104 protein-coding genes and 4 pseudogenes (1 of these 108 cut by a window edge) are annotated in these 113,494 nt (G+C 69.9%); 33 read left to right on the plus strand and 75 right to left on the minus strand.

Annotated features, from left to right (window positions below; translation table 11 throughout):
- From AC1DWC_RS12760 to AC1DWC_RS12775, 4 genes and pseudogenes are all read right to left on the minus strand, one after another.
- A pseudogene (locus AC1DWC_RS12760) lies at positions 1–2,443 on the minus strand (amino acid adenylation domain-containing protein); the annotation flags it as partial.
- A 720-nt stretch (positions 2,444–3,163) separates the two neighbouring features.
- The gene (locus tag AC1DWC_RS12765) at positions 3,164–3,901 is read right to left on the minus strand and encodes an SDR family NAD(P)-dependent oxidoreductase (protein WP_477908920.1); all 738 of its coding nucleotides are present in this window, start codon (positions 3,899–3,901) and stop codon (positions 3,164–3,166) included.
- An 11-nt stretch (positions 3,902–3,912) separates the two neighbouring features.
- Positions 3,913–4,920 carry a phosphotransferase family protein gene (locus AC1DWC_RS12770; protein WP_477908526.1) on the minus strand — a complete coding sequence of 336 codons (1,008 nt, stop codon included), beginning with the start codon at positions 4,918–4,920 and terminating at the stop codon, positions 3,913–3,915.
- Positions 4,921–4,931: 11 nt separating this feature from the next.
- A complete protein-coding gene (locus AC1DWC_RS12775; RefSeq protein WP_477908528.1) occupies positions 4,932–6,140 on the minus strand; it encodes an acyl-CoA dehydrogenase family protein in 1,209 nt (402 codons plus the stop codon).
- Positions 6,141–6,319: 179 nt separating this feature from the next.
- Here AC1DWC_RS12775 and AC1DWC_RS12780 point away from each other — a divergent pair, with 179 nt between their 5' ends.
- Together AC1DWC_RS12780 and AC1DWC_RS12785 are read left to right on the plus strand one after the other, a co-directional pair.
- A complete protein-coding gene (locus tag AC1DWC_RS12780) occupies positions 6,320–7,207 on the plus strand; it encodes a TetR-type transcription factor C-terminal domain-containing protein (protein WP_477908530.1) in 888 nt (295 codons plus the stop codon).
- Between the two features lie 106 nt (positions 7,208–7,313).
- Positions 7,314–7,601: a hypothetical protein gene (locus AC1DWC_RS12785; RefSeq protein WP_477843651.1), complete on the plus strand. Its 288-nt coding sequence runs from the start codon at positions 7,314–7,316 to the stop codon at positions 7,599–7,601.
- On the opposite strand, the gene AC1DWC_RS12790 is transcribed toward AC1DWC_RS12785, so the two are convergent.
- Entirely contained in the window at positions 7,549–8,421 is an 873-nt protein-coding gene (locus tag AC1DWC_RS12790; protein WP_477908532.1) for an SDR family NAD(P)-dependent oxidoreductase, read from the minus strand. The two genes, AC1DWC_RS12785 and AC1DWC_RS12790, sit on opposite strands and share 53 nt — an antisense overlap.
- A gap of 23 nt (positions 8,422–8,444) precedes the next feature.
- The gene (locus tag AC1DWC_RS12795) at positions 8,445–8,909 is read right to left on the minus strand and encodes a MarR family winged helix-turn-helix transcriptional regulator (RefSeq protein WP_477908534.1); all 465 of its coding nucleotides are present in this window, start codon (positions 8,907–8,909) and stop codon (positions 8,445–8,447) included.
- Positions 8,910–9,029: 120 nt separating this feature from the next.
- Between AC1DWC_RS12795 and AC1DWC_RS12800 the strand changes: the two are divergent.
- Positions 9,030–9,504, plus strand: a pseudogene (locus AC1DWC_RS12800) (DUF4334 domain-containing protein).
- 82 nt (positions 9,505–9,586) lie between these two features.
- Here the strand turns inward: AC1DWC_RS12800 and AC1DWC_RS12805 are convergent.
- Complete coding sequence (locus AC1DWC_RS12805; protein ID WP_477908536.1) at positions 9,587–9,952, minus strand: nuclear transport factor 2 family protein; 366 nt, start codon at positions 9,950–9,952, stop codon at positions 9,587–9,589.
- 137 nt (positions 9,953–10,089) lie between these two features.
- Between AC1DWC_RS12805 and AC1DWC_RS12810 the strand changes: the two genes are divergently transcribed.
- Positions 10,090–10,869, plus strand: a complete 780-nt coding sequence (locus AC1DWC_RS12810; protein ID WP_477908538.1) for a helix-turn-helix domain-containing protein — start codon at positions 10,090–10,092, stop codon at positions 10,867–10,869.
- A gap of 31 nt (positions 10,870–10,900) precedes the next feature.
- Positions 10,901–12,433, plus strand: a complete 1,533-nt coding sequence (locus AC1DWC_RS12815; RefSeq protein WP_477908540.1) for an MFS transporter — start codon at positions 10,901–10,903, stop codon at positions 12,431–12,433.
- A 42-nt stretch (positions 12,434–12,475) separates the two neighbouring features.
- Here AC1DWC_RS12815 and AC1DWC_RS12820 read toward each other — a convergent pair whose 3' ends face one another.
- Entirely contained in the window at positions 12,476–13,225 is a 750-nt protein-coding gene (locus tag AC1DWC_RS12820) for an enoyl-CoA hydratase-related protein (protein ID WP_477908542.1), read from the minus strand.
- Positions 13,226–13,259: 34 nt separating this feature from the next.
- On the minus strand, positions 13,260–14,156 hold the full coding sequence (locus AC1DWC_RS12825; protein WP_477908544.1) for a LysR family transcriptional regulator: 897 nt from the start codon (positions 14,154–14,156) through the stop codon (positions 13,260–13,262).
- 150 nt (positions 14,157–14,306) lie between these two features.
- Between AC1DWC_RS12825 and mmsB the strand changes: the two genes are divergently transcribed.
- Genes mmsB through mmsA form a run of 3 tightly spaced genes read left to right on the plus strand, consistent with a single transcriptional unit; the run spans position 14,307 to position 18,126 of the window.
- Positions 14,307–15,218 carry a 3-hydroxyisobutyrate dehydrogenase gene (gene mmsB, locus AC1DWC_RS12830; RefSeq protein WP_477908546.1) on the plus strand — a complete coding sequence of 304 codons (912 nt, stop codon included), beginning with the start codon at positions 14,307–14,309 and terminating at the stop codon, positions 15,216–15,218.
- Positions 15,215–16,600, plus strand: a complete 1,386-nt coding sequence (locus AC1DWC_RS12835) for an MFS transporter (RefSeq protein WP_477843631.1) — start codon at positions 15,215–15,217, stop codon at positions 16,598–16,600. The genes mmsB and AC1DWC_RS12835 overlap by 4 nt, the downstream gene beginning before the upstream one ends.
- A gap of 50 nt (positions 16,601–16,650) precedes the next feature.
- A complete protein-coding gene (gene mmsA, locus AC1DWC_RS12840) occupies positions 16,651–18,126 on the plus strand; it encodes a CoA-acylating methylmalonate-semialdehyde dehydrogenase (RefSeq protein ID WP_477908548.1) in 1,476 nt (491 codons plus the stop codon).
- A 76-nt stretch (positions 18,127–18,202) separates the two neighbouring features.
- Here mmsA and AC1DWC_RS12845 read toward each other — a convergent pair whose 3' ends face one another.
- Entirely contained in the window at positions 18,203–18,616 is a 414-nt protein-coding gene (locus AC1DWC_RS12845; protein WP_477908550.1) for a hypothetical protein, read from the minus strand.
- Positions 18,617–18,841: 225 nt separating this feature from the next.
- Here AC1DWC_RS12845 and AC1DWC_RS12850 point away from each other — a divergent pair, with 225 nt between their 5' ends.
- The 3 genes from AC1DWC_RS12850 (at position 18,842) to AC1DWC_RS12860 (ending at position 22,681) form a co-directional block, all read left to right on the plus strand.
- Positions 18,842–20,347: a 3-hydroxyacyl-CoA dehydrogenase gene (locus AC1DWC_RS12850; protein WP_477908552.1), complete on the plus strand. Its 1,506-nt coding sequence runs from the start codon at positions 18,842–18,844 to the stop codon at positions 20,345–20,347.
- Between the two features lie 13 nt (positions 20,348–20,360).
- Positions 20,361–21,518, plus strand: coding sequence for an acyl-CoA dehydrogenase family protein (locus tag AC1DWC_RS12855; RefSeq protein WP_477908554.1), 1,158 nt, complete (start codon positions 20,361–20,363; stop codon positions 21,516–21,518).
- A 272-nt stretch (positions 21,519–21,790) separates the two neighbouring features.
- Positions 21,791–22,681: a DUF6777 domain-containing protein gene (locus AC1DWC_RS12860; protein ID WP_477908556.1), complete on the plus strand. Its 891-nt coding sequence runs from the start codon at positions 21,791–21,793 to the stop codon at positions 22,679–22,681.
- Between the two features lie 6 nt (positions 22,682–22,687).
- On the opposite strand, the gene AC1DWC_RS12865 is transcribed toward AC1DWC_RS12860, so the two are convergent.
- From AC1DWC_RS12865 to AC1DWC_RS12910, 10 genes are all read right to left on the minus strand, one after another.
- On the minus strand, positions 22,688–23,443 hold the full coding sequence (locus AC1DWC_RS12865; protein ID WP_477908558.1) for a FadR/GntR family transcriptional regulator: 756 nt from the start codon (positions 23,441–23,443) through the stop codon (positions 22,688–22,690).
- Between the two features lie 86 nt (positions 23,444–23,529).
- On the minus strand, positions 23,530–24,270 hold the full coding sequence (locus AC1DWC_RS12870; RefSeq protein ID WP_477908560.1) for an ABC transporter ATP-binding protein: 741 nt from the start codon (positions 24,268–24,270) through the stop codon (positions 23,530–23,532).
- A complete protein-coding gene (locus AC1DWC_RS12875; RefSeq protein WP_477908562.1) occupies positions 24,267–27,101 on the minus strand; it encodes an ABC transporter permease subunit in 2,835 nt (944 codons plus the stop codon). The genes AC1DWC_RS12870 and AC1DWC_RS12875 overlap by 4 nt, the downstream gene beginning before the upstream one ends.
- A 28-nt stretch (positions 27,102–27,129) precedes the next feature.
- Entirely contained in the window at positions 27,130–28,362 is a 1,233-nt protein-coding gene (locus AC1DWC_RS12880) for an ABC transporter substrate-binding protein (protein WP_477908564.1), read from the minus strand.
- Between the two features lie 205 nt (positions 28,363–28,567).
- The gene (locus AC1DWC_RS12885; protein WP_477908566.1) at positions 28,568–30,547 is read right to left on the minus strand and encodes an acetoacetate--CoA ligase; all 1,980 of its coding nucleotides are present in this window, start codon (positions 30,545–30,547) and stop codon (positions 28,568–28,570) included.
- Between the two features lie 36 nt (positions 30,548–30,583).
- Entirely contained in the window at positions 30,584–31,432 is an 849-nt protein-coding gene (locus AC1DWC_RS12890; RefSeq protein ID WP_477908568.1) for an HpcH/HpaI aldolase/citrate lyase family protein, read from the minus strand.
- A complete protein-coding gene (locus tag AC1DWC_RS12895; RefSeq protein ID WP_477908922.1) occupies positions 31,429–31,947 on the minus strand; it encodes a MaoC family dehydratase in 519 nt (172 codons plus the stop codon). The genes AC1DWC_RS12890 and AC1DWC_RS12895 overlap by 4 nt, the downstream gene beginning before the upstream one ends.
- Positions 31,948–31,973: 26 nt before the next feature.
- A complete protein-coding gene (locus AC1DWC_RS12900) occupies positions 31,974–33,137 on the minus strand; it encodes an acyl-CoA dehydrogenase family protein (RefSeq protein ID WP_477908570.1) in 1,164 nt (387 codons plus the stop codon).
- The gene (locus tag AC1DWC_RS12905) at positions 33,134–35,164 is read right to left on the minus strand and encodes an acetyl/propionyl/methylcrotonyl-CoA carboxylase subunit alpha (protein WP_477908572.1); all 2,031 of its coding nucleotides are present in this window, start codon (positions 35,162–35,164) and stop codon (positions 33,134–33,136) included. Before AC1DWC_RS12905 ends, AC1DWC_RS12900 begins: the two co-directional genes overlap by 4 nt.
- Positions 35,165–35,169: 5 nt before the next feature.
- Complete coding sequence (locus AC1DWC_RS12910) at positions 35,170–36,702, minus strand: carboxyl transferase domain-containing protein (RefSeq protein WP_477908574.1); 1,533 nt, start codon at positions 36,700–36,702, stop codon at positions 35,170–35,172.
- 136 nt (positions 36,703–36,838) lie between these two features.
- Here AC1DWC_RS12910 and AC1DWC_RS12915 point away from each other — a divergent pair, with 136 nt between their 5' ends.
- The 6 genes and pseudogenes from AC1DWC_RS12915 (at position 36,839) to AC1DWC_RS12940 (ending at position 41,295) form a co-directional block, all read left to right on the plus strand.
- Positions 36,839–37,447, plus strand: coding sequence for an SACE_7040 family transcriptional regulator (locus tag AC1DWC_RS12915; protein ID WP_477908576.1), 609 nt, complete (start codon positions 36,839–36,841; stop codon positions 37,445–37,447).
- A 59-nt stretch (positions 37,448–37,506) separates the two neighbouring features.
- Positions 37,507–38,148 carry a maleylpyruvate isomerase family mycothiol-dependent enzyme gene (locus tag AC1DWC_RS12920; protein ID WP_477908578.1) on the plus strand — a complete coding sequence of 214 codons (642 nt, stop codon included), beginning with the start codon at positions 37,507–37,509 and terminating at the stop codon, positions 38,146–38,148.
- Between the two features lie 124 nt (positions 38,149–38,272).
- Positions 38,273–39,103, plus strand: a complete 831-nt coding sequence (locus AC1DWC_RS12925) for a lysostaphin resistance A-like protein (RefSeq protein WP_477908580.1) — start codon at positions 38,273–38,275, stop codon at positions 39,101–39,103.
- A 340-nt stretch (positions 39,104–39,443) separates the two neighbouring features.
- Positions 39,444–39,641: pseudogene (locus AC1DWC_RS12930) on the plus strand (hypothetical protein); the annotation flags it as partial.
- Positions 39,642–40,050: 409 nt separating this feature from the next.
- Positions 40,051–40,782, plus strand: a complete 732-nt coding sequence (locus tag AC1DWC_RS12935; protein ID WP_477908924.1) for an HNH endonuclease signature motif containing protein — start codon at positions 40,051–40,053, stop codon at positions 40,780–40,782.
- Between the two features lie 183 nt (positions 40,783–40,965).
- A complete protein-coding gene (locus AC1DWC_RS12940) occupies positions 40,966–41,295 on the plus strand; it encodes a YnfA family protein (protein WP_072842775.1) in 330 nt (109 codons plus the stop codon).
- A gap of 47 nt (positions 41,296–41,342) precedes the next feature.
- Here AC1DWC_RS12940 and AC1DWC_RS12945 read toward each other — a convergent pair whose 3' ends face one another.
- The 8 genes from AC1DWC_RS12945 to AC1DWC_RS12980 form a co-directional block, all read right to left on the minus strand.
- Positions 41,343–41,984: a YoaK family protein gene (locus tag AC1DWC_RS12945; protein ID WP_477908926.1), complete on the minus strand. Its 642-nt coding sequence runs from the start codon at positions 41,982–41,984 to the stop codon at positions 41,343–41,345.
- Positions 41,985–42,148: 164 nt separating this feature from the next.
- A complete protein-coding gene (locus tag AC1DWC_RS12950; protein ID WP_072842773.1) occupies positions 42,149–43,258 on the minus strand; it encodes an NDMA-dependent alcohol dehydrogenase in 1,110 nt (369 codons plus the stop codon).
- Positions 43,259–43,283: 25 nt separating this feature from the next.
- Positions 43,284–44,786: an aldehyde dehydrogenase family protein gene (locus AC1DWC_RS12955; protein ID WP_477908582.1), complete on the minus strand. Its 1,503-nt coding sequence runs from the start codon at positions 44,784–44,786 to the stop codon at positions 43,284–43,286.
- Between the two features lie 86 nt (positions 44,787–44,872).
- A complete protein-coding gene (locus tag AC1DWC_RS12960; protein ID WP_477908584.1) occupies positions 44,873–46,543 on the minus strand; it encodes a sigma-54-dependent Fis family transcriptional regulator in 1,671 nt (556 codons plus the stop codon).
- Positions 46,544–46,554: 11 nt separating this feature from the next.
- Positions 46,555–48,144, minus strand: coding sequence for an AMP-binding protein (locus tag AC1DWC_RS12965; protein ID WP_477908928.1), 1,590 nt, complete (start codon positions 48,142–48,144; stop codon positions 46,555–46,557).
- A gap of 244 nt (positions 48,145–48,388) precedes the next feature.
- Positions 48,389–49,726 carry an MFS transporter gene (locus AC1DWC_RS12970; RefSeq protein ID WP_477908586.1) on the minus strand — a complete coding sequence of 446 codons (1,338 nt, stop codon included), beginning with the start codon at positions 49,724–49,726 and terminating at the stop codon, positions 48,389–48,391.
- 73 nt (positions 49,727–49,799) lie between these two features.
- Positions 49,800–50,720 carry a VOC family protein gene (locus tag AC1DWC_RS12975; protein ID WP_477908588.1) on the minus strand — a complete coding sequence of 307 codons (921 nt, stop codon included), beginning with the start codon at positions 50,718–50,720 and terminating at the stop codon, positions 49,800–49,802.
- A 15-nt stretch (positions 50,721–50,735) separates the two neighbouring features.
- Positions 50,736–51,914, minus strand: coding sequence for an acyl-CoA dehydrogenase family protein (locus AC1DWC_RS12980; protein WP_477908590.1), 1,179 nt, complete (start codon positions 51,912–51,914; stop codon positions 50,736–50,738).
- Between the two features lie 394 nt (positions 51,915–52,308).
- Here AC1DWC_RS12980 and AC1DWC_RS12985 point away from each other — a divergent pair, with 394 nt between their 5' ends.
- A complete protein-coding gene (locus AC1DWC_RS12985) occupies positions 52,309–52,824 on the plus strand; it encodes a nuclear transport factor 2 family protein (protein ID WP_477908592.1) in 516 nt (171 codons plus the stop codon).
- A gap of 248 nt (positions 52,825–53,072) precedes the next feature.
- Entirely contained in the window at positions 53,073–53,840 is a 768-nt protein-coding gene (locus AC1DWC_RS12990) for an IclR family transcriptional regulator (RefSeq protein ID WP_477908594.1), read from the plus strand.
- A gap of 74 nt (positions 53,841–53,914) precedes the next feature.
- Here AC1DWC_RS12990 and AC1DWC_RS12995 read toward each other — a convergent pair.
- From AC1DWC_RS12995 to AC1DWC_RS13005, 3 genes and pseudogenes are all read right to left on the minus strand, one after another.
- Positions 53,915–54,952, minus strand: a pseudogene (locus tag AC1DWC_RS12995) (3-ketosteroid-9-alpha-monooxygenase, oxygenase component); the annotation flags it as partial.
- Between the two features lie 66 nt (positions 54,953–55,018).
- On the minus strand, positions 55,019–55,273 hold the full coding sequence (locus AC1DWC_RS13000; RefSeq protein WP_477908596.1) for a hypothetical protein: 255 nt from the start codon (positions 55,271–55,273) through the stop codon (positions 55,019–55,021).
- A 99-nt stretch (positions 55,274–55,372) separates the two neighbouring features.
- Positions 55,373–56,128, minus strand: a complete 756-nt coding sequence (locus AC1DWC_RS13005) for an SDR family NAD(P)-dependent oxidoreductase (RefSeq protein ID WP_477908598.1) — start codon at positions 56,126–56,128, stop codon at positions 55,373–55,375.
- A gap of 118 nt (positions 56,129–56,246) precedes the next feature.
- Here AC1DWC_RS13005 and AC1DWC_RS13010 point away from each other — a divergent pair, with 118 nt between their 5' ends.
- Entirely contained in the window at positions 56,247–56,831 is a 585-nt protein-coding gene (locus tag AC1DWC_RS13010) for a TetR/AcrR family transcriptional regulator (RefSeq protein WP_477908600.1), read from the plus strand.
- Between the two features lie 99 nt (positions 56,832–56,930).
- Here AC1DWC_RS13010 and AC1DWC_RS13015 read toward each other — a convergent pair whose 3' ends face one another.
- From AC1DWC_RS13015 to AC1DWC_RS13100, 18 genes are all read right to left on the minus strand, one after another.
- Positions 56,931–57,425 carry a hypothetical protein gene (locus AC1DWC_RS13015; protein ID WP_477908602.1) on the minus strand — a complete coding sequence of 165 codons (495 nt, stop codon included), beginning with the start codon at positions 57,423–57,425 and terminating at the stop codon, positions 56,931–56,933.
- 60 nt (positions 57,426–57,485) lie between these two features.
- The gene (locus tag AC1DWC_RS13020; protein ID WP_477908604.1) at positions 57,486–58,367 is read right to left on the minus strand and encodes an alpha/beta fold hydrolase; all 882 of its coding nucleotides are present in this window, start codon (positions 58,365–58,367) and stop codon (positions 57,486–57,488) included.
- A gap of 86 nt (positions 58,368–58,453) precedes the next feature.
- On the minus strand, positions 58,454–59,299 hold the full coding sequence (locus tag AC1DWC_RS13025) for a mycofactocin-coupled SDR family oxidoreductase (protein WP_477908606.1): 846 nt from the start codon (positions 59,297–59,299) through the stop codon (positions 58,454–58,456).
- Between the two features lie 112 nt (positions 59,300–59,411).
- Positions 59,412–60,230: an ethanolamine ammonia-lyase subunit EutC gene (eutC, locus tag AC1DWC_RS13030; RefSeq protein WP_477908930.1), complete on the minus strand. Its 819-nt coding sequence runs from the start codon at positions 60,228–60,230 to the stop codon at positions 59,412–59,414.
- A gap of 6 nt (positions 60,231–60,236) precedes the next feature.
- On the minus strand, positions 60,237–61,646 hold the full coding sequence (locus AC1DWC_RS13035) for an ethanolamine ammonia-lyase subunit EutB (RefSeq protein WP_477908608.1): 1,410 nt from the start codon (positions 61,644–61,646) through the stop codon (positions 60,237–60,239).
- Entirely contained in the window at positions 61,643–63,076 is a 1,434-nt protein-coding gene (gene eat, locus AC1DWC_RS13040) for an ethanolamine permease (protein ID WP_477908610.1), read from the minus strand. The genes AC1DWC_RS13035 and eat overlap by 4 nt, the downstream gene beginning before the upstream one ends.
- A gap of 155 nt (positions 63,077–63,231) precedes the next feature.
- Positions 63,232–63,807 (minus strand): DUF779 domain-containing protein, encoded by a 576-nt coding sequence (locus AC1DWC_RS13045; RefSeq protein ID WP_477908612.1) that lies wholly within the window; start codon positions 63,805–63,807, stop codon positions 63,232–63,234.
- Complete coding sequence (gene adhP, locus AC1DWC_RS13050) at positions 63,804–64,829, minus strand: alcohol dehydrogenase AdhP (RefSeq protein ID WP_477908614.1); 1,026 nt, start codon at positions 64,827–64,829, stop codon at positions 63,804–63,806. The genes AC1DWC_RS13045 and adhP overlap by 4 nt, the downstream gene beginning before the upstream one ends.
- A 91-nt stretch (positions 64,830–64,920) precedes the next feature.
- Entirely contained in the window at positions 64,921–66,444 is a 1,524-nt protein-coding gene (gene adh / locus AC1DWC_RS13055) for an aldehyde dehydrogenase (protein ID WP_477908616.1), read from the minus strand.
- A gap of 139 nt (positions 66,445–66,583) precedes the next feature.
- The gene (locus tag AC1DWC_RS13060) at positions 66,584–67,900 is read right to left on the minus strand and encodes a sigma-54-dependent transcriptional regulator family protein (RefSeq protein WP_477908618.1); all 1,317 of its coding nucleotides are present in this window, start codon (positions 67,898–67,900) and stop codon (positions 66,584–66,586) included.
- Positions 67,901–67,987: 87 nt separating this feature from the next.
- On the minus strand, positions 67,988–69,454 hold the full coding sequence (gene mftG / locus AC1DWC_RS13065) for a mycofactocin dehydrogenase MftG (protein ID WP_477908620.1): 1,467 nt from the start codon (positions 69,452–69,454) through the stop codon (positions 67,988–67,990).
- Positions 69,455–69,459: 5 nt separating this feature from the next.
- Positions 69,460–70,857 carry a mycofactocin biosynthesis glycosyltransferase MftF gene (mftF, locus tag AC1DWC_RS13070; protein ID WP_477908622.1) on the minus strand — a complete coding sequence of 466 codons (1,398 nt, stop codon included), beginning with the start codon at positions 70,855–70,857 and terminating at the stop codon, positions 69,460–69,462.
- Between the two features lie 25 nt (positions 70,858–70,882).
- Positions 70,883–71,569 (minus strand): mycofactocin biosynthesis peptidyl-dipeptidase MftE, encoded by a 687-nt coding sequence (mftE, locus tag AC1DWC_RS13075; protein WP_477908624.1) that lies wholly within the window; start codon positions 71,567–71,569, stop codon positions 70,883–70,885.
- A gap of 37 nt (positions 71,570–71,606) precedes the next feature.
- Positions 71,607–73,082 carry an MFS transporter gene (locus tag AC1DWC_RS13080; protein WP_477908626.1) on the minus strand — a complete coding sequence of 492 codons (1,476 nt, stop codon included), beginning with the start codon at positions 73,080–73,082 and terminating at the stop codon, positions 71,607–71,609.
- On the minus strand, positions 73,079–73,519 hold the full coding sequence (locus AC1DWC_RS13085) for a MarR family winged helix-turn-helix transcriptional regulator (RefSeq protein WP_477908932.1): 441 nt from the start codon (positions 73,517–73,519) through the stop codon (positions 73,079–73,081). The genes AC1DWC_RS13080 and AC1DWC_RS13085 overlap by 4 nt, the downstream gene beginning before the upstream one ends.
- Positions 73,520–73,691: 172 nt before the next feature.
- The gene (locus tag AC1DWC_RS13090) at positions 73,692–74,873 is read right to left on the minus strand and encodes a thiolase family protein (protein ID WP_477908628.1); all 1,182 of its coding nucleotides are present in this window, start codon (positions 74,871–74,873) and stop codon (positions 73,692–73,694) included.
- Positions 74,874–75,069: 196 nt separating this feature from the next.
- Positions 75,070–75,729, minus strand: coding sequence for a TetR/AcrR family transcriptional regulator (locus AC1DWC_RS13095; protein WP_477908630.1), 660 nt, complete (start codon positions 75,727–75,729; stop codon positions 75,070–75,072).
- 26 nt (positions 75,730–75,755) lie between these two features.
- Complete coding sequence (locus AC1DWC_RS13100) at positions 75,756–77,201, minus strand: MFS transporter (RefSeq protein WP_477908632.1); 1,446 nt, start codon at positions 77,199–77,201, stop codon at positions 75,756–75,758.
- 141 nt (positions 77,202–77,342) lie between these two features.
- Between AC1DWC_RS13100 and AC1DWC_RS13105 the strand changes: the two genes are divergently transcribed.
- Positions 77,343–77,915, plus strand: a complete 573-nt coding sequence (locus tag AC1DWC_RS13105) for a hypothetical protein (protein ID WP_477908634.1) — start codon at positions 77,343–77,345, stop codon at positions 77,913–77,915.
- Between the two features lie 86 nt (positions 77,916–78,001).
- Positions 78,002–78,589: a hypothetical protein gene (locus AC1DWC_RS13110; protein WP_477908636.1), complete on the plus strand. Its 588-nt coding sequence runs from the start codon at positions 78,002–78,004 to the stop codon at positions 78,587–78,589.
- Between the two features lie 29 nt (positions 78,590–78,618).
- Here AC1DWC_RS13110 and AC1DWC_RS13115 read toward each other — a convergent pair whose 3' ends face one another.
- From AC1DWC_RS13115 to mftA, 6 genes are read right to left on the minus strand one after another with little or no spacing between them, the layout of a single operon-like run.
- A complete protein-coding gene (locus tag AC1DWC_RS13115; RefSeq protein ID WP_477908638.1) occupies positions 78,619–80,589 on the minus strand; it encodes a mycofactocin system FadH/OYE family oxidoreductase 2 in 1,971 nt (656 codons plus the stop codon).
- The gene (locus AC1DWC_RS13120; RefSeq protein ID WP_477908640.1) at positions 80,586–82,502 is read right to left on the minus strand and encodes a mycofactocin system FadH/OYE family oxidoreductase 1; all 1,917 of its coding nucleotides are present in this window, start codon (positions 82,500–82,502) and stop codon (positions 80,586–80,588) included. Before AC1DWC_RS13120 ends, AC1DWC_RS13115 begins: the two co-directional genes overlap by 4 nt.
- A 13-nt stretch (positions 82,503–82,515) precedes the next feature.
- On the minus strand, positions 82,516–83,691 hold the full coding sequence (gene mftD / locus AC1DWC_RS13125; RefSeq protein WP_477908642.1) for a pre-mycofactocin synthase MftD: 1,176 nt from the start codon (positions 83,689–83,691) through the stop codon (positions 82,516–82,518).
- Between the two features lie 12 nt (positions 83,692–83,703).
- Positions 83,704–84,921 carry a mycofactocin radical SAM maturase gene (mftC, locus tag AC1DWC_RS13130; RefSeq protein ID WP_072842754.1) on the minus strand — a complete coding sequence of 406 codons (1,218 nt, stop codon included), beginning with the start codon at positions 84,919–84,921 and terminating at the stop codon, positions 83,704–83,706.
- Between the two features lie 56 nt (positions 84,922–84,977).
- Positions 84,978–85,280, minus strand: a complete 303-nt coding sequence (mftB, locus tag AC1DWC_RS13135; protein WP_072842753.1) for a mycofactocin biosynthesis chaperone MftB — start codon at positions 85,278–85,280, stop codon at positions 84,978–84,980.
- Positions 85,265–85,363, minus strand: a complete 99-nt coding sequence (mftA, locus tag AC1DWC_RS13140; protein WP_072842752.1) for a mycofactocin precursor MftA — start codon at positions 85,361–85,363, stop codon at positions 85,265–85,267. Before mftA ends, mftB begins: the two co-directional genes overlap by 16 nt.
- 108 nt (positions 85,364–85,471) lie before the next feature.
- Between mftA and mftR the strand changes: the two genes are divergently transcribed.
- From mftR to AC1DWC_RS13155, 3 genes are all read left to right on the plus strand, one after another.
- On the plus strand, positions 85,472–86,107 hold the full coding sequence (gene mftR, locus AC1DWC_RS13145) for a mycofactocin system transcriptional regulator (protein ID WP_072842751.1): 636 nt from the start codon (positions 85,472–85,474) through the stop codon (positions 86,105–86,107).
- Positions 86,108–86,256: 149 nt separating this feature from the next.
- Entirely contained in the window at positions 86,257–86,952 is a 696-nt protein-coding gene (gene mftR2 / locus AC1DWC_RS13150) for a mycofactocin system transcriptional regulator MftR2 (protein WP_477908645.1), read from the plus strand.
- Positions 86,953–87,090: 138 nt separating this feature from the next.
- Entirely contained in the window at positions 87,091–88,146 is a 1,056-nt protein-coding gene (locus AC1DWC_RS13155; protein ID WP_477908647.1) for a 2Fe-2S iron-sulfur cluster-binding protein, read from the plus strand.
- 9 nt (positions 88,147–88,155) lie between these two features.
- On the opposite strand, the gene AC1DWC_RS13160 is transcribed toward AC1DWC_RS13155, so the two are convergent.
- Positions 88,156–88,887: a DNA alkylation repair protein gene (locus AC1DWC_RS13160; protein ID WP_477908649.1), complete on the minus strand. Its 732-nt coding sequence runs from the start codon at positions 88,885–88,887 to the stop codon at positions 88,156–88,158.
- 110 nt (positions 88,888–88,997) lie between these two features.
- Here AC1DWC_RS13160 and AC1DWC_RS13165 point away from each other — a divergent pair, with 110 nt between their 5' ends.
- Positions 88,998–89,366, plus strand: a complete 369-nt coding sequence (locus AC1DWC_RS13165; RefSeq protein WP_477908651.1) for an SPW repeat protein — start codon at positions 88,998–89,000, stop codon at positions 89,364–89,366.
- Positions 89,367–89,454: 88 nt separating this feature from the next.
- On the plus strand, positions 89,455–90,081 hold the full coding sequence (locus AC1DWC_RS13170; RefSeq protein WP_072842748.1) for a TetR/AcrR family transcriptional regulator: 627 nt from the start codon (positions 89,455–89,457) through the stop codon (positions 90,079–90,081).
- On the opposite strand, the gene AC1DWC_RS13175 is transcribed toward AC1DWC_RS13170, so the two are convergent.
- From AC1DWC_RS13175 to AC1DWC_RS13205, 7 genes are all read right to left on the minus strand, one after another.
- Positions 90,062–90,835, minus strand: coding sequence for a glutamate racemase (locus AC1DWC_RS13175; protein WP_477908653.1), 774 nt, complete (start codon positions 90,833–90,835; stop codon positions 90,062–90,064). The genes AC1DWC_RS13170 and AC1DWC_RS13175 overlap by 20 nt on opposite strands.
- Positions 90,832–91,386: a MarR family winged helix-turn-helix transcriptional regulator gene (locus AC1DWC_RS13180; protein WP_477908655.1), complete on the minus strand. Its 555-nt coding sequence runs from the start codon at positions 91,384–91,386 to the stop codon at positions 90,832–90,834. Before AC1DWC_RS13180 ends, AC1DWC_RS13175 begins: the two co-directional genes overlap by 4 nt.
- A 111-nt stretch (positions 91,387–91,497) precedes the next feature.
- Complete coding sequence (locus AC1DWC_RS13185; protein ID WP_477908657.1) at positions 91,498–92,592, minus strand: thiolase family protein; 1,095 nt, start codon at positions 92,590–92,592, stop codon at positions 91,498–91,500.
- A gap of 13 nt (positions 92,593–92,605) precedes the next feature.
- Positions 92,606–93,046 (minus strand): Zn-ribbon domain-containing OB-fold protein, encoded by a 441-nt coding sequence (locus AC1DWC_RS13190; protein ID WP_477908659.1) that lies wholly within the window; start codon positions 93,044–93,046, stop codon positions 92,606–92,608.
- A gap of 19 nt (positions 93,047–93,065) precedes the next feature.
- Positions 93,066–94,289, minus strand: a complete 1,224-nt coding sequence (locus AC1DWC_RS13195; protein WP_477908661.1) for an NAD(P)/FAD-dependent oxidoreductase — start codon at positions 94,287–94,289, stop codon at positions 93,066–93,068.
- A gap of 140 nt (positions 94,290–94,429) precedes the next feature.
- Positions 94,430–94,939 (minus strand): twin-arginine translocation pathway signal, encoded by a 510-nt coding sequence (locus AC1DWC_RS13200; RefSeq protein ID WP_477838654.1) that lies wholly within the window; start codon positions 94,937–94,939, stop codon positions 94,430–94,432.
- Positions 94,936–95,478 (minus strand): hypothetical protein, encoded by a 543-nt coding sequence (locus AC1DWC_RS13205; RefSeq protein WP_477908663.1) that lies wholly within the window; start codon positions 95,476–95,478, stop codon positions 94,936–94,938. The genes AC1DWC_RS13200 and AC1DWC_RS13205 overlap by 4 nt, the downstream gene beginning before the upstream one ends.
- 95 nt (positions 95,479–95,573) lie before the next feature.
- Here AC1DWC_RS13205 and AC1DWC_RS13210 point away from each other — a divergent pair, with 95 nt between their 5' ends.
- The 5 genes from AC1DWC_RS13210 to AC1DWC_RS13230 are packed head-to-tail and all read left to right on the plus strand — an operon-like array spanning position 95,574 to position 98,106.
- On the plus strand, positions 95,574–96,062 hold the full coding sequence (locus AC1DWC_RS13210; protein WP_477908665.1) for an Asp23/Gls24 family envelope stress response protein: 489 nt from the start codon (positions 95,574–95,576) through the stop codon (positions 96,060–96,062).
- Positions 96,059–96,355: a hypothetical protein gene (locus AC1DWC_RS13215; protein ID WP_072842740.1), complete on the plus strand. Its 297-nt coding sequence runs from the start codon at positions 96,059–96,061 to the stop codon at positions 96,353–96,355. Before AC1DWC_RS13210 ends, AC1DWC_RS13215 begins: the two co-directional genes overlap by 4 nt.
- On the plus strand, positions 96,352–96,531 hold the full coding sequence (locus AC1DWC_RS13220; RefSeq protein WP_072842739.1) for a DUF2273 domain-containing protein: 180 nt from the start codon (positions 96,352–96,354) through the stop codon (positions 96,529–96,531). Before AC1DWC_RS13215 ends, AC1DWC_RS13220 begins: the two co-directional genes overlap by 4 nt.
- Positions 96,524–97,531 carry a DUF6286 domain-containing Asp23/Gls24 family envelope stress response protein gene (locus AC1DWC_RS13225; RefSeq protein WP_477908668.1) on the plus strand — a complete coding sequence of 336 codons (1,008 nt, stop codon included), beginning with the start codon at positions 96,524–96,526 and terminating at the stop codon, positions 97,529–97,531. Before AC1DWC_RS13220 ends, AC1DWC_RS13225 begins: the two co-directional genes overlap by 8 nt.
- Positions 97,528–98,106 carry a hypothetical protein gene (locus tag AC1DWC_RS13230; RefSeq protein ID WP_477908670.1) on the plus strand — a complete coding sequence of 193 codons (579 nt, stop codon included), beginning with the start codon at positions 97,528–97,530 and terminating at the stop codon, positions 98,104–98,106. The genes AC1DWC_RS13225 and AC1DWC_RS13230 overlap by 4 nt, the downstream gene beginning before the upstream one ends.
- 147 nt (positions 98,107–98,253) lie before the next feature.
- On the opposite strand, the gene tuf is transcribed toward AC1DWC_RS13230, so the two are convergent.
- From tuf to AC1DWC_RS13255, 5 genes are all read right to left on the minus strand, one after another.
- Positions 98,254–99,444 carry an elongation factor Tu gene (gene tuf, locus AC1DWC_RS13235; protein ID WP_477908672.1) on the minus strand — a complete coding sequence of 397 codons (1,191 nt, stop codon included), beginning with the start codon at positions 99,442–99,444 and terminating at the stop codon, positions 98,254–98,256.
- 111 nt (positions 99,445–99,555) lie between these two features.
- Positions 99,556–101,658 (minus strand): elongation factor G, encoded by a 2,103-nt coding sequence (gene fusA, locus AC1DWC_RS13240; protein ID WP_477838640.1) that lies wholly within the window; start codon positions 101,656–101,658, stop codon positions 99,556–99,558.
- A gap of 133 nt (positions 101,659–101,791) precedes the next feature.
- A complete protein-coding gene (gene rpsG / locus AC1DWC_RS13245) occupies positions 101,792–102,262 on the minus strand; it encodes a 30S ribosomal protein S7 (protein ID WP_003941856.1) in 471 nt (156 codons plus the stop codon).
- Positions 102,262–102,636 (minus strand): 30S ribosomal protein S12, encoded by a 375-nt coding sequence (rpsL, locus tag AC1DWC_RS13250; RefSeq protein ID WP_072842735.1) that lies wholly within the window; start codon positions 102,634–102,636, stop codon positions 102,262–102,264. Before rpsL ends, rpsG begins: the two co-directional genes overlap by 1 nt.
- Positions 102,637–102,971: 335 nt before the next feature.
- Positions 102,972–104,681 (minus strand): sulfatase family protein, encoded by a 1,710-nt coding sequence (locus AC1DWC_RS13255; RefSeq protein WP_477908674.1) that lies wholly within the window; start codon positions 104,679–104,681, stop codon positions 102,972–102,974.
- A gap of 440 nt (positions 104,682–105,121) precedes the next feature.
- Here AC1DWC_RS13255 and AC1DWC_RS13260 point away from each other — a divergent pair, with 440 nt between their 5' ends.
- On the plus strand, positions 105,122–105,250 hold the full coding sequence (locus AC1DWC_RS13260) for a hypothetical protein (protein ID WP_255312488.1): 129 nt from the start codon (positions 105,122–105,124) through the stop codon (positions 105,248–105,250).
- Here the strand turns inward: AC1DWC_RS13260 and AC1DWC_RS13265 are convergent, their stop codons facing one another.
- The 7 genes from AC1DWC_RS13265 to AC1DWC_RS13295 form a co-directional block, all read right to left on the minus strand.
- Positions 105,251–105,907: a TetR/AcrR family transcriptional regulator gene (locus AC1DWC_RS13265; protein WP_477908676.1), complete on the minus strand. Its 657-nt coding sequence runs from the start codon at positions 105,905–105,907 to the stop codon at positions 105,251–105,253. It lies immediately after the preceding gene.
- 373 nt (positions 105,908–106,280) lie between these two features.
- Complete coding sequence (locus tag AC1DWC_RS13270; RefSeq protein ID WP_477908678.1) at positions 106,281–107,078, minus strand: enoyl-CoA hydratase family protein; 798 nt, start codon at positions 107,076–107,078, stop codon at positions 106,281–106,283.
- 2 nt (positions 107,079–107,080) lie between these two features.
- Entirely contained in the window at positions 107,081–108,256 is a 1,176-nt protein-coding gene (locus AC1DWC_RS13275) for an acyl-CoA dehydrogenase family protein (RefSeq protein ID WP_477908680.1), read from the minus strand.
- The gene (locus tag AC1DWC_RS13280) at positions 108,257–110,248 is read right to left on the minus strand and encodes an acetyl/propionyl/methylcrotonyl-CoA carboxylase subunit alpha (protein ID WP_477908682.1); all 1,992 of its coding nucleotides are present in this window, start codon (positions 110,246–110,248) and stop codon (positions 108,257–108,259) included.
- Positions 110,249–110,255: 7 nt separating this feature from the next.
- Positions 110,256–111,854, minus strand: coding sequence for an acyl-CoA carboxylase subunit beta (locus tag AC1DWC_RS13285; protein WP_072842731.1), 1,599 nt, complete (start codon positions 111,852–111,854; stop codon positions 110,256–110,258).
- Positions 111,851–112,999 carry an acyl-CoA dehydrogenase family protein gene (locus AC1DWC_RS13290; protein ID WP_477908684.1) on the minus strand — a complete coding sequence of 383 codons (1,149 nt, stop codon included), beginning with the start codon at positions 112,997–112,999 and terminating at the stop codon, positions 111,851–111,853. Before AC1DWC_RS13290 ends, AC1DWC_RS13285 begins: the two co-directional genes overlap by 4 nt.
- Positions 112,996–113,494, minus strand: the 3' end of a protein-coding gene (locus tag AC1DWC_RS13295) for an acyclic terpene utilization AtuA family protein (RefSeq protein WP_477908686.1). The gene runs 1,220 nt beyond the window's last position; the window shows 499 of its 1,719 coding nt (coding positions 1,221–1,719); its start codon lies beyond the right edge, outside the window — the gene reads right to left on this strand; its stop codon occupies positions 112,996–112,998. The genes AC1DWC_RS13290 and AC1DWC_RS13295 overlap by 4 nt, the downstream gene beginning before the upstream one ends.

Consider the following 113,494-nt stretch of genomic DNA (forward strand, 5'->3'; position numbering starts at 1 on the left):
CTCGATCTCGCCGAGTTCGATCCGCAGACCACGCAACTTCACCTGGAAGTCCGTCCGACCGATGTAATCCAGCTCACCAGAGTCGTTCCAGAACACCAGATCACCAGTCCGGTACATCCGCTCACCGGACACCCCGAACGGGCTCGCCACGAAACGATCCGCCGTCAGATCACTGCGACCGACATACCCACGCGCCAACTGCACGCCCGCCAGGTACAACTCACCCGCCACACCCACCGGCACCGGCCGCAAGCGAGCATCCAACACGAACACCTGCGTGTTCCACACCGGCGCACCGATCGGCACACCCACCACATCCGCGGCAGTGACCTCGTGGAACGTCACATCCACCGCGGCCTCCGTCGGCCCGTACAGGTTGTGCAACCGCACCGCCGGAAGGATCTCCCGCAACCGCGCCGCGGTCTCCGCCGGCAACGCCTCACCCGACGCGAACACCTGCCGCAACGTCGCGCATTCCACCGCCGACGGCTCCGCCACGAACACCGCCAGCATCGACGGCACGAAGTGCATCGTCGTCACCGACTGCTCGACAACCACCTGCGCCAGGTACGCCGGATCCCGATGCCCGTCCGGCACCGYAACCACCAGACGCGCACCMACCTGCAACGGCCAGAACAACTCCCACACCGACACGTCGAACGTCACCGGCGTCTTCTGCAACACCACATCCTGTGCACCGAGGCCGTACTCCGCCTGCATCCACACCAGACGGTTCACGATCGCGCCATGCGTGACCGCGACACCCTTCGGCCGACCCGTCGAACCCGACGTGAAGATCACGTACGCCGCATTCGACGAATCCAACACCCCCAGCCGATCCGCATCCGCAATCGGCCCATCGGCATACCCCGACAGGTCCAACGCGTCGATCAACAGGACAGAACTGTCCCCCGCACCTTCGAAACCGTCACGCACCGTGGACAACACGCACACCGCTGCCGCCGTGTCGAGGATGTGACCGACCCGATCCGCCGGCTGATCCGGATCCACCGGCACGTACGCGCCGCCGGCCTTGAGCACCGCATAGACGCCGACCATCATCTCCAGCGACCGGCGCATCGCCAACGCCACCAACGACTCCGGCCCAACACCAACCGAAATCAAATGCCGCGCAAGACGATTAACCCGAACATCGAACTCCGAGTACGTCAGCGACTCACCCTCGAAGACCAACGCAACAGCATCCGGCGTCGCCGCCACCTGCGCCTCGAACATCGACACCAACGTGCCCTCGGGAACCGCACGGTCGGTGTAAGTCGACGTGAGTGCGGGTACCACCGACGCTCTGGTAGAAGTTGACGCCCAGGTCTTCGATGGTGCCGGTCGAGAGGATGTTGAACTCGCCCAACACAGGTCCGAGGGCCACCTCGTTGTGGAAGAGCATGATGTTCACCAGCGGACCGAGCAGGTCCCGCTGGACCGCACTGGCGGACGAGCCTCGGCGCATGTCCTCGTGCCGGTAGCGCTGGCGCCGCAGCGCACCCGAGACGGCGACCTGGACCTGGGTGAGGAGCTCCGCGATGGTGGTGTCGGTTCCAACGTGCAGCCTGAGCGGCACCACGTTGGACATCATGCCGCCGGACCGCCGGGCGGCGGCCGTCGTACGTGCGGTGACAGGCAGGCTCAGGATGACATCCTCGTTGCCCGAGACCTGTGCCAGATAGCTCGCGAACGCGGCGATCAGCATCCCCGCGGGCGATGAATTCTGCTCCGAGACCGCGGCGGAGAGCTGCGCGGCAAACTCGTCGGACAGCGCCGCGCTGGACACCCCGTTGACCGCCGACGGAGCCGCGGTCCGACCACTGAGGCTGGTGCCTTCCTCCAGGCCGGCGATCCGCTCGGCCCAGTACTCGCCGTCGGCGGTGAACCTCTCGCTCTCCCGGTAGGCCGTGTCCGACTTGTACAGCTCGCTCAGGTCCACCGCCTTCAAGGGCGCCGGCTCGCGGCCCTCGACCGCGGCCGAGTACAACTCGGCGACGCGCGTCATGAAGTTCATGGCGCCGAATCCGTCGAGGATGATGTGGTGGCAGCGCGAGTACCAGAAGTACCGGCTGTCCTCGATCCGTAGCACTGCGGCGACGATCAGTCGGTCTTCGAGGAGGTTGAGGGGGGCGCTGTAGTCGGCCCGCATCCACTCGTGAGCGGCCCGCTCAGGATCCTCTTCGCCCCGGAAGTCACGGAGCAGGAGCGAGTCGGCGATGCCGAGATCCACCATCTGGCAGGGCTGGCCGTCACGTTCGAGAATCCGCAGGAAGCCCGATCCGAACTCGGACGACCCGACGATGCTGGCCCGTTCGAGAGTGTCGATGTCGAGGTCACCGCGCATGTCGACGTACTGCGCGATGTTGATCGGCACGTCGGGATCGAGATGCTGGGCGTACCACATCCCGAGCTGGGCATGCGAGAGCGGGAATACCTCCATCGCGTCAACGTCGGTGGCGTGATCGGTGCCGTCGATTCCGTCGAACGCGGTCGGCTTCAACTGATTCCCCTTTTTTCGGAACAACCCGTGCGTCCCTGCAAATGCCCAGGCCAGAAGGTTGGTCTTGCCAACAAGGCCGAGGGCTACGGCAGACACGACGGGCCGAAGTCAGATTTCGTAGAGATTGAATCCGCTTCACAGCGGGATACGTACGCGCCCCGGGCGCGCAATCCATCGGCAGGTCAGTGGCACATCACGTGCCTACGCCGACTCCGGTCTGTCCGTGACTGTGCGCAGCCACCACTACCGCGGCAACCGCCGCGGTCCCCTGTATCTGACGCACGTCGATCCATTGTGTTCTCACAGATCGCCCTCCCGAAGAACAATCCAACCGTCAACAGGACGGCAACCCGATCACGACGAGGGCAGGACGCCACCGACCGCACGTGGCAACTTACCGCGTTAGCCGAGCTTTTCGAGGGCTTTTGAAAGTATCTCGGGCATGCGTCCAGGTGTCCGCCGACAACGCCGGGAAGAACACGAACGCCGTCCCGACCTGCCGCCAAGTGAATGGCGATTCGCGCAGGTCAAGACGGCGTCGAGGGGACTACTAGCGAGTTGGGTAAACATCACAATATGATTGTGATTATGTCACAGGCCCACGGCCTCGCCTCAAAGCTTCTCCGGATGCCGGAGATTTACTGACGGTGTACTAGAGGGTCAGGCGTGAAGCCCGTCTGTGCCCGCCCGAGTCATCACGATGTTCGGGACGACGGCCCGCGAGGAGAGGCGGAGCAAAGACTCGGCAACCTCCACGATGTCGTTCACCTCGAGCATCTGCTCGGCCGGGATTCGGTCGTGGATCCATGCGCTCATGTCGGTGTCGACGTACCCGGGCGCAATCGTGGTGGCGCTGACGCCGTTGCCCGACTCCTCCGCGTTGAGCGTCTGGACCAACGAGATCAGCGCGGCCTTGGTCGCGCCGTACACAGCCAGGCCGTGCTCGGCGTAGACCCCGGCGATCGAGGCCAGCGCGATCACCTTGGCGCCGCGTCCCGGGTCCGCCTCGGCGCCCTTGCGCAGCAGCGGCAGGCACTGCTGCAGCAGCTGGAACGGGGCGCGCAGGTTCACGTCGAGGGTCTTGTCGAACCGCCTCATCGGGTACTCGGCGACGGTCCCCGCGGTACCGACGCCAGCGTTGAGGATCAGCGCCTTCATCGGGCCGAGCCGGTCCGCGTGCACCTGAGTGAGCCGTCGGACAGCGTCCTCGTCGGCCATGTCACCGGCCACCGGGACCACCTCGGGCGCGCCCGCCGCACGGAGTTCGGCAGCCACCACGTCGAGCCGCTCGGCGTCGCGCGCCGTGACGGTCAGCGAGTAGCCGAGACTCGCGAGCCGGTGGGCGATGCCCAGCCCGATCCCGCGGGAGGCGCCGGTGACCAGCGCGGTGTGGACGATCCGGGACTCGCTCATGCCGATACTCCTTCCAGGGCACGCAGCCCAGCGGTGATGAACTCCGGCGTCGCGTCCGCCGCCTTCTCCGCGCCACTGCCGGAATCGGAGCCCTGCAGCGCGCGGTGGGTGATGCCCTCGCCGACCACGGCGAGCTTGAAGTTCGCGAGCGCCATGTAGAAGCTCCAGTCGCCGAGATCGCGGCCCGACGCCACGGCGTAGGTCTGCGCGAGCTCGTCCGCCGACGGCAGCCGATCACTGGTCCAGGCGGCCTTCGTACCGAGCAGCAGGTCGAAGGCAGGGTTCCGGTACACGCACATCAGAGCCACGTCGGTGAGCGGGTCCCCGAGGGTCGAGAGCTCCCAGTCCACCAGTGCGCGGACCGCGGTGGGGTCGGCGGCGTCGAGGATGGTGTTGTCGATCCGGTAGTCCCCGTGCACGATGGACGCCTCCGAGTGCTGCGGGATCGACGCGGCCAGGCGCGCATGCAGCTTCGCGACGTCCGGCAGCTCACGCGTCTTGACCCGCTCCCACTGCTTCGCCCACAGCGCCACCTGACGAGCGAGGAAGCCCTCGGGACGGCCGAACTCGCCGAGACCGGCCGCCCGGTAGTCCACGTCGTGCAGTGCCGCCAGCACCCGGACCAGTTCGCCGGCATTGCCCGCGACCTGCTCGTCGGTGAGCGCGGCGAGGTCGTCCTGGTCCCGCACCACCAGACCGTCGACGAACTCGACGACGGTGGTCGGCGCGCCCAGGGCCGTCCCGTCGGCGTCGAACGCCACCGTTCGCGCCACCGGGATCCCGGTGCCCTGCAGACCGTTGGTCACCGTGTACTCGCGTGCCATGTCGTGCGCGGAGGGCGTCAGTCCGCTGACCGGCGGTCGGCGGACCACCCACGAGGAGCGGTCGTCGAAGGCCTTGAAGGTCAGGTTCGAGCGTCCGCCGCTGATCAGTTCCACCCGCAGGTCGCCGTGCAGTTCGATGCCCTCGGCAACCAGGTACCGCTGCAAGGCGGCGACATCCATCCCCGGCAGGTTCATCGTGCGTCCGCCTGTGCGCGCTTGGCCGCACCGACGACGCGCTTGGCGATCGCCCAACGGTGCACCTCGGAGGGGCCGTCGTAGACCCGGAACGGCCGCACCTCACGGGAGAGCCGGGCCAGCGGCAGGTCGCCGGAAACGCCCATCCCACCGCACATCTGGACGCTGCGGTCCACGATCCGGAAGATCGCCTCGGCCGCATAGGTCTTGGCGATGGAGGTGGAGTTCGACGCGTGCTCGCCGCGGTCGAGCTCCCAGCAGGCACGCACCAGCAGCGCGCGCGTCGCGGCAATGTCGATCTCGTTGTCCGCGACCATCTTCTGGATCATGCCGAGGTCTCCGAGCTTCGATCCGAAGCCCTCTCGCTTGGCGACGTAGTCGACGGCGACGTCGTGGCCGCGGCGGGCGGCACCCAGCCAGCGCATCACGTGCGTCATCCGCGCCGGCCCGAGCCGCACCTGGGCGTACTCGAAGCCGCGGTCCACCTCGCCGAGCACGGCGCTGTCCGGCACCAGCAGGTCCTCGAAGAACACCTCGCAGTGCCCGCCGATCATCGAGCGGTCCAGAGTGTCGATGTGACGGCCGACCCGGATGCCGGGCGTGTCCGCGGGCGCGAGGAACATCGTGGCCCCGCCGCGCTGACCGGGCTCTCCTGAGGTGCGGGCCATGATGATGAAGAACCCGGCGCCGTCCGCGCCGGTGATGAAGAACTTGCGGCCGTTGATCCGCCAGCCGCCGTCGGCCCGGACGGCCCGGGTGTTCAGTGCCGACGGGTCGGAGCCGGCGCCGGGAGCGGGCTCGGTCATCGCGAAGGCCGACCGGACCTCGCCGCGGGCCAGCGGCGCGAGGTACTGCTCGCGCTGCTCGGGGTTGGCGATGTGCGCCAGCATGTGCACGTTGCCCTCGTCCGGCGCGGCGATGTTCAGCGCGACAGGACCGAACAGCGAGTAGCCGGCCTCCTCGAACACCGGGGCGCGGTCGGACATGTTCAGGCCGTGGCCGCCGAACTCGACGGGCGCGTGCGGCGCGAAGACCCCGGCGGCCTTCGCCGCGGCCTGCATCCGGACCCGCAGCTCGTCGCCGCCGGCCTCGGTGATGTCGCCGCCGAACTCGTCCTCGATCGGCAGCACCACGTCGCGGGTGAACTCCCGGGTCCGCTTGATCAGGTCCGCGGTCTCGCCGGAATACGCCAGGTCGATTGCCACGTTCTCTCCTTACTCCGGAAACGCCGAACGCTCGTTCCACTTCCATGTCTTCCCGACCACGTTCTCATCCGAGATCAGCCCTGTCAACACGCAACTTTCGTTCGATGCACGACAATGCCCGAAACCAAGTGTTCAGGATTCCTGATACATTGCAGATCCGAACACCGAGAGGAGGGCACATGCCCGGACGACCGCCGCTGCCCGAAGCCCTCAGGGCGGCCCGCACCGAGCGCGGGCTCTCACTGCGCGAGTTGGCGTCCCGGATCGCGGTCAGCCCCGCCACCCTCAGCGCCATCGAGAACGGCCGGACCGGGGTGTCCGTCGACCGGCTCGTGGAACTGGCCGAGGCACTGGAGGTACCGGCCGAGCTGCTGCTGGGCGGCGCCGCCTCAACCGAACGCCCCGCCGCGCCCGCCCGCCGAATGCGCACTTCCCGGACCAAACCCACTGGAACGCCGACGACAACTGCACACTCGGCGGCCGCCTGGCGCGAGTTTCCCGCGCTCGAGCTCGACCCGGTACTGGCCGCCGCGATCGAGGCATTCGTCGAGACCGGGTACCACGGCGCCACCATGCGCGCGCTGGCCGCCCGGGCCGGGGTGAGCGCGCCCGGCGTGTACCACCACTACCGCGACAAGCAGGAACTCCTCGTCCGCGCGCTCGACCTGACGATGGACGAGATCCACTGGCGGGCGCGCGCGGCCCTCGCCGAGGGCGAGACCACCGTCGCCCGGGTCGGCCTCGCGGTGGAGGCGCTCGCGCTCTACCACACCCACCGGCGGGAGCTGGCCTTCATCGGCGCCAGCGAGATGCGCAGCCTGGACCCGCCGAACCGGGACCGGATCCGCGACTCCCGAAACGCGGTTCAGCACCTCCTCGACGCCGAGATCGAGGTCGGGGTGGCGGCGGGTGACTTCACCACCGCGCACCCGCGCGACGCCGGGAAGGCCATCGTGACGATGTGCACGTCGCTGCCCCAGTGGTTCCGGATCGGCGGCCCGTCCACGCCCGAGCAGATCGCCGCCGAGTACGCGAAATTTGCCCTCACGCTGCTCGGAATGCGCTGACGAAGGGGGGCGAACCCCACCCCTTGGGTCCCTGTCCGGCCGGGCCCGTGTCGCCCATATTTGTTGGAGTCCACCTGGGCAGACACCACAACCGAAGGGCCACCCCATGATCTCTCGAACCGCCAAGACGCTCGCCGCCTCGATCCTCGTCGCCGCGGGACTGATCGGTGCCCAGGCCGCCGTCGCGAATGCGGCAATCCGCACGAACCCGGACGGCACCACGACCACCGTGTGCGTCTACGACGGCAAGGACTACAGCGTCGGTTCCAAGATCTACCACCCGGACGGCACCTACCAGCTGTGCCGGGCCGACGGCACGTGGTTGCGAACCACCCCGCCCGTCAAGAAGTACGGGATCGAACGAGTGCCCGCCCCGGCACGCGCACTCGGGTAAACCCCCGACGACCGGAGCGGCCCACCACACGTGCTGTGGTGGGCGCGACCCAGGTCTCGGCGACGCTGATGGAGCCACCGTGCACGTTGAAGATCCGTCCGGTGATGCCGTCCGACTCCGGGGACCCCAGCCAGACCACCGTCGGCGAGATGTTCTCGGGCGCGGCCGCGTCGAAACCGGTGCGCTCCTTCTCCGCCTCCGCCGCGGCGACGAACGCCTCCAGGCCGGCGGTCATCTGGGTCAGCGCGGTCGGGGCGATGGCGTTGACGGTGACCCCGAGCCGGGCCAGTTCGTCGGCGAGGATCACGGTGAACGCCGCGATGCCGGCCTTCGCCGCGCCGTAGTTGGCCTGGCCGAGGTTTCCGTAGAGACCCGACGGCGACGAGGTGTTGATGATCCGCGGGTGCGCGACCGGCGTCCCGGCCTTGGACTGCTCGCGCCAGTACGACGCCGCGTGCTGCGACGGCGCGAAGGTGCCGCGCAGGTGCACGCGCATGACGTCGTCCCACTGGTCGACGGTCATGTTCACGAACATCTTGTCGCGCAGGATGCCCGCGTTGTTCACCAGGACGTGAATGGTGCCGAAGGCGTCGATCGCGCTGCGGATCAGCCGTCCCGCACCGTCGAAGTCGGAGATGTCGTCCTTGTTCGCAATGGCCTCGCCACCGAGAGCCTTGATCTCCTCGACGACGGCCTCGGCGGGACCGAGGTCGTTGACCACGACCTTGGCGCCCTGCCTGGCGAATTCGAGTGCGTGCTCACGGCCGATACCGCCCGCCGCCCCGGTCACCACGACGACGCGTCCCTCGTTGATACCCATTCGTGCTCTCCTCGGTGCTTCGGTCAGTCCCGGGGCCAGTTCAGCCCCTGGCGCTCCTCGATCTTCTCGTTCAACTTCCGCAGCAAGGTAACCAGATCCCGGCGATCCTGGTCGTCCCAGTCCGAGACAAGGGAGGTCACGCCCTCCACGTTCTGGTCGCGGTCCGAGCGCAATGCCGCCAGCCCGCGTTCGGTCGGACGCAGCCTGCGGGCCGTGCCGCCGTCCGCGTCGGCGATGCGCTCGGCCAGTCCCTGACGCACCAGCGCGGCGGTCTGACGGTTGACGGTGGACACGTCGAGACCGAAGGCCTCGGACAGCTCCCGCAGCGTCATCGGCTCGCCTATCTCGAGGCGGGAGAGCAACAGGTACGCGGACCTGTCCAGGGCGCGATCCGGCATCCGCCACTGGGACACGAGGGCCGTGTGCCGCGCCATCAGCGTCAGCTCACGCTCGAGCCCGCGGCCCGCATCGATCGAATCTGAATCCATCACGTCCATCTTCGCATCCCGGTCCCACCGGTCGGGCAGGTGGATTCGCCGGGTTCGTGTCCTTGCCGCCACGCCCCCGACGAGGCGTAGCCTCCACAGACCCAACCAGAGGAGTCGTCGATGGATGTCGAGCAGGCCCGCAACAAGTTTCAGGAACTCCGCGCACAGTCCGAGGGCGTCTCTCCCAGCGATCTCGATGCCGTCTGGGCGGCATTGGACGTCGTGGCCGCAGCCGACATCCTGGGTACCTGGAAGGGAGCCGTGTTCCAGACCGGACATCAGCTCTGCACGATTCTCCCCGCCAGCGGCTGGCACGGGAAGACCTTCCACTCGGTCCTCGACGCCAAGCCCCTGATGTGCCGGGACGACGAGGGGCAACCTCTACTCCAACGTCAAGCTCGGCAAGGGCGAGGCCAGCCTGTGGAACATCGAGTTCCGGGGCGAGGTGACCGCGACCATGGTCTACGACGGCAAGCCGATCTTCGACCACTTCAAGAGGGTCGACGAGAACACCCTGATGGGAATCATGAACGGCAAGCCCGAGGCCGTGCTCGACAACGGCCGGCACTTGTATTTCCTGCTCGAAAGAGACTGAGCAGCATCTGCATCCGGGCCGTCGGGGGCCGCAGCGAGGGCGACGGCGATCCGGGGCGGGCAGGTGCGCCCGCCCCGGCGGCTCATGCCGTCGGCACCTTGTCCAGGAAACCGAGGACCAGCGCCAGTCGGCCGCTGCCGTCGAGTTCGGCGACGTCGAATCCGTCGATCAGCGAGTCCTCGCCCGGAACGCCCAGTCGCCACGCGAATCGAGCCTGCTCGTGGTGGGTGTCGATCGGGCCGGCCAGGGCGAACCGCAGGCCCGGGAACTGTTGCTGCACCGCACCGACCATCGAGTCGATCTGGTCGTGTCCCACCGCAACGCCGAGCGGGTCCACGTACCTGGACCCGGCCGCGAAGACCTGCTCGACCCGGTCGCGCCGGGCCGCGGGATCTGTTTCGTTCCACATGTCGATGTACGCGGTTGCCAGTTCGGTGAAGTCGCTCATGATGATTCCTTCCGAGGGTGTGATCCGGCGGCTCTGGTTCGCTCGCCGGCTGCCTCCACTCTGCGGCGCCCGCCGACGCCAGTCGATTACCTCTGAGGTAATCGTGAGGGCGACCGGACCTCGCTAGGTTGAGCCGTGTGACAGACACGGGAACCTCGCGACCGGTCGGCTCGATACTCAGGGACTGGCGGGAACGGCGCAGGCTCACTCAGCTGGGCCTCTCGTCACAGTCCGGTGTGTCCGCGCGTCATCTCAGCTTCATCGAGACGGGCCGGGCGCGGCCGACCAGGGCAATGATCATTCGGCTGTCGGAATGCCTGGAAGTACCACTGCGCCAGCGCAACACGATGCTCCTGGCCGGCGGTCACGCACCTGCCTACCCGCAGAACCGGCTACCCGACGCGCCGATGTCGGCCGTCAACGACGCGATCAACCGGATCCTCGACGCGCACACCCCCTACCCGGCAGTGGTCGTCGACCGCCATTGGGACCTGGTCGCGGGCAACCCTGCCGTCGAGGTGCTCACAGCCGGCTCGGCGCCGCATCTGCTCGAACCCCCCGTCAACGTGCTGCGGCTCAGCCTGCACCCGGACGGCATGGCGCCCCGGATCGCGAATCTCGGGCAGTGGCGCGGCCACCTGCTGGCTCGACTGCACCGGGAAGCCGACGCCACCGCGGACCCGGAGTTGGCACAGCTCCTCGACGAGTTGCGCGGCTACCCGGGAGAGGAGGAGATCGGCGAGACCGACACCTCGGCGCTACTGGTTCCGCTGCGGATCCGGAGCGACGGCGCCGAACTGTCCATGTTCAGCACGACCACCGTCTTCGGCACCCCGCGCGACGTCACGCTCGCGGAGATCGCGATCGAATCGTTCTACCCGTCTGACTCCGCGACCGCGGACTTCTTCCGCCGCTAGTCGTCGCAACGTCGCGGACGGAGAGCGAAGGATGTGTATCGTACACATCCTTGCGTTCATTGACTTGCCTTTCGTAGCACCAGAGAAGAGATCCGTAGTGACCATTTCGGCACCCAGCGGCACGGAGACCTCCCGCTCCCCGCGCATAGTCCTGGCAATCCTCGCGTTCAGCGGCATCGTCGTCTCGTTGATGCAGACCCTCGTCGTCCCTTTGATCCACGCCCTGCCCGAGCTGCTGGACACCGACACCGCGACCGCGTCCTGGGTGATCACCTCGACACTGCTCGCGGCCGCCGCCGTCACACCGGTGGCGGGACGCCTCGGGGACATGTTCGGCAAGCGCCGGATGATCCTGATCAGCATGGCGTTCCTCGTCGCCGGCTCCGTGGTGTGCGCGCTGGGCGACTCGGTCACCGCGGTGATCGTCGGCCGCGCACTGCAGGGCGCGGCCACCGGCGCGATCCCGCTCGGCATCTCGATCCTGCGCGACGAACTGCCGCGCGAGAAGGTCGGCGGCGCGATCTCGGTGATGAGCTCGACGATGGGCGTCGGCGGCGCCGTCGGCATGCCGCTCGCCGCCTTCACCGCACAGAACTACGACTGGCACACGCTGTTCTGGGCATCCGCGGTTCTCGGCACGCTGGTCGCGGCAGCGGTCGCGATCGCGGTTCCTGAGTCGTCGGTCCGCAACCCCGGACGCTTCGACTACCTCGGCGCCATCGGCCTGACGGTCGGCCTGGTCTCGCTGCTGCTCCCGATCACCAAGGGCGCCGACTGGGGCTGGACCAGTGTTCCCACCCTCGGACTGCTGGGCCTGTCGGTCGTCGTCTTCGCCGCCTGGTGTGTGACGGAGCTGCGCACCCCGGAGCCCCTCGTCGACCTTCGGGTGTCGGCGTCGCGGCCGGTGCTGCTCACCAACGTCGCGTCGGTCCTGACCGGATTCGCCATGTACGCAACGTCGTTGACGGTTCCGCTGCTGCTGCAGCTGCCGCCGGAGACGGGATACGGGCTCGGTAAGTCGATGGTCGTCGCGGGCCTGTGCATGGCCCCCGGGGGCATCGTGATGATGCTGCTCTCCCCCGTCTCGGCGCACCTGACCAACAGGTACGGTCCGCGCACCACCCTGATGGTCGGCACCGTGGTGATCGCCTCCGGCTACCTGATCGGCGCCGTGCTGATGAACGCAATGTGGCAGATCGCCCTCGTCGCGACGATCATCGGCGCCGGCATCGGCATCTCCTATGCGGCCATGCCCGCGCTGATCATGGGCGCGGTACCACTGAAGGAGACGGCCGCGGCCAACGGACTCAACTCGCTGATGCGGATGATCGGAACCTCGTTCGCGAGCGCCGTCATGATCCTCGTGCTGACCGGCATGACGATGTCGCTGGGTCCCACCGAGGTGCCCACACACAAGGCCTTCGTCGTGACGTTCCTGATCGGCGCCGGCGCCGCCCTGTGCGCCCTGCTGGTGGCCGCGTTCATCCCGCGACGCGTCCGACTGGACGCCGCGGCCACCCCCGTCCCGGCGGCCGCGGAACCCGCGCCCGCGCCCGCGCACTGACCTGACCGGGGTCGGCGACCGGCGCCGACCCGTCGGGGCGGGCTAATTCCCGGTCCAGTTCGGCGACCGCCGCTCGAAGAAGGCATCGATCCCTTCGCGCATGTCCGCCGACGCGGTCACCACCGCCTTGGCCCGCTCGGTGACCTCCCACCCGGCGATGTCGGAGTCGGCAGTGAGCGCGTGAACGGCCCGCAGGCTCTCTCGGACCGAGACCGGCGACGACAGGCAGATCCGCTCGGCCATCCGCAGCGCCGCGTCGAGCGCCGCACCCGGCTCGGTGACCTCGTTGACCACCCCGAGTCCGTACGCCCGGTCGGCGCCGAGGGTGTTGCCGGTGATCAGCAGCTCCCGCGCCACATTGACGGGCAGGGCCCGCGGCGCACGGAAGAGCGCACCGGACGTCGCGACCAGACCCCGCAGCGACTCCGGCAGCCCGAACACCGCGTCACGAGCGGCGACGACGAGGTCGCAGGCCAGCGCGATCTCGAAGCCGCCGCCGAGCGCCTGCCCCTCCACCGCCGCGATCAGCGGGGTGCTGCGTTCGCGCCGGATGATCCCGTACTCGCCGCCGCGTGGGGTGAGTGGCCCCGAGCCCTCCTTGATGTCGGTGCCCGCACAGAACACGGTCGGCGTCCCCGTCAGGACGCCGACCCAGAGGTCGGGGTCGTCGTCGAGGCGGTTGAGCGCGGTGTCGATACCCACGGCCATTGCCTCGTTGATGGCGTTGCGCTTGTCCGGGCGCTCGAGACGGATCACGAGCACCCGCCCGCGAACCTCCTGCCGTACCTGCATCTGATTCCCTTCCGTCGTCACCACTGGTCCGTCGTCACCACTGGGGCACCAGCTCCGCCTGACGCTCCACGACCATCTCCCGGATTGCCTGCATGACGGTGGCCGCCGCGGGCCGGCGCAGCCGCCGCGGCCCCAGGCACGCGGTGAACTCCAGGTTGATCGCCACGTCCGACGCCAGCACCCGGCGCAACGTGGGCTCGCGCTCGGCCACGAACGCCGGCAGCAGCCCGATCCCCGCACCCGACAGCGTCGCCATCGTCTGCACCTGCACGTTGGTCGAGCCGAAGGTCACCTGGTGACGCCCGGTCAGCCGGGTCAGCACGTCGAGGTCCTCCACCCGCAACAGGCCCTCGATGTAGTAGACCAGCGAGTGCCCCGCCAGCTCCTCCAAGGTCCGCGGCAGGCCGCGTTCGGACACGTACTCGTCCGAGGCGTAGAGCCCCAACCGGTAGTCCGTGAGTTTCTCGGCCCCCGGACGCCCGACCACCGGCTCGCCGACCCCTATCTCGATGTCGGCACCGATGCCGTAGGCGCCCAGCCGCGTCTGGGTGACGATCTCCACCAGGAGGTCGGGGTTGATCCTGTGCAGTTCTGCCATGAGCGGCGCCACGAACAGCGCCCCGAAGGCATCGGTCGTGGCGATCCGCACCAGCCCGGACAACTCCCGCTCGCGTGGCGTGGTGCTGGCCAGGTCGCGCACCTCGGTCAGGGCCGACTCGATCTGTTCGCACGACTCGAGCAGGCTGTGGCCGAGGTCGGTGAGCGTGCAGCCGCTGACACCGCGGACCAGCAGTGGTGCCCGCAACTCGGACTCCAGGACCGACATCCGGCGCGACACGGTCGCGTGGTTGAGCCCGAGTGCGGACGCGGCCCCGACGAGCGAACCGCAGCGGGCGATCTCGAGCAGCACCACCAGGTCGTCGGCGCGCATCTGAATCTCCTCACCGGCCCCACCTGCTGTGCAGTTCTGCACAGCACGTGTACCAAAGAGGGCCTTTCCTGAGGATGTAACCTAGCTCACTCTTCTAGGCAGCAGCTGCGGCGGTCACCCCCACGCGGCACTCGACAGAAGGGCACCAGCGTGAAGATCTGTTGGATCGGTCTCGGCAACATGGGCTTGCCGATGGCCACACACCTGCACACCGCAGGACACGACGTGATCGGCGTCGACCTCTCCCCAGACGCCCGCGATGCGGCCGTCGCCGCGGGCCTGCGCACCGCAGACTCCGCCGCGACGGCGGCCGACGGCGCCGACGCGGTCGTCACCATGTTGCCCAAGGGTGCACACGTCCGGGCCGCGCTGCTCGAGTCCGGAACTCTGGACGCGGCCGACGCCGACGCCCTGGTGCTGGACTGCTCGACGATCAGCGCCACCGAGGCCCGCGAGGTCGGCGCGGCCGTCGCCGCCACCGGTCGACGCTTCCTGGACGCGCCGGTTTCCGGCGGCATCGCAGGCGCCCAGAACGCCGCCCTCACATTCATGGTCGGCGGCACGTCCGCCGACCTGGACGCTGCCCGCCCGCTGCTGGAACTGATGGGCGCCCGCACCTTCCACGCGGGCGAGACAGGCGCAGGTCAGAGCGCCAAGATGGTGAACAACATGATGCTCGCGATGAACATGCAGAGCACCTGCGAGGCCGCGGTGCTGGCCGAGCGCCTGGGCATCACGCCGCAGACGGTCATCGACATCGCCGGGGTTTCCACGGGCGACAGTTGGGCCCTGCGCAACTACTACCCCGTCGCCGGGCCTGTCGCCTCCGCCCCCTCGAACCGCGACTTCACCGGCGGGTTCTCCGTCGCGCTGATGCGCAAGGACCTGGGCCTCGCCCTCGATGCGGCGGCCGCGCACGGCGTCGACACCACCGCCACCGCCGAGGTGGCACGGCGCCTCGAGGGCCTCATCGCCGACGGCCGCGGGTCGCTCGACTTCTCCTCGCTGATCCACCTGGTCGACGGCACCGCCCCGGCCGCGAGCGTCGGCGGCGCCCGATGACCGCCCAGCTGAGCCCGCCCGCCGACCAGGCCCCGGCCGCGGTCGAGACGACGACCGGGACGCCGCGCGGATTCCACCGGATCGTGGCCGCATCCATGGCCGGCACCGTCGCCGAGTGGTACGAATTCTTCCTCTACGGCATGGCGGCCGCGCTGGTCTTCGGTCACGTCTTCTTCAAGGCCACCGGCAACCCGCTCGACGGTGTCATCGCGGCGTTGCTGACCTATGCCATCGGTTTCATCGCCCGCCCCATCGGCGGCATCATCTTCGGCCACTACGGCGACAAGTTCGGCCGCAAGAAGCTCCTGCAGATCTCGTTGCTGATGATCGGCGCCTCGACCTTCCTGATCGGCGCCATCCCGAGCTTCGACCAGATCGGCTACCTGGCCCCGGTGATCCTGGTGCTCCTGCGCTTCGCTCAGGGCATCGCCATCGGCGGCGAATGGGGCGGCGCGGTGCTGCTGGTCGCCGAGCAGAGCCCGGCGAACCGCCGCGGTTTCTGGTCCAGCTTCCCGCAGGCGGGCGCGCCGCTCGGCAACGTCGTCGCGACCCTCGTGCTGCTGTTCCTGTCGTTCGTGATGCCCGAGGACGACTTCCTGTCCTGGGGTTGGCGACTGGCGTTCTTCTTCTCGGCGTTCATCGTGCTGATCGGCTGGTTCATCCGCACCAAGGTCGAGGACTCGCAGATCTTCCAGGAGGCCACCCAGGAGCAGCCGCAGGCCGAGAACACGTGGAAGGCAATCCAGCGCGTCTTCCGGGCCCGTCCGCGTGAGGTCCTGACGGCGATGGGCGCCCGGGTGATCGAGAACATCCTCTACTACATGGTGGTCACGTTCTCGCTGACGTACCTGAGTGTGCAGCTGAAGGTGGACACCTCCACGATCCTCACCCTGATGCTGATATCGCACGTCATCCATGCCGGCATGATCCTGCTGTTCGGCTGGATGTCGGACAAGCTGGGCCGCCGGCCGGTCTACCTGGTCGGTGCCGTCCTCGCCTCCCTCTACTGCTTCGTCGCGTTCCCCTTGATGGACACCAAGTCCGACGCACTCATCCTGTGCGCCATCACGATCGGCCTGATCATCCACGCGATCATGTACGCCCCGCAGCCCGCGATGATGGCCGAGATGTTCCCCACCCACATGCGCTACATCGGCGTCTCGATGGGCGCCCAGGTCACCGCGATCTTCGCCGGCTCGCTCGCCCCCGTCATCGCCACCCTGCTGCTGCGGACCTACGGCAGCTGGGTCCCCATCGCCATCTACGTCGGTGTGGCGGGCCTGATCTCGATCGTCGCGGTGCTGTTCATGCGCGAGACCAAGGGCTCCTCGCTGGCCACGCTGGACGAGGAGCATCGCGAGCGCTTCGGCACCACCCTCTGACACCCCCTTCCAAATTCTTGAATCCACTTGACCCGAAAGGTATCCAAGCCATGCGCACCATCCACCACTGGATCAACGGCGCCCCGGTCTCCGGCAGCGACCTCATCGACGTGACCAACCCCGCGACCGATCAGCCCATCGCCACCGTGCCGATGGCCGACACCGACACCGTGACCGCGGCACTCGCCGCGGCCTCAGACGCCTTCGACGACTGGTCGCAGACCACCCTCTCCCGGCGCGCCCAGGTGTTGTTCCGCTTCCGGGACCTGCTCGTGGAGAACCGATCCGAGCTGGCCGCCCTCATCACCCAGGAGCACGGCAAGACGCTCGACGACGCCGCGGGCGAGATCTCCCGGGCCGCTGACTCGGTTGAGTTGGCCTGTGGTGGACCGGCGCTCGTGCGCGGCGGGACGTCGCTGCAGACCGGACCCGACATCGACACCAAGTCGGTGCTGCACCCGCTCGGCGTCTGCGTCGGGATCACCCCGTTCAACTTCCCCGCGATGATGGGCATGATGATGGTCTCCGTCGCACTGGCGTCGGGGAACACCTTCATCTGGAAGCCGAGCGAGCAGGACCCGGGTGTCTGCATCCGGATCGCCGAACTGTTCACGGAGGCCGGGCTGCCCGACGGCGTGCTCAACGTGGTGCACGGTCGCCAGGACACAGTCGAGCGCCTCATCGACGACCCGCGGACCGAGGCCGTCGCGTTCGTCGGCTCGAGCCAGGTCGCGCAGATCGTCTACTCCCGCGCCGCGGCGGCGGGCAAGCGGGTACAGGCCTTCGGCGGCGCCAAGAACCACATGATCGTGATGCCCGACGCGGACCTCGACGTGGTCGCCGACCAGCTGACTTCCGCCTGTTTCGGGGCCGCGGGCCAGCGCTGCATGGCGATCTCGGTCGCGGTGGTGGTCGGCGAGAGCGCCGAGCCGCTGCTGGCGAAGCTGGCAACGCGGGCCGAGGAGGTCCGGCTCGGCCCGGGCGACGGCGACGACACCGAGGTCGGACCGGTTGTCAACCGGCAGTCACAGGAGCGCATCCAGGCCGCGGTCAAGGAGGCGATCGCCGGTGGTGCCCGCGCCGTGGTGGACCGCAGTGCCGAGGTGGTACCCGGCTTCGAGAGCGGCTACTTCGTCGGCCCGACCGTGCTCACCGACGTCGAGGGGTCCTCCGCCGCCTACCAGGAGGAGCTCTTCGGCCCCATCCTGGTGGTGCTGCGCGTCGACTCCCTGGGCGACGGTCTCGAGCTGATCCGCAGCCACCGCTACGGAAACGGCGCATCGATCTTCACCCGGGACGGCGCCGCCGCCAACGAGTTCGAGCGCCGCGCCTCGGCCGGCATGATCGGTGTCAACGTGGCCATTCCCGTTCCGGTTGCCGCGTACGCGGTGCAGGGCTGGAAGGACTCCGCCTACGGCGACACCGGACTGAACAATGCTTCGTGGAGCTTCTACACCCGCCCGAAGTACGTCACCTCGCGCTGGGACAGCGTGGCCGGCACCGATTTCGGGTTCCGCCCGAACTGACCGATCTCGAGTGACGAGGCCGGGCCCCACCGAAGTTCGGTGGGGCCCGGCCTGGTCCGTTGCTCCGCAAGCACGCTCAGCCGGCCGCCGGGTCGTCGTCCGGGACGGAGTCGGGCATGCCCTCGCCGTAGCGGTCGAGGATGTCGGCGACCGGCCGGCCCCACCGCTCGTGCGCCGACTGTCGTGTCATCCCCGCGGCGCGGCCGATGGTGGCCCAGGTGACGCCGGAGCCCCGCAGGCCCACCACCGTCTCCACCGCGTCGATGCCGGCGGCCAGCTGGATCCGGAAGCACGCGAGCTGCCAGGCCAGCTGTCGCCTCGCGGGAAGGTCGGTGCCCTCCTCGGCGAGCCACTCCTCGGTTCCCGGCAGCGGACCGGTACCCACCAGCAGGTCGGCCTGGCGCCCGGCCTCGACCACGCCGGCGTGGACCGTGGCGACGGCGGCCGCGGCAACGTCCGCCGTGAGCGCCCTCTCGATCTGGTCGTCCATCGTGCTCACCCTTCACTCGATGAATTGCGTCAGGTAAACCCTGACACTGCGGGCCAGCTCGTGTCAAGAGTTACCTGACGCCGGATATTCGGGCGCCCGCGTTGTCCGCAAGATCGTCGGCCATGCCGACGCCACGCCACCGAGCACCGCAATAGAGTTGGACCGCACCACCTTCCAACTGCTGTTGGACACTCGACATGGGCACACGACACACGGGGGAAACCAGTGACGATCGAGAAGATTCGGATCATCGGCGCCGGAGCCATGGGCCGCGGCATCGCCCAGGTCGCCGCCACCGCGGGCGTCGAGGTCGAGATCACCGACGTCAGCAGCGAGGCCGTCTCCGCCGCACTGGAGTTCGTCACCACGATGCTGCGACGTTCCGCGGAGAAGGGTCAGCGCACCGAGGCGGACGCGGAGGCCGCTGTCGCGCGACTGCGCGCCGGCTCGGCCCCGACCGCCCCCGCCGGCGACATCGACCTGGTGATCGAGGCGGTGGTGGAGCGACTCGACGTCAAGCAGTCGATCTTCACCGAACTCGAGGCGGTGACACCCGGCGCGATCCTGGCCAGCAACACGAGCTCGCTCTCGATCACCGCGATCGGCGCCGTACTGCGCGATCCCACCCGCCTGCTCGGGTTGCACTTCTTCAACCCGGTGCCGCTGATGAAGCTGGTGGAGGTGATCCCCGGACTGCGCACCGATCCCGCGCTGGTCGACGTGGGCCGCGAGTTCGTCGCCCGACTCGGCCACACCGCAGTGCTCGCCCGCGACACACCCGGCTTCCTGGTCAACCACCTCGGCCGCGGCCTGCCGACCGAGGCGTTCGCGGTGCTGTCCGAACAGACTGCGTCGGCGGCCGACATCGACCGGGTCGCCCGCGAGACCCTCGGGCTGAAGATGGGCCCGTTCGAGCTGATGGACCTCACCGGCCTCGACGTCTCGCACCCGGTGATGGAATCCGTGTCCGCCGGCTTCTACGGCGACCCGCGGCTGCGGCCGTCGCCGATCGCGGCGGGACGCGTCGCGGCCGGGCTGCTCGGACGCAAGACCGGCGAGGGGTTCTACTCCTATCTCGAAGGCAGACAAGAGGTTCCGGCCGAGCCACGGTATACACCCGACGCCGCGGCCACCGCGGTGTACGTGCACGAGGACACGGAGTTCGCCGACCTGCTGCGCGCCGCCGGGGTGCTGGTGTGCGACGCCCCCGCCGCGGACGCCGTGTCGCTGGTACTCCCGGTCGGCGAGCCGACGTACCGGGCGGCGCTCGCGGCCGGCCTCGACCCGGCCCGCACCGTCGGCGTCGACCCGCTCGGCGTGGCAGGGGGCCGGCTCACGGTCACCGTGCCCGCGACTCTCGACCCGGCCGTCGGCACCGCCGCCCTGAATGTCCTTGCCGCCACCGGTCGTTCACTCACCGTCACCGCCGACGGCCCTGCCCCGATCGCGCAGCGCCTGCTCGCGTCCATCGTCAACGTCTCGTGTGCGATCGCCGAACACGGCATCGGCTCGCCCGCCGACATCGATCTCGGTGCCCGCCTGGGCCTGGGCTACCCGCAGGGTCCGCTCACGCTCGGCGACACCCACGGCGCGGCATTCGTCCTGCGGATCCTGGACGGCCTGCTCGCATACACCGGCGACCCGCGGTACCGCGCCAGCGGTTGGCTGCGCACCCGCGCCGACCTCGGGCTCTCGCTGTGCGCCACCGGAACCCGACCCACCGACCTGTAGAGGACCGATCACCATGGACTTCACCCTCGACGACACCCAGCAGAGCGTGCGTCAGATGGCGGCGGACTTCGTCGACGCCGAGATCATCCCGCACATCCGCGACTGGGACCGCGAGGAAGCGGTGGACCTGGGCATTGTCAGACGACTCGGCGAACTCGGCTTCCTCGGCCTGACCATCGACGAGCGCTACGGCGGCACCGAGGTCGACATGCTCAGCTACACGCTGGTCTGCGAAGAACTCGGCCGGGGCGACTCCTCGGTACGCGGCATCGTCTCGGTCTCGCTCGGGCTTGTCACCAAGACCATCGCCGCCTACGGCACCGAGGAGCAGAAGGAGCGGTGGCTGCCGCAGCTCACCTCCGGCGACGCGCTCGGATGCTTCGCGCTCACCGAGCCCGACAGCGGCTCCGACGCCGGCTCGCTCCGCACTCGGGCCAAGCGTGCCGGCGACCACTGGATCCTCAACGGCGAGAAGATGTTCATCACCAACGGCACCTGGGCCAAGGTGGCGCTGGTCTTCGCCAGAACCTCCGACGACGGCGGCCGCGGCCTGACCGCATTCCTGGTCCCCACCGACAGCGAAGGCTTCACCGCCACCACCATTCACGGCAAGCTCGGCCTGCGCGGCCAGGCCACCGCCTCGCTGGCATTCCAGGATGTGCGAGTGCCGGATTCGGCCCGCCTCGGCGAGGTGGGCAAAGGCCTGTCGATCGCGCTGTCCGCGCTGGCCAAGGGCCGCATCTCCGTCGCCGCCGGTGCGGTCGGGGTGGCCCAGGCCGCACTGGACGCGGCGGTGAAGTACTCCACCGAGCGCACCCAGTTCGGGGTTCCGATCGCCTCGAAGCAGCTGGTGCAGGAACTGCTCGCCGACTCGGCGCTGGCCATCGAGTCCGCGCGACTGCTGACCCACCGCGCGGCGTGCCTGGTCGACGCCGGAGCCACCTCCAAGGAGGTGACGCTGCCCGCGTCGATGGCCAAGCTGGCGGCCAGCGAGACCGCGGTGAAGGTGAGCAACAACTGCCTGCAGGTGTTCGGCGGCTACGGTTTCATCGACGAGTACCCCATGGGCAAGTACCTGCGCGACGCCCGCGTCCTGACCCTGTACGAGGGCACCAGCCAGATCCAGAAGCTGATCATCGGGCGGGCGCTCACCGGCATCGACGCGATGTAGGGCCGCGGCCGGGGAAGTCGGCACCGGACTCGGCATCACCCGATCCGCCACGGCCGACACAGTCCGGTAACAGCGCCCGGCCGACCCGCGCCTGTGCTTACGATGTGCGAGTGGCCACGGACGTCGTCGGGCCGCCCACGTGGTGGGCCCGACGAAACGAAGCCGAAGGTTCCCCTGCACGCAGGCGGTGTGCACCGGGGCGCTGGATCGCGGTCGCCTGCATTCTGACCGCCGGGGCATGCTCGACCGGCCCACGCATCGATCGGGTCACCATGACCAGCGCCGTCACGGACGAGCAGCACCCCTGGACCGGACAACTCCTGCCCCCGCAGATCCCGACGATCGTGCCCCCCGGCCCACCGGGCACCCAACTGCCGGGCTCCGGTGAACCGGCCCGGGTCGACGGCGACCGCATCGGTCTCTACGGGGGCAGCCGTGACCGGCCGCTGTGCGACCGTGCGCGACTCGCCGACGACCTGACCGGCGACCCGGCCAAGGCCGCGGCGTGGTTGGGGGTTCTCGAAGTCGAGGACGTGCGGACCGCCGTCGACGCACTCACCCCGGTGCTGCTGCGGGCGGACACCCGGGTCACCAAGTACGGCTACGACGACGGGCGTGCGGCCCCGGCCCAGTCCGTGCTCGAGGCGGGGACGATTGTCCTGATCGACGACCTCGGCATGCCTCGGGTCCGCTGCGCGCGCGGCAACCCGCTGGACTCCCCCAGCGGCGCTGATCCCGATCCACTGGCGGTGCCCTGGCCGGACTACCAGGCGGATCGGGTGCTGGAGGTGCAGCCCGCGCTCAGCCCCATGACCGAGGTGTCCGTGGTGGACCTGACGACCGGCGCCCTCACCGCGGTTCCCGTCGGCGCCGCTTCGCAGCCGCCCGTCGCCCCTCCGACATCCCCACCCACGGCGCCGCCACAACCACCCAGGCAGGCCGCTCCGGCGCCGGTGCTGGCCGAGCGCCGCCCACCGGTGCCACCGCCTCCGCCGCCACCGATGCCTCCGCCACCACCGGAGCCCCCGCCGCCGCCGGAACCCCCGCCGCCACCGGCTCCCGTCGTGGTGCCGGCAGCTCCGCCGCCACCGGCCCCGCCGCCACCGCCCGAGATCCGGGTGGAGATCCCGGGGCTGCCGCCGCTGGTGATCCCGATCCCGTGACCTGGCCTAGGACAGCACCTCGACGAGCGTGGTCTCCGAGTCGCCGATCATGTACTTCTCGATCGCGTCGAGGTGCTTGCGCCAGAACTCCTGCGCCGCGGTCGCGTCCCCGTCGCGGATCAGGCCGAGCAGCTTGAGGTAGGCCCGATGCGCGGCGCGGGCGGCGGGCCGCTCGTTGCCGCCCCCGTGCGCGGCGATGAACAGCGCATTGTGTGCGTCGATGATGTGCACGAGCATGCCCCCGAGCACCGCGAGCGTCTGGTTGCCGGCCAGGTCGATCAGCGCCTGGTGCACGTCCACGTCGTGCCGCGCGAAGGCCTCCGCGTCGTCGAGCAGGTCCGCGCCGGCCGCGAGCAGGTCGGCGAACGTCTCCAACTCGTTGCCCTGGGTCCCGGCGGCCAGCATCCCGACCGCGGACACCTCGAGCGATGCCCGGGCCCGGTAGACGTCGACCAGCGGCGTGCCCTGGTACTGCAGCAGCAGCCCGGTGTACCGCGCCGCGCTGGACGCGTCGGGCGCGAGCACCCGGGCGCCGCCGTGGGCGCCGCGCAGGACCGTGATGATCGCCTCGGACTCGAGGATCCGGAAGGCCTCGCGCAGCGTCGGCCGAGACACCCCGAACTGCTCCATCAGGATGGCCTCGGTGGGCAACGGGTCGCCCACCTCGAGCTCTCCGGTGATGATCCGGCGACGCAGACTGGCAGCGACGAGTTCACCCGCCTTGGGCACCCGAACCACGGACGACTTCGATCCCGCTACCACTGAGCCCCCTTTGTTGCACCCGAGTCGACGCGGCCTGACCAGGCCCGACGATCGCCCAACGGTACAAGAGGGTGCCGCTCCAGCGGCTATCCGCCCTCGATCGGGCCCGACGCCGGTGCCAGGTACGCCCGCTGCACCGCGTCGAGATCGGCGCCGATCTCCGCCGCGGTGCCCGAGAGCATCACCTGCCCGCGGCGCATCACGTACACCCGGTCCGCGACCGCGAGTACCTGCCGGACGTGTTGTTCGACGAGGAGCACACCGAGGTTGCGGCGGTCCGCTGCCTCCCGGACCACGGCGAGCAGTCGCTGCACGATCTGCGGCGCGAGTCCCAGCGACAGTTCGTCGGCCAACAGCAGGCGCGGGTCCCGTGCCAGCGCCCTGGCCAGTGTCAACATCTGCTGTTCGCCACCCGACAGCAGGCCGGCGGGGCGCTTGAGCAGTGCGCGCAGCTCGGGGAAGATCTCGCAGGCGGCGTCGGCGGTGACCCCGGCCAGGCGGAGATTCTCCGCCGTCGTCAGGCCCATGATCACGGACCGTTCCTCGGTCACGTAGCTCATGCCGCGGCGCGCCAGCGCCGACAGCGAGGAACGCTTCGCGGAGCCGAGCACCGAGAGCTCGCCCGCGATCGGGGCCAGTTCGCCGGCCACGGTGAGCATGGTGGTGGACTTGCCGGCGCCGTTGGCGCCGATGAGTGCCACCACCTCGCCTGCACTCACCTTGATGTCGAGGTCGCGGCAGACCACGGCCCCCGAGTAACCCGCGCTCAGTCCGCGGCATTCGAGCACGACGTCGGACGCCACCGTCTTCTCGCTGGTGATGGTCATCGCACTGCTCCCGTTGTCTTCTCGGTCCCAGCCGCGGTCTCGGCCTCGGCCGCAGTCTCGGTCTCGGTCTCGGTCTCGGTCTCGGCCGCAGCCTCGGTCTCAGCCGCAGTCTCGGTCTCAGCCGCAGCCTCGTCCTCGGCCTCGGCGCCCAGGTAGGCGTCGCGAACCGCCGGGCTGGCGGCGATCTCCTCGGGCGTGCCGGCCGCGAGCACCCGGCCGGCTGCGAGCACCACGATCCGGTCACAGGTGGACATCACCAGACCCATGTCGTGTTCGATCAGGAGCACCCCGGCCCCGCGTTGCACGGCCAGGTGCCGAATGGCGACCGCGAGTTCTCGACTCTCTGCGTCGTCCAGTCCGGCCGCCGGCTCGTCGAGCAGGATGACGGAGGGAGCGGAGGCAACGGCGCGGGCGATACCCACCAGCCGGCGCTGGCCGTACGACAGCTCGCTCGGCAGCACGTCCAGGTCGTTCTCCAGCTCGAAGTCCCGCACCACCGCCGATGCACTCGGTGAGAGGGGATGGCGGCCCGGGCTGACGAGGTCGGTGAGCCGGGCGAGCCAGGTGGACTCGTCGGCCCCGGCGTGGATGTTCTCCCCGACCGTGACGTCCTCGAACAGCTCGAGCGACTGGAAGGACCGGCGCAGGCCGCCCTTGGAGCGCCGCGCGGTGGACCAGCCGGTGATGTCCTGGTCCCCCAGCGTGAGCTTGCCGGCCGCGGGGCTGACGAATCCGGTGATGGCGTCGATGACGGTGGTCTTGCCGGCGCCGTTGGGCCCGATCAGGCCCACCACCTGCCCGGGCGCGATGTCGAGGTCGACGCCGTCGACGGCGGTCACACCACCGAACCGGACTGTCAGGCCGCGCACCGTCAGTGGCGTCGGGGTGACCGACCCGGTGGGCGCCTCGTCTGACAGCTCATGTCCACGGCGCTTCTTGCGCGCCAGCACCGCAGCCAGTGCGGGGTTCTTCCGCACCCCGCGGGAGATCATGTCGGCGATGCCGTTCTGGTTGGTGAGCAGGGTGACGATGAGGATCACGCCGCCGAGCAGCGCGGCGATGGCCAAGCCGGACAGCAGCCGGCTGAAGAGGGCGCCGGGCGCCATCAGCGAGCCGATGAGGCTACCCGTGACAAACCCGAGGCCGCCGGTCACCGCCTGGACCACGGCGTTGATCGACGCGAACACGTTGAACTCTAGGTAGGTGACGGCAGTGTTGCGCAGGCCCAGGAGGATGCCGGCCACCGCGGCCAGGCCGGACGCGAGCGCGAAGGCGTAGATCTTGACCCCGAACACGCTGATGCCGAGGGAGGCCGCGGCCCGCTCGTTGGTGCGCACGGCGATGAGCCGTCGCCCGGTGCGCGAGCGCCGCAGGTTCGCGACAATCAGACCGCAGACGACCAGCGCCACGAGGCACACCGTCGCCCACCGCTCGGGATGGACACTGGGCGTCACATCGAGTCCGAACAGGCTCAGCTGATGGATCTTCACCGAGCCCTCGAGCTTGTCGCCGGTGAAGGTCGGGTTGTTGAACACCATCTCCTGGATGGTGAACCCGAGTCCGAGGGTGACCACCGCCAGGTTCACACCCCGCGTCCGCAACGCCGGCAGTGCGAACACCACACCGATCGCGATCACCGCCGCCACGCTCACCAGGGCCGCGGGCACCAGTGGCCAGCCGGCCTCGCCGACGAGTCGCGCGGCGAACAGCGCGCCCAGGCCGCCGACGGTGTACTGGGCGAGCGAGAGTTGGCCGGCGAAGCCGGTCAGCACCACGATCGAGAGCAGGAACACCGCCGCGGCCAGGGTCAGGGTCAATGACCGCAGCCAGTCGCCGCCGCCCAGGATGATGCCCACGGCCACCAGGATCCCGAGGGCGACGAGCGGCCAGCGGATCTCGCCGGAACCGAGCTTGGGCAGCCGCTCCGAGACATGGCTGCGCAACGGCAGCCCCTTCCCCCGCACCACCAGCACCACCAGGATCACCAGGAACGGCACCGCCCGGTTGACGCCGGTGAGCGTTTCCATCCCGAGCAGATCCCGCAGGTCGTCCTGGTACAGGACGACCAGGCTCTCACCCACGCCGAGCAGCAGGCCGCCGATCAGGGTGAGGGGGAAGGAACGGAAGCCGCCGAGCAGCGCCGCGGCCAGCGCCGAGACCGTCACGATCACCACGAAGGCCGACGGGGTGAGCCCGGTCAGGGGCGCCACCATGATGCCGGCGGCACCGGCAAGGGCGCCGCCGACGGTCCAGGTCAGTGTGGCCAGCCGCTGCGGCGACCAGCCGAGCGCGGCGGCGGCTCGCTCGTTCTCGGCGGACGCGGTGATTGCCAGGCCCACCCGGGTGAAGTTGGTCCACGCCCACAGCGCAGCCGTCGACAGGATCGCGATACCCAGCAGGATCATCCGATCCTGCTGCACCACAACGCCTCCCCAGCGATACGCCTCGTCGGGCAGGAAGGTCTTCACCCGGATCGACGTACTGCCGTAGTACTGCTGCACCCCCGCCTGCAGGATCACCATCAGGCCGAGGGTGGCGGCCAGCCGGACGATCGGCGCGGCGTTGGCGAGCCACCGCAACACCAGCAGCTGAAATGCCAGGCCGATCAGTCCGGCCACCACGACCGCCACCAGGAAGGCCGGCAGCAGCCCCCAGTGTTGGTCGTGCCGAAGGGTTTCCAGGCATATGTAGGCCCCCACCATGGCGATCGCGCCCTGGGCGAAGTTCACCACCCCGGATCCGCGGTAAACCAGCACGATGCCCTGCGCCAGGAGCGCGTAGGCAGAGCCCGCTCCCAGGCCGAGAATCGCGAACTGCAAGAACTCAGTCATTCGTCAATCTCCAGGGTGGGGGCGTGGACTAGGCGGTGGGCGTACGCAGGTCGTACTGCGTCGGGTCGGTGACCAGCACGTCACCGTCGAACGTCATCTTGTACATCATCGAGTTCGAGACCCGCTGGAAGATCCCGAAGGGCTCGACCGCACCCGGCGTCCAGGCCGGGATCAGTCCCGCCATGTCGAGGTTCTTGGCGTTCTCGAATCCGCCCCAGACCGTCTTCGCGTTGATCTCCGGCAGGCCCTTGGCGACCTCGCCGAACGCACGAACCGACAGCCACGGGTTCACCGCGTCGCCGGTGAGGTTCTGCAGCTCGAGTTCCTCCTTGCCGGACTTGTCCATGTCCGCGAGGAAGTCCTTGAGTCCGGGGAAGTCCTCGGTGCTGGACGAGGGCGCGGGAGTCGGGCTGGTGTACGTCGAGGAGGTGGCGAAGGTGCCGAGGTCCTGCAGGTCGGCCTGGGTGAAGCCCGCCGTCCCCAGCGCGAAGGTCAGCTTCGACCCGAGCTGCTCGAACGCCTGCGCGATCGGGTTGGCGTCAGTGGCGCCGAGCGCCATGATCACGCCCTGCGCGCCGTTGCGCTCGGCCGCGGCGATGAACTGGGTGTAGTCGGTCGCGCCCGCGCCCACCGCGACGTCGTTGACGATCTCGGCGCCCTTCGCCTGTACCGCGGGGGTCAGCAGCCCGACCAGCTGCGCGGTGACCGGGAGGTCGGGGCGCATCAGGCTGAGCTTGGTCTTCCCCTGCGCCACCAGGATGTCGATCATCCCGTACAGGTTGAGCAGCGAGCCGGAGAACGGGGTGTAGACGTTCGTGGCGGTGAAGTCCGCCATGTTCACCGGGTTCAACCCGACTCGGGCGATGCCGGCGTCGAACAGGATCTTCGACGACGCCTCGGCCGAGGCCGGCGTGAAGTCCGCGAGGGTCGCGACGGCCCCCTCGGAGACCATCTTGTTCGCGCAGTCGACCTCCGTGTTCGGATCGCCCTTGGAGTCGCACTGCAGCAGTTCGAGCGGCCGTCCGTTCACGCCGCCCCGCTCGTTGAACGCGTTGACCGACGCGACCGTGCTCTCCGCGTAGGTGACGGAGCCGAGGCCCGGCGCCTCGATGGGCACGATCTGACCGACCTTGATCGGGTCTCCGGTGGCGGCGGTGGCGCCTCCCCCGGAGTTCGCCTCGCTGTCGCTGCTACAGCCCGCAGCGATCAGGCTCACGGTTGCGAGAGCGGCGATCGCGGGAGCGATTCTCTTCAAGTTCACGGCGCGTCCTTTGCGTGTCGGCGGCTTCATCCCGGACGCCATGCACAGATCCGCTCCCGTTGAGCTGCGGTTACCCGCTCGCCCCCGGTCTCGGAGCCACCCTGTCGCCCGACTTGGCAGCAGCGTATTGGAACGCGAGGCAAATTGTGGCCGACTTCACAAAAATTCAGTTACATGCCGAGACGCAATATCTCATCTGCCCTGGTCAACGCCGTTGAGCCAGGTACCAGTCGATGAGCTCCGGCGCGTCGATCGCGGTCCGATCGAGGATCCGATTTGCGTCGGCGCCCTGGAAGATCCGCTTGATCGGGACCTCGAGCTTCTTGCCGGTCCGGGTGTGCGGAATGCCCGGCGCCTCGACGATCTGGTCCGGCACGTGCCGGGGCGAGGCCTGCTCCCGGATCGCGGACCGAATCCGCTCCCGCAGCGCGTCGTCGAGCACCGCACCCTCGGCCAGCACCACGAACAGCGGCATCCAGTACCCGCCGTCCGGTTGCTCGGCGCCGATCACCAACGCCTCGGCGATCTCCGGCAGCCCCTCGACGGCCTGGTATATGTCCGCGCTGCCCATCCGGATCCCGTTCCGGTTGAGGGTCGAGTCCGACCGGCCGTGCACCACCACGCTGCCGCGATCGGTGACGGTGATCCAGTCGCCGTGGCGCCACACCCCGGGAAAGGTGTCGAAGTAGGAGTCGCGGTAGCGCGCGTCGCCGGGGTCGTTCCAGAACCGCACCGGCATCGACGGCATCGGCCGGGTCACCACCAGCTCGCCGACCTGCCCCCGGACCGGGCGCCCGGTCTCGTCGAAGGCGTCCAGCGCCACCCCGAGATAACGCGCGGACAGCTCGCCCGGCCACACCGGGACCGTCGGCACCCCGCCGACGAAGGCGGACACCACGTCGGTGCCGCCGCTGATCGAGTACACCGGCACCGCGGCCCCGACGTTCTCCGAGAGCCACAGCGAGGACGACGCCGGCAGCGTCGACCCGGTGATGCCCACCGCCCGCAGCGCCGCGAGGTCGTGGTCGCGGCGCGGGACCAGTCCGGCCTTGGCGACGGCCAGGACGTAGCCGGGGCTGGTCCCGAGCAGCGTGGCGCGGTGCCGGGCGGCGAGGGCGAAGAGGGAGTCGGTCGCCGGGTAGGACGGGCTGCCGTCGTAACAGACCACGGTGGCCCCGACCAGCAGCCCCGCCACCTGGAAGTTCCACATCATCCAGCTCGGGCTGGTGTACCAGAAGAGGGTGCTCTCGGGTCCGACGTCGTTCTGCAGGGCGATCGACTTGAGGTGCTCGAGCAGCACCCCGCCGTGACCGTGCACGATCCCCTTCGGCAGTCCCGTTGTGCCACTGGAGAAGACGACCCACAGCGGGTGGTCGAAGTCGACGGCGACCGGTTCGAGCGGAGCGTCGCCCGCGGTGGCGTCCGCCCAGGACATCACGTCTCCCGACGCCGCGGGACCGGAGTCCGCGCCGAACCGGCTCAGCTGCACCGTCAGGTTCAGGCTCGGCAGACCCTCGCGCAGCTGCTCCACCGCCTCGCCGCGGTGGTGCACCTTGCCGCCGAAGCTGTACCCGTCGGCGGTGACGAGGACGACCGGGGCGAGCTGACCGAGCCGATCGAGCGCCGCGTGTGCCGAGTAGTCCTGCCCGCACGCCGACCACACCGCGCCGATGCTGGCGGTCGCGAGGAAGGCGATCACCGCCTCCGGCACGTTCGGCAGGTAGCCGACCACGCGGTCGCCGGGGCCGACGCCGTGGCCGCGCAGCGTCGCGGCGAGTGCCCCGACCTGTCGACGCAGCTCGGCCCAGGACACCTCGACGTCCGCCCCGGCCTGCTCCGTCGAGTAGACCAGCGCGGGCCGGTCCGGCCGCTCGTGCCGCAGCACCTGGTCGACGTAGTTGAGCCGGGTGCCGGGGAACCACACCGCGCCGGGCATCTTCTCCTCGGCCAGCGCGGCGCCCACCGACGTCTGCGACTGCACGTCGAAGTAGTCCCAGACGGCGCGCCAGAAGCCGTCGAGGTCGTCGACGGACCACTCCCACAGCGCCCCGTAGTCGGGCAGCGTCACCGCGTGCCGCCGCTCCACCCACCGCGTGAAGTCGGTGATCCTGGCATCGGCGACGTCCGCGGCCGTCGGCACCCACTGCGGCGCCGGCGATCCCTGCTCGGTCGGTGTCACGTCCATCTCCACTCCCTCGACGAATCCCGGTTCAGTACAGCGTCAGTTGCCGGCCCGGCGCACGATCCGTTCGGCGTGTCGAAGCAGCGGTGCATCGACCATCCGACCCTCGAAGGCGAACACCCCGCGCTGGTGCACGGACTCCGCGAGAACCCTCTGGGCCCAGCCGGTCTCGTCCGCGGTCGGCGCGTAGGCATCGCGGATCACCTCGACCTGCCGCGGATGGATCGCCACCTTCGCGTCGAACCCGACCGCGACCGCGTCCAGGGTCTCTGCGCGCAGGCCGTCGAGGTCCTCGAGGTCCAGGTACACCGAGTCCAGAGCGAACCGCCCGTGCGCCTTGGCCGCCAGCAGCGAGGCCGAGCGCACGTGCCGTGCCACGTCCCGGTAACTGCCGTCCGCCCACCTGCTCGAGTTGCCGCCGAGGGCGGCCACCAGGTCCTCGGCGCCCCACATCACCCCGACCGCGTTGGCGACCTGTGCGGCCTCCGCGACCACCAGCGCGCCGAGTGGCGACTCCACCAGCACCACCACCTCGCGGGGTGCCAGCGAGCGGACCTGCTCGGCGGACTCGCACTTGGGCAGCATCACCCGCGGGTAGCGGGTCTGCGACAGCGCCGCCAGATCCAGCGCCTGGTCCGGCGTGCCCGCCGCGTTGACGCGGACCACCGTGCGCTCCGGGTCCAGCGGATTCTCGATCAGCGCCCGCCGGGCGGCCGCCTTGTCGTCGGGCCCGACGCCGTCCTCGAGGTCGAGGATCACCACATCCGCCGCGGCCGCCGCCTTCGCATACCGCTCGGGCCGGTCGGCCGGGCAGAACAGCCACGCCGAGCCGGGCGGGGTCCACGGAGCGGGTCCGTCGGAGCGACCGGAAGATGCCGTCTGCGTCATCGCCCCTCCCCCGTGGGCCGCTTGCGCACCATGGTCTTTCGGACCGCGGTCGCGACGATGTCGCCGTGCTGGTTGCGCGCGGTGTGGGCGAGGGTGACGATGCCCTCGCCCGGCCGGCTCTTCGACTCGCGCTTGTCGACGATCACCGTCTCCGCGTACATGGTGTCGCCGTGGAAGAGCGGCTTGGGGAACGCGATCTCGGAGAACCCGAGGTTGCCGACGATGGTGCCCTGGGTCAGCTGCGCGACCGACAGCCCGACCAGCGTGGAGAGCGTGAACATCGAGTTCACCAGCCGCTGGTTGAACGGCGGCAGCGCGTCGCTGAACGCGGCGTCCAGGTGCAGCGCCTGGGTGTTCATCGTCAGCGTGGTGAACAGGACGTTGTCGGCCTCGGTGACGGTGCGGCCCGGCTGGTGCTCGTAGACGACACCGGTCTCGAACTCCTCGAACCAGAGTCCGCGCTGGACAATTCTCTTCGTGGGTGCCGAGCCGGCCTCCCCCGTCGCCGCGGTCACATCCCCCGTCGCTCCGCTCGCCCCGTTCACAGCCCCGCCTCCCGCGCGATCAGCATCAGCTGCACCTCGGTGGTGCCCTCGCCGATCTCGAGGATCTTGCTGTCCCGGTAGTGCCGGGCCACCGGGTACTCGTTCATGAAGCCGTAGCCGCCGAAGATCTGGGTGGCGTCGCGTGCGTTGTCCATCGCGGCCTCGCTGGCCACCAGCTTGGCGATGGAGGCCTGCTTCTTGAAGGGCTTGCCCGCCAACATCAGTGCGGCCGCGTCGTAGTACGCGGTGCGGGCGACGTGGGCGCGCACCTCCATCCGGGCGATCTTGAAGGCGATGGCCTGGTTGGCGCCGATCGGCCTGCCGAACGCCTCCCGCTCCTTGGCGTACTTGACGGACTCGTCCACGCAGCCCTGCGCGGCGCCGACGCTGAGCGCGGCGATGGCGATCCGGCCCTCGTCGAGGATCCGCAGGAAGTTCGCGTAGCCGCGGCCGCGCTCGCCGAGCAGGTTCTCCTGGGGGACGCGGACGTCCTGGAAGGTCAGCGGATGGGTGTCCGAGGCGTTCCAGCCGACCTTGTTGTAGGCCGGCTCGGCGGTGAAGCCGGGCGTGGAGGTCGGCACCAGGATGGTGGAGATCTCCTTCGTGCCGTTCTCCCTGACCCCGGTGACCGCGGTGACCGTGACCAGCCTGGTGATGTCGGTGCCGGAGTTGGTGATGAACTGCTTGTTGCCGTTGACGATCCAGTCGGTGCCGTCCAGCTTGGCGGTGGTCTTGGTGCCGCCGGCGTCGCTGCCCGCACCGGGTTCGGTGAGGCCGAAGGCGGCGAGCGACTTACCGCTGGTGAGCTGCGGCAGCCACTCCTCCTTCTGCGCCTCGTTGCCGAAGCGGTACACCGGCATCGCGCCGAGCGAGACGCCGGCCTCGAGGGTGATGGCGACCGACTGGTCCACCTTGCCCAGTTCCTCGAGCGCGAGGCACAGTGCGAAGTAGTCGCCGCCCATGCCGCCGTACTCCTCCGGGAACGGCAGGCCGAACAGGCCCATGTCGGCCATCCCGTCGATCACCTTGTACGGGAAGGTGTGGTTGGCGTCGTGCTCGGCGGCGACGGGTGCGACGACGGTCTGCGCGAAGTCCCGGACGGTCTTCGCCAGCTGCTGGTACTCGTCGGGAAGCTGTCCGCTGGAGAGGTAGTCGGTCATGACGCGGCGCCCTTCGTTTCGATGTCGTTGTTGTCGTTCGTGTCGGTGGCGTGCGGAACCACCCGGACCAGCACCTGGTCCACCTTGACCTGGTCGCCCGCGGCGACGAGCAGTTCGACGGTTCCGTCGACCGGCGAGCGCATCGCGTGCTCCATCTTCATGGCCTCCACCACCACCAGCACGTCGCCCGCGGCCACGGCGGCGCCGGACTCGGCACCGACCGCGATGACGGATCCCGGCATGGGACTGGTGATCTCGGCCTCGCCGGCGTGCACGTCACCGGTGCGCACGTTCACCTCCGCCGCCTGCCGGAGCACCGCGGTGCCGTGGGGACCGGCCAGCCAGATGTGGCCGTCGTGCTCGGCGACGCGGTAGGTCGTCCGCAGTCCGTCGAGCACGAGGGACAGCAGCGGCCCGTCGAGTGTCGCGGTGAGGCTGCGGCTTTCGCCGTCCTCGAGCGCCACCGTCGCGGCGCCGGGGTGTCCGGCGATCCGGACGTGATCGGTGCGGGCGGGGCCGACCAGCCGGACACTGGTGGGAACCGACTCCCCCACCCGCCAGCCCGAGGGCAGCGCCCAGGGGTCGGCGATGTCGGCCCGCGCCGGCCAGCCGCCGAGCCATCGGTAGGTGCCGGCGGCGATGAACTCCTCGTCCGATGCCTGGGCCGCGACGAAGTCCTCGACCCGGCGGTCGAGCAGGCCGGTGTCCAGCCGACCGGCGACCACGTCGGGGTCGGCGAGCAGGAAACGGGCGAACTCGATGTTGGTCACCACGCCGAGCACCGCGGTCTCCCCCAGCGCCCGGTCGAGGCCCCGCAGCGCGGCGGCCCGGTCGGCGCCGTGCACGATCACCTTGGCGAGCATCGGGTCGTAGTCGCTGCCGACCTCGGTGCCCGCCCGCAGCCCGGAGTCGACGCGCACCCCGGGCCCGGTCGGCTCGACCACGTCGACCACCAGCCCGCCGGTGGGCAGGAACCCCCGCGACGGGTCCTCGGCGTACACCCGGGCCTCGATGGCGTGCCCGGTCATGGTCACGTCGTCCTGCCCGAAGCCGAGCTTCTCGCCCGCGGCCACCCGGACCTGCCACTCGACCAGGTCCAGTCCGGTCACCATCTCGGTGACCGGGTGCTCGACCTGCAGCCGGGTGTTCATCTCCATGAAGAAGAACTCGTCGGGGCTGTCCGCGGAGACGATGAACTCCACCGTGCCGGCGCCGGTGTAGTCGACGCTGCGCGCGGTGTTGCAGGCGGCCTCGCCGATCCGCGCCCGCGTCGCCTCGTCGAGCAGGGGCGAGGGCGCCTCCTCGATCACCTTCTGGTGCCGGCGCTGCAGGCTGCACTCGCGCTCGCCGAGGTGCACCACGTTGCCGTGTGTGTCCGCAATGACCTGGACCTCGATGTGCCTGGGACGCAACACGAATCGTTCGAGGAAGAGCGTGTCGTCGCCGAAGGCCGAGGCGGCCTCGCGGCGGGCGCTGGCGAGCGCCTCCGCCAGGGCGCCGGGCTCGGTGACCAGGCGCATGCCCTTGCCGCCACCGCCGGCCGAGGGCTTGACCAGAACCGGATAGCCGATGTCGTCGGCTGCCGCGATCAGGTCAGCGTCGGTCAGCCCGGGCCGGGCGATGCCGGGGACCACCGGGACGTCGAATGCCGCCACCGCGTTCTTTGCGGTGATCTTGTCGCCCATCACCTCGATGGCACGCGCCGACGGTCCGAGGAAGGCGATGCCCGCCGCCTCGAGCGCGGCCGCGAAGGCCGAGTTCTCGGAGAGGAATCCGTATCCCGGGTGCACGGCCTGCGCCCCGGTGCGGACCGCGGCCGCGACCACCTTGTCGATGTCGAGATAGCTCTCCCGGGCGGCCGCGGGACCGAGCAGGACCGCGGTGTCCGCCTCACGGACGTGGCGCGCGTCGGCGTCGGCGTCGCTGTAGACGGCGACCGATCGGATCCCCATCTCGCGCAGGGTTCGGATGACGCGCACCGCGATCTCGCCGCGATTGGCCACCAGGACGGTGTGAAATTCGGTCATGTCGGTCACATCCTGAAGACGCCGTAGGAAACCGGCTCGAGCGGTGCCTGCGCACACACCGAAAGCGCCAGTCCGAGAACAGTTCTGGTGTCGGCGGGATCGATGACTCCATCGTCCCACAGCCGGGCGGTCGAGTAGTAGGGGTTGCCCTGCGCCTCGTACTGGGCACGGATCTCGTCCGGATCGTTGCCCGAGCCGACGGAGCCGAGCACCGAGGCGGCCTGCTCGCCGCCCATCACCGAGATCCGCGCGTTCGGCCACATCCACAGGAACCGCGGCGAGTAGGCGCGTCCGCACATCGAGTAGTTGCCGGCGCCGTAGGACCCGCCGATCACCACGGTGAGCTTGGGGACCCGGGCGCAGGCGACCGCGGTGACCATCTTCGCGCCGTGCTTGGCGATGCCGCCGGCCTCGTAGTCCCGACCGACCATGAACCCGGCAATGTTCTGCAGGAACAGCAGCGGGACGCTGCGCTTGTCGCACAGCTCGATGAAGTGCGCGCCCTTCATCGCGGACTCGGCGAACAGGACGCCGTTGTTGGCGACGATGCCGACCGGGTGGCCGTGGATGTGGGCGAAGCCGGTGACCAGGGTCTTGCCGTACTCGGCCTTGAACTCCTGGAACTCTCCACCGTCGACGAGGCGGGTGATCACCTCGTGCACGTCGTACGGGGTGCGCGGGTCAGTGGGCACCACGTCGTAGAGCTCGGTCTGCGGTGCGACCGCGTCGACAGCCGGGATCACGTCCCAGGGCCGGTCGGTGCGGGGACCGAGGGTGGCGACGATCCGCCGGACGATGCGCAGCGCGTCCTGGTCGTCCTCGGCGAGGTGGTCGGTGACGCCGGAGACCTTGGAGTGCAGGTCGCCGCCGCCGAGCTCCTCCGCGGTGACGATCTCGCCGGTCGCGGCCTTCACCAGCGGCGGGCCGCCGAGGAAGATGGTGCCCTGGTTGCGGACGATCACGGCCTCGTCGCTCATCGCCGGGACGTAGGCGCCACCGGCGGTGCACGAGCCCATCACCGCTGCGATCTGGGCGATGCCCTTGGCGCTGAGGTTGGCCTGGTTGTAGAAGATGCGGCCGAAGTGCTCGCGGTCGGGGAACACCTCGTCCTGCCGGGGCAGGAAGGCGCCGCCCGAGTCGACCAGGTAGATGCAGGGCAGGTTGTTCTGCAGCGCGATCTCCTGCGCACGCAGGTGCTTCTTGACCGTCATCGGGTAGTAGGTGCCACCCTTGACGGTGGCGTCGTTGGCGACGATGACGCACTCGCGACCCGAGACCCGGCCGATCCCGGCGATCATCCCGGCGCCCGGGGACTGGTCGTCGTACATGCCGTTCGCGGCGAGTGGCGAGAACTCGAGGAAGGCGCTGCCCGGATCCAGCAGCGTGTCGACTCGCTCACGCGGGAGCAACTTGCCCCGGCCCACGTGCCGCTCCCTGGACGCCTGACTGCCGCCGAGCGCGGCGACGCCGAGCCGCGTGCGCAACTCGTCGACCAGCCGCTGATGCTCGGCCCTGTTCCGATCCCCGTCGACCGTCATGCCACCACCCGTCCACTCCGAGGTCCGTCAACCGCTGGAAGCGTCCGCTCCAAGTTCGGTTAACTCCAACTAACTCAATCTAAGATAACTTTGATTAACTGAGATGTCCAGATCCAATGTCAGAAGGAGCGATCGGATGGCACCCACACAGGCCACGGGGCCGGCCCCGACCCGGCGCAGCCAACTCAAGGCCGACCGTCGCCGTCAGCTGCTGCAGGCCGCGGCCCGACTGATCGCCGAGCGCGGATATGCGGGCGTCCGGCTCGAGGACCTCGGCGCCGCCGTCGGCATCAGCGGCCCGGCGGTGTACCGGCACTTCCCCAACAAGGAGTCGCTGCTGGTCGAGCTGCTGGTCGACATCAGCCGCCGCCTCTTCGACGGCGGCACCGAGGTGGCCGCGGCCGCCGACACGCCGGAGCAGGCCCTCGCCGACCTGGTCGAGTTCCACCTCGACTTCGCGATCGGCGAGCCGGATCTGATCCGCGTGCAGGACCGCGACCTCGAGTCCCTGCCCGACGCCGCACGGCGGCAGGTGCGCCAGTTCCAGCGGCGGTACGTCGAGATGTGGGTAGGGGTCCTGCGGCAGGTCGATCCCGGACTCGACGAGGCCGACGCCCGGATCAAGGCCCACGCGACGTTCGGGCTGATCAACTCCACCCCGCACAGCGTCAACCCGTCGGCACCCACCCGGACCCGCGCGGTGCTGCGCCGGATGACGGCGGCGGCGCTGGCGCCGGGGGTGTAGGGCGGCGCGCTGCGGTGGGAGAATTCGTCTCGGGAAGTCCTGGCGCTGGAGGGGCCGTGATGAAGCTGACCCGAGACGAGATCTGGTCATACGTCCACGCCGAACGCCGGGCTCTCGCCGCCGTGCTGGCCGACCTGTCCGACGACGAGTGGGCAACGGATTCGCTCTGCGCGGGGTGGACCGTCAAGGACGTCGCCGGCCACGTGATCGCCCATCCCCAGACCCGGCTTCGCGATTTTCGTGACGCGGTCCCCCTGCTGATCCGCGCGCACGGCAGCTACAGCGAGACCATCTACGCGCAGGGCAAACTGGTCTCCGACCGCCCCACGGCCGAGATCGTTGCCGACTTCGACCGGCTCGACGGCTCGCGTGGCCACCCGCCGGGTACCCCGGTCCGGTTCGCGTTGATCGAGATCCTGCTGCACACCCAGGACATCGCCCTCCCGCTCGGGAGGGCGCACGCCATGCCGCCGGTCGCCGCGGCCTGCGCGGCGGGACTGGTCCGGCCGCTTGCCTCGTCGATGGGCGTGCGGCACAAGGTCTCTGGCGTGCGGATGGTCGCCACCGATGTCGAATGGTCGGCGGGCAGGGGCGCGCCGGTGCAGGGTCCGATGCAGCAGTTGCTGCTCGCGATGGCGGGGCGGCCGGTCGACCGGAGCCAGCTGAGCGGGACGGGGGTTGCGGCGCTGCCCGGACCGTGACCGGCCGGCCGGACGCCGCCAACGGACGGACGCCTCGACTGATCCGTGCGGCGATGCCCACACAGTCCGGATGGGGCCTTCGTGTGACGGTCGGCCGCCGCGGACGAGTCTCTACGATCAGGCGATGACGCATGAACGTGTAGACGGACCAAGCTGGCGTCGCCCCAGCATCTGGATGGCGATCGGGCTGATCGTGGCCTACCTGGCGTTCTACTTGGCGGTGTCGCAGCTGATCGGGTGGATCTTCGCCGACGAGATCGACACGGACAACATCGTGAGTTCCGCGCCCAGCATCCTGTTCGGGCTCGCCCTGCCGATCGCGATCGGCGCCGTCGCACTGCTTGTCGTCGCTGTCCGACTCGGCCTGCTGGGGAAGATCTTCGGGCCCCAACCCATTCGGGGACGCGGCTGGATGTGGATCGGCCCGGTGCTGGTTCTGGCCGCGATCATCGCGCATGTGACCGGGACGGACTGGAGTTCGTGGACCGGCGGGCAGATCGCGGCAATGTTCGTCATGGGTGCCTGCGTCGGCCTCACCGAGGAGCTGGCCACCCGAGGACTCGTAGTCCAGATCCTGCGCGACGCTCGCCACAGCGAGAAGTACGTCGCGGTGGCCTCGTCGTTGATGTTCGCACTGATGCACACCGTGAACCTGCTCGCGGGTATGGAGCTGACCACCGTCGCCGCCACGGTCGTCTACACCTTCGGCTTCGGCATGTGCATGTACCTCACGATGCGAGTGACCGGCACCATCTGGGCGGCAGTCGTTCTCCACGCCCTCACCGACCCGACGACCTTCCTCTCCTCCGGTGGGCTCGACACCGCCGTCGGCACGTCCAGCAGCGGTGGTGCGATCGCGGCACTGGTGACGATCGCGCTCATCGTGTTCGGTGTTGTCGCGGCCTTCTTCGTCCGAGGCCAGGTTCGCGCAACGCAGCCTTTGCCCGCCGCTTGACCTCTCGGCCGGCCGCACCATCTCCGCGGCCGGCCGGTCGGTCTGCCACCGGGAAGCCTCCGGGCCGCCCCCGCGGTCGCCTACCCGCACGCGACGAACCCACGGGTTCGAATACCCGCCGCCAACCCATATGTCGGAGAAGCCGCGAACTGTCAAGAAGAGGAATATTTCCGGTTCACATACCTTTTGACCAGCATAAATAAACTAGAAATCGAATGTGCGTGCGAGTAGAATTCGACGTATGAAACTCGACGCCATACTCACCGACCCCGCCGGGGTCGAGGCATGGCGACTCGACGAAACCGAGATCCTCGCCGCGGTCCCCGAGCTGGTTCAGGACATGCGCAGACGCGACGCGCTCCTCGTCCGACTCGTGCACGAGGCGGACCAGAGATGCCTGCCCGAACACGCCGGCGCCGCGGACACCACCTCCTGGCTCGCCGGCGTCACCCGGATGCGCCGCGCCCGCGCCGCCCAGATCGTCCGTCTCTCCCGAGAACTCCCCCTGCACCCCCGGGTGGCCGACGTGCTGAACGAGGGACGGATCGAACTCGCCCACGTCCAGGTGATCGTCAACTTCCTCGGCCGCCTCGCGAAGCTCACCAAGGACTTCGGCATCGAACCCGCGGAAACGGACTGGGACCATCCCGACCCCGACAGCGGGCGGGCCGATGACTGCGAGGCCTACCTGCTCATCGCCGCCCGCGTCGAGGACACCGCACAGTTGCGCAAGCGGGCCCGCGAGATGGAGATCTTCTTCGAGCGCGACAGCGATCTCCCCTCCGACGGCGAGAACCCGGAACTCAACGAGTTCCACGCATCCGCGACTTTGGGTGGGCGGGTGCTCGTGAAGGGCAGCTTCGACGCCGAGTCCGGCGAGGCCCTGCAGACCGCCCTGTCCGGGCTGTCGAAGCCGCACCCGAGCACCGACGAGGACGGGCAACCCGATCCGCGACCCTCGCACCGCCGCCAAACGCCGCGCCGACGCCCTCGAACAGATCATCCGCGGACACCTCGACAACGCACGCGGACCGTTCGAAGGCGGCGAACGACCCCACGTCACCGTGACCATCGACGTCGACGCACTCAAGGACGCAGTCGCCGCAACGGCGCCGACACCCGCGACCGGGGCCTGGTCCGGAAACGACTGGGACTACCACTCCGACAACGCAACCGGACCCATCAGCGGCGAACACTGCGACGGCTGTACCGACGTCAGGCCGCCGCGGCACTACCGCCGCAGAAGGCACGCCAGCATGCCGTGGGCGGGACCGATCTCCGCCGCCATCGCGGCCCGCATCTCCTGCGACGCCCAGGTCACCCCGATCTTCGTCGACCGGGGCGGCAACCCCCTCGACGTCGGCCGAACCACCCGCATCATCTCCCCGAAACTACGGAAAGCGCTGGTCGCCAGGGACTGCGGCTGCGCCTTCCCCGGCTGCGGCCGCCCCGCCGCGTGGACCGACGCCCACCATGTCCGGCACTGGAGCAACGGCGGATCGACCGCGCTGTCCAACCTGGTGCTGCTCTGCAAGAAGCACCACACGATCATCCACAGGAACCACTGGGTCGTGCAGATCGAATCGGACGGGTTCCCGTCGTTCACCCCACCCGCGTGGGTGGACCCGTTGCGAAGACCCCGGCCGGCCCACAACCGGCGAGTGATCCACGGAGCCTGACCAGGCAAGGAACTACAAACTCACCCACAACCAGACCGGTTGCGGCCGAGACGCCCTCGGCCGCAACCGGTCTGCGCTTGGCGCACACAGCACGACGGGCGAGCACCGGTGACAACCCGATCCTCATCCCCGACCCCGTCCGACCCCAGCTAGGGTCCGAGGCATGCCCGAGAGCCTCCGCCGATGACCGTCGCGAAGTCCGTCGCCCTGTTCGCCCTCGCCGCGGTCCTCGAGATCGGTGGCGCCTGGCTGATCTGGCAGGGCGTGCGCGAGCACCGCGGCTGGCTGTGGATCGGCCTCGGCGTGATCGGCCTCGGGGCCTACGGCTTCGTCGCGACGATGCAACCGGACGCCAACTTCGGGCGGATCCTCGCAGCGTACGGCGGGGTGTTCGTCGCGGGCTCGCTGATCTGGGGCATGGCGATGGACGGGTTCCGCCCGGACCGTTGGGACGTCACCGGCGCGCTGCTCTGCCTGGTCGGGGTCGCGGTGATCATGTACGCCCCCCGCTGACCTGACCCGGCGCACCAGACGGCCCGGGACTCACACCGCCCCAGAATTCACACGGCCCCGCGCGACCGCGACATCCCGACCGCGAGGAGGGCCGACACCGCGACCGCGAGCCACATCCCGGTCAGCCCGATCCACCGGTGCACCGCGGCGCCGAGGACCACCCCGGCGACCAGCCCCAGCCACAGCCCAGCGAAGCGCACCCAGGCCCACCTCGGTCCCCCCGCGAGCGCACCCGCAATCTGCTGGCCGAGCTTGACCAGTGTTCCGGTCATGTAGGTCAGGCTGATCGACGCCTGGTCGCGCCGCTCGAACACCGTGTTCTCCGCCCCCATCGCCAGCGCCATCGACGCGATCACCACCTGGGTGGGCGCCACGTCGTGACCGGCCGCGGACACCGCCAGCAGCAGCGTCACCAACACCAGCACAGCGCTCGCACGCCGCCGGCCCGCCCGACGGCCGAGCAGCGAACCGGCCACCACCCCCAGCACGAACAGGCCGATCACCGACGTGCCCACCAGGGCCGAATGCCCGGCGCCGTCGACGGCCGCCACGGCGGCGCGGGTCGAGTTCCCACTCATGAACGAAACGAAGTACCCGCCGAGGGTGATGTAACCCATCGCGTCCACGAAGCCGGCGAGCGCGGCAAGGAGCACCGCCGTCGCGGCGGTCGTCCGTCCGAGACTGGTGATCACCGCGGCCTCCCTTGCAGTCGACTCCTGTCATCATGCGCCGCGCAGCGCGCGTGCGGACCGCACGCAAACGAGACGCCCCGCCTCTCGACCGGGGCGGGCCGAGAGGCGGGGCGAGGGAACGTGCCGCCGGGCGAGGGACCCGGGCCACGTTGGTCAGTAGGTCACTTGTGCATGATCACGCCGCGGATGTTCTTGCCGTCCCGCAGGTCCTGGTAGCCCTTGTTGACGTCCTCGAGGCTGTACCGCGTGGTCACCAGCTCGTCGAGCTTGAGCTGACCCGCGTCGTAGAGGCGCAGCAGGCGGACGATGTCGTACTGCGGGTTCATCGACCCGAACAGCGAGCCCTTGATCGTCTTCTGGTTCAGCGTCAGGTCGCAGCCCGAGACGTGCACGGTGAGCTTCGCCGGGTCCGCGAGGCCGGTGATCACCACGGTGCCGCCCTTGCCGATCACCGCAGTCGCCGCCGAGACCACCTCCTCGTCCACCGTGCCGACCAGGATCAGCGCCGCATCTGCGCCCTGCCCCCAGGTCAGTTCGTTGACCTTCTCGGCCGCACTGGCGGCGTCGGCAAAGGCATGCGTCGCACCGAACTTCAGTGCCTGGTCCCGCTTCATCGCGACCGGATCGACCACCACGACGTACTTGCATCCCGCGCTCACCGCGCCCTGCACGGCGTTGATGCCGAGGCCGCCGATCCCGTAGACGACGGCGGTGTCACCGGCCCGCAGGTTGCCGGCATTGACCGCGGTGCCCCAACCCGACGGCACCCCGCAGCCGACGAGTACGGCGGTCTCGAGCGGCAGCCAGTCGTCGACCTTGACCACCGAGTGCTGCGAGATCGTGGCCCGCTCGGCGAACGTGCCGAGCATGCACATGGCACCGAAATCGGTTCCCTTGGAGTGGAATCGGAAGGTCCCGTCGGGCATGGAGCCTTCCAGGATGGTGGCGCCCATGTCGCACAGGTTCTGCCGCCCGGTCGAGCAGTAGCGGCAGGTGCCGCAGTTCGGGATGAAACTGCACACCACATGGTCACCGGGCTTGACCTTGGTGACGCCCGGGCCGACCTCCTCGATGATCCCGGAACCCTCGTGACCGCCGACGATCGGATACCGCGGGGGCAGGTCGCCGTCGGTCAGGTGCAGGTCCGAGTGACACAGGCCGGCGGCGGTGTACTTGATCAGCACCTCCCCGGGGCCGGGGCCGTCCAGGTCGAGCTCCATCAGCTCGAAGGGCTTGCCGGGCTCGAGCAGCACTGCAGCGGTGGTCTTCATGTTGACTCCCTCGTGAATGTTGCGGTCAGAGTGCGACGTTGACGGACTTGGTGATGGTGTAGGCGTCGAGGCCGGACGCACCCAGTTCGCGTCCCCAGCCCGACTGCTTGTAGCCGCCGAAGGGCATGGCGGTGTCGAAGCCGTTGTACTGGTTGATCCAGACCGAGCCGGCCTTGATCTGCTTCGCGGTGCGGTGCGCCTTCGAGATGTCGCGGGTCCAGATGCCGGCCGCGAGGCCGTAGATCGAGTCGTTCGCGGCGGCCGCGACGCCGGACTCCGCGTCGAACGGCATCGCCGCGACCACCGGACCGAAGATCTCCTCGCGCACGATGCTGAACTCGGGCTTGACGTCAACAAAGACGGTCGGCTCCACGAAGTAGCCGCTCTCGCCCCAGCGCTTGCCGCCGGTGAGCGCCCGGGCGCCGTCGGCCAGACCGGCGGCGAGGTACCCGGTGACCTTGTCGAACTGCTCCTGGGAGACCAGGGGGCCGAGCTGGGTGGTGGGGTCGAGGCCCGGCCCGATCTTCACCTGGCTCGCCGCGTGGGCGACGGCCTGGGTGAACTCGTCGAAGATCTTGTCCTCCACGAACAGTCGGGTGCCGGCGACACAGCACTGACCGTGGTTGAACAGCCAGGCGTTGAGCGAACCCTCCACCGCCGCATCGAAGTCCGCGTCCGCGAAGACGATGTTCGGGCTCTTGCCACCGAGCTCGAGCGAGACCTTCTTCAGGTTCCCCTTCGCGGCCTCGACGATCTTCTTGCCCACCTCGGTGGATCCGGTGAAGGCGATCTTGTCGACGTCCTCGTGCGCGGACAACGCGGCACCGGCGTCGCCGAACCCGCTGACGATGTTCACCACGCCGGGCGGGAAACCGGCCTCCTGGAACACCTCACCGAGCAGCAGCGCGGTCAGCGGCGTCTGCTCGGCCGGCTTGAGGACCACGGTGTTGCCGGCGGCCAGCGCCGGGGCCAGCTTCCAGGACGCCATCAGCAGCGGGAAGTTCCACGGCACGATCAGCCCGCACACGCCCACCGGCTCGCGCAGTGTGTACGCGTGGAACTCGCGACCGGGCGCGAACGGCATCGACACGTTGACCGTGCTGCCCTCGATCTTCGTCGCCCAGCCCGCGTAGTAGCGGAAAACGTCTGCGGCCCAGGCCACGTCGACTGCACTGGCGATGCCGACCGACTTGCCGTTGTCGAGCGCCTCGAGCTGACCGAACTCCTCGGCCCGCTCACTGAGGATGTCGCCGACCCGCCAGATCAGGCGCTCACGCTCGTTGGGCTTCATCGACGCCCACGCGCCGTCGTCGAACGCCGCGCGGGCGGCCCGGACCGCCCGGTCGATGTCCTCCGCCTGTCCGTGGGCGACCTCGACGAGGGCGTTGCCGGTGGCCGGATCGTAGGTCGGGAAAGTGCGGCCCGAGGCCGCGTCGATCCACTCCCCGTCGATCAGGAGCTGCTTCGGTCGCCCGCCCAGGAAGCCCTGCACCCGGGCGGCGAGCGGGAAATCGGCGATCGCGGTCATCGTTACTCCTTCGCATGTGAACGTGTGATGCACGCCATACTCCGACGGAACGGGTCCCGCTAACTGTGCGACTTCCGGACAGTCCCCTAGGTCGTGATGTCGAGCGCCCGGATGCGGGAATACAGTGTGCTGCGGCTGATCCCGAGACGGACCGACGCGTGCACCTTGTTGCCACCGCACTCCTGCAGCGCGTCGACGATCGCCTGACGCTCGGCGCGTTCGCGGCCGGCGAGCCGGGACACCCGCGAGCTCGTCCGGTACGCCTCGGGCAGGTCGGCGAGTCCGAGCCTGTTGCTGGACCGCGCCTCGACCGCCCTGGTCAGCACCACCCTGAGCTCGGTGAGGTTGCCCGGCCACTCCCCCGCGACCAGCGCCTCCAGCGCGCTGGACGTGAGGACGACCCCCGGCGCCAGCTCGTCGAGCATCGCCTGCGCGATCTCCGGGAGCTCACCGAGGCGTTGCCGCAACTGCGGGACGGTGATCCGTTCCGGACACCGTGCGACCAGGGCCGCGACCGCCGCGGGCAGGTCGTCGACCGGGCCGCTCGTGAGCACGATCCGGGGGCCCGACTCGGCGAGGATCAGCTCGGTGACCAGCGGCAGTACCGCGGCGGGGAGCAACTGCGCATGCTCGATCGCCAGCACACCACCCGACGAGGCCGCATGTTCGAGCAATACGGCGAGCCATTGGTCGACTCCCACGATCGGCACCCGGGTCGCATCCATCCAGTGCACATGTTCGGTGCCCGCGAGGTCGCGGATCGCGGTGGTCCGACCGGATCCAGGCTCCCCGACGATCGCGACGGCGCTCCGGTTGCCACGTACCCGCCGCAGTTGGGCCCGCGCTCGATCGCCCGCGGACCCCGGCACGGCACCCCGGCGTCGGATCGGCGCACTCGTACGGTGCACCGGTTGGACCAGAAACAGGGTGCCGCCGTTGGTTCCGGAGATCCGGTCGGCCCGGACCGTGGCCAGTTCACCGGATGCCAGTTCCATGTCGATGGTGCGGGTCTGGTCCGGAAGCAGGTCCACGGCGAGGCCGCGCAGGGCCGCATGGTCGGCCACGTCGAGCAGGTCCAGCGCGGTTCGATTGGTGAGCAGGATGTCCTCGCCGATGGCGGCGACGGCGAGGTGACGCTGCGGCGAGACTCGGTGGAAGGCGTCGACCAACCGCTGCTCCGACGCCCGCGAACCCTCCAGCAGACGCCGTTCGATGTCCGACGCGGCCCGCTGCAGGAAGGGCGCGAACAACGAGTTCGCCTGTGGGGCAAACCCGGTCATGTCCAGAACACCCTCCACCCGATGCGTGACCGGATGGATGATGGGATGCCCGTAACAGCTCACGCCCTTGAACTGTTCGAGGTAGTGCTCCCCGCCGTTGATGACGACGCCACGGCGCACCTCGAGGGGTGTGCCGATCGCGTTCGTCCCCGCGATGTCCTCCCCGAACCGGGAGCCGAGGACCGCGCCGAGTCGATCCATGTGCCGTTCGACCTGCTGGTTGTCGAACGCCCTCGCCACGATGTGGCAGTCGCGGTCGGCCAGCAGGACGCAGAGCCCGGTGCCGGCGATCTGGCCCCGGATCTCGTCCAGGATCGGCTGCGCGGCCCGAATCAACCGGCTCGTGAAGTCCACGTCCGGCGACGGGTCCGCGTCGAACGCGCCCTCCGGGTCGACACCGCTGAGCGCCGACCGCTTCCAGGACAGCGCGATCTCCGGACGGACCGCAGACCCTCCTGCCGCCCCCTCTGTGTCCACGCCCGCTCCCGCTATCGGTGACCGATCAGTTCGACCGACTGCTCACGCATCTCGATCTTGCGGACCTTCCCGGTCACCGTCATCGGGAACTCGTCGACGACGTGGACGTAGCGCGGAATCTTGTAGTGCGCCAGCTTTCCGTCACAGAAGGCGCGAACGGCGGCGGCGTCCAACGGCTCCGCACCCTCGCGCATTCGGATCCACACCATCAGCTCCTCGCCGTACTTCGCGTCGGGCACGCCGACCACCTGTGCGTCGAGGATGTCGGGGTGCGTGTAGAGGAATTCCTCGATCTCGCGCGGGTAGACGTTCTCCCCGCCGCGGATCACCATGTCCTTGATCCGGCCGGTGATCGCGACGTAGCCGTCGGAGTCCATCACCCCGATGTCGCCGGTGTGCATCCACCGGGCGGCGTCGATCGCCTCGGCAGACTTCTCCGGGTTCTCCCAGTAGCCGAGCATCACCGAGTAGCCGCGGGTGCACAGCTCGCCGGCCTCCCCGCGAGGCACCGTCAGACCGGTTGCGGGGTCGACGATCTTCACCTCGAGGTGCGGTCCGACCCTCCCCACCGTGGACACCCGCTGGTCGACGGTGTCGTCGGAGCGGGTCTGCAGCGAGACCGGGGACGTCTCGGTCATGCCGTAGCAGATCGACACCTCGGCCATCCCCATCCGCTCGATGACCTGCTTCATCACCTCCACCGGACAGGGCGAGCCGGCCATGATGCCGGTCCGCAGGCTCGACAGGTCGTAGTCGTCGAAGCCGGGCTCGGCGAGTTCCGCGATGAACATCGTCGGCACGCCGTAGAGCGAGGTGCACCGCTCCGCCTGCACCGCCTCCAGGGTGGCCTTCGGGTCGAACGCCGGGCCCGGAATCACCATCGCCGCACCGTGACTGGTGCACGCGAGGTTCCCCATCACCATTCCGAAGCAGTGGTAGAACGGCACCGGGATGCAGACCCGGTCGGCTTCGGTGTAGTGGCACAGCTCGCCGACGAAGTAGCCGTTGTTGAGGATGTTGTGATGGCTCAGCGTGGCACCCTTCGGGAAACCCGTTGTGCCCGAGGTGTACTGGATGTTGATGGGGTCGTCCGACGAGAGCGCGGCCTGGGCCGATGCCAGCACGGACGGGTCGGCCGCCTGCGCGGCCAGGCCGTCCGCGGCGAGCGCCTGCCAGTCCTCACTGCCGAGCAGGACCACCGACTCCACGCCGGGGCACTGCGGCCGGACCGTCTCGATCATCGCCGCGTAGTCGGAGGTCTTGAAGCTCGGCGCGGCCACCAGCATCTTGATGCCCGCCTGCTCGAGCACGTACTGCAACTCGTGCGAGCGGTAGGCCGGGTTGATGTTTACCAGGATCGCGCCGATCTTCGCGGTCGCGTACTGGATCAGGGTCCACTCCGGGCAGTTCGGGGCCCAGATCCCCACCCGGTCGCCCTTGCCGACACCCCGGGCCAGCAGCCCGGCCGCGACCCCGTTTACCTCCACGGCGAGCTCCGCGTAGCTCCACCGCCGCCCGGAGGCGTGGTCGACGAGGGCATCACGCCCACCGTGGGCCGCGACCGTCCGGTCGAAGTTGTCGCCGATCGTGTCGCCGAGCATCGGGCTGTCCCACGTGCCCGAGGCGTAGCTGGGCAGGGGTGGATTGCCGGGCCGGGTTCCACCGGGCAGGACCGTGATCATCCGTTTTCCTCTCCGGGCGCCTGTGCCGGCGCCTCCGGGAGGGCCCGCCTCGGCGAGCCCTCCCGTGGTCGAACCTACTCGTTTCGATGTGACCTACGACATACTCTGCGGTTCGGGGCCGGCATAACTGTGCAAAGTCCGGACACCCGGTACCGGCCGAGCGTCAGAGCGCGTGGTCCTTGGTCTCGACCAGCGCCTTGGTGCAGAAGAAACTCAACACCGCGAGGACCGCCAGCATGACGCCGATTGCGGAGCTGCCGTACGCCGACGCGAGCGGCGCGGCAATCAGCGGCGGGACCGCGCCGCCGAGGACGCCGGCCAGGTTGTAGCCCAGCCCCGCGCCGGTGTAGCGGTAGCGGGTCTGGAACATCTCGGGCAGCAGCGCGCCGCACGGACCGTAGGCGACGCCGAAGATCGCGAGCGTCACGAACATGCCGATCGCGAAGGCCACCGGCGATCCGGTGTCCAGGATCGGGAACAGTGCCAGCGCCCAGACCAGGGCGGCGACGCAGGACGCCATGATCACCTTGCGGCGGCCGATCCGGTCGGAGTAGAGCGCGGAGACGATGATCGCGATCCCGAAGACGACGGCGGATGCGATGCCGACCATCAGCACGAACGGCCGGCTGAAGCCGAGCGTCTTGGTTCCGTAGCTGGTGAGGAAGGCCGTGCCGAGGTAGAAGAAGGCGAACAGCGTGGCCAGGGCGCCCGCGGAGAGCAGGATCTCCTTGCGCTGGTAGCGCCAGGCGTCGAGGAACGGCAGGGTCCGGGGCGCCACGTCCGGCCCGTCGAGTTCGCGCTGCGCCTGGTTGGCGCGGAACACCGGGGTCTCCTCGATGGCGAGGCGCATGTACAGGCCGATGCCGACCAGCACGATGGAGAACAGGAACGGAACGCGCCAGCCCCAGTTGAGGAAGGTCTCGTTCGAGTCGCCGAGCACCGCGCCGGTGATGAGGAAGGTGCTGCTGGAGAGGATGAAGGCGATCGCCGGGCCGAGCTGCGGGAACATCGCGTACAGGCCACGCTTGCCGGGCGGTGCGTACTCGGCCGTCAACAGCGTCGCGCCTGCCCACTCGCCGCCGACCGCGAAGCCCTGCCCGAAGCGGAGCAGCACCAGGATGATCGGGGCCGCGACGCCGATCGTGGAGGCGCTCGGCAGCAGCCCGATGAGCAGGGTGGAGATGCCCATCAGCAGCAGCGTGGAGATCAGGGTCTTCTTGCGGCCGATCCGGTCGCCGTAGTGCCCGAACAACATGGCCCCGACCGGCCGCGCGATGAAGGCGACCGCGAAGGTGGCGAACGAGGCGACGGTGGCGGCGGTGGAACCGAGGGCCGGGAAGAACACCTTGGGGAAGACCAGCGCCGCCGCGGTCCCGTAGATGAAGAAGTCGTAGAACTCGATCGTTGTCCCGATACAACTGGCGACCGCTACCCGGCGCACGCTGGTGTGCGTCGCGGGCGGGGCGATCCCGGGTCCAACTGCTGGCGACACTGCCGTCATGGAGGTCCTCTTCTCGCGCCATGCGCGATGCCCGGTCGGGCATCGCTGACTGCGAGAAACGTAGTGAGCTGGCTCACCCCCGAACCACCCCCAAAAAGGGGGTGCCGTGACCCACGTCACCCCCGGGGGGGTTCCGGCGAGACGGCCGCGCGCGGCACCGGGATGCCGTGTAGTAGGCCTCGTCGACGAGCATGCCCTCGGTGCCGAACTCGAGGTCCCAGCCACCGGGTGCCCGCACGTAGAACGAGACCATCTTGTCGTTCGTGTGCCGACCCAGCGTGGACGAGATCGAGAAGCCGAGCCTGCCTACCCGGTCCAGCGCCTGACCGACCGCGTCGAGGGTGTCGACCTCCATCATCAGGTGCACCATGCCCGGAGCCTCGGTCGGCGGCGCCGGGCACAGCGCCAGGCTGTGGTGCCGCCGGTTCACGCCCAGGAACCGCACCCGCTGCGCCGGACCGGGCGCGTCGAGGCGGATCGCACCGCGCGGCCTGAAGCCCAGTACCTCGGTGTAGAAGTCGTAGGACTCCCCGAACCTCGCCGTCGGCAGGACCACGTGACCGAGGCCGTGCTCCCCCGTCACCCAGCGACCGCCGTGACCGGTGACCACCGGCGAGTGGTCGAGCACCGGGCCGAAGAACACCTCGACCCTGGTGCCGACCGGGTCGTCGAAGGCGATGACCTGCTCGGCGTCGCGGTACAGCGACTCCTCCTCGGACAGCACCTCGACCTCGATCCCGGCCTTCTCGACGGACTCCCGGACGCGTTGCAGGGCAAACTGGTCCCGCACCTCCCAGCCCACGGCGAGCGCTCTGTCGGCTTCACCGGGCAGGATGACCAGCCGGGCTCGCCGCTCGTCGACCCGCAGGTAGAGTCCGTCCTCCTCGGGTCCGGAGCCGACGGCCATGCCGAGCCCGTCGACAACCAACTCCCGCCAGCGAACCGGGTCGGCGGTCTGGATACGCAGGTATCCGAGCTGCTTGATCTCTGTCATGGTGGTACCTCTCAGTCAGATCATCGAGCGGTGGACGCCCTGCGGCTCACCGCCGAGCTGGACCAGCGCAGACGAGTGGAAGATCGACCCCGGCACGTGGATCGCGTGCGAGAGGCCGACGTGCGCATCCCGCCAGAAGCGCTGCAGCGGGGTCTTCAGATGCATTGCGCCGCCGCCGGATCGGGCGAAGATCTCGTCGACGGCCCGCACCGCACGCCAGGCAGCCGCGGTCTGGGTACGGCGGCCGACGGCCCGCTCCTCGAAGGTGACCTCCTGGCCCTTCTCCGTCCTGTCCCAGAAGCGGTCGACGGTCTCGAGGATCGCGGCCCGCGAGGCCGCGATCTCCGCTGCGGCGTCACCGATCGCGTAGAGGACGTACGGGTCCTCCTTGATCGGGATGCCGGTGACCGCGACACGCTCCTTCTGGGCTGCGATGTGACAGGCCAGAGCGCCCTCGGCCATGCCGATCAGCGAGGAGGTGATGCCCAACGGGAAGATGCAGGAGAACGGGAAGTTGAACAATGTCTCACTGCGGCCGGCGATCTTGGGAGCGGTGCCGTCGAAGACGGTCTCCGAGTCGATGGTGCGGTAGGACGGGATGAAGGCGTCGGAGACGATCAGGTCCTTCGACCCCGTCCCGCGCAGGCCGACGACATCCCAACTGTCCGGGTCGATTTCGTAGTCCGAGCGCGGCAGCAGCACGTGCAGCACCTTCGGGGGCATCAGCATTGCGCCGTCGGCATCGCCGAGGGCCGCACCGATCATAATCCAGCCGCAGTGGTCGGTGCCCGAGGAGAATGACCACTTGCCGTTGAGGATGTAGCCGCCGTCGACCGGCCTGGCGACGCCCATGGGGGCATACGGGGATGCCATCCACATGTCGTTGTCCTCGCCCCAGATCTCGTCCTGGGCCTTGGTGTCGAAGAACGCCAGTTCCCACGGGTGGACGCCCACGATGCCGGCGACCCAGCCGGTTGCGCCGTCGAGCGCACCGATGGCCATCGTGGTCTCCGCGAACTCGCGCGGGTGCGCCTCGAGACCGCCGTACTCCTTGGGTGCCAGCATGCGGATCACGCCGGAGTCCCGCAGGATCTTCGCCGAGGTGTCCGACAGTCGCATCAACCTGTCGCCCTCGGGACCCTGGGCACGGATCTCGTCCGCGTGCGCCATGATGTGGTCGAGTACCTGTCCCATTGCTTCCTCACATTTCCTGTACTGAAAACTTTTGTGCGCAATATTCTTCGACGATCTGGGTCAACTCAGGACGGCAAGCACGCCGCGGCAGTTCCGCCGGCCCGTCACCCCAGGCCCGCACCCGTGCAACAGAACCTGCGGCGGACGGTCAGTCCCCTCACCGCGACGGTAGTGAGCCGCGCCCCCGTTGTATCGGACCTTCCCGATCAACGGAACACCGAACTGGGTGGACCGTTTTCCCTTGTCCCCCAATGACACTTGTCCCCCAATGACACTTGCCCCCACACCACCGGAGACAAACCCGGGTCCAGCTCACCGGGACCGGCAGCGCCCGCGGCGGCCAACCGGACATAGAACTGATCCGACCGAATCGCCGACCCCGTAAGGAACTGCCATGCCCGACATCTCCCACTCCGACGTCGAAGCGCGCCTGCTCGCGCTCGAACACCAGGTCCGCGAACTCACGGACAGGTCCGACATCCTGCAGCTCATCTACTCCTACGGGCCGGCCGTGGACACCTGCGCCGCCGAGGCGGTGTCCGGGATCTGGACGCAGGACGGCGTCTACGACGTCGACACCGGCTTCCTGCGCGGCCGCACCGAGATCGAGGCCATGGTCGGGTCGGACATGCATAGGGGGTTCGTCCGTGGCGGCTGTGGGCACGTCACCGGCCCCGCGCACCTCATCGTCACCGGCGACACCGCGGTCGCCACTCTCTACTCGCAGTTGATCACCAAGAACCCCGATGCCGACGGGTTCACCGTCAGCCGACTCAGCGCGAATCGCTGGGAACTCGCCCGGGCCGCCGACGGTTGGCGGGTGACGGCGCGTACCAATCGACTCCTCGACGGCGGTGCCGCCGGGCGCGAGGTGCTGACTGAGGGCATCTCGGCCCCGACGCGCCCGTAGTCGCACCCACCGCGGCAGGTGGCTCGTCCTCACCGTGGTCGGCCACCTGCCGTCTCGACTCCCAGTACCGACAGTCCACCCTTTGACCTGCACGGACAGACCGAGCGGGGGCGCGACCCGAGGGCCGCGTGACCGTCGTCACGTCCGTTGGTATAGTCGCCGGACACTGATTGATTGATCGCTTGCTCAATGACCGCCGGGCGCATTCGACGTTCGTTGACACCTCACCACTGGAGGACCAGGAAGCCATGTCGGGTGACGAAAACTCCGCGGTCGCGGTGATCGACCGCGTCTCGATCCTGCTTGACGCCTTCAACGACTGCGAACGGCTCACCCTGTCGGAGCTGTCACGGCGCACGGGCTTCCCCCGCTCGTCCACGCACCGGATGCTCGTGCAACTCGTGCGGGTGCAGTGGGTGCGCAGGCGCGGCCACGCCTACGAGCTCGGCATGAAGATGTTCGAACTCGGCTCTCTCGCACTGCATCACGACAGCGTGCACCGCGCAGCCCTGCCGGTGATGCACCAGCTGCAGTCGACCACGGGGCTGGTCGTCCACCTCGCCGTACTCGACGGATCGGACGTCCTCTACCTGGAGAAGATCGGCAGCAGGTTCACCATGTCGCTGCCCTCGCGCGTCGGCGGGCGACAGCTTGCCATCCACACCGCGCTCGGGAAGGCGATCCTGGCCGGCACCGGGGCGGACCCCGAGACACTGATCGCGCCGCACACCGTCCCTGCCACTCCGCACAGCATCTCGGATCCCGCGCAACTGCGGCGCGAGTTCGCCCGCATCCGCGAACGCAGCGTGGCGCACGACCGCGACGAGACGGTCCTCGGCGTTTCCTGTGTGGCCGCCGCCATCGGCGACGCACGCACCACGGTCGGGGCGATCTCGGCCTGCGGGCCCACCGACAAGATCAACAGCTCGGCGCTGGTGGCGCCGGTCCGGATGGCGGCGCTCGCCACGTGGCGGCGGATGACCGAACAACGTCCGCCCCGAAGCATCCCGGCCTGACGACGGCCCCTGGCAGACGCTTGCGCCCCGAGCGCCAAAGAGGTTGTGCCCCCTGCGCAGACGCGCAGGGCCGGGGTGACGTCCTCGACGTCCACGAAGAACTGGCTGTACCAGCGGCGCAGCTGGTAGACCGGGCCGTCCTCCTCGGTCAGCAGGGGGTTCTCGATCCGAGACTTGTGCTTCCAGATCTCGATGTCCTGCTTGAACTGCACCTCGACGCCCTCGGTGAACATCGTCGCCATGGCCGACGCCTCCTCGTCGGAGACCCCCTCCATCCGCTTGACGGAGGTGCCGAACTGCAACACGAACGAGTCCTGGCTGATGGGGTAGTGGCAGTTGATCAGCTTGGTCTCGACCTTGTTGCCACCCGCGATCGTGTAGACCGTGTCGAGCATGAAGGACGGACCGTAGTAGAACGCATCGGACACCGTCTCCGCGTCCGGCATGTCCAACTGCACACCCGTCTGGATGTCGTCGCGGCCGGACGAGCGCATGTGCTGCGCGGCAACGTGACCCTCGAAGACGTTCTTGAAGAACTCGGGCATCTGGAAGTGCACGTAGAAGAAGTGCGCCATGTCGACGACGTTGTCGACGATCTCACGGCAGTTCGACCCCTCCACCACGAACGAGGTGTAGGTCCAGTCGCTCCACTCGTCGGTCCCCCAGCCCTCGATCTCCGGGATGGTCACCTCGGCCGGCGGCGGGTTGCCCTGCGGGTCGTTCCAGACGAAGAACAATCCGTTGCGCTCCAGCGTGATCCAGCTTCGGGTCTTCGCGATCGGGGGAACCCGGCGCGCATACGGAATCGCGGTGCACCTGCCCTTGCCACCCCAGCGCCAGTCGTGGAACGGGCAGGCGATGTCGTCGCCCTTGATCTCACCCATGGCGAGGTTTCCGCCCATGTGACGGCAGAACGCATCGAGCACGTTCAGCTCGCCCTTGCTGTCCTCCCACACCACCAGATCGGTGCCGAAGATCTTCAGCTGGTGCGGCTTTCCGTCCCGGAAGGACTTCGCCAGGCCGACGCAGTGCCAACCCCGGGCGTAGCGGGTGGGGTTGGAGCCTGCCTCGATGTTGCGGACCTCAGGCTCCACGGCCGATTCCACGCTCATATTTCCTCCATTGTGTTTGACGTGCCGGCCGGGGGCTGTCCCAGCCTGTTCGACGTGTCTGATCGGTCAGTTCAGGCGGCCGGGCGTCGGGCAGCTGCGCCCCGACTCGACGAGGCGGCCCTCGCGGACCGCGGCAGCGACGGTGGCCCGCAGCGCGGTGCAGCTGGCCACGTCCGCGCTGCGGACGCCCCGCTCCGCCAGCGCGCGGAACTCCGCGCACCGGTCTTCGGCGTCCTCGATCCACTGGACGCTGGTGTGGGTCGGGCTGTACTTCTCCACCAGCACCCGGTTCCCACATTTCTGGCAGTCGAGCTCCTGCATGCCGCGGTCCTTCCGATCGGGGTTTCCGAGCGAGACTATGAAGATCCGGCGCACATCCGTAGCCCTTGTTCCGTTGAGCTGTAATCTTTTCCGGCGCTGTCAGCGCATCAGCGCCTGCCCTCCGTCGACCGTGAGGGAATGCCCGGTGACGTACCGCGAGGCCGGGCTGCACAGGAAGACCACCGCGGGCCCGATGTCGTCCTCGGGATCGCCCAGTCGACCCAGCGGGATCGTCGCGAGATACGCCTCGAACTCTGCGGGAGACAACTGTTCCCACTCGTCGAGCATCGCGGTGCGGGCCAGCGGCAGAATCGCGTTCACCCGGATGCCGTCGGCACCCCACTCACACGCGGCGGTGCGAGTGAACACCCGGACTGCCTCCTTGGCCGCCGCGTAGCCGCCGAATCCCGACGGATCCCACTGCACGCCCGCCGCGGAGGCGAGGTTGACGATCGCGCCGTCGCCACGCAGGTGCGGATGACACACGCGCATCATCCGCCAGGTGGCCATCGGACCGGACGCCGTGGCCTCACCGTAGACGCCCTCGTCGAGGTCGAGGAGGCGCCCGTGCGCCGGGGTCTGCGCGTTGTTGACGAGGATCGAGAGCCCGCCGAACGCACCGACCACCTCGGCCACGGTCCGATCGATCTGATCCGGATCGGTGACGTCGCAGCGAAATCCCGCCGCCGCGCCGCCACGGTCGCGGATCTCCGCCACGGCGGCTTCCACCTTGTCGAGCGACCTGCCCACCAACGCGACCGCGGCGCCCTCCCCCGCCAGTGCGGTCGCGATGCCGCGCCCGATGCCCTGGCCGGCGCCGGTCACCAGCGCCACCTTGCCGTCCAACACGCCCATGTCCGCCCCTTCGCCGACTTTCCGGTCCGGCGGCGCCGGACCGAGCCGAAGTGTGGACCCCGTCACGTGACTGATCAAGCGTTCGATCAGCTCAGCGGACACCCGATATGGTGGCCACATGGATCCGCAGGAGCGCAAACGCCAGATTCTCGACTGCGCGGCGAAAGTCTTTGCCGCCAAGGGCGTTGCGTCGACGACCGTCCGGCAGATCGCCGATTCGGTAGGCGTCTACTCCGGCACCCTCTACCACTACTTCCCCTCCAAAGAGGCGATCGTCGTCGAGGTGATCCAGGAGTACCTCCAGGACCTGCGGGAACGTTTCGGTGCGGCCCTGACCGAAGGCCAGGACCCGACCTCGCGGCTCGAGGTGCTGGTTCTCACCGCCCTCACCGCCGCCGAGGCGCATCCGCACGCCACCCGGATCTGGCAGAACGAACTGGACTACATGCAGGAACAGATGGTGGAGGCCGATCTCGGGCCTGCCGCCGCGGAACTCGAGTCATTCTGGACCGACACCATTGCGGCCGGGGTGGCCGAGGGAACCTTCCGCGCCGATGTCGACCAGCGTGTGTTCCACATGCTGTTGCGCAACGCCGTCTGGATGGCGTCGCAGTGGTACCACCCCTCCGCGGAGTACCCCGCCGAGAAGATGGCACGCGACGTGGTGACCGTGTTCGTCGACGGATACCGCGAACGGGGCTGACCGGTCCGGGTGATGTCCCCGGGGTGGTGTCCCGAACGCCCGCGAGCGGTGACGGCATCAGCCGTCGGCCACCGCGGCCGTTCGGGACTGACGAGCGCGCTAGCGGCCGGCGGCGCTGAGGATCTCCTGGCGCAGCTCGGACCACACCACCGTGTAGGCGGCGGCGTCCGCGAGCGAGTCGGCCAGCAGCTCCTGGTAGCGCGAGAGCCGCGGCACGTAGGCCGAGACGTCGTCGAAGATGTCCGATGCCCGGCGGTCCAGGTCGGCGATTGCGGCCGCGTCGCCCGCGACGTCGGCGAACTCCGCATCGAGCGGCTCGAACCGCTCGACGACCTCCGCGAACAGGTCTTCGTCGATGGACACCCGCTCCGCGTCGAGCTGGTCCGTGAGCTCGGCGACACCCGACTCGGTCAGCGCGACCGCGCCGTCACCGGAATCGGCGGCGCGGCCGGCGGCCAGCAGCGCGTCGAGTGCGGCCTGCGCGGAGGCAGCCGAGACGCCGAGCTGCGCGGCGAGCAGGTCGGCGGTCACCGCGCCCTTGAGCCGCACCGTCTGGAGCAGGGCGAGTTCGTCGACGTTTCCTGCAAATGCCATTGCGTATCTCCTTGTTTTGTCCCCGGGGGTACCGACTGTGTTGTCCCCGGGGGTACCAAACTATTCCGCGAGCGGCACCGACGGTTGCGTCAGGGTGGCCAGGAAGCCCCCGACCTGCTGCACGAAGATCGCATTGTCGTCGCCCGCGACCATGTGCCCCGCCTGTGAGACGTTGACCGCCCGCGCGTGCGGGATCAACGCGAGCAGCTCCTCCACCCCGTCCGCGCTGACGATGTCGGACCGGTCGCCGTGCACGAGCAGGGTCGGCACCTCGACGGCCTGGCCCGCGTCCACCATCCGCGGGTAGTTGTCGGCCGGCGTGATGCTGCCGGCGCGCGGCTTGGTGAGGGCGGGGTCCCAGTGCCAGTACAGCCGGCCGTCACGCTCGCGGACATTGCGGCGCAGGCCCTCGACGTTCTTCGGGCGGGTCCGGTGCGGCTGGTAAGCGGCGACCGCGTCGGCGACCTCCTCGAGGCTGGCGAACCCGTCCGGGTTCCCGCGCATGAAGTCGCCTATCCGCTGCACACCCTCGGGTTCCACCTTCGGGGTGATGTCCACCAGGACCAGCGCGCGCACGGTGCCGGGGTTCTCGCCCTCCGCCACCAGGCCGGTCATCCCGCCGAGCGAGGCACCGAAGAGCACCGGCCGGGCGTCGAGCTGGTCGATCACCCCGCGCAGGTCAGCCACCAGTTCGGAGAGCCGGTAGTCGCCCTCCGCCGACCAGTCGCTGTCGCCGTGCCCGCGGGCGTCGAGCGTGTACACGGTCCAGCCCTCCGCGGACAGGTCGGCCGCGGCGCGGTTCCAGGAGTGCCGGGTCTGACCGCCGCCGTGCAGCATCAGCATCACGCCCTGGTCCGCGGCGCCGGCAGCCGGCAGCCACCGGTCGGCCGCGATGGACCCTGCGCCGCCGCGGAACTCGACGGCCTCTCGATTCACGCTCATGACGTACACCATATGAAGCGCGTCGGACGGCGCCCACGCTGGTGGGTCCGCCGCACCCCGGCGCAGGGTGCCCGCCGGCGCAGCGCCTATCCGCCGGCGAACTTCTCCGCGGTGCCGAGATCCACCGGCAGGGCGATTCCGGTGATCCCGCGACCGGTGTCGCCGACCAGGAACAGGACGGCGTCGGCGATCACCTCGGCCTCGACCCAGGGCTCGGGCAACAGGTTGAGCTTCTGCATGATCGCCGCGGTGTCCGCGAGCACCGGGTTCTCGAGGTCCGGGCGGAACCCGCGCACCATCGCCTCGTTGTCGATCATGGTGGTCCGCACATTGCCGGGGTGGACCGAGTTCACGCGAATGTTCGCCCACGCCAGTTCGTTCGCCAAGGACTTGGCCATCCCCCGGACCGCGTGCTTGGCGGTGGAGTAGTGCACGATCCCCGGCACCCCGCGAAGGCCCGCCATCGAACTGATCAGCACGACGGACCCGCCGCGGCCGCCCGCCAGCAGGTGCGGGATCGCGACCTTGGTGCTCTGCCAGACCCCGGTGACGTTGATGTCCATCATCTCGCGGAACTCGTCGGCGGTGAGGTCCCAGGACAGTTTCGGGGACGCGGCGATGCCGGCGTTGGCGACGACGATGTCGAGTCGTCCGAAACGCTCCACCCCGGCGTCGACGGCCTTCTGCAGGGCATCGAGGTCGCGGGTGTCGGCCACCGTCGCGGCGATGCCCCGCCCCTGGGCCTCCACCAGCGCGACCGTCTCGGCGAGGTCCGTCTCCGTGGCCATGTCGTACCCGGCGGTCGCGACCGGTGCGCACAGGTCGACCGCGATGATGTCGGCGCCCTCCGATGCCATCTTCACGGCATGTGCGCGTCCCTGACCGCGCGCCGCGCCGGTGATGAACGCGACCTGACCGGTGAGCTTGCCCATGGTTCTCCTCCACGTGTGACGAAGCTGATTCGCGCCCCATCATCCATCGCCCGCGGGGCCGGGGACGTCGTTTCGCCGGACGCGATCGCGAGGTCGGTCCGGAGGACCCTGCTCACTCGATGGTGAGTCCCCCACCCGAGGTCAACGCGTCGGAGCGGGAGGTGTCCTTCAGGTCGACGCCGGAGCGGCCGAGCCGCCGTGCCCCGGACACCAGGCCCGCGACCACCCGGGCGGCCTCGGTGTACCCGAGCCCCTCGGGCGGGTGGATGTTGGAGATGCAGTTGCGGTCGGCGTCGGCGCGGCCCGGCCGCGGCCGGTGGGTCAGGTAGATGCCGAGGCTGTCCGCCACCGACAGCCCGGGACGCTCGCCGATCAGCACGATCACCGTCTGTACGCCCATCGCCTCGGCGATGTGGTCGCCGAGCGCCACCCGGGCCTGCGTCGCGATCACCGGCGGCGCGATCGAGTAGTGCTCGGACAGCTCCGCGACCAGCGCGGCCAGCAGCGGCCCGCCGTGCTCGCTCAACGCCAGTGGCGAAAGCCCGTCGCCCAGAACGAAACCCAGATCCGCACCGCTTTGCGGTACGACCGCGAGGTCGGCAGGGAGCCGCCCGAGGTCGGGCCGGCGCAGGTACTCCGCCCGGCTCGATGCCCGGCTTGTCACCCGCGCCGCGTGTCCCAGGCCGATCGCCTCGATCCGTTCGGCCAGTCCGTCGACCTCCAGCGGCAGGTGCACCGCGTCGCGGGCGGCCGCATGCGCAGAACGCAGCTCGAGCACCCGGTTCGTCGGCAGCGAGTCACCGGTCCGGCCGAGACCGATCCGGGACTGGGTGCTGCGCCGCAACTGTTCCCAGAAGTCGCCCGTCGGGTCGCCGGGCTGGACCCGGTCGCCCGGGTCGTGGTCCTGCGGTTCGTGGCCCCGCTGTTCGATGTTCACCTATGCCCCCGTCAGTGCGCGCAGCGGCGAGGCGGCCGCGTCCACCGGCAGCACCCGCCCCGACGCGTCGGTCATGCCGAGGCGAGCGAGCCAGGCCTCGAACTCCGGGGCGGGGCGCAGCCCGAGCACCCGGCGCGCGTAGAGCACATCGTGGAAGCTCAGCGACTGGTAGCCGAGCATCACGTCGTCCGCGCCCGGAACCGCGATCACGAAGGCCGCGCCCGCCACACCCAGCAGGGTCAGCAGGTTGTCCATGTCGTCCTGGTCGGCCTCGGCGTGGTTGGTGTAACAGACGTCTACGCCCATCGGCAGGCCGAGCAACTTGCCGCAGAAGTGGTCCTCGAGGCCGGCCCGGACGATCTGTCTGCCGTCGTAGAGGTACTCGGGCCCGATGAAGCCGACGACCGTGTTCACCAGCAGCGGCTGCAGGTCGCGGGCCACCGCGTAGGCCCGGGTCTCGAGGGTCTGCTGGTCCACCGCCCGGCCCCCGGTGCCCAGGTGTGCGCCCGCGCTCAGCGCCGAACCCTGGCCCGTCTCGAGGTACATCACGTTGTCGCCGACGGTGCCACGGCCGAGGGAGCGGCCCGCGGCGTTCGCCTCCCGCAGCAACGAGATGTTCACGCCGAAACCGGAATTGGCGCCCTCGGTACCCGCGATCGACTGGAAGACGAGGTCGACGGGTGCACCCTCGGCGATCAGGTCCATCGTCGTGGTCACGTGCGAGAGCACGCAGGACTGGGTGGGGATGTCGAAGCGAGTGCGGATGTCGTCGAGCAGGTGCAGCAGGTCCGAGGTGGCGTGCGGCGAGTCGGTCGCCGGGTTGATCCCGATCACCGCGTCGCCACAGCCGAGCAGCAGCCCGTCGAGGGTGGCGGCCGCGATGCCACGCGGGTTGTCGGTCGGGTGATTCGGCTGCAGCCGGGTGCTGAGCCGGCCGGGCAGGCCGACGGTGGTGCGGAACGCCGCGGTGACCTCCACCGCCCGCGCCACCGCGATCAGGTCCTGGTTCCGCATGATCTTGCTGACCGCGGCGACCATCTCCGGCGTCAGCCCCGGCGCCACGGCACGCAGGATCGCCGCGGCCCCGTCGGTGGCAGCCACGGCCAGCAACCAGTCCCGCAGGCCACCGACGGTCAGGTGCGAGATCGCCTGGTACGCAACACGATCGTGCGAGTCGATGATCAGCCGGGTGACCTCGTCGGTCTCGTACGGCACCAGCGGCTCCTGCAGGAACGTCTCGAGCGGGACCTCCGCGAGCGCCCACTGCGCCGCCGCCCGCTCGGCGTCCGAGGCTGCCGCGCACCCGGCGAGCTCGTCGCCGCTGCGCAGCGGCGTCGCCTTCGCCATCAGCTCGACGAGCCCGTCGAAGGTGTGGGTCACGCCCCGGATCTGCTGACGGTAGGTCGTCATTCGAGTTCCTCCTCGGCCTTCGCGAGCATCGCGAACTCCTCGTCCGGGGAGTTCGCCACCAGGTGGTGTCGACTGTAGAGGCCGAAGTAGGCCATGAAGGCCGCGAACGCCGCCACTGTCCACATCGCCGCGGTCACGTCGACCAGGAATGTCGCGATCACCGCGCCGACCGCGATCACCAGCGCGAAGGAGGTGGTGACGATGCCGCCGGGGGTGCGGTAGGGCCGTGGCATGTCCGGCTCACGCCGGCGCAACACGATGTGACTGACCATCATCAGCACGTAGCTGACGGCCGCGCCGAGCACCGCCATGTTCAGCAGCATCGCGCCCTCGCCGGTGAGCGAGAGCACGAAGCCGACGATGCCCGGCACGATCAGTGCCAGGACCGGCGCCTTGCGCGAGTTGGTCACCGAGAGGCGGGTCGGCAGGTAGCCGGCGCGCGAGAGCGCGAAGGTCTGCCGGGAGTACGCGTACATGATGGAGAAGAAGCTGGCGACCAGGCCGGCGAGGCCGATGTAGTTGACGGCCTTGGCCGCTCCCCCGTCGCCGAGCGCCTGAACCAGCGGGTTGCCGGAGGTGGACAGCGCCTCCGCCCCGAGCGCGCCGGTGGCCAGGAACAGCACGCCGGCACCGGTCACGATCAGCAGCAGCATGCTGATCCGGATGCCACGGGGCACGTTCTTCTCGGGCTCGCGGGCCTCTTCGGCGGCGAGCGGGACACCCTCGACGGCCAGGAAGAACCAGATCGCGAACGGCACCGCGGCCCAGATACCGAAGGCACCGAACGGCAGGAAGGACGACGCACCGACCGCCGAGGTGTCGACGGGGATGTCGGTGAGGTTGCTCGCGTCGAACAGGCCCCACGCGGACACCGCGAAGACCACCAGGCCGACCAGCGCGATCGCGGTGATCACGAACATCGCCTTGAGCGCCTCGCCGGCACCGGTGAGGTGGATGCCGATGAAGATCGCGTACACCGCCAGGTACACCCACCAGCCGTCGGTGATCCCGAACAGGCCCAGGGACTCCACATAGCCGCCGATGAAGGTGGCGATCGCCGCGGGCGCGATCGAGTACTCGATGAGAATCGCTGTGCCGGTGGCGAATCCGCCCCACGGGCCGAGGGCGCGCCGGGCGAAGGTGTAGCCGCCACCCGCCGCGGGCAGCGCGGAGGACATCTCGGCCATGCCGAGCACCATGGCCAGGTACATCGCGGCGATCACGATGCCGGCGATGAGCAGGCCGCCGAAGCCGCCGTGCGCCAGTCCGTTGTTCCAGCCGGCGTAGTCACCCGAGATCACGTAGCTGACACCGAGTCCGGCCAGCAGCAACCAGCCCGCGGAACCGGACTTCAGCGTGCGTTTCGCGAGGTACTCGCTGTCCTCGTTGTGAAAATCCTCGTGTGAGGGCTTGCTGACGGTGATTGCCATGGCGACCTCCTCCTTCGGATAGATGGTCACACGACACGGGGAGGCACCACCAGTGGCAGCGGGGCTGCGGCACCGGCGGGGGTACGCGTCGAGGGAGGATGGGAGGGCTGGGACAGGAGGCGACCGGCCAGGTCGCGGGCGGTGCGACGCCTCGCCTACGGCAGGCCGCCGCTGACGTGGGTCGAATCCGCGGCAGCACCGCGGGTTCGCGTCGCAGGCACCGGGCAGGCCTCGACCGATTCCGTCACCACCTGCGGCTCGGCAGGCGGGGCGGGGCGAGCGCCCTGCTCCCACTGCTCGCCGGTGAGGGGCGGGTCCGCCGCGAGCGCCGCGACCTCGTCCGCGGTGAAGGCTCGGGCCCGGCTGAGGAACCGCAGGCCCTCCGGCGCCTCCAGGCTGAACCCGGAGCCGCGGCCCGGGACCACGTCGAGCACAAGTTGGGTGTGCTGCCACACCTCGAACTGGGAACCCGAGATCCACACGGGTACGGCGTCGACGCCGTCGGGCAACGAGTTCGCGCTCTCCCCCGCGGCGAGCCGGAGATCGAGGAGCCCGACCAGTACGTCACGGTCGCCGACGATGAATTCCCCTGCGGGGTAACACATCGGCGCCGAGCCGTCGCAGCATCCGCCGGACTGGTGCATCATCAGCGCCCCGTGGACACCGGCCAGCCGGCGCAGGAGCCCGACCGCACCGACGGTCGCCACGATGCGGCCGGGCACCTCGCTCACGCAAAGTCCAGGACGATGCGGCCGTCGACCTTGCCCGCACGCAACTCGTCGAACACGTCGTTGATCTCCTCGAGTCGACGGACGTGCACGGTCGGCTTGATCGCGCCGCGGGCGTAGAAGTCGAGCGCCTCGGCCATGTCCTGCCGGGTGCCCACGATCGATCCGCGGAGGGTCAGGCCCTTGAGCACCGTGTCGAAGATCGGTGCCGGGAAGTCGCCGGGCGGCAGCCCGTTGAAGGTGATCGTCCCGCCTCGTCGGGCCATGCCGATGGCCTGCCCGAACGCCTCGGGATGCACCGCGGTCACCAGCACCGCGTCGGTGCCGCCGGTCGCTGCCTGGATCACCTCGACCGGATCCTCCTCGGCCGCGTTGACCAGGACTTCGGCGCCGAACTGGCGGGCGAGTTCGAGTTTGTCAGCCGACACGTCGACGGCCGCCACCCGCAGTCCCATCGCCACCGCGTACTGGACCGCAAGGTGACCGAGGCCGCCGATACCCGAAATGGTCACCCACTGACCGGGTTCGAGATCGCTGACCTTGAGCCCCTTGTAGACCGTGACGCCCGCGCACAGCACCGGCGCGGCCTCGACCAGGTCGGCCCCGTCCGGAATGCGGGCGGCGAAGCGGGAATCGACCAGCATGTACTCCGCGAACGAACCGTTGACGGAATAGCCTCCGTTGACCTGCTTCTCGCAGAGGGTCTCCCATCCGGTGCGGCAAAACCTGCATTCCAGGCACGCCGACCAGAGCCAGGCGTTGCCGACTCGCTGCCCGACCTCCAGTTCGGTGACTCCTTCGCCGAGCGCCACCACGGTGCCAGCCCCCTCGTGACCGGGCACGAACGGCGGACTCGGCTTGACCGGCCAGTCGCCGTTCGCGGCATGCAGGTCGGTGTGGCAGACGCCGCTGGTCGCGACCTTCACCAGCGCCTCGTTGCGGCCCGGCACGGGGATCGGCAGGTCCTCGATCGTGAGGGGCTTGCCGAACTCGTGGACCACCGCGGCCTTCATCGTCTCGGACATCAGGTCCTCCTTGCACCACTGGTAGGGGAACCGGGGCGCCCGCCGAGGGGCAGGGACGCGGGCGCCCCGGTCGTTCACTGCGCCGCAGGACTCAGAAGAAGCCCTGCGCCTTCGGCGCGTAGCTCACCAGCAGGTTCTTGGTCTGCTGGTAGTGGTCGAGCATCATGTGGTGGTTCTCGCGACCGATGCCGGACTGCTTGTAGCCGCCGAACGCCGCATGCGCGGGGTACTGGTGGTACGTGTTGGTCCACACCCGGCCGGCCTGGATGTCGCGTCCGGCCCGGTAGGCGACGCCGCCGTCGCGCGACCACACCCCGGCGCCGAGACCGTAGAGCGTGTCGTTGGCGATCTCGATGGCCTCGTCGTAGTCCTTGAACGAGGTCACCGAGACGACGGGTCCGAAGATCTCCTCCTGGAAGATGCGCATCTTGTTGTTTCCGGTGAACACGGTCGGCTGCACGTAGTAGCCGCCGGCCAGGTCGCCGCCGAGGTCGGCCCGCTCGCCGCCGGTGATCAGCTGGGCGCCCTCCGCCTTGCCGATCTCGATGTACGAGAGGATCTTCTCGAGCTGGTCGTTGCTGGCCTGCGCGCCGATCATGGTGTCGGTGTCGAGCGGGTTCCCCTGGCGCACGGCCTTGGTCCGGATCGCGGCCATCGCGAGGAACTCGTCGAAGATGTCGGCCTGGATGATGGCGCGCGACGGGCAGGTGCAGACCTCGCCCTGGTTGAGCGCGAACATCGTGAAGCCCTCGAGCGCCTTGTCCTGGTAGTCGTCGTTTGCGGCGAGGACGTCGGAGAAGAAGATGTTGGGGCTCTTGCCGCCGAGTTCGAGGGTGACCGGGATCAGGTTCTGCGAGGCGTACTGCATGATCAGCCGGCCCGTGGTGGTCTCGCCGGTGAACGCGATCTTCTTGATCCGCGGGCTCGACGCCAGCGGCTTGCCCGCCTCGGTGCCGAAGCCGTTGACGATGTTGAGCACGCCGGCGGGCAGCAGGTCGCCGATGATGCCGATCAGGTGCAGGATCGACGCCGGGGTCTGCTCCGCGGGCTTGAGGACGATCGCGTTTCCGGCGGCCAGCGCGGGCGCAAGCTTCCACACGGCCATCAGGATCGGGAAGTTCCAGGGGATGATCTGGCCGACCACGCCGAGCGGCTCGTGGAAGTGGTACGCGACGGTGTCGCTGTTGATCTCCGACAGCGAGCCCTCCTGGGCGCGGATGGCGCCGGCGAAGTACCGGAAGTGGTCGATGGCCAACGGGATGTCGGCGTTGAGGGTCTCGCGGATCGGCTTGCCGTTGTCCCAGGACTCGGCGAGCGCAATCGACTCGAGGTTCTGCTCCATCCGGTCGGCGATCTTGTTCAGGATGACCGCGCGCTCGGCGACCGAGGTCTTGCCCCAGGCGGGCGCCGCGGCGTGGGCGGCATCGAGGGCGAGCTCGATGTCCTCGGCGGTGCCGCGGGCGATCTCGCAGAAGTTCTCGCCGGTGACCGGCGTCGGGTTCTCGAAGTACTGGCCCTTCACGGGCGCTACCCACTGTCCGCCGATCCAGTTGTCGTAACGGGACTGGAAGGACACCGCTGCATCCGGCGTACCGGGGCGGGCGTACACAGTCATCGATGACTCCTCGTGTGTGTTCGGGGCCAGGCCCGGGCAGGTGCGTCGGACCACGACCCCTGGGGTTTTGACCAGAACAGGGGCTGTGATCCAGAACACTACGAGTCGGATGGTTGCAACAACGTTGCGTTCGGCGAAGTCATCCGCCGAGCTTGCGGTCGAGCATCTCGACCCGGGCCCTGACCTGCGCATACATCGGCGAGTCCGGCGCAATCGAGGACAGGTAGGCGGTCCAGGAGGCGGTGTCCTCGCGGCCCTCGGGGGTCGACGTCCAGCGGGCCAGCAGCGCGGCGTCCCCGCCGCGCAGCAGGGCTGCCTGCATTCCGCTGCGCAGCTGCTCACGGATGTCCTCGACGCCGGGTGAGACCGAACCCGGCAGCACCGGCCCGCGGTAGGCGGCCAGGGCCGCCGCCGCGTCGCCCCGGCCGAGCGCGCGCCGCACCTCCCCGACGTCCGAGACCAGGTCGGTGAGCAGTCGGTACGGCCTCGACCCGAGGCCCTGCGCGCCGAACACCTTGCGCAGCCGGGACATCTCGGCCCGCACGGTCACCGAGTCCAGGTCCGACTCGTCGAGCAGCATCGCCAGCTGGTCGGTGCTCAGGCCCTCCGGCCGGTCGGCGAGCAGCAGCAGGATCTCGGCGTGCCGCTGCGAGAGGGTCACCCGGTCGCCGTCGCGGACGAGTGTGGGCCGCTCGGACCCGAGGACCTGCAGGCGCGGAGGTCCCGCGCCGAGCAGCCGGGGTGAGTTCAGCAGGTGCAGTCGCAACTCGGACTCCGCTGCGGCGACCGTGGCGCGGACCAGGGCCAGCACCTCCGGCACCGCGACCCGGGGGCCACCGGTGATGTCGATCGCGCCGATGATCTGCCCGGTCATCGGGTCGTGCACCGGGGCCGCCGAACAACTCCAGTCGTGCACGGTGCGGCTGAAGTGCTCGGCCCCGAAGATCTGCACGGAGTGGTCGAGCGCGATGGCGGTGCCGGGCGCGTTGGTCCCGACCCGCTCCTCGCTCCAGTCGGCGCCCTCCGCGAAGTTCATCGCCAGGGCACGGTCCTTCGCCGCGGAGTCGCCCTCCACCCACAGCAGCCGGCCGCGGGCGTCGCTGATCGCTACCAGCAGTCCGGTGTCCGCCGTGTCCTCGACCAGCAGCTTGCGCACCACCGGCCGGATCAACGCCATCGGATGCGCGGACCGGTACCGCTCGAGTTCGTCGGCGCCGAGGTCGACGACGGCCTCGCGGCCGTCCGGGTCGACGCCCTTGCTCCGGCTACGCAGCCAGGAGTCGAGCACCACCGAGCGCACACCGGGGCGGTCCGGATCGCCGTCGCCCGCCGCCCCGTCGGCGAACGCGCCGTCCACGAACGAGCTGTGCGCGTTCGAGTTCGTGCGTGCCAACTGCGCGACATCATCACCCGGTCGAACGGCCACCCAGGGGTTGCCGTGCGGCTGTCTGGTCACTCGGTCTCCTCCATGACGTCAGGGCCCACTGTAATGCCAATCACACGGCGGCCGGCGGAGGAAGAGCTGGTCAGGCGTCCAGACTGGTCACATCTCGAGAAAATCGGCCACCCGCTCCGCGATCATCACGGCCGTCGCATGCGGCCCACGGGAGGTGAGCTCCGGCATCACCGAGGTGTCGGCCAGCCAGAGCCCCTGCACCCCCAGCACCCGGCAGCGCTCGTCGACCACGTCACCGGGGTGCGCCCCGCTGCCCATCCGGCAACTGCCCGACAGGTGCATCGAGGTACCGACGCCGGCGCGCATGGCCGCGGCCGCCGCGCCGGGTTCCGGTGGCTCGAGCAACCCGTCGAACGCATCCGAGCGCAGCAGTCGCTCGGCGAGGTCGAGCCCGGCGCGCATCCCCACGCGGTCCGCGGCGGTCCGCAGGTACCGGTACCGGACCAGCGGCGCGGCGGCCGGGTCGGCGGAGCGCAGGACCACCTCGCCGCGGCTGTCCGGGCGCATCAACGCCACCCCGAGCCGGCCGAGCGGATCCACCACACCGGGGATCGCCTCACCGAAGGTGGCGGTGTACGGCCGCAACTCCACCGGCCCGGTGTCGAGGTCCGCCTCGAGCACCGTCTCCAGCAGCGGCGTGGTGCTCCGATGTGGCAGCGGGCGACGGCGGTAGCCGACCGTGACCTCCGGGTGGTCGGTGAATCCCCTGCCGACTCCCCGACTGTCCACCAGCACGTCGAGGCCGAGCGCCGAAAGCTCTTGCGCCGGACCGATACCCGAATGCATCAGCAGGTGCGGGGTGGCGACCGCGCCGCAACACACCACCACCCGGTCCGCGTGCAGCGCCCGCCGCCGTCCCTGCTCTTCCACCTCCACCCCCACCACCCGGGGGCCGGCGAACAGCAGCCTGCGCGCGGTGGTTCCGGTGTGCACCCGCAGGTTGGGCCGGGCCGGGCCGGCGCCGAGGTAGGCCTCGGCGGTGCTGACCCGCAGTCCCGACGCGGCATTGCGCGGCACCGGACCCACCCCGACGGCGTCGGGCTCGTTGAGGTCCGCCCGGTACCCGAACCCGGCCGAGGCGCACGCCGCGACGAACGCACGACTGACCGGGTGCAGGTCCTCGGCGGGTGTGCGGGTGACGGGCATCGGGCCGGCGTCGCCGTGCCAGCGCCGCTCGCCCACCGGGTCGGTCTCGAGTCGCCGGAAGTACGGCAGCACCGCCTGGTACGACCAGCCGGCCGGCCAGCGCGAGAAGTCGGCTGCCGCGCCTCGCACGAAATACCCGCCGTTGACCGCGCCGGACCCGCCGAGCACCCGCCCACGCGCGAGGGTCGTCGGGATCCCCGGTTCGAGTTCGGCGGGGTAGGTCCAGGTGAGTTCGCTCGCGGGGCCCACCGGCAGCGTCCCGACCGGGCCCGGGGCCGGGGCGGGTGGGCCGGCTTCCACCAGAACGACTGTGCGGTCCGGGTTCTCGCTGAGCCTGGCCGCGACCACGCACCCTGCGGACCCACCGCCGACGACGATCACGTCGGCCACCGGCGCCGGGGCCGGCACGCGGGTCAGCCCTTCAGTCGGGGCGTCAGCGCGGCGAGGCTGCGGTCGCTCACCGCACCGCGCCAGAGCCCGGTGCCGTAGGCGATGTCGTCGAGCCGCTTGAACAGCACGTGCCGGACCGGGCCCAGCCCGCCCGGCTCTCGATGCGTCCACCAGTCGGCCGCGCCCTCGGCGATCGCGACCGCCAGCACCGCGCGCCGCACCCGCGGGGACACCACGGCCGCGAACACCGTCACCGGCCAGTAGTGCCGGCACATCGCCGAGGCCAACTGCCAGGCCCCGCCGGCCAGCCCCTGCGCCGCCAGCACCAGGGCAATCCGGGTCGGCTTGTCCAGTTCACGGAAGGTGCGGCGCAGCCGGACCACCGTCACCGTCTGGGTCACCAGGGCACCGACCACGCCGATCCGGGTGCCCGTTGCCAGCAGGACCCAGGACGCCAGCGTCCACCAGGACATCGCGACCGGCGGCACCAACCCGGCGTGCCGGGAGGCCAGCGGCGCCGCGCTGGTTCCGTAGAACACCTTGCGGCCGAACCAGTTCCGGAACGAGACCCGGTGGTCGTGCGCGACCCGGGCGATCGGCTCGTAGCGCAGGCGCCAGCCCGCGTCGTGCAGGCGCCAGCACAGGTCGACGTCCTCGCCGACGTGCATGGAGGTGTCGAACCCGCCGCAGTCGTCGAGGGCGCAGCGCCGCACCACCATCGCGGCGCTGGGCACGTAGGACACCGCGCCGCCGGCCCGCACCGACGCCTCCTTGCGGCCCAGGTCCAGGGAGGACCGCGCATGCTCGTAGCGGGCGATCGCGCCACCCTCGGGCACCAGCGCGACGATCCGCGGGGCGACCATTGCCACCCCGGGGTCGCTGAAGTGACCGAGCATCGCGTCCAGCCAGCCCGACCGCGGCACCACGTCGGAGTCCAGCAGCGCCACGAATTCGGTTGTCACGGAGTCGATTCCGGTGTTCCGAGCGGCGGCCGGCCCCTGCGAGGTCTCGTGTCGGAGCACCCGCACGCTGCCGCGTCCGTCGGTGACCGGCGGCGGTGTCACCGGGGTGTCGGAGCCGTCGTCGACGACGATGACCTCGAGTCCGCGCAGGGCGGGCAGCAACCGGTTCAGGCCCGCCGCGTTGTTGCGGAGCGGGATGACCACGGTGACGTCCCGGATCGACGGCGAACTCATCGGCCGCGGATTGGCCACCCCGGAGTCCAGGAGATGCCGCGCGACCGCGGCGGACTGCGAGTCCACCACCTTGAGGTAGCCGTCGCCGATCATCGCGGCGGCGGTGGGCGCGAGCTTGAGCATGCGAGTGGGGGTACCGCCGATGAGGACCTGTCCCCCGGAGAAGGCACGCACTCTCGGGTCGATCCGCACCCCGAATCCGTCGGGTAGCCGGGCTTGACGCATCAGGTGATCGTATTCGGATCTGCTCTCACCGCAACATCCCGTTGGCATCGGGTTTCCAGCGGTCGACGGCGGCTCGGCAACGGGCCACCATCTGCTCGAACACCAGTGCCCCTTCGGCCGCCGTGGATCCCGTCGGGTCGCCCAGCACCCCGTTGGGGCTGACCGCCGCGACGCCGCCCTCTCGCAGCGCGGGCAGGATCTCCCCGATCGGCCGGCGATCTCCGGGTTCGGCCAGGTCAGGACGCACGGCGTCCGGCGAAAGGTGCAGCAGCAGTGACGTTTCGGTGTGTCCGGCATGGGCGTCCGCGCCGGGCACCGAACAGGGCACCCAGGCCACGTCCCGGCCCTCGTAACGCAGCAACGCAACCGCCTCGGCGAGGGCGGGGGCATTGCCGCCGTGGCCGTTGACGAGCAACACGCGCGGGGCCCAGCGACACGCCGAACGGCCGTACTCGACGACCGTCGCCTGCAGCGCCGACGTGCCGAGCGAGACCGTGCCCGCGAACCCCTCGTGCTCGCCGCTGGCCCCGTAGGCGATGGCGGGCGCGAGCGCGAACCCCGACAGGGCGGCCGCGACCGCCGTGGCGATCCGGGTGTCGGTGTCCAACGGCAGATGCGGGCCGTGCTGTTCGAGCGACCCGACCGGGACCGCCAGCGCGGGCCGCCGTGCCCCGACGTCCGGCCAGGTGGCGTCGGCGAGGTTGTTGGGCATGCCCCGAATGCTAGTGCGCAGCCCCGGCGGCCGACCGCTACGCCTCCGACCCGGCCCTCACCCTCGCGCCGGCGTCGAGCACGGGGACCGGCACACGCAGTGTGCGCGAGCCGATCACACCCACCAACAGCACCACGCCGATCACCGCGATCACCGTCCCGAGCCGGTGCAGGCCCTCGTCCCCGACCACCCCGCGGGTGGTCAGTTCGATCACCACGGCGGCCAGGTTGGCGCCGATGTACTGGACCGTGCGGTACATCCCGAGCGCGGTGCCGACCTCGCGCACACCGGTGACCGCGTTGATCACGTTCTGGTTGCCCATGTTGTTGAACCCGTTGGGGATTCCGAGCACGCAGGCGACCAGCACGAGCACGACCACCGGGGTCGAGGTACTCCCGAGGAAGACCAGCGCCAGGCCGCCCACGGTGAGGCCGAGGGTGCCGACGAACAGAACGGGTCGCGCACCTCGCGCCCCGTACAGTCGCGTCGCGAGGACGGTCGCGCCGATGCCGACGCCGGCGATCGGCAACATCAGCAGACCGGCGGTGCCGGAGGAGAACCCCCGGGCGCCCTGCAGCCACTGCGGCAGACCGAAGAAGACGCAGTAGAAGGCCGTGTAGGTGAGCAACGTCCGGCCGAGGGTGAGGCACAGCGCGCGATTTCGCGCGACCGTGCGGACGTCGATGAACGGCGCCGGGACCCGCAGCTCCCAGCGGACGAACGCGGCGGTCAGCCCGACGAGCACCGGCACCAGCGGCCATAGCGGATCGGTGGTCAGCGAGAGCAGGAAGAACATCGTGGCGGTGATGAACCCGAGGAAGACGAGCATGCCGACCGGATCCAGGGACCGAAGGAAGTCCCGACGTGCCCGCGCGGACCGTAGACCGCCGGCGCCGGACGCTCCCACCGGATCCTTCGGCACCACCGACAGGACCCAGACCGCGGTCATCAGCACCAGGGGCAGGTTCACCCACATGATCGACTGCCACCCGAACAGCCCGACCAGCACGCCGCCGACGGTCGGACCCAAGGCGACCATCGCCTGCGAGCAGACGTTGAGCACCGCCAGCGCCGACCCGGTCGGACCGCCCCGGCGGTCGGCGATCATCCGGACGATCGTTATCGCGGCCGGGTACTGACTGGAAGTGCCGATCCCGAGCAGGATCCGCGCGAAGATCAACCACCCGAGCGTGGGCGCCATCGCCCCGAGCACGGCCCCCACCGCGATGAGGACCAGTCCCGCGAGGTAGACCTTCCGCGGGCCGATCCGGGCCGCAAGGGTGCCCGCGACGGGCGAGGTCACCGCGGTCGCGATGTAGAGACCGGAGATCACCCACGCGATTCCCGAGGTGGACCCGAAGTGCGCCGCGATGCCCACGATGGCCACCGCGATCATCGACGAGTTGAGTGCCTGCAGCATGGCGCCGGAGCCCAGTCCGAACGAGATGGACCGCGGCACCGCCCGCGCCGCGACCGGCGCGGCGGCCACGGTGGTCGCGGTCGTCGTGCTCACCCGCGCCCGCCCGACGCCGGGCCGGATGCGCCGAGGTCGCGCAGGATCCGCCCGGCCAGGAAGACAAGCTCGCGTTCGTGCTCGGTGCATTCGTTCTCGAGCACCTCGGCCAGCCACAGCGAGCGGCGTTCCCGGTCCTCGATGAGCATCCGCCGGCCGGACTCGGTCAGCGAGACCAGGCTGGCGCGTGCATCCGCGGGATCCGGACCGCGGGTCACCATCGCCCCGTCCTCGAGCAGGGCCAGGGTGCGGGCGATCGACTGCGGGGTCACCTGCTCGAAGTCGGCCAGCACCCGGGCCGTCATCGGGCCCTCTCGTTCGAGGTGCGCGAGCGCCTGCAACTGCGAGGGGGTGAGCTTGTGGTCGGCGCGCTCCTTGCGCAGTCTCCGGAAGAACGTCGTGATGTCGTCCCGGAGAGCAAGGACCTCGGGGGACACCAGAATGTCCGCGCCGTGGGTACCCGTGCTCCCCGGGACCGAACCTGTCGTACCGTCGCCCATTACGCCAACCCTTCGTACGAACCTTTTAGGCAGCCTAATTGACTAAAGTTCGATACTCAAGCGTGGCGAAGTGGACTTCTTCACACGATCAACACAGCTTCGCTGTCAATTAGATCCGACGGAAGAGTGCCGCCAGAGCCTGACCGCCACCGATGCACATGGTGACGATGCCCAGCTCGAGATCGCGCCGGACCATGTCCTTGGCCACCCGCAGGCTGAGGATTGCGCCGGTGGCACCGACCGCATGGCCGAGCGCGATCGCGCCGCCGTACGGGTTGGTCTTCTCCGGGTCCAGGCCCGCGTCGCGGATGGTCGCGATCGCCTGCGAGGCGAAGGCCTCGTTCAGTTCCACGACGCCGATGTCGGCCGGGGTGGTGCCGGTCTGCTCGAACAGGTTCCGCAGCGCCAGCACCGGGGCGTAGCCCATCAGCTCCGGCTCCAGCGCACCGGTCGCGACCGCCTCGATGGTGACCAGGCCGGTGAGCCCCTTCTCCTGCGCGGCGGACTGGGTGGCCAGCACCAGGGCGCCGGCGCCGTCGTTGATGCCCGACGCGTTGCCTGCGGTGACCGTGCCGTCCTTGACGAACGCCGCGCGCAGCTTGCCGAGGGTCTCGACGGTGGTGCCCGGCTTGGGGTGCTCGTCGGTGTCCACCGTGACCGGCTTGCGGCCACCGATCTCGACCGGGGTGATCTCCTCAGCGAAGGCCGCCTTGGCGGCCTCGGTGGCGGCGCGCCGCTGCGACTCGACGGCGAACTCGTCCTGCTCGATCCGGCTGACCCCGTACTTGGTGGCGACGTTCTCGGCGGTCACGCCCATGTGCACGTTGTGGAAGGGGTCGGTGAGCATGCCGACCGTGCCGTCGACCAGCGTGCGGTCGCCGAGCTTGTAGCCGCTACGGGCGCCGAAGTCGTAGAACGGCATCCGCGACATGTTCTCGTCGCCGCCGGCGAGTGCGAAATCGACGCCGCCCCAGCGCATCTGCATCGCCGCGGACCACACGGCCTGCAGGCCCGAACCGCACAGCCGGTTGACGGTGTAGGCCGGGGTGGAGACCGGCAGTCCGGCGGCCAGCGCGACCCGTCGGGCGTTGTAGGCGTCGGGCCCGACCTGCCCGATGCAGCCCATGACCACCTCGTCGATGTCCTCCGGCGCCACGCCGGCGCGCGCGAGTGCGGCCTTCGCCGCGGTCGCGCCCAGCTCGTGCGCGGGCACGTCCTTGAACACACCGCCGAAGCTACCGACCGGGGTGCGCGCCCCGTCCACAACGACAATCGGCTCGGGAGAACTCATGACAACTCCATCTCTCGTCCGGCGACCACACGTCACCCGGTTCCACGACAGACCCGACACTCGAACGTCGGATCTCGGCCTCCTGGCCGAGGACAGCTTTACCCGGCAGTCGTTCGCGTCGCAAATGACCGATCCTCGTCCGGCCTCCGGAGGTCGGCGAGGCACGACACCGGACTCGACCGCACGAGCGCCCCGGTCACTTGCTGATCTTCCGCATCTGCGCGACGGTGAGCGGCCGCTCCCGCAACTGCGCGCTGAAGGCTCCGCCCTCCACCGGCCTCATCCCGGCGAACGCGATCTCCAGGTGCCGGCGCCAGGCATTCGGTGCGACGGCATACGAGGATTCGGTGACGCCCCGCAACGCCCAGAACAGCGTCGTGATGTCCGAGTGGGTGACGTCCTCTCGGATCCGCCCGCACCGCTGCGCCTGCCCGAGCAGTTCGGCGAGGTGGGTCCGGAACTCCTCGATGGCCTCCGGTTCCGCGTCGGAGTGGTTCCACAGCCGTGGCAGGCAACCCGACTTCCCGACCTGCAGTTCGCCGGTGGCGCGCACCAACTCTTCGAGACCCGTCCCGTCCGGGTTGTCGGCCGCCGCTCGGGCGATCTGTACCAGTTCCCTGCGGTGCTGCCCGATGAGTTCGTCGATCAGCGCCTGCTTGCTGGGGAACCGCCGGTACAGCGTGCCCACTCCGACACCCGCGACGCGAGCGACCTCCTCCACCCCGGCTTCGACGCCGCAGGTGGCGAAGACGCGACCAGCGGCCTCGAGGATGCGCGTCCGGTTCTCCGCGGCGTCCTTCCGAAGCGGCCTGTCCGTGGCCGCTCCGCCCGGCGTCGTCTCACTGTGCGTTGTCATCTCGGTTGCCATGGTAGGTCCGCCGGTCAGGCCGCCGCCGGGACCGTCACCGGGACGTGGCTGATCAGGACCTCGTCCGGGGCACGGCGCGGCGGCATCAGCAGGGCCGCGAGCCCGCCGAGGAGCACCGCCACCGCCATCACCGCGAAGGCGGCGGTGTAGCCGGATTCGGCGGGGACACCGCTCGGCTGGACATGGGCGGTGACCACGCTGGCGGTCAGCGCGGACCCGAGGGCGCCGCCGATCGTCCGGATGTTGGCGTTGGTGCCGCTGGCCGCACCGGTCTGGTGAGTCGGTACCGCGTGCACGATGATGCTCGACATCGACGAGAAGGCGAGCCCGAATCCCGTCCCCATCAACACCATCGAGACCACTACGCCCCCCATCGCCGACCCCCAGAACACCAGGACCAGGAAGGCTCCGCCGGCCGTGGCCGCGCCCGTGACCAGCACGGCCTTGGCCCCGAAGCGGTGCGACAGGCGGCCCGAGCAGATGCCAGCCACGAGGAAGGTCAGCGACAGCGGCAGCACGATCAGCCCCGACTCGACGATGCTCGAGCCGAAGCCGTAGCCGGCGCCCGGGTCGGTCTGCAGGAACGCGGGCAGGAAGGCGAAGACCGGGTACATCCCGACACCGATGAACAGTGCGGCGAGATTCGTCGTCCACACCGCCGGAATGCGCATCATCTCCATGTCGATCAGCGGGCTGGCGTCGCGTCGTTCCACCGCGGACCAGGCAACGCCGAGCACCACCGCCGATGCGAGCAGGCCGAGGACCGCGCCGGACGTCCATCCCCACCGGGATCCCTCGCTCACCGCGACGAGCAGTGCGACCAGCCACCCGGAGAGCAGCACGGCCGCGAGCCAGCTGACCCGGCCCGGCGTTCGAACCGGCGACTCGGGCACGGCAACCACCGTGCCGACCGCCGACACGGCCAACGCGATCGCGGGGATCCAGAACAGCCAACTGGTCCCGAGAGCGTCCACGATCGGGCCGCCCAGGACCAGACCCAGCCCGCCCCCGACCCCGACCAACGCCGAGACCACGCCCACGGCGCCGGAGACCTTCTCGCGCGGGAACTCGTCACGGACGATGCCGAACGCGAGCGGGATGACGCCGCCGGCTATCCCCTGGACCGCCCGGGCCACGAGCATCACCCCGATCGACTGCGCCACCGCGCCGAGAACGGAGCCGAGGCACGCGACGAGCAGGACCGATGCGAGCACCTTCTTCTTGCCCACCATGTCGCCGACCCGGCCGAGGATCGGGGTGGCCACCGCCGCGGACAGCAGGTACGCGGTCAGCATCCAGGTCACCGCGTTCTGGTCGGTGTGCAGCTCCACCTGCAGCAGCGGCAGCACCGGCGCGACCAGCGACTGCAACAGCGAGTAGGCCGTGATCGCCACGGCGAGGACCAGATAGGTCACCTGGTACGGCGTGCCCGCACGCCGTCCGGAGGTCGCCTTGCGCATCGGAACCCTGACTCCCATCGAGGACAAGCGGAACCAATATTCCGCATGCCGCACAGTAGCAGCCTAACCGGAATCAGCATTCCGCTACCGCGGCCGGTGACGGCACCGCCGGATGCCCGTCCCCGGGTGGACAATGGCGCCATGGCCAAGGACCGGACCGTCCCGACGACGACGATCATGCTCGTGCGGCACGCCGAACGACCCGACGAGGAAGCCGGTTCCGAGCCCGGCATCGACGCCGACGGCACCCGGTGCGACGATTCCCTCACCGCGACCGGGTGGCGGCGGGCCGCCGCACTCGCCGACCTGTTTGCCGCCGGCGCGGGTGAGCCCGGACCGCCGCTCGTGCGGCCGCGCGCACTGTTCGCCTCGACGCCGAGCAAGAAGAAGGGCAGCAAGCGGTCGCTGCAGACGATCTCGCCGCTGGCACAGCGACTCGACCTCGACGTGGACACCCGGTTCGGACGTGACGACGTGTCGGACCTCGCCGAGGAGGTCACCCGAACCGGCGGCCCCGTCCTGATCTCCTGGCAGCGCGAGTACATCCCCGACATCGTCGACGCACTCGGCGGCACGGATCGTCCGGTTCCCGACCCCTGGCCCGAGGACCGTTACGACGTCGTGTGGGTGCTGACCCCCGCCACGGACGGCGGGTGGATCTTCACGCAGACGCCGCAGCGGGTGCTGCCCGGGGACGCCGACACCGGAATCTGACTCACCCCCTTGCACCCCGACGTCGCAGCACCCCGACGTCTGAGTGTTACCCAATTGCGTTGATCCCCAATGTCACAGGAGGGCAGATGATTCTGGAACGCATGCCCCTGGCGGGTTTCGGTGTCGTCAACTTCGAGTTGATGCTGCTGCGACGGATGGACGACCATCAGCCGTCCCTCGTCGGGTCGGCGTTGAAGAACCTCGGCAAGAGCGGTACCGACGCCCGCGCCGCGCACGCACAGTGGCAACGTGGACTACGCGGCAACTTCCCGGATGGCGCCGGCCGCTACCGGATGGCGCTCGGCCGCCCGGACGTGACCGGGACCCGGCCCACCGCTCTCGGCGGCGACCTGGCAGTCGAGGGCTGGACCATGCCGCTGTGGCCGGGCCTGCAGTTCCAGATCACCTTCGGCCCCGGCGGCGAGGTGATCGACGAGCGCCTCGTCCGGGGCGCGGACTCGGTCGCACCGACCATCACCGAACCGGCGGACCTGCGGCCGTGGCTGGTGACCATCGACGATCTCGAACGTGCCTGCGGACCCGTCCGCTTCCGGATGTCGGGCGGAACGGTGCCGAGCCACGCCATCGCCGAGTTCACCGTCGCGGACGGCACCGCCTGCGAGGCACAGTTCAGTTGGGGCCTGCTCCAGACGGCCTCGGCCAAGCCCGAGTGAGTGGTGGGCGCCCACGACCACCGGCGGGACTACAGGGCGACCGCAACCCGATGACCCTCGACCACCGCGGCATTCGCCCGCCGCGGCGCCAGCGCGTCGCCGATCCGGTGCACCTCGAAGTCGCTGCCGGACAGCGTCTTCCACAGCTCGTCCACCGGCTCCTGGTGCACCGAGCACACCACCGCGTCGACGACGTGCTCGCGGGTCCGGCCGGTCGGGTGGTGCAGCAGGCTCACCCGCACTCCCCCGCCATCGGCCGTCGCCGCCATCGGCACCACGTCGGTCAGCGTGTCGACGCCGAGCCGGTGCGCCCGCGCGCGCCAGCCCTCCATGTCCAGCGTCAGGCCCAGGTCCTGCCCCACCACCATCGCGTTGGTGGCGAGGGTGACCTCGCAGCCGCGCTGCGCCAGGAGCTCCGCGGTCGAGGTGCCCTGGTGAAATCCGAGTTCGTCGATCAGCAGCACCCGGCCGACGGGCGCGACGCGACCCTCGAGCACGTCGCGCACGTCCACGACCGCCGCCAGGTCGCCCGCCCACGCGGGCCGCCGCGACCGGGCGCCGGTGGCCAGCAGCACCACGTCGGGGCCTTCCTCGCGCAACACCTCGGCGCTCGCCTCGCACCCGGTCCGGATCTCCACACCGTGCCGGGCGCACTGCGCGGCGAGACCGCGCACCATCTCCAACAGTTCCGACCGCCCCGCCCCCACCGCGGCGGTGCGCACCTGACCGCCGAGCAGCGCGCCGCGCTCGAAGACCGTCACCCGGTGGCCGCGTTCGGCCGCGGTCGCCGCCGCCTGCAGCCCGGCCGGGCCGCCGCCGACCACGCACACCCGCAGGCCCCGTCGCCGCGGCACCGGCAGCGGCACCGATTCCCTGCCGGCCCGAGGGTTCTCGACGCACCCCAGCCACCGGTTCAGCCCCACCCGGCCCACGCACTCCTGGTTGCAGGACAGGCAGGTCCGGATCTCCGCCGCGGCACCGGCCGTCGCCTTCGCCGCGAAGTCCGGGTCGGCGATCTGCCCGCGAACCACCCCGACGAGGTCGCAGTGCCCCTCTTCGAGCGCCCGCTCCGCCTGCTCCGGCCCGGTGAAGCGGCCGACGCCGACCACCGGCAGCGCCACCCGCCGCCGAATCGCGTTGGGGATGAACAACGAATAGCCGCGCGGCACCGCCATCGACGCCTCGATCAGGTGCAGGCTCTCGGTGGCCATCCCGATCGACGTGTTGAGGTAGTCGACCATCCCCGTCGCCTCGACCATCGCGGCGACCGCCACCGCCTCGTCGAGGTGAATGCCCCGGGCGATCCCCTCCTCCCCGGTCAGGCGCACGCCGAGCACCAGGTCCGGGCCGAGCGCGGCGCGCACCGACTTCACCACGGCGAGCAGGAACCTTGCCCGGTTGGCGAGCGACCCGCCGTACCGGTCGGTGCGCCGGTTCGCGTCGGGCGAGAGGAACGCCCGCAGGATCGAGGACTGCGAGCACTGGATCTCGACGCCGTCGAAGCCGCCGCTGCGGCAGTGCGCCGCGACCAGCGCGTACCCGGCGACCAGTTCCGCGATCTCGGACTCGTCGACGGCCTTGGGCACCTCCCGGAACAGCGGGTCCGGGATCGGGCTCGGCGCCCACACCGGCAGCCGGGTGTACATCCCGGTGCCCTGGCCCCCGTTGTGGTTGAGCTGCGCGAGGATCACCGTGCCGTGCGCGTGGACGGCGTCGGTGATCCGCCGGTACCCGTCGACGACCTCCGGCCGGTACCCGGCGATCAGCTTCTCGTAGGGCCGGTCGGTCGGGTGCACGCAGTGCTCCTCGGTGACGACCAGGCCGGCGCCGCCGCGTGCCCGAGCCGCGTAGTAGGCGGCGTGCTGGGCGGTGGGCAGCCCGTCGACCGCGCTGTTGGTCAGGTGCGCGGCGAACACCACCCGGTTGCGCAGGGTCACCGGCCCCAGCGACAGCGGGCTGAGCAGTCTCGGACAGTCGCCGGCCCGCCCCGTCCCGGTCATCGGGCACCGATCCCGACGGCGGCGGCACGGCCCTCGCGCACGGCCTCGGCGACGGTGCGCGGCGCGACGGCGTCCCCGGCCGGCAGCGTGACGCCGGGGCGGTGCAGCGCGTCGTCGGGCAGACCGGGCGAGCAGTCGACGACGGCCGCCGCCGGCACCGACCGCCGGACCCCGGTGTGCACGTCCTCGATCACCACGGCCGCCGCACCGACCGCGCAGATCCGCGAGTACAGGTGCCGGGCCACCCCGGCGCGCTGCAGCCGGACGTTGGCCGGCGCCAGGTCGCCCGTGCGGCCCAGCTGGGTGCCGACCACCGGGTCGCGGGTCAGCAGCGCGACGCTGCGACCCTGCGCGGCAAGCCATTCCGCGACCGCGACCGCGACCGGCCCGCCGACCGGGTCGAACACCAGTACCGGTCCGTCGGGCAACCCGCACCCGCCGAGCACCGCCGCGGCGGGGACGATCACCGCGTTGTCCTCACGGTCGCCGTCCCAGAGCCGGGTGGTGCTGCCGGTCGCGAGCACCACCCGCTCGCCGGCACGGGCGGCCGCGTCCAGGTCCGCCGCCGACGCCGCCCGGCCGGTCTCGAACCGGACACCGAACTGTCGGCACCGCGCCGCGAGCCAGTCGGTGAGCTCGGTGAGCCGTTCGCGGCCGACGCCGACCGCGACCGTGGACACCATGCCGCCCGGTCGCTCGGACTGCTCGACCAGTCGCACGCGGTGGCCGCGTCCGGCCAGGACCCGGGCCGCCTCCAGGCCCGCCGGACCGCCGCCGACCACCAGCACCGGCGCGGGGTCCGCTTGCGGCGCAGCGACTTCGACGCCCTCCTGACCTGCCTCGGGGTTGCCGATGCAACCCACAAGCGGGTTCATCGGGTCCAGGACCAGACAGGCCTGGTTGCAGAGCACGCAGGGTCGCGGCCGCTCCCCCGCCCGGACGGTCGCCACCAGGTCCGGGTCGGCGATCTGCGCGCGGGTCATCTCCACCGCGTCCGCGACCCCGGCGACGAGCGCCTGCCGGGCCTGTTCGGCGTCGACGACGCTGCCCTGCAGGACGATCGGGACGGCGCCGCCGACCGCCGACCGGATCTGCTCGCAGAGTTCCACGTTGAACATCGGGGCCGTGTGGGCGTCCGGACGGTAGTCCGGCACGGACATCGGGCCGCCCCGCACCACCACCAGCAGGTCGAGCGAATCCGCAAGGGCCCGAGCCTGTCCCGCCGCGATCTCGGGGGTGACGCCGGCCCACGGCGCCGACTCGTCGCAGCTCAGCCGCAGCGAGAGGACGCGGTCCGGGCCGAGTTCGGCGCGGACCGCGGCGAGCACCTCCCGGGTGAGCCGCAGTCGGTCCGTGCCGTACTCGTCGGCCCGGGTGTTGGTCAGGCCGGAGTGGAACTGGCGCAGCAGCGCCCGCGGGCCCGCGTCGATCTCGACGCCGTCCACCCCCGCGGCGCGGGCGGTGCGGGCGGCGGCGGCGAATCCCGCGACCACCGCGTCGATCTCGGCCTGTTCCAACTGGGCCGGGAGCTCGCGGGTGACCACGTCGGCGACGGGCGAGGGGCCCCACAGCACCGACTGGGAGTAGGCACTCGAGCCCTGCCCCCCGGTGTGGCCGAGACCGGCGAGCACGAGCGTCCCGTGCGGGCGGCAGGCGTCCACGACGGCCCGCCAGCCCGGTCCGCAGTCGGCGGCCAGCGGGGCCCGCTCGTACGGCCAGTCGCCGGAGTGCACGGACGCCACCTCGGTGACCACGACGCCTGCCCCGCCCCGGGCGCGCCTGCCGTAGTACGCGACGTGCGCGGAGGAAAGTGACCGGCCGACACCGAGATTCGTCTCGTGCGGACCGAAGATCACCCTGGCCGGTGCGGTACGCCCGGCCAGGGTGATCGGTTCGGTGAGCCGTATCGTCACGGCCCGTGGCGTCCTAGACGCCGAGGTCGCGGCGGAAGTCCGCCGGGATCACCAGGTCGGACGGGGACAGCTCCGCGATCGACGAGTGCCCGAGACCCAGCACCGCCGAGTCGATGCCGCTGCGCAGGATGTCCAGGACGTTCTCGACGCCGGCCTGGCCGTTCGCCGCGAGACCCCAGAGGTAGCCGCGGCCGATCATCACGGCCTTGGCACCGAGCGCGAGGGCCTTGACGACATCGCTGCCACGACGGATGCCGCCGTCGAGGAGCACCTCGAGCTGGTCGCCCACGGCCTCGGAGATCGCCGGCAGCGCCCGGATCGGGGCGGGGGTGCCGTCGAGGTTGTTACCGCCGTGGTTGGACACGGAGATCGCGGAGCAACCGGCGTCGACGGCGCGCTTCGCGTCGTCGACACGCATGACGCCCTTGAGCATGAACGGCCCGCCCCACTGCTCGCGCAGCCAGGCGACGTCCTCCCAGGTGGGCAGCGGCGTGCCCATCCACTCGCCGTACGCACCGAAGAAGGTGGGCGCCGGCTGGCCGGGCTTGATCAGGTTGGGCGTCGTCAGGTCCGGGACCTTGCCGGTCTTGGCGAAGTCCATCAGCCAGCGGGGCTTGGTGATCGCGCTGGGCGCGTTGTCCCACATCGCCTTGAGGCTCATCTTCTCCGGGATGGCCGGGCTGCCCCAGTCGCGGCCCATCGAGAACGACCAGTCCAGCGTCATGATCAGCCCGGTGGCGCCGGCCGCGCGGGCCCGCTCCATGCGCTGGACCAGGGTGTCGCGGTCACCGACCCAGTACATCTGGAAGAACGTCTGCGGGTTGGCCGCGGCGACCTCCTCGATGGACTTCGACGCGAACGAGCTCAGCCCCATCGCGACCCCGCGGGCGGCGGCGGCACGCGCGACGGCCACCTCGCCCTCCGGGTGCACGGCCTGCACGCCGGTCGGTGAGATCAGCACCGGCATCGAGATGGGCTGCCCCATGACCTCGGTCGCCATCTCCCGCTTGTCGTGCAGTCCCGCCACGTGCGGGGCGAAGCCCAGCTCGCTGAAGGCCGCGATGTTGTCGTCGACCGTCAGCCCCTTCTCGGACCCGGCGACCAGCGCCATGTAGACGGGCTTCGGCAGCCGCTTCTTGGCGCGTCGCTGCGCCTCTGCCACCGTTTCGAACCAGGCGTTCTTAGCCATGAAGAGAATCCTCTATTCCATTCCCGCGAGCGGGTTTTCGTCACAGATCTTGGCCGGGGGGCGGACCATCAGCTGCAGCGGCACGGGTGCCCGCGGGGTACGACGCTGCCCGGTGCGCGAGTGATCCACGTGGGACTTCGGCAGCTCGCCGCGGTCGGCGGCCAGCGCGGCCTCGCCGTTGCCGATGACGCACTCCGGGTCGGGGCCGTCCATCGGCAGGCCGGTGAAGAACTTCGCCGCCATGCAGCCGCCGCGGCAGGCGTCGTAGTGGCTGCACTTGGTGCAGGCGCCGCCGGTCTGCGGGGAGCGCAGGTCCGCGAACAGCTCCGAGTGCTGCCAGACGTGCTGGAATCCGCCGTCGCTCACGATGTTCCCGGCCAGGAACTGCTCGTGGATCGCGAAGGGGCACGCGTACACGTCGCCGACGGGGTCGATCAGGCACACCACCCGGCCGGCGCCGCACAGGTTGAGCCCGGGCAGGGCGTCGCCGTACGCGGACAGGTGGAAGAACGAGTCGCCGGTGAGCACCCCGTCACCGTTGGCCACGAGCCAGTCGTAGAGCTCACGCTGCTGGCCGGCGGTGGGGTGCAGGTCGTCCCACACGTCGGCGCCGCGGCCGGACGGGCGCAGCCGGGTGATCCGCAGGGTGGCGCCGTACTTGTCGGCGAGCGCCTTGAAGTCGTCGAGCTGGGACACGTTGTGGCGGGTGACGACGACCGAGATCTTCGCGTCCTTGAACCCGGCCTCGGCGAGGTTCTCCAGTGCGCGGACGGCCATCGCGAAGGATCCGGGGCCGCGGACCGCGTCGTTGACCTCCGCGGTGGCGCCGTCGATGGAGATCTGCACGTCGACGTAGTCGCTGGCGGCCAGGCGGGCGGCGACCTTCTTGTCGATCTTGACGCCGTTGGTGGAAAACTTGACGCCGACCTGGTGGTCGGTCGCGTAGTCGACCAGCTCCCAGAAGTCCGAGCGGACGGTGGGCTCGCCGCCGCCGATGTTGACGTAGAACACCTGCATCCGCTGCAGCTCGTCGATGATCGACTTGCACTGCTCGGTGGACAGCTCACGCGGGTCGCGACGACCGGAGGAGGACAGGCAGTGCACGCACGAGAGGTTGCAGGCGTAGGTGAGTTCCCACGTCAGGCAGATCGGGGCGTCGAGGCCGAGTTCGAACTGGTCGACCAGGCGGCCGACGGGGGCCGGCGCGGGGCGATCGAGCATGGAGGTCATGGGCTTGGTGTCCTCGCGAGGGGAGAATGTCGGTGACGTGCGGGGCTGGAGCAGCGTCAGGCTGCGGACGTCGCGCCGGCCGGAGCCCGCACGATCATCTGCGACTCGGCCAGGGTGGCCAGGGCGCGCGCGTAGGTGTCCACCTGGGCGTCGTCGATCCCGGCGGCCCGGATCGCGGTCCGGGCATCGGGGTGCTCCGCCAGCGAGGTGACGATGCCGACGATGACGGTGTTCTTCAGGAACGAGAGCTTCCTGGTGCCGAAGTGGTAGAGCAACGCCCCGAATGGCTCGGGGCGAAGCGCCACCTGCGGGTGGAGAGACCACCCGGTGTCGAGATCCACGATCAGTACACGCCGCACATGCCGTCGATCGAGACCTCTTCCACGAGCGACTCCTGGACGAGCTCGGTCTCGGCAACGGCATTTTCGCGATGGTCGGCCATCTGGCTTACCTCCTGTGTCAGGGTGATCGACGGTCTCAGCGAGTACCACTGTGACTCGGCTCACGACAATAATGGCATCGAGTGCATAATGAAAGCCCGGAGGCGAAATTGGCGGAAAGTCCCAGCACCACGCGAGGTCGCACGGGTCGGCGACCGTCGACCACGCGCGAACGGATCAGCTCCGTCGGCATCGAACTGTTCGCCGCACACGGATTCGAGGAGACCAGCGTCGACCAGATCGCCGAGGCCGCAGGCATCGCGCGACGGACGTTCTTCCGCTACTTCCCGTCCAAGAACGCCATCCCGTGGGGCGACTTCGACAACCACCTGGCCGACATGCGCTCGCTGCTCGCCGCGCTGCCCGACGACATCCAGCTCGCCGAGGGCCTGACCACCGCACTGCTGGAGTTCAACCGGTTCCCGCCGGATGTGGCCCCGCTGCATCGGAGCCGGATGGAGATCATCCTGAAAGCTCCTGCGCTGCAGGCCTACTCGATGGTGATGTACAACGGCTGGCGCGACGTGATCGCGGAGTACACGGCCGTCCGACTCGGCTGCGACGCCACCGACCACCTGCCGCGCACCGTCGGCTGGATGGTCCTCGGCGTCGCGCTGTCCGCGTACGAGCAGTGGCTGACCGACGACTCCCTGGACCTGGCCGACCTGTTGCGCGCGGGCGGCGAGACGCTGACCCACGGCGTCGGGTCCCTCACCTCCGTCGGCGCGCCCTGCCCTCCGAGGTGACCGGAATACCCACGAAGTCGAACCAGTTCCACCGAGCCCACCCCATCGGGGTCTACAGGCCCTAAAATGGGAGAACGGGGCCGACAACCCGTCGATCCCAATGCACAGCGCGCGCTGCCACCGCTCGCTACCGCCGATGATCAAGATCGTTGATCACTGAGGACATGATGACGGACAAGTCCGTGATCCTGGGACGGCCGGCCGGCCGCAACACAGCCGGCGGCGCACCGGTGTCCGGCCCCACACACGGGAACCTCTCCGAGGAAGAGATCGTCGCGGCGGCGCTGCGCGTGGTGCACGAGGACGGGCTCGACAAGCTCTCGATGCGCCGCCTCTCCCGCGAGTTGGGCGTCTCGGCGATGGCCCCGTACTACTACGTCTCCGACAAGCGCGAACTGCTGGACCTGGTGGCCACCGCCGCACTCGCCGACATCACCGCACCGGACTCCGGCGGGGACTGGGAGGCCCGGCTGCGGACCCTGATCGACCAGATCGACGACCGCCTCGCCCGCTACCCGGGCCTGGGCGAGGTGCTGCTCGAGCAGATGCTGCGCAAGCAACGGCACCTGATCGAACTCGTGATGGAGATCCTGTTCGACGCGGGGTTCTCGGAGCGCAACGTGCTGCTCGCGTACGTCGCGATCCACACCTACCTGTTCGGCCGCAGCGGGATCGCCGACCAGGAGCCGACGATTCCGGACCGGACCGGCCTGCCGGAGGCCATCGCCCGGGCGGCCCGGCACCTGGACGGGGTGCACGCCCAGGACTTCTACCGTTTCGGCGTCGAGACCCTGATCTCCGGACTCGGCGTGCAGCTGGATCGACAGCGGTCCGCGAACGCGTGAGTGAAGCTTGTCCCGATTATCGGGAATCGGCCGACGCAAATTAGCATCCTGCTGGTTCCATGGTTTCCTGCTAGATTCGAAACTAGAACACGTTCCAGATTCAGCCCAGTTCGAGATTCACCCTGAGAGGATCCACCGATGACCACTGTTGACGTGCCGCACAGCTCCAGGTCGGTTGTGCTCACCGTGTCCGGGGTCATCGAGGAGACCTCCGACGCGCGCTCGCTGGTCTTTGCGGTCGCCGACGAGGTGCGCAGCAAGTTCGACTACAAGCCCGGACAGTTCCTGACCCTGCGCATCCCCAGCGACCGGACCGGTTCCGTCGCCCGCTGCTACTCGCTGGCCAGCTCGCCGTTCACCGACGCCGAGCCCAAGGTCACCGTCAAGCGGACCGCCGACGGCTACGGCTCCAACTGGCTCTGCGACAACGTCAAGGTCGGCGACACCATCGAGGTGCTGCCGCCGTCCGGCGTCTTCACGCCGAAGTCGCTCGACCACGACTTCCTGCTCTGGGGCGCGGGCAGCGGCATCACCCCGGTGATGTCGATCCTGAAGTCGGCGCTCACCCAGGGCTCCGGCAAGGTGGTCCTGGTCTACGCCAACCGCGACGAGAAGTCGGTGATCTTCCGCGACGAGCTGCGCGGCCTCGCCGCCCAGTACCCGACCCGCCTCACCGTCATCCACTGGCTGGAGAGCCTGCAGGGCCTGCCGACCCCGGACCAGTTCGCGACCCTGGCCACGCCGTTCGGCGGCTACGAGTCGTTCATGTGCGGCCCCGGCCCCTTCATGGACACCGTGCACAAGGCGCTCGCCGAGGCCGGCGTCCCGCGCACCCAGGTGCACGCCGAGGTGTTCAACTCGCTCGCCGGCGACCCCTTCCAGGAGGTCGTCGTCGAGGAGGTCACCGAGGAGGAGGCCGCCGACGCCGCCACCGTGGAGGTGCAGCTCGACGGCGAGACCCACAAGATGAGCTGGCCGCGCAAGCAGACGCTCGTCGACATCATGCTGTCCAAGGGACTGGACGTGCCCTACTCCTGCCAGGAGGGCGAGTGCGGCTCCTGCGCCTGCACCGTGCTCGAGGGCAACGTGGAGATGGGCAACAGCGAGATCCTCGACCCCGAGGACATCGCCGCCGGCTACATCCTCGGCTGCCAGGCCCGCCCGGTCTCCGACCACGTCAAGATCGAGTTCTGACAGCCCGCTCTACCCGCCCTCCGGGGCACTTCTCTTCGAGGCACTGCTCTTCGCAGCCCCGCCTTTCGATGATCCCAGTCGACGCCCGCGCCGGTACCCGGCGTAGCGGTCCAGGAACCCGGTCAGCAGCACCCGGTCCACCCGCTTGCCCACCTCGCGGAGCATCCAGCCGAGCGCCTTCTGGGTGAGGTCCCGGCGGTCGCCCAGCAGTCGCGGCGCCAACTCGAGCGTGGTCGACGCGTCGCCCCGCCGGATGAACCCGAAGGTCGTCAGCAGCGCCACCCGACGGCGCCACAGGTCGTCGTCGTCGCCCAGCGTGAACACCAGGTCCCGGGGCCGGTCGTAGAGCCAGCCACCGAGCACCCGCTCGGCGGAGCTGTCGACCAGGTCCCAGTTGTTCACCCGCCCGCGCAGCACCGCGGCCACGTAGAAGTCGGCGATCCGTTCCCGCTCCGCCTCGTCTCGCGTGCGCACCGCGCCGGCGCGTTCGAATCGCCCGACCAGGATCAGCAGCGCGGCCAGCCGGTGTTCGTGCACTGGGCTGTCGAGCAGCGCGTCGATCTCCCGCAGCGGCAGGTCCGCGAACCGCGCGGCGACCTTCCGGGTGGCAGGCACCCGGACTCCGATGAACAGGTCGCCCTCGCCGTAGTCGCCGGGGCCGGTCTTGAAGAACCGTCGCAGGTGCTGCGCGTCGCCCGCGTCCGCCACCTCGCCCAACGCCCTGACCACCTCGTCGTGCATGCCTCACAGGGTCCCACGAAGGCCTGGTCGGCGCCGGATTCCAGGCCATTGACCGGCCGGTCAATCAGGTCTATACCGGAGTCAGGAGTTCCCTCGTCGAGGAGGCAGAAATGAAGGTCGAATGGTCTCGGTGGCAGGACTGGGCCGCCGTGGTGATCGGTGCGGTTGTGGCGCTCTCGCCGATCTGGGTTGACACCAACAGCGCCGCGCGGTGGTCGATGATCGTTCTCGGCGTGCTCGTGGCCGTGACCGGGCTCGCCAACCTGGCGTCCCCCGGTACCGAGATGGTCGTCTGGGCAATGGGTGTGCTCGGCGTCCTGATGTTCATCTCCCCCTGGGTCACCAGCTTCTCGCACCTGACGGGCGCCGCATGGACCTCGTGGGTGGGCGGCGTGCTGACCGCGGTGGTCGCGATGGCCGCGCTCCCGGAAAGCTCCCCGATGCACATCGGTCACCGGGGCGGACTGGCGGCGCATTGACCCCCACCGACGACACTGCGAAAGGACGACAATCCCGTGGGGCGAGCGCCGCCGCTCGCCCCACCCTCACGTTCGGAGGTACCTGACGATGCCGGGTCCGCGGCGGCGCCGGACGGCCAGAGCGGACGGCGACGCGAGGAAGCTGATCCTCGACGCCGCCGAGGAACTCTTCGCAGCACGGGGCTTCGACGCCACCCCCACTGCGGCCGTCGCGGCACAGGCCGGCGTCCCCAAGGGACTGGTCTTCTACTACTTCCCCACCAAGGAGTCGCTGCTGACGACACTGGTCACCGAGCGTCTGCCGGCCGAACCGCTCGCCGACGTGGCCGACCTGGTGGTCACCGGTCAACCGGAGTCGACGCTGGTGAACCTCGACGCCGCGCTGAACCTGCGCGATCACCACTCCTCGGTGATGCGGGTGATCATCTGGCGCGAGGCCGACACCCACCCCGCGGTGCGCGAACACCTCCGGCGGCTGCGCAGCTACCTGCACGACGCGACGATCGAGGTGCTCCGGGCCAGCTCGCCGTTCGCCGCGTCTGCCCGGGCGCTCGACTCCAGCGCCACCGCCTGGGTGGCCGCGATGTTCGCCGCCGCCGGCGCCGACCGCCTGCGCGACCTCGACGAACTGGCCCGGGACCGCGCCGAGGACCTGCGCGGCGTCGCACGCCTGGTGGTCGCGGGCCTGGCCCAGCTCAGCGGGGCAGGCGCGTAGGGTCCGCGAGCACCCGGCCCGCGTCGTAGTTCAGTGCGCTCGCGGGCAGCTCACCCGGCCTGCCGCTGAGCAGCACCGACACGGCGCCGGCCCCGGTGCTGTCGCGGCCGAGGGCCTGGATCCGGCGCACCGTCTGCGCCGCCACCGCCTCCGCGCTGTCGAACAGCGTGACACCGGCCGGCAGCCGGGCGGCGATCTCCGCCTCGACCAGCGGGTAGTGGGTGCAGCCGAGGACCACGGCGTCGCAGCCGGCGGGGGTGTGCGCGACCGCCTCGGCGATCGCGGCGCTCACCTGCCCGGTATCGCCGCGGTCGATCGCGTCGGCCAACCCGTGACAGGCCACCCCGGTGACGACGGCACCGTTCCCGAACCGGGCGATCAGGTCGGCCTGGTAGTCACTCACGGTGGTCGCCGCCGTCGCCCAGATCGCGACGGACCGCGAGACCGCGGCCGCCGGCTTGATCGCGGGCACGGTCCCCACCACCGGGACGCCGGGGCCGAGTCGGTCCCTGATGTGCTCGAGCGCGGTGACACTGGCGGTGTTGCACGGCACCACGACGACCTCGGCGCCCAGGCCCACCGCCCGCTCGGCCGCCCCGACCGCCCGCTCGATCACCCACTCCCGCGGCCTCGGACCCCAGGGCGCCCCGTCCGGGTCGAGGCAGAGCAGCAGATCGAGGTCGGGGCGAAGCCGCCGCAGCCACGCCGAAGTGGGCAGCATCCCCAGGCCGGAGTCGATGAGCGCAACAATCACCCGTCAAACCTATCGCCGCGGCCGCCCCGCCGGTCCGAGCGGTCCGGTTCCGCCGCCAGCGCCCCGTCCATCGCGCCCAGGAAACGGGCGACCGTGGCACGCTCGTCGGCGTCGAAGTCCGCCATGGCCGCGTCCACCCGCCCCACCAGCGGAGCGAAGAACGACCACCCCAGGTACCGCGCCTGCTCCTGGACCCGTAGCAGCACCCGGCGACGGTCGCCGGGGTCGGCCGACCGCACCAGGTGCCCGGCCCGCTCCAACCGGTCCAGCAGGGCCGTCGTCGCGGCCGAACCCAGTCCGAGCTGGGCGGCCAGCCATCCGGGGGTCGCGGCCAGTTGCGCACGGTCGGCGTCCAGCAGCAACACCAGCGCACGAAGATCCGTGGCGTGCAACGAGTTTCGCTCGGCAAAGGTGGCACCGAGCTGGTCCAGGTCCGACGCCAGCCCGCGCAACCGATGGACGAGCGCCAGCGCGGCATCGGCGCCGTCCGACTCCGCCGAGCCCGCCACCCGTTCGCCCGCGGCGCGCCGCCCCGTCGCCTGCCTGCCCACCACACGCCCTCCTCGTACACCGACCTCGTTCAACCCGGCGACCCCAACTCTCTCGACCAAGAACTATCTCGACTGCCGAGATTAACGTAACTCGAGACAAGCGGACCGCGGTCAGCGCGTCAGCAGCAGGCAGCCCGCCACGGTGCCCTCGCCGAGTCCCACCGCCGCCACCGCGGGCACCTGGGCGCCCGCTGTGGCGGGAGCCCCGCCGCGCAGCTGCGCCACCGCCTCCACGACGAGGTCCAGGCCGGCCGACCCGCCGGCGCCGAGCTGGCCGCCGTGCGGATTGACCGCCACCTCGAGGCCACGCGAAGTTTGTTTCCTCCCGAGAAGATACCGGGCTTCACCGGTCCCGCAGAAGCCGAGCGCCTCCAGCCAGAGCACCGTCAGGAAGGACAGTTCGTCGCCGAGTACCGCCACGTCGACGTCGGCGGGGGCGAGTCCGGTGCTGCGCCACATCCGCTCGGCCGCCCGGTGGATCGCGGTCGAGTCGGGTTCGGACTGCTGCTCCCACAGCGGGACCGAGGACCTGGCGGACCCGAGGCCCGCCACCGCCACGGCCTCGCCCGCCAGGTCCGACGCGAGGTCCGTGTCACTGAGCACGATCGCCGCGGCGCCCGCGACCGGGGTGGCGCGGTCGTACCTGCACAGCGGGTCCGCCAGCATCGGCGCCGCCAGGTACTCGGCCAACCCGAGCGGGTCACCCACGTGGGCGTGGGCTGCGAGCGCCACCTGCGCCAGCTCGGCGCGGGTCAGGCCGAACCGCTCGACGTACGCCCGGGCGGCCAGTGCCACCTCGACCAACACCGAGTCCGCGCCGTAGGGCGCATGCCACTGCGCCCACCCGGACGCCGTGCCACGGCCACCGATCCGGTACTCCGGGGCGCCGCCGGACCCCGCGCCGAGAAATCGCACCGGCGCGGCCGCGTCCACGCACACCACGTGCGCGGCCAATCCCGCCGACACCACCGCAGCCGCGGACGCGACTCCGGCGACCACCGCGAATCGATTCGGTTCTGCTGCCGCCCAGGACAATTCGAAGCCCAGGTCGAGTCCCTCCAGTGCCGGGACTCCACACACCAGCACGCCCTCGACCGCCGAACCGGCAAGTCCGGCGTCGGTCAGCGCACCCAACACCGCGGCCACCGCGCCGTCGGTGCCCGCGACCGGCACCCGGGCCACCCCGCTGACCACGGCGCCCGTCATCGGCCGACGCCGCTCACGACACCGCCTCGAGACGGTCCTCCGGCTGCTCCCACTCCTCGAGTTCGGCCAGCGGCAACCAGACCCCCTCGCCGATCGGCTCGAAGACCAGCCTGGTCGGCGCACCGACCCGCAGCGCATCCCGCGAGGCGTCGGTCAGGCCGAGCAACAGCCGGATCCCCTCCTCGAGTTCCACCACCGCGACGAGGTACGGCGGCTGCGGGGCAGACGCGACGGACTCGAACACCTCAGTCCAGCTGAGCAGTGCGCCCTTGCCGGTGACCGGCTCGTAGGTGAAGTCGTCACGCCAGCAGTGCCGGCAGTGTGACGCCGGCGGGAACGACCATCGGAGACAGTGCGCGCACCGCTGCACGGACAGCCGCCCGCTCTCCCCCGACGTCCAGTGCGCCGCGGTGAGTTCCGTGAGCTCCGGCAGGGCCCGACGGCCGTGCATCATCCCCTCACGTTAGACGACGTTAGACGCCCGCGGGCTCGAGCACCTCTGCGATCGGCACCCCGGCGGCGATCTTCGCCCGCATCTTCATCACCGGGCCGGCGAGGCCGCAGCCGACCACCGCGGCCAGTGCGCCGTTCCGTTCGTAGTAGGCCAGGAACTTGCGGCCGTCGTCACGCACCACGTGCACGGTGTCCGTCGCCGACGGCTCACCCAGCGCCTGAACCTTGAGGTCGTACTGGTCGCTCCAGAAGTACGGCACCTGCGCGGCAACCTCGCCGTCACTGCCGATCAACGCGAGGGCGACGGCCTTGGCCTGTTCACCCGCGTTGCTCCAGTGCTCGACGCGCCGCCGGCTTCCGTCGCGGTGCAGCCACGCGGCGACATCGCCGACCGCCCACACCTGCGGGTCGCTGGTGCGTCCCGTCTCGTCCGTGAGCACCCCGCCGCCGTCGGCGCGCTCGGCCAGCCGCACCCCGGAGTCCGCCAGCCAGTCGGTGACCGGAACCGAGCCGATCCCGATGACCACCAGGTCGGCGGCGACCTCGGTGCCGTCCGAGAGCACCGCGCCGCGCACCCGGCCCTCGCCCAGCAGCGCGGTCAGCCCGGTGCCGGTGCGCACGTCGACGCCCTCGGCGGTGTGCAACCGGCCGACCAGCGCGCCGACCTCCGGCCCCAGCACCGACGCCAGCGGCGCCGGCTGCGGCTCGACGAGGATCACCTCGAGGCCGGACTTGCGCATACTGGCCGCGAGCTCGCAGCCGATGAAACCGGCGCCGACGACGAGCGCGGTCCGGCCGGGGACGAGGTCCGCGCGCAGGCCGAGCGAGTCCTCGAGCGTGCGCAGCACGTGCACGCCGTCGAGGTCCGGCAGCCCGGGGATCCGCCGTGGCAGCAGTCCGGTCGCGATCACCAGGTGGTCGTAGTCCACGGAGGTGCCGTCGGCCAGCGCGACGGTGCGGGCGGCGGTGTCCAGCGCGACCGCGCCGGAGCCCAGTCGCAGCTCGATGGCCTGCTCGTCGAAGAACTCCGTCGGCCGCAGGGTCACGTCGTCGCGTTCGCCGCGGACGACCTCCTTGGACAGCGGCGGTCGGTCGTACGGCAGGTGCGTCTCGGCGCCGACGAGCACCACTTCGCCCTCGTGCCCGGCCCGCCGAAGCTCCTCCGCGGTCCGCAGACCCGCCAGTCCGGCACCCACCACGACGACGCGAGCGTCACCCGCTGCACCGACTCGTCCGTTGCTCATCCGCTCAACCTCTCACGCCTGATCTTCTCCCGCGACCTACGAGGGCCGTGCACCAGTAAACCAAACTGACACACGTTCTAGTAGTGCGCGCGCCGGGAGACCGCCTCGGATCGCCCCCACCGACGGCGGGCCGAAGACCGTCAGCCGACGTCGAAACGGGAGATCAGCCAGTCGCCGTCGACCCGGCTGAGCTCGACCACCGCCCCGGCGGTGTTCGCGACCGGCTGCGGCCGGTCCGCCGAGGTGGACGTCTGGGACAGGAACACCAGCACCTGCGCCGAATCCGCGTCGAACGAACTGACCCCGGTACCGGTGACGGTGGCGTGGGAGCTGATCTTCTGGTCCCGGGCCGTCGGCACGATCACCGAGTCCACGATCCGGCCGTAGTAGTCCTTGTACTCACCCGTGAGCCGCTCCGTGGCGGCCGACAGGTCCGCCGCCACGCTGTCCGGGGTGTAGGTCAGCAGGGCCGCGGCGCCGTCGGCCGCGGCCTGCGCGGCCTCTGCCCTGGCCCGGTCGTCGACCCGCTGACCGGGCAGGTACCAGCCCAGGTACAGCGCGCCGGCGAGGATCGCGAGAACGGCGGCGACGGCCGTCAGGATCCGCGTCCACGGCCGGCGACGGACCGGGTGGGTCGAGGCGCCCCTCATGCCACGAACTCCAGGTCCGACATCTTGAACCGTCCGTCGGTCTTGTCCACCGTGATCCGCAGTCGCACCGGGCGCGTCTGGTCCTGTGCCCCGGCGGTGTTGCTGACCGTGGAGGTGAGCTGCACGAGGACCGTCGCGCGGTCGGCATCCTGCGACTCGATGCCCGCCAACGCCTCCGCGCCGGTGGTGCTCACCTCGGCGCGCTGCACCACCGAGACGTAGGCCTCGGAGCGCTCCTGGAAGTCGTCCCGGAACTGACCGGTGGACAGGTCCAGGACGCGTTGCACGTCCGCCTCCGCGTGGTCGTGGTCGATCGTGGAGACCGCGATGGCGCCGTCGCGGGCGGCCCGCAGGAACGCCTCGCGGTCCGCCTCCCGGTCGGTGGCGGTGCGGTGCTGCCACAGCATCGCCCCGCTGAGCCCCGCCAGCACCAGGCACGCCAGCGCGAGCAGCGCCGTCACCACCTTGCCCCGTCCGTGACCGCTCGCCGATGCCTCGGGCGCGGCCGGTTTCGCGGCCTGCGACTGGGTCTCCCCCATCTTCGAACTTCCTTACCTCTCGCCGGTCGGCTCCACGGTAGGTGATTCCGCCTCAGGGGCGTCGTGGCGCTCCCGTACTCACTACAGTTGACACTGTGACCACCGATCCGAGCAGAGCCGAATCACCATCCCAGCCAACGCAGTACAGCCCGGTACAGTTCGGGACCGCCAGCTCCACCGAGTTGGTGAGTTCCCAGGGCCGCACGATCATCGCGGACGCGGTGGTCGCGAAGATCGCCGGCATCGCAACCCGTGAGATCAGCGGGGTGTTCGACGTCGGCGGCGGCACGGCCCGCGCGGTGGGCGCCCTGCGGGACCGGATCCCCGGGGCCCGCGTCAACCACGGCCAGGGCGTGGCCGTGGAGGTCGGCGCCAAGCAGGCCGCCATCGACATCGGCATCGTCGCCGAGTACGGCGTGGCGCTGCACGAACTGGCGGCCGGGATCCGCCGCAACGTGATCGCTGCGGTGGAACGGATGACCGGCCTCGAGGTCACCGAGGTCAACATCACCGTCTACGACGTGGTGCTCTTCGACGAGAACGCGCCCGCCTCGGAAGCCGACAGCCGGCCGAGGGTTCAGTGACCTCCGCGCCGGAACCCGATCGCGCCGAGCGGCTGGCCGCACTGGTGCTGGCCGTTCCCGACGTCGCCGACCTGCACGGCGGCCAGTTCGGCGAGGTGGCCACCTACCTGCCGGGCCGACGCGTCTCGGGCATCTCGTTGACCGAGGACGCCTGCGCGGTACACATCAGCGTCCGCTACCCCGCGAACGTCGTCGAGGTCGCGGCCCGGGTGCGGGCCGCGCTCGCCGCCGAGCTGGCCGTACCGGTGCACGTCACGGTCGAGGACGTACGAAGCGAAGGACACCCGCGATGAACAACACTGTCATCGGCCTGGTCACGGGCCTACTGCTGGCGCTGGCCGGCATCATCGGCGGCTTCGGCGGCTTCGTCTTCGCGGTGCTGCTCGGCGGGCTCGGCCTGGCGATCGGCGCCCACCGGGACGGCCACGTGGACCTCGGCGCCCTGCTGCGGGGCCGGGGCCGTGGCTGACGCCCTGAGCGCCGGCGACGCCGCACTCGACGCCGCCACCGGGCACCAGCCGGACGAACCCAGCGCACTCGACCGGGAGCGTGGCGCCCGCGGCCGGCTCATCGTCAAGGACAAGGCGATCGCGAAGATCGCCGTGGCCGCCGCGCTGCAGGTGCCCGGCGTGGTCCGGCACAGCGGCGGGCTTTTCCTGCTCGGCGGCCGGGACCTGCCGCGCGCCGAGGTCGCCATGGGCGCCGACTCGGTGGCCGTCGCCCTGTACGTCGCGGTGACCTGGCCCTGCCCTGTCGCGGTGCTCTCGCGTGAGGTCCACCGGCAGGTGGGCGAGCGGATCCGGACGCTCGGCGGCATTCCGATGGAATCCCTGCACATCGTGGTCGCGGCGGCGGTGCCCGGCGGCCCGCAGTCGCCCGCCGAGGTCGACGCCCGCCAACTGGTCGCGGACGGCCACGTCGACGCGCTCCCGCCCGCCGCACGTCCTCCCGTCAGCCGGCCCGCCGCGGCATTCGTCACGCTGCTGGTGGCGGCCCTGCTGCTGGCGCTGGCGGGGCTGACGGGCCGCGAGTTCCTGATCGCGCAGGAGGTCATCGCGCCCGCCGCCTGGCTGCGGAACTCGGCGACCTGGCTGGCCGGGCTGCACTGGCAGGGCTGGATGCTGCCGGCCGGTGTGGCCGCGGCGGTCTGCGGGCTGGTGCTGCTCTACCTCGCGCTCGCCCCCACGGCCCGCACCCACCTGGCGCTGGGCCGCCCCGACCTCCCGGTGGTGTGGCTGCGGCCGACCGACGTGGCCCGGATGTGCAGTGCGCACGCGGGCACGGTCGCCGGTGTGCACTCGGTTCACACCACCGTCGACCGGCGCCGTGCCACCGTGCACGTCGTCCCGAACGGCGACGTCGACGATGCCTCGCTGCAGGCCGACGTGCGGGACGCGGTCGCGCCGCGCCTCGCGACGCTGGCCGCGACGCCCGAGCTGCGCGTCCGGATCGGCCGGGTGCGCCCGTGAAGCGGCGGACCGTCCTCGTGGACCGGCTCGTGGTGCTGACCACGGGGTGCCTGCTGCTCGCCGGCGGCGTGCTGGCGGTGACCTGGAGGGCCGGGCTCGACGCGTCCGTCGAACTGGTGCGCCGGTTCGACCGGGCTCGCGTCGCCGCCGCGCCCGCCGCCGACTGGTGGCCGACGGCTCTGGCCGTCACCTGCGTCGTGTCCGTGCTGGTCGGGGTGAGCCTGCTGACGATCAACCTCCGCCGCGGACGCACGTCGACCGTGCAGGTCCGCACCGCTGCGCTCGGTGTCGACAACGCGGGCTCGGAGCTGTCGGTGGACCTGAGTCCGATGGCCGTCGGGCTCGCCGCCGAGCTGTCCGCGCTGCCCGGGGTGCGCTCGGTACGCTCCGCGGCCGTCGACGACCGCGGCCGCCCGACCCTGCGCGTCACGGTGACCGCGGACCCCACCGTCGACCTGGTGAAGTTCAACCGGGACGCCGAGGCCATGGCGCTGTCCATGGCCGCCGCCCTGCCCGGTGCGCCGGTCGCGACCCAGGTGCTGCTGCACCTCGACCCGGCCGACTCACCCGCCTGAGTCGGCCGGGCCGGGCCGGGCCGAACCGGCCGCCCGGCCGGCAACCGTGCCTGACACACCTGTGCTCACCCACCTGCGCTGGCACTGAAACGCCGAACGGCGCCCACCCCTTGCGGAGTGAGCGCCGTTCGGCGTTGTGGAGCTAGATCACTTGATGATCTTGGTGACGCGACCGGCGCCAACGGTGCGGCCACCCTCACGGATGGCGTAGCGCAGGCCCTCGTCCATCGCGATCGGCTGGATCAGCACGACGGACATCTCGGTGTTGTCACCGGGCATGACCATCTCGGTGCCCTCGGGCAGGGTCACGACGCCCGTAACGTCCGTGGTACGGAAGTAGAACTGCGGGCGGTAGTTGTTGAAGAACGGCGTGTGGCGGCCGCCCTCGTCCTTGGACAGGATGTAGGCGTTGCCCTCGAACTCGGTGTGCGGGGTGGTGGTGCCGGGCTTGACCACAACCTGGCCACGCTCGACGTCCTCGCGCTTGATGCCGCGGACCAGCAGACCGACGTTGTCGCCGGCCTGACCCTGGTCGAGCAGCTTGCGGAACATCTCGATGCCGGTGACCGTGGTCTTGGTGGAGGTCTCCTTGATGCCGACGATCTCCACCTCCTCGTTCACGTTCACGACGCCGCGCTCGATACGACCGGTGACGACGGTGCCACGACCGGTGATGGTGAAGACGTCCTCGACGGGCATGAGGAACGGCTTGTCGGTCTCACGGACCGGGTCCGGGATGGACTCGTCGACGGCCTTCATGAGGTCGACGATGCTCTGGACCCACTTCGGGTCGCCCTCGAGCGCCTTCAGTGCCGAGATCGGGATGACCGGCGCTTCCTCGTCGAACTCCTGGGCGGCCAGCAGTTCGCGGACCTCCATCTCGACGAGCTCGAGGATTTCCTCGTCGTCGACCATGTCGGCCTTGTTCAGCGCAACGAGGATGTACGGCACGCCGACCTGGCGGGCGAGCAGCACGTGCTCACGCGTCTGGGGCATCGGGCCGTCGGTGGCCGCCACGACCAGGATCGCGCCGTCCATCTGCGCAGCACCGGTGATCATGTTCTTGATGTAGTCGGCGTGGCCCGGGGCATCGACGTGCGCGTAGTGGCGCTTCTCCGTCTGGTACTCAACATGCGAGATGTTGATCGTGATGCCGCGAGCCTTCTCCTCGGGCGCCTTGTCGATCTGATCGAAGGCCGAGGCCTCGTTCAGGTCGGGGTAGGCATCGGCAAGCACCTTGGTGATAGCTGCGGTGGTGGTGGTCTTGCCGTGGTCAACGTGACCGATGGTCCCGATGTTGACGTGCGGCTTCGTCCGCTCGAACTTCGCCTTCGCCACTTGATGGCCTCCTGTTGTGTTGCTTGCGATATGCAGCAGTGGTGGGTTGGTTGGTACTTCTGTCGTGCTCAGCTGGTGAAAACTCTCCAGCGGTCTTGCTCCCAGCTGGTGTTACTCGCCGGTTGCCTTGGCGATGATTTCCTTCGAGACGTTCGCGGGAACCTCTGCGTAGGAATCAAACACCATGGAGAAGTTCGCTCGACCCTGGGTCCTGGACCGCAGGTCACCGATGTAGCCGAACATCTCCGAGAGCGGAACCAGCGCCTTCACGACACGGGCACCACTGCGTTCCTCCATGGCCTGGATCTGGCCACGGCGGGAGTTGAGGTCGCCGATCACGTCGCCCATGTACTCCTCGGGCGTGGTCACCTCGACAGCCATGAGCGGCTCGAGGATGACCGGACCGGCCTTGCGGGCGGCTTCCTTCAGTGCCTGCGAACCGGCAACCTTGAAGGCCATTTCGGACGAGTCGACGTCGTGGTACGCACCGTCGAGCAGCGTCAGCTTGAGGTTCACGAGCGGGTAGCCGGCGAGGACGCCGTACTGCATCGCGTCGCGCGCACCGTGGTCGACGGAGGGGATGTACTCGCGAGGAACGCGGCCACCGGAGACCTTGTTCTCGAACGTGTACGACTCGCCCTCTTCGCCGATGAAGGGCTCGAGCGCGATGATCACCTTTGCGAACTGACCCGAACCACCGGTCTGCTTCTTGTGGGTGAACTCGTGCTTCTCGACCTTCTTGGTGATGGTCTCGCGGTACGCCACCTGCGGCTTGCCGACGTTGGCCTCGACCTTGAACTCGCGACGCATGCGGTCGACGAGGATGTCGAGGTGGAGCTCGCCCATGCCGCCGATGACGGTCTGGCCGGTCTCCTCGTCGAGCTCGACCGAGAAGGTCGGGTCCTCTTCGGCCAGCTTCTGGATCGCGGTGCCCAGCTTCTCCTGGTCGGACTTGGTCTTGGGCTCGATCGAGACCTGGATGACCGGGTCCGGGAAGCTCATCGACTCGAGCACGATCGGGTTCGCCTGGTCGCACAGGGTGTCACCGGTGGTGGTGTCCTTCAGGCCGATCATCGCGTAGATGTGGCCCGCGACGGCCTCGTCGACCGGGTTCTCCTTGTTGGCGTGCATCTGGAAGAGCTTTCCGATGCGCTCCTTCTTGCCCTTGGTGGCGTTGAGCACCTGCTGGCCCGGATCGAGACGACCCGAGTAGACGCGCACGAAGGTCAGCTTGCCGAAGAACGGGTGCGCAGCGATCTTGAAGGCCAGCGCCGAGAACGGCTCGTCCTTGCTCGGCTTACGCGTGAGGATCTCGTCCTCGTTGTTGAGGGCGTGTCCCTCGACCTCGCCGATGTCCAGCGGCGTCGGCAGGTAGTCGATGACCGCGTCGAGCATGGGCTGCACGCCCTTGTTCTTGAACGCGGAGCCACAGAGGACCGGGTACAGCTCGGAGTTGACCGTCATCTTGCGGATGGCGCCCTTGATCTCCTCGACCGTGAGCTCCTCACCGCCGAAGTACTTCTCCATGAGAGCGTCGTCGGACTCGGCGACCGTCTCGAGCAGCATGGTGCGGTACTCCGCGGCCTTCTCGACCAGATCCGCGGGGATCTCCTCGACGGTGACGGGGGCACCGGTGGGCACCACGCCGCGCCAGGTCAGGGCCCGCATCTCGACCAGGTCGACGACGCCGTCGAAGGCATCCTCGGCGCCGATCGGCAGCTGCAGGACCAACGGCTTCGCACCGAGACGGTCGATGATCGTCTGCACGGTGAAGTAGAAGTCCGCGCCCATCTTGTCCATCTTGTTGACGAAACAGATGCGCGGAACGTCGTACTTGGCGGCCTGACGCCAGACCTGCTCGGACTGGGGCTCGACGCCCTCCTTGCCGTCGAACACCGCGACGGCGCCGTCGAGGACGCGCAGCGAGCGCTCGACCTCGACGGTGAAGTCGACGTGGCCCGGGGTGTCGATGATGTTGATCTGGTTGTCGTTCCAGAAGCAGGTCACGGCGGCAGACGTGATCGTGATGCCGCGCTCCTTCTCCTGCTCCATCCAGTCAGTCGTCGAGGCGCCGTCGTGCGTCTCACCGATCTTGTAGTTCACACCGGTGTAGAAGAGGATGCGCTCGGTGGTGGTGGTCTTGCCGGCATCGATGTGCGCCATGATGCCGATGTTGCGGACCTTGTTCAGGTCGGTCAGCACTTCCTGTGCCACAGGACTCTTCCCCGCTCGTTGCTCGTGTCGGCCCCTTCGGGACCAATGCTATTTGTGTTGTCAGCCGGCCCTGGAGGAACCGACACATAGTGGCAACGCCGGAGCGGCACATTACGTGCCGCCCGGCGTCGATTCACCAGCGGTAGTGCGCGAACGCCTTGTTGGCTTCGGCCATCTTGTGAGTGTCCTCGCGACGCTTCACAGCCGCACCCAGACCATTGCTGGCATCCAGGAGCTCGTTGGCCAGACGCTCGACCATCGTCTTCTCACGACGTGCGCGAGAGAACGTCACCAGCCAACGCAGCGCGAGGGTGGTGGAGCGGCCGGGGCGAACCTCGACCGGGACCTGGTAGGTCGCGCCACCGACACGGCGGCTGCGAACCTCGAGGGCGGGCTTGACGTTGTCGAGCGCACGCTTGAGGGTGACGACCGGGTCGGTGCCGGTCTTCTCGCGCGCCTGCTCGAGCGCCTGGTACACGATCCGCTCAGCGGTCGACTTCTTGCCGTCGAGCAGGATCTTGTTGACCAGCTGCGTGACCAGAGGCGACCCGTAGACCGGGTCGTTGATCAACGGACGCTTGGGTGCGGGGCCCTTGCGTGGCATTAGCTCTTCTCCTTCTTGGCGCCGTAGCGGCTACGAGCCTGCTTGCGGTTCTTGACACCCTGGGTGTCGAGCGAGCCGCGGATGATCTTGTAGCGCACACCCGGGAGGTCCTTCACTCGACCACCGCGGACGAGCACCATCGAGTGCTCCTGCAGGTTGTGACCCTCGCCGGGGATGTAGGCCGTGACCTCGACCGAGCTGGTCAGGCGAACACGCGCGACCTTACGCAGCGCGGAGTTCGGCTTCTTGGGCGTGGTGGTGTACACGCGGGTGCACACACCGCGACGCTGGGGGCTGCCCTTCAGGGCCGCGGTCTTCTGCTTCGCGGGCTTGTCGCGGCGACCCTTGCGGACCAGCTGGTTGATGGTTGGCATAGACCGGCTTTCCTCGTGTTGTTACTAAAAACGTCTTGTAGTCGAGCTCTGCGTCCCGCCTCTATGACCCGAGGAGGGGCTGTCGCATGCCGGTGAGCGGCCATTTTCAGGGCACGCCGACTCGCATCGGCCGCTTTCGCTGGCCTTCACCTTGCACACAATCTGCCCGCATGCTCCGGGCACAGCGTTCCACGGTACCCGCCAGCGGGGTTCGCGGTCAAAGCGGACCACGCTTCGCGGCTGCCAGGACGGACCCCCCATCAGACAATTCACGCAGGTCGGAAGCCAGTTGTCCACCCTCGCAGCCGATCCCGTCGGCCGCGACGCCGTCGCCGTCAGACCAGTCCCCGTGCCGGGGCGGTCCCCTTCTCCGCCATCACCCGCAGCAACGTCGCGTGCATCGTCGCCATCTGCAACGGCGCGAAGTAGCCGAGATTGCGCGGATCCGCCCGGTTGTGCAGCTCCAGCGGGTCGTCGCGCAGGTCGTAGAGCTCGGCCTGCTGCGGCGCCACGCCGGCGGGGTCGAAGTAGACGGTGTACTTCCACCGGGCATCGCGGACCGTCCGCATGTGGTTCGGCTGGGTGACGATGCTCTGCCCGTCGGGAGTGGCGCAGTTCTGGTCGTCGTAGGTGAAGTGGACGACGTCCTGCACCTGCGCGCCCGGGTTGGTGAGGACCGGGGTCAGGTCCGTGCCGAGGAACCGCCACGCCGCGCGGTCGGGTACCCGAGCGAGAGTCGCCAGGGTGGGCATCACGTCGATGAGCGTCGCCAGCGAGTTGGTCTCGACCGGAGCCGGGAACAGCACCGGGTTGCTGATCACCAGCGGCACCCGCAGGGTCTCCTCGTACGCGTTGAACACCTTCTGGCGCAGTCCCCCGTGCGAGAGTCCCATCTCGCCGTGGTCCGACATCCGGATCACGACGGTCTCGTCGCGCCGCCCGGGCCGGGCCTCCAGCGCATCGAGCACCGCGCCGACGTGTTCGTCGACCACCTTGTGCATGTAGGCGTAGAAGTTCACGTAGTTCTTCGCCGCCTGCGGTCCCACCAGCGGCCCCAGGCCCGCCGCCAGCAGCAGCTCGGACTGGACCTGCGCGGTCGGCTTGAAGTTGAGCGCCAGGTCCTCGTCGACGGTCGGCGGCAGCTCGATGCCCTGCCGGAACGAGCCGGGGGCCGCGGACCCGTAGTTGTCGCACGCGCCGTCCTGCTCGTCCCAGGTCTGCGGGTAGGCGAGCACGTCGTGCGGGTTGACGAACGAGACGATCAGGGCGAAGGGGGTGTCGTCGTTCGGGTCCAGTCCGTCGAGGAACTCCACCGCCTCGGCCGCGACGCGCCGGTCGTGGTCCGCGCAGCCGCCGCCGAAGTGGTCCGGACTGGTGTCCTGTCCCGCCTCCGGCGGTATCCATCCCCGGAACCCGAAGGCCGCGATGTCCGCGCTGGACGGGTCGCCGCCGTCGGCACCCTTGCTCATGTGCCACTTGCCGCGGTAGTGGACGTTGTACCCGGCCGACGCCAGCAACTTCGCCATGTTCTGCTCCCCCGCCTGCAGCTGCGGTTCCGTGGGCGAGACGGTGCCGCCCTCGGTCAGGGTGGCCGTCACGCCGTGCTGAGCGGGATACAGACCGGTGAAGAAGGTGCTGCGGCTGGGCGAACACATCGCGCTGTTGCAGAACGCCTGCGTGAAGCTCAGCCCCTGATTCACCAGCCGCTGCCGGTTGGGAAGGTTCTGCTCCGCCCAGCCCGGCGGCCAGTGCATCGACGGCCGCTCCTGGTCGGTGACGACGAGCACGATGTTCGGGCGGTCCGGGAGGGCCGGGGCGGCCCCCGCGGGAGCCGCACGCGAGGTCGTCGCCGAGGCTGCCAGGCCGGCCACCACCAGCGCTCCCACTCCGCCGAGGAAGGTCCGTCGTGGGAACGGATGTCCGGGACCGTGCACATGGGCTGGGCCCCGTACGCCGGCGAGGCCGCTCGTCTGGTGGGGGCCGCACGTGCGCACCACCGACGGCGTGGTCACGATCTCCGATGTCACCAGTCCTTCAGGGGCCATGCCTGGCCACCTCCCGCAGATGGGTTCGAGCGAGGGAGCGAGCTGACCTCGCTCATTCTGGCCCCCTGCGACCGCCCACATCCCGGTTTGGTGCATGTCGGTCGAACCGCCGGCTCAGCGCTGAGGAACCCGGATTGCCGGCGGTCGCCGGACCGGATCCGCGACATCCGTGTGCAGATCCACCGACAACACCGAGACCTGGTTTCCCGACTGACTCTCCCCGTAGGTCGGCGCTCAACCGTTCGGCACGCCGCCGACCGTCAAGTTAACTGACGCTAATTCCACGTAAATTCCGTCTACTTCCTCGTAAATTCCAGCGACATTCGCGTTGCCTGCACCACAATTCCATTGCGGTGGAGGCGGATTCGCCGGTACGAAAGGACCGCGGCGCACCCGGTGCGCCCCTACGAGAATCACCGATCACCACAAAGGAGCACATCATGGGTTCTGCTGAGTTCGCTTCCGCCTTCGACGCCATCAGCACCTTCGCCGGCGCCATTGGCGACCTCACCGGCGGGCTGGGAACCCTCGTTGGTTCCGTCGACGGGCTCGTCAACCCCGAGGCCTGATCACCTCTCCACCGAAACGCGACAGGGCCCGCACCACTTCAGGTGCGGGCGCGTCGCACCCAGGGCAGGTTGCTCGAGCACCATCTCGAGCGTCGCCGCCCACTGCCTCACGATCTCGGCCCGCCGGACCGAGTCGTCGGTGAGCACGTCGGCCAGGCCCAGGCCGCGGGCCAGGTCGAGGGTCAACTGGACCCAGCGGTGCGCAACCGGGTCACCCTCGTCGACTCCGAGCAGCGCCACCGTGGTGCGGTGTGCGACCCGCCCGAACTTGTCCTCGAGCGGCAGCACCCGGGCCCGCAGGACGGGGTCCGCGGCGGCCGCCGTCCACACCTGCAGGGCCGCCTTGAACAGCGTTCCGGTGTAGTGGTCGACGAGCCGGCTCACCACCGCCTCGGTTCGGCCCGGACCCGGCGGCAGCCCGGTCGCCTCGAGTCGCACGCTCTCCATCCGGCTGTCGAACATGTAGTCCAACGACGCGGTGATCAGGTCCTCGCGGGTCGGGAAATGGTGCTGAGTGGCGCCGCGGGAGACCCCGGCGCGCTTGGCGACCACGGCCACCGTCGTGGCCGACCAGCCCAGTTCGGCGAGGCAGTCGACGGTGGCTTCCAGCAGTCGCTGGCGCGTCAGACGACTTCGGTCCTGCTGCGGCTCGCGCACTCGCCTCACCGGTCCCCTCTTGTCAGCGTCACGAAAGAGCGACGTTGTTAGCTCACTCACCTTGGTTTGTCACGGCCTCTGCCCGCCGGTAGGAAGGTTAGCGGCGGTAAGGGAATTTCCCTCCGCCGATCCGCCAGAGATCACTGCCGCAAGACACAACAGGAGTATTCACATGGGTTCCTCGGACATCTTCGACTTCGCCAGCGACTTCACCGGCGCCTTCTCCGACCTGTTCAGCGCGCTGAGCTTCTTCTCGGGCTCGGCCGACGCCCTCCCCACCCCGAAGGCCTGATCGACAGTCGATCTCGGTGAGCGGGGCCCTTCCACACGGAGCGGGCCCCGTTCGCCGCATCTCGGCCCGAGACGGCCGCGATCAGCCCGTCACCGCCCAGTTCGCCGGCCGTTTCTGCAGAAACGCCATCATGCCCTCCATCGCCTCAGGGGTGCCGAAGAGCCGGGCGGACTGTGCGGCCATCCGGTCTGCCGACTCGTCGAAGTCGGCCAGCACCGCGGCGTTGACCATCGCCTTCGACTCCGCCAGGCCCTGCGGCGACCCCTTCCGGAGTTCGTCCAGCAGTTCCGCGGTCGAGGCGGCGGCGTCCTGCGCGGCCACCGTGATCAGCCCGACCCGCGCGGCTTCCTCCGTACCGAACTTCTCGCCGGTCAGGAAGTACCGGCTGACCGACCGCGGGTCCATCCGCGGCAGCAACGTCAACGAGATGATCGACGCGGCCAGGCCGAGCCGGACCTCGGTCAGCGCGAACGTCGACCTGGGCCCCGCGACCACCAGGTCGCAGGCGCCGACGATGCCCATGCCCCCCGCCCGTACGTGCCCGTCGATGCGCGCGACGATCGGCTTGGGCAGTTCCAGGAAGGCCCGCAGCAGGTCGACCATGCCCTGGGTCCGCTGGGACGCCGCCACCGCCGGGTCGGTCGCACTTGCCGATGCCTCGGAAAGGTCCGCGCCGGCGCAGAACGTGTTGCCGGTGTGGGTGAGCACCACCGCCCGGACAGCCTCGTCGGCCGCCGCGTCGGCCAGCGCCTGCCGGAGTTCTCCGACCAACCGCGACGAGATCGCGTTGCGGTTGTGCGGCGAGTCGAGGGTCACGGTGGCGAATCCGCCCGCGACCTCGTAGCGGACGTACGGCGCGCTCGTCTCCGGAATCGTCATGGTCAGTACGACCTCGGCAGACCGAGCGAGTGCTGGGAGACGAAGTTGAGGATCATCTCCCGGCTGACCGGCGCCACCCGAGCGATCCGCGCCGCGCCGAGCATCGCGGCGAGGCCGTACTCCTTGGTCAGTCCGGCGCCGCCGTGCGTCTGGATCGCCTGGTCGAGCGCCTTGATGCTGGCCTCCGCTGCCGCGTACTTGGCCATGTTGGCGGCCTCGGCGGCGCCGAAGTCGTCGCCGCTGTCGTAGAGGGCCGCGGCCTTCTGCATCATCAACTTGGCCAGCTCGAGCTCGATCTTCACCTGCGCGAGCGGGTGCGCGATGCCCTGGTGGGCGCCGATCGGCGTCTTCCACACCGTGCGCTCCTTCGCGTAGGCGACGGCGGCGTTCACCGCGTACCGGCCCATGCCGATCGCCATCGCCGCGCCGAGAATCCGCTCCGGGTTGAGACCCGAGAACAACTGCATCAGCGCCGCGTCCTCCGAGCCGACCAGTGCCTCGGCGGGAAGCCGCACGTCGTCGAGGAACAGCGTGAACTGGTGGTCGGGCTCGACGATGTCCATCTCCATCGGCTGCTTGACGAAGCCCTCCGCATCGGCGGGGACGATGAACAACGCCGGCTTGAGCCGGCCGGTCTTGTGGTCCTCGGTGCGCGCGACGATGAGCACCGCGTCCGCCTGGTCCACACCGGAGATGAAGATCTTGTTGCCACGCAGGATCCAGTCCGCACCGTCGCGACGCGCGGTGGTGCCGATCTGATGCGAGTTGGAGCCGGCGTCCGCCTCGGTGATCCCGAACGCCATGATCTTGGAGCCGTCGGCCAGGCCGGGGATCCACTCGGCCTTCTGCTCCTCGGTGCCGTACTTGCCGATGATGGTGCCGCAGATGGCCGGGGAGACCACCACCAGCAGCAGACCGGCGCCCTGGGCTGCCAACTCCTCCTGGACCAGCGCCAGTTCGTAGATCCCTGCGCCCCCGCCGCCGTACTCCTCCGGCAGGTTGACCCCGAGGAAGCCGAGCTTGCCCGCCTCGTTCCACAGTTCGGTCAGCGGCTCGCCCCGGCGCGCCTTCGGCAGCACGTAGTCGACGTAGCCGTACCGCTCGCCGAGCTTGGACACCGCGGCGCGCAGTTCCTTCTGCTCGTCGGTCTCGATGAAGCTGCTCGCGTTCACACTCATCTACTCGTCCTCCTCTGTTGCTTCGACAACTGCCAGAACCGAACCGACCTCGACCTGTTGACCCACGACGACCGGCAGCTCGGCGAGCACACCTGCCACGGGCGCGGTCACCGTGTGTTCCATCTTCATCGCCTCGAGCCACAGGATCGGCTGGCCCGCGACGACGGTGTCGCCCTGAGCTGCGCCGAGCCGGATCACCGCACCGGGCATCGGGGCGAGCAACGAGCCCGCGGCCACCTCGGTCGAGGGGTCGACGAACCGCGGCGCCACGGTCAGTGCGACCGGGCCGAGGGCTGAGTCGACGAACACCTCGTCGCCGTGACGGGCGACCTCGTAGGTACGCCGCAGTCCGCCGCGCTCGAGCACGACGGTGTCCGGCGTGGCCGACACCAGGGTGACGCCTTCGAAGCCGTCGGCCCGCAGCCCGCCGCGAGTGAGCAGGTACCGGACGTCGTGCTCACCGGAGGTGCCGGTGTACTGCTTGCGGTGCGGTTGGGAGGGCAGGTTCCGCCAGCCGCTGGGCAGCCCGCCGACCACCCGTGCCGCGGCGCGGTTCGCCGCGGCGTCGGCGAGCGCGGCCGCGAGTGCGGACAGCGCCTCGGTCTCCGGATCGGCGAGCGGGCGCGCCAGGGTGTCCAGTCCGTGGGTGGCGAAGAACGCGGTGTCGGTGTCCCCGGCGAGGAACGCGGGGTGCCGCAGGATGGCGACCAACAGGTCGCGGTTGGTCCGCAGGCCGTGAATCCTGGTGCGCGCCAAGGTCGAGGCCAGCAACTGCGCGGCCTGGCCACGGGTCGGGGCGAACGAGATGACCTTCGCCAGCATCGGGTCGTAGTGCACGCCGACGACCGAGCCGTCGACGACGCCGGAGTCCAGGCGGACCCCGACACGGTCCAGGACCGTGAACTCCTCCACCGCCCCGGGCAGCTCGAGACGGTGTACCACGCCGCTCTGCGGCTGCCAGTCCTGGGCCGGGTCCTCCGCGTAGAGCCGGACCTCGATCGAGTGTCCGCGCAGCTCGGGCGGGTCGGCCGCCAGCGCGGCCCCGTTCGCCACCTGCAGCTGCAGGTCCACCAGGTCCAGACCGGTGGTGCACTCGGTGACCGGGTGCTCCACCTGGAGCCGGGTGTTCATCTCCAGGAAGAAGAACTCGCCCTGCTCGTCGGCCAGGAACTCCACCGTGCCGGCGCCCTCGTAGCCGATGGCGTCGGCGGCCAGGCGCGCCGCCTCGAACAGCCTGGGGCGCATGGCCGGGAGCCGCTCGACGAGCGGCGACGGCGCCTCCTCCACGACCTTCTGGTGGCGACGCTGGATGGAGCACTCGCGCTCCCCCACCGCCCACACAGTGCCGTGCCGGTCGGCCATCACCTGCACCTCGATGTGGCGGCCGGTCTCGAGGTAGCGCTCGCAGAACACCGTCGGGTCGCCGAAGGCGGACTGCGCCTCGCGCCTGGCCGCCTCCAGCTCGCCGGGCAGTGCGGACAGTTCGCGCACCACACGCATGCCACGTCCGCCGCCACCCGCGGACGCCTTGATCAGCACCGGGAGCTGCGCCTGCGTGACCGAGTCGGGATCGAGTTCGGTCAGCACCGGCACTCCGGCCGCGTCCATGATCTTCTTGGACTCGACCTTCGAGCCCATCAGCTCGATCGACTTGGCGGGCGGGCCGATCCAGGTCAGGCCCGCGTCCACCACGGCCCGCGCGAAGTCCGCGTTCTCCGAGAGGAACCCGTAACCGGGGTGGATGGCGTCGGCGCCGGCCGCCTTGGCAGCGGCGATGATCGCCTCGCCCCGCAGGTAGGTCTCCGCCGGGGTGTTGCCGGGCAACCGGATCGCGGCGTCCGCCTCCGCCACGTGTGGGCTGGCGGCGTCGGCGTCGGAGAACACGGCGACGGTGCCGACCCCGGCGCGACGGCAGGTGGCGAACACCCGGCGGGCGATCTCGCCCCGGTTGGCCACCAGGACGCTGGTGATGGTCCCGCTGTCGATGGTCACTGCTGCCTCACATCCGGAAGACACCGAAGTTCTCGGTGCCTTCGATCGGGGCGGTGGCGATGGCCGACAGGCACATTCCCACCACGGTTCGGGTGTCTCGCGGGTCGATGACGCCGTCGTCGTACAGCCGGCCGGAGAGGAACATCGGCAACGACTCGGCCTCGATCTGGTTCTCGATCATGGCGCGCATCCCGGCGTCGGCGGCCTCGTCGAAGGCCTGCCCCCGGGCCTGTGCGGAGGCGCGGCCGACGATGGAGATGACGCCCGCCAGCTGGGCGCCGCCCATCACGGCGGACTTCGAACTCGGCCAGGCGAACAGGAAACGCGGGTCGAAGGCGCGGCCGCACATGCCGTAGTGGCCGGCCCCGTAGGACGCACCGAGCAGGATCGAGATGTGCGGAACCTTGGAGTTGGCAACGGCATTGATCATCATCGAGCCGTGCTTGATCATGCCTCCCTCCTCGTACTCCTTGCCCACCATGTACCCGGTGGTGTTGTGCAGGAACAGCAACGGGGTGTTGGACCGATTGGCCAGCTGGATGAACTGGGTGGCCTTCTGCGACTCCTCGCTGAAGAGCACGCCGCGGGCGTTGGCGAGGATGCCGATCGGGTAGCCGTGCAGCTCGGCCCAGCCGGTCACCAGCGACGAGCCGTAGAGCGGCTTGAACTCGTCGAAGTCGGAGCCGTCGACGATCCGGGCGATGACCTCGCGGGGGTCGAACGGGATCTTCAGGTCGGCCGGCACGATGCCGAGCAGTTCCTCGGGATCCTCCAGCGGCTCGATCACCTCGGCCCGCGGCGCGGGCCCCTTCTTGGTCCAGTTGAGCCGCTTGACGATGCTTCGGCCGATGCGGATGGCGTCCTGCTCGTCGGCGGCGAAGTAGTCCGCCAGGCCCGATGTGCGGGCATGCATCTCGGCACCGCCGAGCGCCTCGTCGTCGGACTCCTCACCGGTGGCCATCTTGACCAGGGGCGGTCCCGCGAGGAACACCTTGGAGCGCTCCTTGATCATCACCACGTGGTCGGACATGCCGGGGATGTACGCGCCGCCGGCGGTCGAGTTGCCGAAGACCAGCGCGATGGTGGGGATCCCTGCTGCCGAGAGCTGAGTGAGGTCGCGGAACATCCGCCCACCGGGGATGAAGACCTCCTTCTGGGTGGGCAGGTCCGCGCCACCCGACTCCACCAGCGAGATCACCGGGAGCCGGTTCTGCATTGCGATGTCGTTGGCGCGGAACCCCTTCCGCAAGGTCCAGGGGTTGCTGGTGCCGCCGCGGACGGTCGGGTCGTTGGCGACGATGAGGCACTCGACCCCCTCGACCACGCCGATGCCCACCACGGTGCTGGCACCGACCGGGAAGTCGCTGCCCCAGGCCGCCAGCGGGCACAGCTCGAGGAAGGGCGAGTCCGGGTCGACCAGCAGCTCGATGCGCTCACGGGCGAGCAGCTTGCCCCGCTCGTGGTGCCGCGCCACGTACTTCTCGCCGCCACCGCCGAGCGCCTTCGCATGCTCGACGTCGAGCTCGGCGAGCTTGGTGTTCATCGTCTCGACCGCGGTCGCGTACACCTCCGACCGGGTGTCGAGCGTGGACCTGATGACCGTCATGACTGATACCCCAATCGCTTTGCCGCCAACCCGGTCAGGATCTCGGTGGTCCCGCCGCCGATGCCCAGGATCCGCATGTCGCGGTACTGTCGTTCCACTTCGCTCTCCTGCATGTAGCCGAGGCCGCCGAAGAGTTGCACCGCCTGGTTCGCCACCCACTCGCCCGCCTCGACGGCCGTGTTCTTGGCGAAGCAGACCTCGGCGATCAGGTCGCCGTCGCCGGCCTGGTGCCGTTCGACCACCGAGCGGGTGTAGACGCGCGCGACGTCGATCTTGCGCGCCATCTCGGTCACCGTGTTCTGCACGGCCTGACGGGTGATCAGCGGGCGTCCGAAGGTCTCGCGGTCGCGGCACCACTGCAGGGTCAGGTCGAGACACCGCTGGGCGCTCGAGTACGCCTGCGCCGCAAGGGCGACCCGCTCGCTGACGAAGGCCTGCGCGATCTGCTGGAAGCCCGTGTTCTCGGCGCCGACCAGGTTCGCCGCCGGCACCCGGGCGTCGACGAACGACAGCTCCGCGGTGTCCGAGGCCCGCCAGCCCATCTTCTCCAGCCGACGCGAGACCTCGAAGCCCGGTGTGTCCCTCTCGACGACGAGCAACGAGACGCCGCCGGCCCCCGGACCACCGGTGCGCACCGCGGTGACCACGAAGTCGGCGCGGACGCCGGAGGTGATGAAAGTCTTGGACCCGTTGACGATGTAGTGGTCGCCGTCCCGCACGGCGGTGGTCCGCAGGTGGCCGACGTCCGACCCGCCGCCGGGTTCCGTGATGGCGAGTGAACCGATCATCTCGCCGCGCAGTGTCGGTCGCACCCACTTGTCGATCTGTTCCCGATCGCCCGCGGCGATCAGGTGCGGCACGGAGATTCCGCAGGTGAACAGCGAAGCGAACAGACCACCGGAGGCACCCGCCTGGTGCATCTCCTCGCAGATGACGATGGCGTCGACCGCGTCCCCACCCTCGCCGCCGGCACTCTCCGGTGCACCGGCGCCGAGCAGGCCCAGTGCGCCCGCCTTGCGGTGCAACTCCCGAGGGATCTGTCCCTCCCGCTCCCAGTCGCCGAGGTAGGGCAGCACCTCCTGGTCGACGAATCCGCGGACGGTCTCGCGCAGGGCGAGCCGTTCCGGTGTGGTCCACGCGCTCACAGTCGGGAACCTTCCTGTTCTGCTTCGGGGAGAAGGGAGTTCGGGATCTCGATGTACCGGGCCCGCAACCACTCGCCGATCCCCTTGGCCTGCGGGTCGAACCGCGCCTGCGAGGCCACCCCCTGGCCGAGGATGCCCTCGATCACGAAGTTCACGGCGCGCAGGTGCGGGAACAGGTGCCGGGTGACGGTCAGGGGTGCCGCCTCGGGCAGCAACCGCTTGAGCTCGTCGACGGTGAGTGCGTGTGCCAGCCAACGCCACTGGTCGTCGGTGCGCACCCAGACCCCGACGTTGGCGTTGCCCCCCTTGTCGCCGCTGCGTGCGCCCGCGATGCGGCCGAGCGGCACCCGGCTGCCCGGCTGCGACGGCAGTGGTTGCGGCAGTTCCGGGTCGGCGGCCGGGGCCAGGTCCAGGGTGAGCTCGGACGGCGCCACGTCCACCCGGGTCCCGTCGGGCAGCACCGCGACATGCGGCACCACGGCGGCGTCGACGTAA

The sequence above is a fragment of the Rhodococcus sp. P4_C10 genome, from assembly GCF_056402135.1.

What these genes read in the sequence shown, in the direction of transcription:
- AC1DWC_RS12770 (WP_477908526.1), bottom strand. Translation starts at nt 4,920, where the DNA reads ATGGATGTCGCCGCCTTGCAGCGGTACCTGGTTGCCGAGGGCATCGAA.
- AC1DWC_RS12780 (WP_477908530.1), top strand. Translation starts at nt 6,320, where the DNA reads ATGCCCGGACGACCGCCGCTGCCCGAAGCCCTCAGGGCGGCCCGCACC.
- AC1DWC_RS12785 (WP_477843651.1), top strand. Translation starts at nt 7,314, where the DNA reads ATGATCTCTCGAACCGCCAAGACGCTCGCCGCCTCGATCCTCGTCGCC.
- AC1DWC_RS12790 (WP_477908532.1), bottom strand. Translation starts at nt 8,421, where the DNA reads ATGGGTATCAACGAGGGACGCGTCGTCGTGGTGACCGGGGCGGCGGGC.
- AC1DWC_RS12795 (WP_477908534.1), bottom strand. Translation starts at nt 8,909, where the DNA reads ATGGATTCAGATTCGATCGATGCGGGCCGCGGGCTCGAGCGTGAGCTG.
- AC1DWC_RS12805 (WP_477908536.1), bottom strand. Translation starts at nt 9,952, where the DNA reads ATGAGCGACTTCACCGAACTGGCAACCGCGTACATCGACATGTGGAAC.
- AC1DWC_RS12815 (WP_477908540.1), top strand. Translation starts at nt 10,901, where the DNA reads ATGTGTATCGTACACATCCTTGCGTTCATTGACTTGCCTTTCGTAGCA.
- AC1DWC_RS12820 (WP_477908542.1), bottom strand. Translation starts at nt 13,225, where the DNA reads ATGCAGGTACGGCAGGAGGTTCGCGGGCGGGTGCTCGTGATCCGTCTC.
- AC1DWC_RS12825 (WP_477908544.1), bottom strand. Translation starts at nt 14,156, where the DNA reads ATGCGCGCCGACGACCTGGTGGTGCTGCTCGAGATCGCCCGCTGCGGT.
- AC1DWC_RS12835 (WP_477843631.1), top strand. Translation starts at nt 15,215, where the DNA reads ATGACCGCCCAGCTGAGCCCGCCCGCCGACCAGGCCCCGGCCGCGGTC.
- mmsA (WP_477908548.1), top strand. Translation starts at nt 16,651, where the DNA reads ATGCGCACCATCCACCACTGGATCAACGGCGCCCCGGTCTCCGGCAGC.
- AC1DWC_RS12845 (WP_477908550.1), bottom strand. Translation starts at nt 18,616, where the DNA reads ATGGACGACCAGATCGAGAGGGCGCTCACGGCGGACGTTGCCGCGGCC.
- AC1DWC_RS12855 (WP_477908554.1), top strand. Translation starts at nt 20,361, where the DNA reads ATGGACTTCACCCTCGACGACACCCAGCAGAGCGTGCGTCAGATGGCG.
- AC1DWC_RS12860 (WP_477908556.1), top strand. Translation starts at nt 21,791, where the DNA reads ATGACCAGCGCCGTCACGGACGAGCAGCACCCCTGGACCGGACAACTC.
- AC1DWC_RS12870 (WP_477908560.1), bottom strand. Translation starts at nt 24,270, where the DNA reads ATGACCATCACCAGCGAGAAGACGGTGGCGTCCGACGTCGTGCTCGAA.
- AC1DWC_RS12875 (WP_477908562.1), bottom strand. Translation starts at nt 27,101, where the DNA reads ATGACTGAGTTCTTGCAGTTCGCGATTCTCGGCCTGGGAGCGGGCTCT.
- AC1DWC_RS12885 (WP_477908566.1), bottom strand. Translation starts at nt 30,547, where the DNA reads ATGGACGTGACACCGACCGAGCAGGGATCGCCGGCGCCGCAGTGGGTG.
- AC1DWC_RS12890 (WP_477908568.1), bottom strand. Translation starts at nt 31,432, where the DNA reads ATGACGCAGACGGCATCTTCCGGTCGCTCCGACGGACCCGCTCCGTGG.
- AC1DWC_RS12900 (WP_477908570.1), bottom strand. Translation starts at nt 33,137, where the DNA reads ATGACCGACTACCTCTCCAGCGGACAGCTTCCCGACGAGTACCAGCAG.
- AC1DWC_RS12905 (WP_477908572.1), bottom strand. Translation starts at nt 35,164, where the DNA reads ATGACCGAATTTCACACCGTCCTGGTGGCCAATCGCGGCGAGATCGCG.
- AC1DWC_RS12910 (WP_477908574.1), bottom strand. Translation starts at nt 36,702, where the DNA reads ATGACGGTCGACGGGGATCGGAACAGGGCCGAGCATCAGCGGCTGGTC.
- AC1DWC_RS12915 (WP_477908576.1), top strand. Translation starts at nt 36,839, where the DNA reads ATGGCACCCACACAGGCCACGGGGCCGGCCCCGACCCGGCGCAGCCAA.
- AC1DWC_RS12920 (WP_477908578.1), top strand. Translation starts at nt 37,507, where the DNA reads ATGAAGCTGACCCGAGACGAGATCTGGTCATACGTCCACGCCGAACGC.
- AC1DWC_RS12925 (WP_477908580.1), top strand. Translation starts at nt 38,273, where the DNA reads ATGACGCATGAACGTGTAGACGGACCAAGCTGGCGTCGCCCCAGCATC.
- AC1DWC_RS12940 (WP_072842775.1), top strand. Translation starts at nt 40,966, where the DNA reads ATGACCGTCGCGAAGTCCGTCGCCCTGTTCGCCCTCGCCGCGGTCCTC.
- AC1DWC_RS12950 (WP_072842773.1), bottom strand. Translation starts at nt 43,258, where the DNA reads ATGAAGACCACCGCTGCAGTGCTGCTCGAGCCCGGCAAGCCCTTCGAG.
- AC1DWC_RS12955 (WP_477908582.1), bottom strand. Translation starts at nt 44,786, where the DNA reads ATGACCGCGATCGCCGATTTCCCGCTCGCCGCCCGGGTGCAGGGCTTC.
- AC1DWC_RS12965 (WP_477908928.1), bottom strand. Translation starts at nt 48,144, where the DNA reads ATGCTCGGCGACACGATCGGCGACAACTTCGACCGGACGGTCGCGGCC.
- AC1DWC_RS12970 (WP_477908586.1), bottom strand. Translation starts at nt 49,726, where the DNA reads ATGACGGCAGTGTCGCCAGCAGTTGGACCCGGGATCGCCCCGCCCGCG.
- AC1DWC_RS12975 (WP_477908588.1), bottom strand. Translation starts at nt 50,720, where the DNA reads ATGACAGAGATCAAGCAGCTCGGATACCTGCGTATCCAGACCGCCGAC.
- AC1DWC_RS12980 (WP_477908590.1), bottom strand. Translation starts at nt 51,914, where the DNA reads ATGGGACAGGTACTCGACCACATCATGGCGCACGCGGACGAGATCCGT.
- AC1DWC_RS12985 (WP_477908592.1), top strand. Translation starts at nt 52,309, where the DNA reads ATGCCCGACATCTCCCACTCCGACGTCGAAGCGCGCCTGCTCGCGCTC.
- AC1DWC_RS12990 (WP_477908594.1), top strand. Translation starts at nt 53,073, where the DNA reads ATGTCGGGTGACGAAAACTCCGCGGTCGCGGTGATCGACCGCGTCTCG.
- AC1DWC_RS13000 (WP_477908596.1), bottom strand. Translation starts at nt 55,273, where the DNA reads ATGCAGGAGCTCGACTGCCAGAAATGTGGGAACCGGGTGCTGGTGGAG.
- AC1DWC_RS13005 (WP_477908598.1), bottom strand. Translation starts at nt 56,128, where the DNA reads ATGGGCGTGTTGGACGGCAAGGTGGCGCTGGTGACCGGCGCCGGCCAG.
- AC1DWC_RS13010 (WP_477908600.1), top strand. Translation starts at nt 56,247, where the DNA reads ATGGATCCGCAGGAGCGCAAACGCCAGATTCTCGACTGCGCGGCGAAA.
- AC1DWC_RS13015 (WP_477908602.1), bottom strand. Translation starts at nt 57,425, where the DNA reads ATGGCATTTGCAGGAAACGTCGACGAACTCGCCCTGCTCCAGACGGTG.
- AC1DWC_RS13020 (WP_477908604.1), bottom strand. Translation starts at nt 58,367, where the DNA reads ATGAGCGTGAATCGAGAGGCCGTCGAGTTCCGCGGCGGCGCAGGGTCC.
- AC1DWC_RS13025 (WP_477908606.1), bottom strand. Translation starts at nt 59,299, where the DNA reads ATGGGCAAGCTCACCGGTCAGGTCGCGTTCATCACCGGCGCGGCGCGC.
- AC1DWC_RS13035 (WP_477908608.1), bottom strand. Translation starts at nt 61,646, where the DNA reads ATGACGACCTACCGTCAGCAGATCCGGGGCGTGACCCACACCTTCGAC.
- eat (WP_477908610.1), bottom strand. Translation starts at nt 63,076, where the DNA reads ATGGCAATCACCGTCAGCAAGCCCTCACACGAGGATTTTCACAACGAG.
- adhP (WP_477908614.1), bottom strand. Translation starts at nt 64,829, where the DNA reads ATGTCCGAGACGATGAAGGCCGCGGTGGTCCACGAGTTCGGCAAGCCC.
- adh (WP_477908616.1), bottom strand. Translation starts at nt 66,444, where the DNA reads ATGACTGTGTACGCCCGCCCCGGTACGCCGGATGCAGCGGTGTCCTTC.
- mftF (WP_477908622.1), bottom strand. Translation starts at nt 70,857, where the DNA reads ATGCGTCAAGCCCGGCTACCCGACGGATTCGGGGTGCGGATCGACCCG.
- mftE (WP_477908624.1), bottom strand. Translation starts at nt 71,569, where the DNA reads ATGCCCAACAACCTCGCCGACGCCACCTGGCCGGACGTCGGGGCACGG.
- AC1DWC_RS13090 (WP_477908628.1), bottom strand. Translation starts at nt 74,873, where the DNA reads ATGAGTTCTCCCGAGCCGATTGTCGTTGTGGACGGGGCGCGCACCCCG.
- AC1DWC_RS13095 (WP_477908630.1), bottom strand. Translation starts at nt 75,729, where the DNA reads ATGACAACGCACAGTGAGACGACGCCGGGCGGAGCGGCCACGGACAGG.
- AC1DWC_RS13100 (WP_477908632.1), bottom strand. Translation starts at nt 77,201, where the DNA reads ATGCGCAAGGCGACCTCCGGACGGCGTGCGGGCACGCCGTACCAGGTG.
- AC1DWC_RS13105 (WP_477908634.1), top strand. Translation starts at nt 77,343, where the DNA reads ATGGCCAAGGACCGGACCGTCCCGACGACGACGATCATGCTCGTGCGG.
- AC1DWC_RS13110 (WP_477908636.1), top strand. Translation starts at nt 78,002, where the DNA reads ATGATTCTGGAACGCATGCCCCTGGCGGGTTTCGGTGTCGTCAACTTC.
- AC1DWC_RS13115 (WP_477908638.1), bottom strand. Translation starts at nt 80,589, where the DNA reads ATGACCGGGACGGGGCGGGCCGGCGACTGTCCGAGACTGCTCAGCCCG.
- mftD (WP_477908642.1), bottom strand. Translation starts at nt 83,691, where the DNA reads ATGGCTAAGAACGCCTGGTTCGAAACGGTGGCAGAGGCGCAGCGACGC.
- mftC (WP_072842754.1), bottom strand. Translation starts at nt 84,921, where the DNA reads ATGACCTCCATGCTCGATCGCCCCGCGCCGGCCCCCGTCGGCCGCCTG.
- mftA (WP_072842752.1), bottom strand. Translation starts at nt 85,363, where the DNA reads ATGGCCGACCATCGCGAAAATGCCGTTGCCGAGACCGAGCTCGTCCAG.
- AC1DWC_RS13155 (WP_477908647.1), top strand. Translation starts at nt 87,091, where the DNA reads ATGACCACTGTTGACGTGCCGCACAGCTCCAGGTCGGTTGTGCTCACC.
- AC1DWC_RS13160 (WP_477908649.1), bottom strand. Translation starts at nt 88,887, where the DNA reads ATGCACGACGAGGTGGTCAGGGCGTTGGGCGAGGTGGCGGACGCGGGC.
- AC1DWC_RS13165 (WP_477908651.1), top strand. Translation starts at nt 88,998, where the DNA reads ATGAAGGTCGAATGGTCTCGGTGGCAGGACTGGGCCGCCGTGGTGATC.
- AC1DWC_RS13170 (WP_072842748.1), top strand. Translation starts at nt 89,455, where the DNA reads ATGCCGGGTCCGCGGCGGCGCCGGACGGCCAGAGCGGACGGCGACGCG.
- AC1DWC_RS13185 (WP_477908657.1), bottom strand. Translation starts at nt 92,592, where the DNA reads ATGACGGGCGCCGTGGTCAGCGGGGTGGCCCGGGTGCCGGTCGCGGGC.
- AC1DWC_RS13190 (WP_477908659.1), bottom strand. Translation starts at nt 93,046, where the DNA reads ATGATGCACGGCCGTCGGGCCCTGCCGGAGCTCACGGAACTCACCGCG.
- AC1DWC_RS13195 (WP_477908661.1), bottom strand. Translation starts at nt 94,289, where the DNA reads ATGAGCAACGGACGAGTCGGTGCAGCGGGTGACGCTCGCGTCGTCGTG.
- AC1DWC_RS13200 (WP_477838654.1), bottom strand. Translation starts at nt 94,939, where the DNA reads ATGAGGGGCGCCTCGACCCACCCGGTCCGTCGCCGGCCGTGGACGCGG.
- AC1DWC_RS13205 (WP_477908663.1), bottom strand. Translation starts at nt 95,478, where the DNA reads ATGGGGGAGACCCAGTCGCAGGCCGCGAAACCGGCCGCGCCCGAGGCA.
- AC1DWC_RS13220 (WP_072842739.1), top strand. Translation starts at nt 96,352, where the DNA reads ATGAACAACACTGTCATCGGCCTGGTCACGGGCCTACTGCTGGCGCTG.
- rpsG (WP_003941856.1), bottom strand. Translation starts at nt 102,262, where the DNA reads ATGCCACGCAAGGGCCCCGCACCCAAGCGTCCGTTGATCAACGACCCG.
- rpsL (WP_072842735.1), bottom strand. Translation starts at nt 102,636, where the DNA reads ATGCCAACCATCAACCAGCTGGTCCGCAAGGGTCGCCGCGACAAGCCC.
- AC1DWC_RS13255 (WP_477908674.1), bottom strand. Translation starts at nt 104,681, where the DNA reads ATGGCCCCTGAAGGACTGGTGACATCGGAGATCGTGACCACGCCGTCG.
- AC1DWC_RS13260 (WP_255312488.1), top strand. Translation starts at nt 105,122, where the DNA reads ATGGGTTCTGCTGAGTTCGCTTCCGCCTTCGACGCCATCAGCACCTTC.
- AC1DWC_RS13270 (WP_477908678.1), bottom strand. Translation starts at nt 107,078, where the DNA reads ATGACGATTCCGGAGACGAGCGCGCCGTACGTCCGCTACGAGGTCGCG.
- AC1DWC_RS13275 (WP_477908680.1), bottom strand. Translation starts at nt 108,256, where the DNA reads ATGAGTGTGAACGCGAGCAGCTTCATCGAGACCGACGAGCAGAAGGAA.
- AC1DWC_RS13285 (WP_072842731.1), bottom strand. Translation starts at nt 111,854, where the DNA reads ATGACGGTCATCAGGTCCACGCTCGACACCCGGTCGGAGGTGTACGCG.